The 112762-nt window shown below is 39.4% G+C and carries 128 protein-coding genes, 2 tRNA genes and 1 other RNA gene (1 of these 131 only partly in view); 62 read left to right on the top strand and 69 right to left on the bottom strand.

The genetic code is table 11. From position 1 onward, the window contains the following. The 7 genes from hscB to V6W77_RS06190 all read left to right on the top strand — a co-directional run. Window positions 1-400 carry the 3' portion of a Fe-S protein assembly co-chaperone HscB gene (gene hscB, locus V6W77_RS06220; protein WP_334229062.1) on the top strand. Its footprint begins 122 nt before the window's first position, so the window shows 400 of its 522 coding nt (coding positions 123-522); the start codon falls outside the window, past its left edge; its stop codon occupies window positions 398-400. Window positions 401-434: 34 nt separating this feature from the next. After that, window positions 435-1067: a DUF2625 family protein gene (locus tag V6W77_RS06215; RefSeq protein ID WP_334233924.1), complete on the top strand. Its 633-nt coding sequence runs from the start codon at window positions 435-437 to the stop codon at window positions 1065-1067. A 57-nt stretch (window positions 1068-1124) separates the two neighbouring features. After that, entirely contained in the window at window positions 1125-2978 is a 1854-nt protein-coding gene (hscA, locus tag V6W77_RS06210; RefSeq protein WP_334254115.1) for a Fe-S protein assembly chaperone HscA, read from the top strand. Window positions 2979-2987: 9 nt separating this feature from the next. After that, window positions 2988-3353 carry an Imm51 family immunity protein gene (locus tag V6W77_RS06205; protein ID WP_025236214.1) on the top strand — a complete coding sequence of 122 codons (366 nt, stop codon included), beginning with the start codon at window positions 2988-2990 and terminating at the stop codon, window positions 3351-3353. A 16-nt stretch (window positions 3354-3369) separates the two neighbouring features. Continuing rightward, entirely contained in the window at window positions 3370-3711 is a 342-nt protein-coding gene (gene fdx / locus V6W77_RS06200; protein ID WP_025217569.1) for an ISC system 2Fe-2S type ferredoxin, read from the top strand. Continuing rightward, window positions 3711-3905 (top strand): Fe-S cluster assembly protein IscX, encoded by a 195-nt coding sequence (gene iscX, locus V6W77_RS06195; protein ID WP_006248391.1) that lies wholly within the window; start codon window positions 3711-3713, stop codon window positions 3903-3905. Before fdx ends, iscX begins: the two co-directional genes overlap by 1 nt. A 78-nt stretch (window positions 3906-3983) precedes the next feature. Further along, window positions 3984-4814, top strand: a complete 831-nt coding sequence (locus V6W77_RS06190; RefSeq protein WP_334254114.1) for a glycosyltransferase family 2 protein — start codon at window positions 3984-3986, stop codon at window positions 4812-4814. Between the two features lie 104 nt (window positions 4815-4918). Here V6W77_RS06190 and V6W77_RS06185 read toward each other — a convergent pair whose 3' ends face one another. From V6W77_RS06185 to proB, 4 genes are read right to left on the bottom strand one after another with little or no spacing between them, the layout of a single operon-like run. Further along, window positions 4919-6154, bottom strand: a complete 1236-nt coding sequence (locus tag V6W77_RS06185) for a multifunctional CCA addition/repair protein (RefSeq protein ID WP_334254113.1) — start codon at window positions 6152-6154, stop codon at window positions 4919-4921. Window positions 6155-6182: 28 nt separating this feature from the next. Then, window positions 6183-6818, bottom strand: coding sequence for an endonuclease III (gene nth / locus V6W77_RS06180; RefSeq protein ID WP_334254112.1), 636 nt, complete (start codon window positions 6816-6818; stop codon window positions 6183-6185). Window positions 6819-6820: 2 nt separating this feature from the next. Beyond that, entirely contained in the window at window positions 6821-7585 is a 765-nt protein-coding gene (locus tag V6W77_RS06175; protein WP_334254111.1) for a TSUP family transporter, read from the bottom strand. Next, on the bottom strand, window positions 7585-8676 hold the full coding sequence (proB, locus tag V6W77_RS06170; protein ID WP_334254110.1) for a glutamate 5-kinase: 1092 nt from the start codon (window positions 8674-8676) through the stop codon (window positions 7585-7587). The genes V6W77_RS06175 and proB overlap by 1 nt, the downstream gene beginning before the upstream one ends. A 112-nt stretch (window positions 8677-8788) precedes the next feature. Between proB and folA the strand changes: the two genes are divergently transcribed. Both folA and V6W77_RS06160 read left to right on the top strand, forming a co-directional pair. Beyond that, a complete protein-coding gene (gene folA / locus V6W77_RS06165) occupies window positions 8789-9277 on the top strand; it encodes a type 3 dihydrofolate reductase (RefSeq protein ID WP_334254109.1) in 489 nt (162 codons plus the stop codon). Window positions 9278-9402: 125 nt separating this feature from the next. After that, a complete protein-coding gene (locus V6W77_RS06160; RefSeq protein ID WP_025236204.1) occupies window positions 9403-9633 on the top strand; it encodes a YgjV family protein in 231 nt (76 codons plus the stop codon). A 53-nt stretch (window positions 9634-9686) separates the two neighbouring features. Here V6W77_RS06160 and radA read toward each other — a convergent pair whose 3' ends face one another. Beyond that, window positions 9687-11066, bottom strand: coding sequence for a DNA repair protein RadA (gene radA / locus V6W77_RS06155; protein ID WP_188156478.1), 1380 nt, complete (start codon window positions 11064-11066; stop codon window positions 9687-9689). Window positions 11067-11247: 181 nt separating this feature from the next. On the opposite strand from radA, the gene ppdD reads away from it, so the two are divergent. From ppdD to yacG, 6 genes are read left to right on the top strand one after another with little or no spacing between them, the layout of a single operon-like run. Continuing rightward, window positions 11248-11727 (top strand): prepilin peptidase-dependent pilin, encoded by a 480-nt coding sequence (gene ppdD / locus V6W77_RS06150; RefSeq protein ID WP_334254108.1) that lies wholly within the window; start codon window positions 11248-11250, stop codon window positions 11725-11727. Between the two features lie 22 nt (window positions 11728-11749). Next, a complete protein-coding gene (locus V6W77_RS06145) occupies window positions 11750-13141 on the top strand; it encodes a GspE/PulE family protein (protein WP_334254107.1) in 1392 nt (463 codons plus the stop codon). Then, window positions 13134-14330: a type II secretion system F family protein gene (locus V6W77_RS06140; protein WP_334254106.1), complete on the top strand. Its 1197-nt coding sequence runs from the start codon at window positions 13134-13136 to the stop codon at window positions 14328-14330. The genes V6W77_RS06145 and V6W77_RS06140 overlap by 8 nt, the downstream gene beginning before the upstream one ends. A gap of 3 nt (window positions 14331-14333) precedes the next feature. Further along, the gene (locus V6W77_RS06135) at window positions 14334-14990 is read left to right on the top strand and encodes a prepilin peptidase (RefSeq protein ID WP_334254105.1); all 657 of its coding nucleotides are present in this window, start codon (window positions 14334-14336) and stop codon (window positions 14988-14990) included. 31 nt (window positions 14991-15021) lie between these two features. Further along, a complete protein-coding gene (gene coaE / locus V6W77_RS06130) occupies window positions 15022-15657 on the top strand; it encodes a dephospho-CoA kinase (protein ID WP_334254104.1) in 636 nt (211 codons plus the stop codon). Further along, window positions 15639-15824 (top strand): DNA gyrase inhibitor YacG, encoded by a 186-nt coding sequence (gene yacG, locus V6W77_RS06125; protein ID WP_334254103.1) that lies wholly within the window; start codon window positions 15639-15641, stop codon window positions 15822-15824. The genes coaE and yacG overlap by 19 nt, the downstream gene beginning before the upstream one ends. Here the strand turns inward: yacG and holA are convergent, their stop codons facing one another. From holA to leuS, 3 genes are all read right to left on the bottom strand, one after another. Further along, window positions 15825-16847 carry a DNA polymerase III subunit delta gene (gene holA / locus V6W77_RS06120; RefSeq protein WP_334254102.1) on the bottom strand — a complete coding sequence of 341 codons (1023 nt, stop codon included), beginning with the start codon at window positions 16845-16847 and terminating at the stop codon, window positions 15825-15827. It lies immediately after the preceding gene. 42 nt (window positions 16848-16889) lie between these two features. After that, a complete protein-coding gene (locus V6W77_RS06115) occupies window positions 16890-17378 on the bottom strand; it encodes an LPS-assembly lipoprotein LptE (protein WP_025236195.1) in 489 nt (162 codons plus the stop codon). A 263-nt stretch (window positions 17379-17641) separates the two neighbouring features. Beyond that, entirely contained in the window at window positions 17642-20227 is a 2586-nt protein-coding gene (leuS, locus tag V6W77_RS06110) for a leucine--tRNA ligase (RefSeq protein ID WP_334254101.1), read from the bottom strand. Window positions 20228-20413: 186 nt separating this feature from the next. Here leuS and V6W77_RS06105 point away from each other — a divergent pair, with 186 nt between their 5' ends. Continuing rightward, a complete protein-coding gene (locus tag V6W77_RS06105) occupies window positions 20414-20617 on the top strand; it encodes a hypothetical protein (RefSeq protein ID WP_112110828.1) in 204 nt (67 codons plus the stop codon). Between the two features lie 55 nt (window positions 20618-20672). Continuing rightward, complete coding sequence (locus V6W77_RS06100; protein ID WP_334254100.1) at window positions 20673-21356, top strand: hypothetical protein; 684 nt, start codon at window positions 20673-20675, stop codon at window positions 21354-21356. Window positions 21357-21391: 35 nt separating this feature from the next. On the opposite strand, the gene serS is transcribed toward V6W77_RS06100, so the two are convergent. The 3 genes from serS to V6W77_RS06085 form a co-directional block, all read right to left on the bottom strand. After that, on the bottom strand, window positions 21392-22699 hold the full coding sequence (gene serS, locus V6W77_RS06095) for a serine--tRNA ligase (RefSeq protein ID WP_334254099.1): 1308 nt from the start codon (window positions 22697-22699) through the stop codon (window positions 21392-21394). 68 nt (window positions 22700-22767) lie between these two features. After that, window positions 22768-23247 (bottom strand): SsrA-binding protein SmpB, encoded by a 480-nt coding sequence (gene smpB, locus V6W77_RS06090; RefSeq protein ID WP_025236190.1) that lies wholly within the window; start codon window positions 23245-23247, stop codon window positions 22768-22770. 131 nt (window positions 23248-23378) lie between these two features. Continuing rightward, window positions 23379-24788 (bottom strand): YcjX family GTP-binding protein, encoded by a 1410-nt coding sequence (locus V6W77_RS06085; RefSeq protein WP_334236267.1) that lies wholly within the window; start codon window positions 24786-24788, stop codon window positions 23379-23381. A gap of 60 nt (window positions 24789-24848) precedes the next feature. Here V6W77_RS06085 and V6W77_RS06080 point away from each other — a divergent pair, with 60 nt between their 5' ends. Continuing rightward, complete coding sequence (locus tag V6W77_RS06080) at window positions 24849-25697, top strand: CYTH domain-containing protein (protein ID WP_334254098.1); 849 nt, start codon at window positions 24849-24851, stop codon at window positions 25695-25697. 32 nt (window positions 25698-25729) lie between these two features. On the opposite strand, the gene V6W77_RS06075 is transcribed toward V6W77_RS06080, so the two are convergent. From V6W77_RS06075 to V6W77_RS06060, 4 genes are read right to left on the bottom strand one after another with little or no spacing between them, the layout of a single operon-like run. Further along, window positions 25730-26200 carry a hypothetical protein gene (locus tag V6W77_RS06075; protein WP_283385694.1) on the bottom strand — a complete coding sequence of 157 codons (471 nt, stop codon included), beginning with the start codon at window positions 26198-26200 and terminating at the stop codon, window positions 25730-25732. Next, window positions 26193-26357 (bottom strand): YoaH family protein, encoded by a 165-nt coding sequence (locus V6W77_RS06070; RefSeq protein WP_081732107.1) that lies wholly within the window; start codon window positions 26355-26357, stop codon window positions 26193-26195. The genes V6W77_RS06075 and V6W77_RS06070 overlap by 8 nt, the downstream gene beginning before the upstream one ends. Before the next feature lie 17 nt (window positions 26358-26374). Then, on the bottom strand, window positions 26375-27103 hold the full coding sequence (truC, locus tag V6W77_RS06065) for a tRNA pseudouridine(65) synthase TruC (protein WP_334229080.1): 729 nt from the start codon (window positions 27101-27103) through the stop codon (window positions 26375-26377). 26 nt (window positions 27104-27129) lie between these two features. After that, the gene (locus V6W77_RS06060; protein WP_025236185.1) at window positions 27130-27441 is read right to left on the bottom strand and encodes a YqcC family protein; all 312 of its coding nucleotides are present in this window, start codon (window positions 27439-27441) and stop codon (window positions 27130-27132) included. Window positions 27442-27528: 87 nt separating this feature from the next. On the opposite strand from V6W77_RS06060, the gene trpCF reads away from it, so the two are divergent. Further along, on the top strand, window positions 27529-28953 hold the full coding sequence (trpCF, locus tag V6W77_RS06055) for a bifunctional indole-3-glycerol-phosphate synthase TrpC/phosphoribosylanthranilate isomerase TrpF (protein ID WP_334254097.1): 1425 nt from the start codon (window positions 27529-27531) through the stop codon (window positions 28951-28953). Window positions 28954-29169: 216 nt separating this feature from the next. Continuing rightward, window positions 29170-31170: a bifunctional tRNA (5-methylaminomethyl-2-thiouridine)(34)-methyltransferase MnmC2/FAD-dependent 5-carboxymethylaminomethyl-2-thiouridine(34) oxidoreductase MnmC1 gene (gene mnmC / locus V6W77_RS06050; RefSeq protein WP_334254096.1), complete on the top strand. Its 2001-nt coding sequence runs from the start codon at window positions 29170-29172 to the stop codon at window positions 31168-31170. A gap of 42 nt (window positions 31171-31212) precedes the next feature. Here mnmC and lpxA read toward each other — a convergent pair whose 3' ends face one another. The 8 genes from lpxA to uppS form a co-directional block, all read right to left on the bottom strand. Further along, entirely contained in the window at window positions 31213-32007 is a 795-nt protein-coding gene (lpxA, locus tag V6W77_RS06045; RefSeq protein ID WP_025236182.1) for an acyl-ACP--UDP-N-acetylglucosamine O-acyltransferase, read from the bottom strand. A gap of 31 nt (window positions 32008-32038) precedes the next feature. Then, window positions 32039-32506 (bottom strand): 3-hydroxyacyl-ACP dehydratase FabZ, encoded by a 468-nt coding sequence (gene fabZ, locus V6W77_RS06040; protein ID WP_025236181.1) that lies wholly within the window; start codon window positions 32504-32506, stop codon window positions 32039-32041. 16 nt (window positions 32507-32522) lie between these two features. Then, window positions 32523-33548 (bottom strand): UDP-3-O-(3-hydroxymyristoyl)glucosamine N-acyltransferase, encoded by a 1026-nt coding sequence (gene lpxD, locus V6W77_RS06035; protein ID WP_334254095.1) that lies wholly within the window; start codon window positions 33546-33548, stop codon window positions 32523-32525. Continuing rightward, the gene (locus tag V6W77_RS06030) at window positions 33548-34342 is read right to left on the bottom strand and encodes an OmpH/Skp family outer membrane protein (protein ID WP_283385700.1); all 795 of its coding nucleotides are present in this window, start codon (window positions 34340-34342) and stop codon (window positions 33548-33550) included. Before V6W77_RS06030 ends, lpxD begins: the two co-directional genes overlap by 1 nt. A gap of 80 nt (window positions 34343-34422) precedes the next feature. Then, window positions 34423-36804, bottom strand: a complete 2382-nt coding sequence (bamA, locus tag V6W77_RS06025; RefSeq protein WP_334254094.1) for an outer membrane protein assembly factor BamA — start codon at window positions 36802-36804, stop codon at window positions 34423-34425. Window positions 36805-36866: 62 nt separating this feature from the next. After that, complete coding sequence (gene rseP, locus V6W77_RS06020) at window positions 36867-38183, bottom strand: RIP metalloprotease RseP (protein ID WP_334254093.1); 1317 nt, start codon at window positions 38181-38183, stop codon at window positions 36867-36869. A 3-nt stretch (window positions 38184-38186) separates the two neighbouring features. Beyond that, window positions 38187-39056 carry a phosphatidate cytidylyltransferase gene (locus V6W77_RS06015; protein ID WP_334254092.1) on the bottom strand — a complete coding sequence of 290 codons (870 nt, stop codon included), beginning with the start codon at window positions 39054-39056 and terminating at the stop codon, window positions 38187-38189. A gap of 21 nt (window positions 39057-39077) precedes the next feature. After that, complete coding sequence (gene uppS, locus V6W77_RS06010) at window positions 39078-39791, bottom strand: polyprenyl diphosphate synthase (RefSeq protein WP_334254162.1); 714 nt, start codon at window positions 39789-39791, stop codon at window positions 39078-39080. 197 nt (window positions 39792-39988) lie between these two features. Between uppS and pstS the strand changes: the two genes are divergently transcribed. The 6 genes from pstS to phoR all read left to right on the top strand — a co-directional run bounded on the left by pstS (window position 39989) and on the right by phoR (window position 45661). Beyond that, complete coding sequence (gene pstS / locus V6W77_RS06005) at window positions 39989-41011, top strand: phosphate ABC transporter substrate-binding protein PstS (RefSeq protein WP_334254091.1); 1023 nt, start codon at window positions 39989-39991, stop codon at window positions 41009-41011. Window positions 41012-41076: 65 nt separating this feature from the next. Next, on the top strand, window positions 41077-42021 hold the full coding sequence (gene pstC / locus V6W77_RS06000) for a phosphate ABC transporter permease subunit PstC (protein WP_428981778.1): 945 nt from the start codon (window positions 41077-41079) through the stop codon (window positions 42019-42021). Next, window positions 42021-42872: a phosphate ABC transporter permease PstA gene (gene pstA, locus V6W77_RS05995; protein WP_334254090.1), complete on the top strand. Its 852-nt coding sequence runs from the start codon at window positions 42021-42023 to the stop codon at window positions 42870-42872. The genes pstC and pstA overlap by 1 nt, the downstream gene beginning before the upstream one ends. A gap of 14 nt (window positions 42873-42886) precedes the next feature. Continuing rightward, entirely contained in the window at window positions 42887-43648 is a 762-nt protein-coding gene (gene pstB / locus V6W77_RS05990; protein WP_334234901.1) for a phosphate ABC transporter ATP-binding protein PstB, read from the top strand. 64 nt (window positions 43649-43712) lie between these two features. Continuing rightward, on the top strand, window positions 43713-44405 hold the full coding sequence (phoB, locus tag V6W77_RS05985; RefSeq protein ID WP_025236170.1) for a phosphate regulon transcriptional regulator PhoB: 693 nt from the start codon (window positions 43713-43715) through the stop codon (window positions 44403-44405). Further along, window positions 44405-45661 (top strand): phosphate regulon sensor histidine kinase PhoR, encoded by a 1257-nt coding sequence (gene phoR / locus V6W77_RS05980; RefSeq protein WP_334254089.1) that lies wholly within the window; start codon window positions 44405-44407, stop codon window positions 45659-45661. The genes phoB and phoR overlap by 1 nt, the downstream gene beginning before the upstream one ends. Before the next feature lie 14 nt (window positions 45662-45675). Here the strand turns inward: phoR and gloB are convergent, their stop codons facing one another. After that, on the bottom strand, window positions 45676-46383 hold the full coding sequence (gloB, locus tag V6W77_RS05975; protein ID WP_334254088.1) for a hydroxyacylglutathione hydrolase: 708 nt from the start codon (window positions 46381-46383) through the stop codon (window positions 45676-45678). Between the two features lie 39 nt (window positions 46384-46422). After that, window positions 46423-46520: signal recognition particle sRNA small type (ffs, locus tag V6W77_RS05970), an RNA gene on the bottom strand. A 322-nt stretch (window positions 46521-46842) separates the two neighbouring features. Between ffs and V6W77_RS05965 the strand changes: the two genes are divergently transcribed. Together V6W77_RS05965 and V6W77_RS05960 are read left to right on the top strand one after the other, a co-directional pair. Further along, the gene (locus tag V6W77_RS05965; protein ID WP_334254087.1) at window positions 46843-47247 is read left to right on the top strand and encodes a hypothetical protein; all 405 of its coding nucleotides are present in this window, start codon (window positions 46843-46845) and stop codon (window positions 47245-47247) included. A 13-nt stretch (window positions 47248-47260) separates the two neighbouring features. Continuing rightward, complete coding sequence (locus tag V6W77_RS05960; RefSeq protein WP_334254086.1) at window positions 47261-47797, top strand: hypothetical protein; 537 nt, start codon at window positions 47261-47263, stop codon at window positions 47795-47797. Between the two features lie 33 nt (window positions 47798-47830). Here the strand turns inward: V6W77_RS05960 and ispF are convergent, their stop codons facing one another. The 3 genes from ispF to ftsB are packed head-to-tail and all read right to left on the bottom strand — an operon-like array spanning window position 47831 to window position 49295. Then, complete coding sequence (gene ispF, locus V6W77_RS05955) at window positions 47831-48307, bottom strand: 2-C-methyl-D-erythritol 2,4-cyclodiphosphate synthase (protein WP_334254085.1); 477 nt, start codon at window positions 48305-48307, stop codon at window positions 47831-47833. 17 nt (window positions 48308-48324) lie between these two features. Next, window positions 48325-49008 (bottom strand): 2-C-methyl-D-erythritol 4-phosphate cytidylyltransferase, encoded by a 684-nt coding sequence (ispD, locus tag V6W77_RS05950; RefSeq protein WP_334254084.1) that lies wholly within the window; start codon window positions 49006-49008, stop codon window positions 48325-48327. A gap of 8 nt (window positions 49009-49016) precedes the next feature. Then, window positions 49017-49295, bottom strand: coding sequence for a cell division protein FtsB (ftsB, locus tag V6W77_RS05945; protein WP_283385711.1), 279 nt, complete (start codon window positions 49293-49295; stop codon window positions 49017-49019). Between the two features lie 270 nt (window positions 49296-49565). On the opposite strand from ftsB, the gene pckA reads away from it, so the two are divergent. Beyond that, a complete protein-coding gene (pckA, locus tag V6W77_RS05940) occupies window positions 49566-51173 on the top strand; it encodes a phosphoenolpyruvate carboxykinase (ATP) (protein ID WP_425168883.1) in 1608 nt (535 codons plus the stop codon). Between the two features lie 79 nt (window positions 51174-51252). After that, window positions 51253-52260, top strand: coding sequence for a biotin synthase BioB (gene bioB / locus V6W77_RS05935; RefSeq protein WP_334254083.1), 1008 nt, complete (start codon window positions 51253-51255; stop codon window positions 52258-52260). Between the two features lie 89 nt (window positions 52261-52349). On the opposite strand, the gene paeA is transcribed toward bioB, so the two are convergent. Then, window positions 52350-53642, bottom strand: a complete 1293-nt coding sequence (gene paeA, locus V6W77_RS05930; RefSeq protein ID WP_025236160.1) for a polyamine export protein PaeA — start codon at window positions 53640-53642, stop codon at window positions 52350-52352. Window positions 53643-53744: 102 nt separating this feature from the next. Further along, a complete protein-coding gene (locus V6W77_RS05925) occupies window positions 53745-54263 on the bottom strand; it encodes a single-stranded DNA-binding protein (protein ID WP_025236157.1) in 519 nt (172 codons plus the stop codon). Between the two features lie 162 nt (window positions 54264-54425). On the opposite strand from V6W77_RS05925, the gene uvrA reads away from it, so the two are divergent. After that, window positions 54426-57254: an excinuclease ABC subunit UvrA gene (uvrA, locus tag V6W77_RS05920; RefSeq protein WP_334254082.1), complete on the top strand. Its 2829-nt coding sequence runs from the start codon at window positions 54426-54428 to the stop codon at window positions 57252-57254. A gap of 198 nt (window positions 57255-57452) precedes the next feature. Continuing rightward, a complete protein-coding gene (locus V6W77_RS05915; RefSeq protein ID WP_334254081.1) occupies window positions 57453-58457 on the top strand; it encodes a virulence RhuM family protein in 1005 nt (334 codons plus the stop codon). A gap of 77 nt (window positions 58458-58534) precedes the next feature. Here V6W77_RS05915 and dauA read toward each other — a convergent pair whose 3' ends face one another. After that, on the bottom strand, window positions 58535-60277 hold the full coding sequence (gene dauA / locus V6W77_RS05910; protein WP_334254080.1) for a C4-dicarboxylic acid transporter DauA: 1743 nt from the start codon (window positions 60275-60277) through the stop codon (window positions 58535-58537). Between the two features lie 236 nt (window positions 60278-60513). Between dauA and V6W77_RS05905 the strand changes: the two genes are divergently transcribed. The 15 genes from V6W77_RS05905 (at window position 60514) to V6W77_RS05835 (ending at window position 77714) form a co-directional block, all read left to right on the top strand. After that, complete coding sequence (locus V6W77_RS05905) at window positions 60514-61446, top strand: ABC transporter permease (protein WP_334254079.1); 933 nt, start codon at window positions 60514-60516, stop codon at window positions 61444-61446. Window position 61447: 1 nt separating this feature from the next. After that, window positions 61448-62245, top strand: a complete 798-nt coding sequence (locus V6W77_RS05900; protein WP_334229103.1) for an ABC transporter ATP-binding protein — start codon at window positions 61448-61450, stop codon at window positions 62243-62245. Between the two features lie 70 nt (window positions 62246-62315). Continuing rightward, a complete protein-coding gene (yoaA, locus tag V6W77_RS05895; RefSeq protein ID WP_334247891.1) occupies window positions 62316-64238 on the top strand; it encodes a DNA repair helicase YoaA in 1923 nt (640 codons plus the stop codon). A gap of 77 nt (window positions 64239-64315) precedes the next feature. Then, window positions 64316-64681 (top strand): CidA/LrgA family protein, encoded by a 366-nt coding sequence (locus V6W77_RS05890; protein ID WP_025236150.1) that lies wholly within the window; start codon window positions 64316-64318, stop codon window positions 64679-64681. Continuing rightward, complete coding sequence (locus V6W77_RS05885) at window positions 64682-65368, top strand: LrgB family protein (protein WP_025236149.1); 687 nt, start codon at window positions 64682-64684, stop codon at window positions 65366-65368. A gap of 93 nt (window positions 65369-65461) precedes the next feature. Then, a complete protein-coding gene (msbA, locus tag V6W77_RS05880; protein ID WP_334247890.1) occupies window positions 65462-67225 on the top strand; it encodes a lipid A ABC transporter ATP-binding protein/permease MsbA in 1764 nt (587 codons plus the stop codon). Between the two features lie 93 nt (window positions 67226-67318). Beyond that, window positions 67319-67951: a lipoprotein insertase outer membrane protein LolB gene (gene lolB, locus V6W77_RS05875; RefSeq protein ID WP_334234882.1), complete on the top strand. Its 633-nt coding sequence runs from the start codon at window positions 67319-67321 to the stop codon at window positions 67949-67951. Continuing rightward, window positions 67939-68802, top strand: a complete 864-nt coding sequence (gene ispE, locus V6W77_RS05870) for a 4-(cytidine 5'-diphospho)-2-C-methyl-D-erythritol kinase (RefSeq protein ID WP_334254078.1) — start codon at window positions 67939-67941, stop codon at window positions 68800-68802. The genes lolB and ispE overlap by 13 nt, the downstream gene beginning before the upstream one ends. A gap of 15 nt (window positions 68803-68817) precedes the next feature. Beyond that, complete coding sequence (locus tag V6W77_RS05865) at window positions 68818-69768, top strand: ribose-phosphate pyrophosphokinase (protein ID WP_025236145.1); 951 nt, start codon at window positions 68818-68820, stop codon at window positions 69766-69768. 75 nt (window positions 69769-69843) lie between these two features. Beyond that, window positions 69844-70854: a quinone-dependent dihydroorotate dehydrogenase gene (gene pyrD / locus V6W77_RS05860; protein ID WP_334236291.1), complete on the top strand. Its 1011-nt coding sequence runs from the start codon at window positions 69844-69846 to the stop codon at window positions 70852-70854. Between the two features lie 330 nt (window positions 70855-71184). Further along, the gene (gene aceE, locus V6W77_RS05855) at window positions 71185-73842 is read left to right on the top strand and encodes a pyruvate dehydrogenase (acetyl-transferring), homodimeric type (RefSeq protein WP_334254077.1); all 2658 of its coding nucleotides are present in this window, start codon (window positions 71185-71187) and stop codon (window positions 73840-73842) included. 108 nt (window positions 73843-73950) lie between these two features. Further along, entirely contained in the window at window positions 73951-75855 is a 1905-nt protein-coding gene (gene aceF, locus V6W77_RS05850) for a pyruvate dehydrogenase complex dihydrolipoyllysine-residue acetyltransferase (protein ID WP_334254076.1), read from the top strand. Between the two features lie 70 nt (window positions 75856-75925). Beyond that, a complete protein-coding gene (gene lpdA / locus V6W77_RS05845) occupies window positions 75926-77350 on the top strand; it encodes a dihydrolipoyl dehydrogenase (protein WP_025236141.1) in 1425 nt (474 codons plus the stop codon). A 199-nt stretch (window positions 77351-77549) separates the two neighbouring features. Beyond that, window positions 77550-77625, top strand: a tRNA-Gly gene (locus tag V6W77_RS05840). A gap of 15 nt (window positions 77626-77640) precedes the next feature. Continuing rightward, window positions 77641-77714 (top strand) — tRNA-Cys (locus V6W77_RS05835). Between the two features lie 148 nt (window positions 77715-77862). On the opposite strand, the gene V6W77_RS05830 is transcribed toward V6W77_RS05835, so the two are convergent. From V6W77_RS05830 to V6W77_RS05660, 36 genes are all read right to left on the bottom strand, one after another. Next, a complete protein-coding gene (locus tag V6W77_RS05830; protein ID WP_283385729.1) occupies window positions 77863-78615 on the bottom strand; it encodes a hypothetical protein in 753 nt (250 codons plus the stop codon). 2 nt (window positions 78616-78617) lie between these two features. Then, a complete protein-coding gene (locus tag V6W77_RS05825) occupies window positions 78618-80657 on the bottom strand; it encodes a hypothetical protein (RefSeq protein WP_334254075.1) in 2040 nt (679 codons plus the stop codon). Between the two features lie 48 nt (window positions 80658-80705). After that, window positions 80706-82745: a phage tail protein gene (locus tag V6W77_RS05820; RefSeq protein ID WP_334229116.1), complete on the bottom strand. Its 2040-nt coding sequence runs from the start codon at window positions 82743-82745 to the stop codon at window positions 80706-80708. A 1-nt stretch (window position 82746) separates the two neighbouring features. Continuing rightward, window positions 82747-83154: a DUF6950 family protein gene (locus V6W77_RS05815; protein WP_334229117.1), complete on the bottom strand. Its 408-nt coding sequence runs from the start codon at window positions 83152-83154 to the stop codon at window positions 82747-82749. Next, window positions 83154-83708, bottom strand: a complete 555-nt coding sequence (locus V6W77_RS05810; RefSeq protein WP_334229118.1) for a hypothetical protein — start codon at window positions 83706-83708, stop codon at window positions 83154-83156. The genes V6W77_RS05815 and V6W77_RS05810 overlap by 1 nt, the downstream gene beginning before the upstream one ends. Then, window positions 83708-84448: a hypothetical protein gene (locus tag V6W77_RS05805; RefSeq protein ID WP_334229119.1), complete on the bottom strand. Its 741-nt coding sequence runs from the start codon at window positions 84446-84448 to the stop codon at window positions 83708-83710. The genes V6W77_RS05810 and V6W77_RS05805 overlap by 1 nt, the downstream gene beginning before the upstream one ends. After that, window positions 84448-87906, bottom strand: a complete 3459-nt coding sequence (locus V6W77_RS05800) for a phage tail tape measure protein (RefSeq protein ID WP_334254074.1) — start codon at window positions 87904-87906, stop codon at window positions 84448-84450. The genes V6W77_RS05805 and V6W77_RS05800 overlap by 1 nt, the downstream gene beginning before the upstream one ends. A 62-nt stretch (window positions 87907-87968) precedes the next feature. Continuing rightward, complete coding sequence (locus V6W77_RS05795; protein WP_334254073.1) at window positions 87969-88277, bottom strand: hypothetical protein; 309 nt, start codon at window positions 88275-88277, stop codon at window positions 87969-87971. A 36-nt stretch (window positions 88278-88313) separates the two neighbouring features. Further along, window positions 88314-88526, bottom strand: coding sequence for a type II toxin-antitoxin system RelB/DinJ family antitoxin (locus V6W77_RS05790; RefSeq protein WP_428981777.1), 213 nt, complete (start codon window positions 88524-88526; stop codon window positions 88314-88316). A 71-nt stretch (window positions 88527-88597) separates the two neighbouring features. Further along, complete coding sequence (locus V6W77_RS05785) at window positions 88598-88825, bottom strand: phage tail assembly protein T (protein WP_334254072.1); 228 nt, start codon at window positions 88823-88825, stop codon at window positions 88598-88600. Window positions 88826-88869: 44 nt separating this feature from the next. Continuing rightward, window positions 88870-89271, bottom strand: a complete 402-nt coding sequence (locus V6W77_RS05780; RefSeq protein ID WP_334254071.1) for a hypothetical protein — start codon at window positions 89269-89271, stop codon at window positions 88870-88872. A gap of 82 nt (window positions 89272-89353) precedes the next feature. Further along, window positions 89354-89995, bottom strand: a complete 642-nt coding sequence (locus tag V6W77_RS05775; RefSeq protein WP_334254070.1) for a phage tail protein — start codon at window positions 89993-89995, stop codon at window positions 89354-89356. 3 nt (window positions 89996-89998) lie between these two features. Further along, window positions 89999-90343, bottom strand: a complete 345-nt coding sequence (locus V6W77_RS05770) for a DUF3168 domain-containing protein (RefSeq protein ID WP_334254069.1) — start codon at window positions 90341-90343, stop codon at window positions 89999-90001. Next, window positions 90340-90819, bottom strand: a complete 480-nt coding sequence (locus tag V6W77_RS05765) for an HK97-gp10 family putative phage morphogenesis protein (protein ID WP_334254068.1) — start codon at window positions 90817-90819, stop codon at window positions 90340-90342. Before V6W77_RS05765 ends, V6W77_RS05770 begins: the two co-directional genes overlap by 4 nt. Further along, window positions 90800-91135, bottom strand: coding sequence for a phage head closure protein (locus V6W77_RS05760; protein ID WP_334254067.1), 336 nt, complete (start codon window positions 91133-91135; stop codon window positions 90800-90802). Before V6W77_RS05760 ends, V6W77_RS05765 begins: the two co-directional genes overlap by 20 nt. 41 nt (window positions 91136-91176) lie before the next feature. After that, window positions 91177-91497: a head-tail connector protein gene (locus V6W77_RS05755; RefSeq protein WP_334254066.1), complete on the bottom strand. Its 321-nt coding sequence runs from the start codon at window positions 91495-91497 to the stop codon at window positions 91177-91179. A 43-nt stretch (window positions 91498-91540) separates the two neighbouring features. Continuing rightward, window positions 91541-92749 carry a phage major capsid protein gene (locus V6W77_RS05750; protein WP_334254065.1) on the bottom strand — a complete coding sequence of 403 codons (1209 nt, stop codon included), beginning with the start codon at window positions 92747-92749 and terminating at the stop codon, window positions 91541-91543. Window positions 92750-92815: 66 nt separating this feature from the next. After that, on the bottom strand, window positions 92816-93415 hold the full coding sequence (locus tag V6W77_RS05745) for an HK97 family phage prohead protease (RefSeq protein ID WP_334254064.1): 600 nt from the start codon (window positions 93413-93415) through the stop codon (window positions 92816-92818). Further along, the gene (locus V6W77_RS05740) at window positions 93408-94625 is read right to left on the bottom strand and encodes a phage portal protein (RefSeq protein WP_334254063.1); all 1218 of its coding nucleotides are present in this window, start codon (window positions 94623-94625) and stop codon (window positions 93408-93410) included. Before V6W77_RS05740 ends, V6W77_RS05745 begins: the two co-directional genes overlap by 8 nt. After that, window positions 94625-94774, bottom strand: coding sequence for a hypothetical protein (locus V6W77_RS05735; protein ID WP_334254062.1), 150 nt, complete (start codon window positions 94772-94774; stop codon window positions 94625-94627). The genes V6W77_RS05740 and V6W77_RS05735 overlap by 1 nt, the downstream gene beginning before the upstream one ends. Beyond that, the gene (locus V6W77_RS05730; protein ID WP_334254061.1) at window positions 94771-96474 is read right to left on the bottom strand and encodes a terminase large subunit; all 1704 of its coding nucleotides are present in this window, start codon (window positions 96472-96474) and stop codon (window positions 94771-94773) included. Before V6W77_RS05730 ends, V6W77_RS05735 begins: the two co-directional genes overlap by 4 nt. Continuing rightward, on the bottom strand, window positions 96471-96956 hold the full coding sequence (locus V6W77_RS05725) for a phage terminase small subunit P27 family (protein WP_006252750.1): 486 nt from the start codon (window positions 96954-96956) through the stop codon (window positions 96471-96473). The genes V6W77_RS05730 and V6W77_RS05725 overlap by 4 nt, the downstream gene beginning before the upstream one ends. Before the next feature lie 108 nt (window positions 96957-97064). Continuing rightward, entirely contained in the window at window positions 97065-97415 is a 351-nt protein-coding gene (locus V6W77_RS05720; protein WP_334254060.1) for an HNH endonuclease, read from the bottom strand. Window positions 97416-97421: 6 nt separating this feature from the next. Beyond that, window positions 97422-97817 (bottom strand): hypothetical protein, encoded by a 396-nt coding sequence (locus V6W77_RS05715; RefSeq protein ID WP_334254059.1) that lies wholly within the window; start codon window positions 97815-97817, stop codon window positions 97422-97424. A 135-nt stretch (window positions 97818-97952) separates the two neighbouring features. After that, on the bottom strand, window positions 97953-98186 hold the full coding sequence (lysC, locus tag V6W77_RS11025) for an Rz1-like lysis system protein LysC (protein ID WP_428981776.1): 234 nt from the start codon (window positions 98184-98186) through the stop codon (window positions 97953-97955). After that, a complete protein-coding gene (locus V6W77_RS05710) occupies window positions 98131-98481 on the bottom strand; it encodes a DUF2570 domain-containing protein (RefSeq protein WP_334254058.1) in 351 nt (116 codons plus the stop codon). The genes lysC and V6W77_RS05710 overlap by 56 nt, the downstream gene beginning before the upstream one ends. After that, window positions 98482-99078 carry a glycoside hydrolase family 19 protein gene (locus tag V6W77_RS05705; RefSeq protein WP_334254057.1) on the bottom strand — a complete coding sequence of 199 codons (597 nt, stop codon included), beginning with the start codon at window positions 99076-99078 and terminating at the stop codon, window positions 98482-98484. Between the two features lie 9 nt (window positions 99079-99087). Then, a complete protein-coding gene (locus V6W77_RS05700) occupies window positions 99088-99447 on the bottom strand; it encodes a phage holin, lambda family (RefSeq protein WP_334254056.1) in 360 nt (119 codons plus the stop codon). Window positions 99448-99687: 240 nt separating this feature from the next. After that, the gene (locus V6W77_RS05695) at window positions 99688-100161 is read right to left on the bottom strand and encodes an antiterminator Q family protein (protein ID WP_334254055.1); all 474 of its coding nucleotides are present in this window, start codon (window positions 100159-100161) and stop codon (window positions 99688-99690) included. Beyond that, a complete protein-coding gene (locus V6W77_RS05690; protein WP_334254054.1) occupies window positions 100151-100519 on the bottom strand; it encodes a RusA family crossover junction endodeoxyribonuclease in 369 nt (122 codons plus the stop codon). Before V6W77_RS05690 ends, V6W77_RS05695 begins: the two co-directional genes overlap by 11 nt. A 70-nt stretch (window positions 100520-100589) precedes the next feature. Further along, window positions 100590-101621, bottom strand: a complete 1032-nt coding sequence (locus tag V6W77_RS05685) for a DUF968 domain-containing protein (protein WP_334254053.1) — start codon at window positions 101619-101621, stop codon at window positions 100590-100592. Next, complete coding sequence (locus V6W77_RS05680; RefSeq protein ID WP_015484691.1) at window positions 101618-101743, bottom strand: hypothetical protein; 126 nt, start codon at window positions 101741-101743, stop codon at window positions 101618-101620. The genes V6W77_RS05685 and V6W77_RS05680 overlap by 4 nt, the downstream gene beginning before the upstream one ends. Window position 101744: 1 nt before the next feature. Beyond that, complete coding sequence (locus V6W77_RS05675) at window positions 101745-102308, bottom strand: DNA N-6-adenine-methyltransferase (RefSeq protein ID WP_334254052.1); 564 nt, start codon at window positions 102306-102308, stop codon at window positions 101745-101747. A 10-nt stretch (window positions 102309-102318) separates the two neighbouring features. After that, window positions 102319-103365: a conserved phage C-terminal domain-containing protein gene (locus V6W77_RS05670; RefSeq protein WP_334254051.1), complete on the bottom strand. Its 1047-nt coding sequence runs from the start codon at window positions 103363-103365 to the stop codon at window positions 102319-102321. Further along, window positions 103362-104201 (bottom strand): Rha family transcriptional regulator, encoded by an 840-nt coding sequence (locus V6W77_RS05665; protein ID WP_334254050.1) that lies wholly within the window; start codon window positions 104199-104201, stop codon window positions 103362-103364. Before V6W77_RS05665 ends, V6W77_RS05670 begins: the two co-directional genes overlap by 4 nt. Before the next feature lie 57 nt (window positions 104202-104258). Further along, a complete protein-coding gene (locus V6W77_RS05660) occupies window positions 104259-104468 on the bottom strand; it encodes a helix-turn-helix transcriptional regulator (RefSeq protein WP_334254049.1) in 210 nt (69 codons plus the stop codon). Between the two features lie 126 nt (window positions 104469-104594). On the opposite strand from V6W77_RS05660, the gene V6W77_RS05655 reads away from it, so the two are divergent. The 5 genes from V6W77_RS05655 to V6W77_RS05635 all read left to right on the top strand — a co-directional run bounded on the left by V6W77_RS05655 (window position 104595) and on the right by V6W77_RS05635 (window position 107794). Further along, window positions 104595-105254, top strand: coding sequence for a LexA family transcriptional regulator (locus V6W77_RS05655; RefSeq protein ID WP_334254048.1), 660 nt, complete (start codon window positions 104595-104597; stop codon window positions 105252-105254). Between the two features lie 44 nt (window positions 105255-105298). Continuing rightward, on the top strand, window positions 105299-106195 hold the full coding sequence (locus V6W77_RS05650) for a hypothetical protein (protein ID WP_334254047.1): 897 nt from the start codon (window positions 105299-105301) through the stop codon (window positions 106193-106195). A gap of 85 nt (window positions 106196-106280) precedes the next feature. Next, window positions 106281-106505 (top strand): type II toxin-antitoxin system HicA family toxin, encoded by a 225-nt coding sequence (locus V6W77_RS05645; protein WP_318004554.1) that lies wholly within the window; start codon window positions 106281-106283, stop codon window positions 106503-106505. Window positions 106506-106543: 38 nt separating this feature from the next. Further along, on the top strand, window positions 106544-106963 hold the full coding sequence (locus V6W77_RS05640) for a type II toxin-antitoxin system HicB family antitoxin (protein ID WP_334254046.1): 420 nt from the start codon (window positions 106544-106546) through the stop codon (window positions 106961-106963). Window positions 106964-107563: 600 nt separating this feature from the next. Beyond that, entirely contained in the window at window positions 107564-107794 is a 231-nt protein-coding gene (locus tag V6W77_RS05635) for a hypothetical protein (RefSeq protein ID WP_334254045.1), read from the top strand. Here the strand turns inward: V6W77_RS05635 and V6W77_RS05630 are convergent. Further along, complete coding sequence (locus V6W77_RS05630) at window positions 107763-107984, bottom strand: hypothetical protein (protein WP_334254044.1); 222 nt, start codon at window positions 107982-107984, stop codon at window positions 107763-107765. The two genes, V6W77_RS05635 and V6W77_RS05630, sit on opposite strands and share 32 nt — an antisense overlap. Before the next feature lie 150 nt (window positions 107985-108134). Between V6W77_RS05630 and V6W77_RS05625 the strand changes: the two genes are divergently transcribed. The 10 genes from V6W77_RS05625 (at window position 108135) to V6W77_RS05580 (ending at window position 112454) form a co-directional block, all read left to right on the top strand. Further along, window positions 108135-108320 (top strand): hypothetical protein, encoded by a 186-nt coding sequence (locus V6W77_RS05625; RefSeq protein ID WP_334254043.1) that lies wholly within the window; start codon window positions 108135-108137, stop codon window positions 108318-108320. Next, a complete protein-coding gene (locus V6W77_RS05620) occupies window positions 108304-108501 on the top strand; it encodes a hypothetical protein (RefSeq protein WP_283385771.1) in 198 nt (65 codons plus the stop codon). Before V6W77_RS05625 ends, V6W77_RS05620 begins: the two co-directional genes overlap by 17 nt. A gap of 2 nt (window positions 108502-108503) precedes the next feature. Next, window positions 108504-108962, top strand: a complete 459-nt coding sequence (ssb, locus tag V6W77_RS05615; protein ID WP_283385772.1) for a single-stranded DNA-binding protein — start codon at window positions 108504-108506, stop codon at window positions 108960-108962. Between the two features lie 55 nt (window positions 108963-109017). After that, window positions 109018-109341 carry a hypothetical protein gene (locus V6W77_RS05610; RefSeq protein WP_334254042.1) on the top strand — a complete coding sequence of 108 codons (324 nt, stop codon included), beginning with the start codon at window positions 109018-109020 and terminating at the stop codon, window positions 109339-109341. A gap of 59 nt (window positions 109342-109400) precedes the next feature. Beyond that, the gene (gene rdgC, locus V6W77_RS05605; RefSeq protein WP_334254041.1) at window positions 109401-110294 is read left to right on the top strand and encodes a recombination-associated protein RdgC; all 894 of its coding nucleotides are present in this window, start codon (window positions 109401-109403) and stop codon (window positions 110292-110294) included. An 89-nt stretch (window positions 110295-110383) separates the two neighbouring features. Continuing rightward, the gene (locus V6W77_RS05600) at window positions 110384-110959 is read left to right on the top strand and encodes a hypothetical protein (RefSeq protein WP_334254040.1); all 576 of its coding nucleotides are present in this window, start codon (window positions 110384-110386) and stop codon (window positions 110957-110959) included. 19 nt (window positions 110960-110978) lie between these two features. Next, a complete protein-coding gene (locus V6W77_RS05595) occupies window positions 110979-111416 on the top strand; it encodes a DUF6378 domain-containing protein (protein WP_334254039.1) in 438 nt (145 codons plus the stop codon). Next, on the top strand, window positions 111409-111702 hold the full coding sequence (locus V6W77_RS05590) for a hypothetical protein (RefSeq protein ID WP_334229162.1): 294 nt from the start codon (window positions 111409-111411) through the stop codon (window positions 111700-111702). The genes V6W77_RS05595 and V6W77_RS05590 overlap by 8 nt, the downstream gene beginning before the upstream one ends. Window positions 111703-111704: 2 nt before the next feature. Then, complete coding sequence (locus tag V6W77_RS05585; RefSeq protein ID WP_334229163.1) at window positions 111705-111926, top strand: hypothetical protein; 222 nt, start codon at window positions 111705-111707, stop codon at window positions 111924-111926. A 30-nt stretch (window positions 111927-111956) separates the two neighbouring features. Then, entirely contained in the window at window positions 111957-112454 is a 498-nt protein-coding gene (locus V6W77_RS05580) for a MazG-like family protein (protein ID WP_334229164.1), read from the top strand. A 3-nt stretch (window positions 112455-112457) separates the two neighbouring features. On the opposite strand, the gene V6W77_RS05575 is transcribed toward V6W77_RS05580, so the two are convergent. Further along, window positions 112458-112646 (bottom strand): hypothetical protein, encoded by a 189-nt coding sequence (locus tag V6W77_RS05575; RefSeq protein WP_334229165.1) that lies wholly within the window; start codon window positions 112644-112646, stop codon window positions 112458-112460. Between the last annotated feature and the right edge of the window lie 116 nt (window positions 112647-112762).

Genomic DNA, 112762 nt, shown 5'->3' with positions numbered 1-112762 from the left:
TAGTGCAGAACAACTTGAAGCAGTACAAAAATCGGCAGATGTGAATGATGCACTAAATGTTCTTAAAGATCCGATTTTACGAGCAGAATCTATTATTGAAATCCATACAGGTGAAGCTAAAAATCTCGAAGAAAAAAGTATGCGAGATGTGGATTTCTTAATGCAACAGCTTGAATGGCACGAAAAACTCGAAACCATTGAACATCGTAAAGATGAAACTGAACTAACCGCTTTTTTAAAACAGATTAAAATAGAACAAAAAACAGTACTTCAACAGCTTGAAACGGCATTAAATGCAGAACAATGGCAAAAAGCCAATGCCCTAACCGATAAATTACGCTATTTCAAAAAATTAATTATTCAAATTGAGAAAGTAGAAGAAAAGTTGTTTGAAATGTAAATATAAGCGGTCTAATTTTATTAGGATTTTGCAAATGAAAAGTTTAGAAGAATTATTAGATAAACAATCCGCTTGGCTAATTTTAAGAGACTGGTTTGCCCAAGCTAAAAACCATTACCAGATTTTGGTCAGTTATCCTGAAGATGCCGGCTCAGCACTAGTCGGAATGCAGCTTTCCACTCGTTCCCCACTTGGAGCAATGCTTTATGAAACAGGTGGTGTTTTAATTGATCACGGTTGGTTACGCATTTTAGGCTCGGGCAATGAAAAATTACCGCGAGGTTTATTTGATTGGAACTTCGGTAAAACTTTTAAACAATCTGGCGAGCAACCAAGCCATTTGCTGATTGCGGATGATGCGATTGGTGGTTATTTTGCCATTAATGCAGGTGGAATTGGGGATGATATCGGCAAAGTGTATTACCATCACCCGAAAACGCATAAATGGGAAAATTTAAATTTCGGCTATTCTGAATTTTTAGGCTGGGCGTTAGCGGGCGATTTAAATGCTTTTTACAAGGCATTTCGCTGGGAAAATTGGCAAGCCGATGTGGAAAAATTGCAAGGTCATCAAATTTTAGATTTAAACAGCAAAATTGCGGTGCCGATTGAACGCCACTACCAAAGCATCTTTGCCCCTGAAAATATGGGTTATTCGGTGGCTTAGTTTTAACTCTCTCCCACAAGGGGAAAGAGTAATAGAATTTAGAGAGATAAAAATATAATGGCATTATTACAAATTTCTGAACCGGGTCAAACCGCTGCACCACATCAACATAGATTAGCAGTAGGAATTGATTTAGGCACAACAAATTCATTAGTTGCGACAGTTCGTAGTGGACAAGTGCAAGTGCTGTTAGATGAACAAGAAAGAGCATTAGTGCCATCGGTCGTGCATTACAGCGAAACTGAAAAAACAGTCGGTGTTGAGGCTTTTGCAAAAGCAGCACTTGATCCACAAAATACGGTTATTTCCGCTAAGCGTTTAATTGGGCGTTCGCTTGCTGATGTTGAGCAACGTTATACTAATTTACCTTATCAATTTAATGCGAGCGAAAATGGCTTGCCGCTCATTCAAACTGCACAAGGGAATAAAAGCCCGATTGAAGTTTCAGCAGATATTTTAAGCCACTTAGCACAATTCGCAGAAAAACGTTTAGGCGGAGAATTATCGGGCGTAGTCATTACTGTTCCTGCTTATTTTGATGATGCTCAACGCCAAAGCACTAAAGATGCGGCTCGCCTTGCAGGTTTGAATGTATTACGTTTATTAAATGAACCAACGGCGGCGGCAATTGCTTATGGATTAGATAGCGGGCAAGAAGGCGTGATTGCCGTTTATGATTTAGGTGGCGGTACTTTCGATTTATCTATTTTACGTTTACGCAAAGGCGTATTTGAAGTACTGGCAACTGCAGGTGATACCGCACTCGGTGGTGATGATTTCGACCATTTATTAGCTGATTGGATTTCCGAACAAGCTAATTATAAACCCCAAACTGCAAGCGAACAGCGTGAATTATTAACCTTAGCGACTCAAGCAAAAGTTGCTCTTTCACAAGCGGTCGAATTTGAGGTGAAATTTGCAAATTGGACAGGCACAGTCAGCCGTTTGCAATTTAATGAGCTAATTCAACCGCTTGTAAAACGCTCATTAATGACTTGTCGCCGAGCATTGAAAGATGCTGGTGTAGAAGCTGATGAAGTATTGCAAGTAGTGATGGTTGGCGGTTCAACCCGAGTGCCTTTTGTGCGTGAAAGCGTGGGCGAATTTTTTGGTAAACCACCTTTAACTTCTATCGACCCGGACAAAGTAGTGGCAATCGGTGCAGCAGTGCAAGCGGATATTTTAGTTGGCAATAAACCAGATGCTGATATGCTATTGCTAGATGTTGTACCGTTATCGCTTGGCATTGAAACAATGGGCGGCTTGGTGGAGAAAATTATTCCACGCAACACCACTATTCCTGTCGCAAGAGCCCAAGAGTTTACTACAGCGAAAGATGGTCAAACTGCAATGACTATCCACGTGCTACAAGGGGAGCGTGAGTTGGTAGAAGATTGCCGTTCATTAGGTAAGATTTCATTACGTGGAATTCCGCCAATGGCAGCCGGTGTGGCACAAGTTCGCGTAACTTATCAAGTGGATGCAGACGGTTTATTGAATGTAACGGCAATGGAAAAATCGACGAAGGTTCAAGCATCTATTCAAATTAAACCATCTTACGGCTTAACTGATGAAGAAGTTACTCAGATGATTAAATCTTCTATGACAAATGCGAAAGAAGATATGGAAGCCCGTCAGCTTGTTGAACAAAGGGTAGAAGCAGCCCGTGTGATTGATAGTGTCGTAGTGGCATTGAAAGAAGACGGTTCAGAAGTATTAAGCATCGAAGAATTTAAAGCGATTGAAGCAGAATTAGCTCGTTTAATTGAGTTAAAATCAGGTACAGATCGCCTAGCAATTCAACAAGGAATTAAAGATTTAGATTTAGCCACGCAAGAATTTGCTGCACGTCGTATGAATCTATCTATTCAAAAAGCGTTGGCAGGGAAAAAAATGGACGATCTTGCATAAGGAGCTTTTATGTCTAATTATGTAAAAACCGAACTCTCAGAGCAGTTTAGAATCGTTGCGGTGGAATTTGATTTAGAAGATAACCGTATTTTTGAATTGGGCGAGCGGATTAATGCTGAATATGAAGTCGCTTATATGAACGGCTATAATTGGGCGGCATTTTTAAGAGCTTATCTTAGTATTTATCGACCAAGCCTATTAGAGTTATTAGAGGAAGATCCGGAAGCCGAATGTTATTATGTAACTTATCCGCTTTCGGAGAAAAGCAAAGAAAAAGCGAGAGAATTGAAAAATATTATCGTCTATTTGGTTGAAAATGAAGACGAAATTTTAAACTTCATTGGTGAGCATATAGATAATATTGAATGGGATTAATTAAAGGAAAATTAAGATGCCAAAAATTGTATTTCTTCCACACGAAGAGTTCTGCCCAGAAGGTATGGTTGTTGAAGCTAAAGCTGGGGATAATTTATTAGAAGTTGCACACGATGCCGGTGTTGAAATTCATCACGCTTGCGACTGTTCTTGTGCTTGTACCACTTGCCACGTTGTGATTCGTGAGGGTTTTGACTCGTTAAACGACACGACAGACCAAGAAGAAGATATGTTAGACAAAGCTTGGGGATTGGAAATGGATAGCCGCTTAAGTTGTCAATGCATTGTGGGCGAAGAAGACTTAGTTGTTGAAATTCCAAAATATAACTTAAATCACGCAAATGAGGCAGCACACTAATGAAATGGACAGATACCCGAATGATCGCAGAAAATCTGTATGATATGAATCCGGATTTAGATCCAACTACGGTACGTTTTACCGATATGCACAAATGGATCTGCGAAATGGAAGATTTTGATGATGATCCGGAAGCATCAAACGAACATATTCTTGAAGCAATTTTAACGATTTGGTTAGAAGAGTACGAGTAAATAATTCATTCCCTCTTTATATTTTAAAGAGGGATTTTATTTTTAAATTGTCTTTGACGATAAATAGAAGGTTAAATAATGAATACATCACAGCACAGCACACAGCATTTAACTTTTGCTGTGATTACTAGCACAATTGGACGTTCTGAATTAGAAGAAGCTATAGTAAGTGTGAGAAATCAAACTTATCCTGTAAAACATTATATATTTATTGATGGCAAAGATTATTGGCAAGCATCTGAAAAAATTATCGCAAAATATCCTGATGTAATCCCGATCTATTTACCTATTAATACGGGTAAAGGTGGTTGGTATAATAGCCGAATAAATGCTATTGCTCCTTTTATTGTTGAAGAAGATATAATCTGTTTTCTTGATGATGATAATTTTTATGAATCTAATCATATTGAAACTTTAGCAGATGCTTTTCAAAGCTCTTCATCAGACTGGGTTTATAGCTTCAGAAATATGGTAAGAATGGATGGTTCTTTTCTCTGTAAAGATACTGTAGATAGCATCGGTTTTTATGGATGTGAACATCCTGAGTTTGCTCATTTTGAATTTGAAGAATTAAGTTTTCCGATTAAATTAGCATTTGAGCCTTTTGTCGATATCAATTGTTATGCTTTTCGCCGTAAAGTAGCTCAAAACTTAGCTACGACTTGGAATATTCAAGGATTTGGTAATGATAGAGTGGTATTTAATACTTTAAAAAAAGAACTAAATTTGAAATCAGTTGGTACCGAGAATTTTACAGTGAATTATAGAATGAATCCTAAAACATTCGGTCTTGGGAAAATTTGGGAAGTCTTTTCTAGTGTCTATTTTACAGAAGATAAGATAGAAGAAGCCTTTTATATTGCACTAAAATCAATAATAGGAAGTGGGGATAAATTAATTCGCCCCTAACTCTGGAAAGAAGCAGCAATATTGATGCCTAAAAAGAATCAAAGTTTTCCTATGCAATGTAAATCATATCTGGCTAATATCTATTAGGACCTAAGAAAATAAGATCATTTTTTATATTTTACTTTTTTCACAGCATAAATCCTACGCTTATTTAACTCTTCTCGAATAGCTTGTTTTTCAAAGCCCTCTTGAATAACTTGTTGAACATCTACTTCCATTGCCGCGTGATAATAACTTTTTGCCAGTTCGGCTTGGGGATAATCTCGGTTTTCAAAGCCTAATCGCCCTTTTGCGTCAGCCTCACAAGCGAGCAGAAAATCAAAAAATCGTTTTGGTTTTCGCCAAACATCTAAAGCATTAAAGAGTTTAATAACGGTTTCAGGGCGGAGTTCTGCCATTTTGTGGCAATGGGTATGGTATTCGGTTACTAAAAGAGCAAAATCTTTAACCTCTGTTGGAATTTTGAGTCGATTGGCTAAATTTCGAGTGGGTTGAATGCCTTTTACCTCGTGTCCGTAATGATGCGGGAGAATATCGGAAGAGGTTAGCCCTTTTCCTAAGTCGTGGCATAGGGCAGAGAAGAGTAAAGCGGTCGGATTTTCCGCATTTTTTGCAAGTTGCTTAGCCTGTTCTAATGCCATTAACGTATGTATGCCAGAATCGATTTCTGGATGATGTTGAGGAGGTTGCGATACGCCAAAAAGTTTATCGACTTCTGGGAAAAGCACTTTTAACGCCCCAACTTGGCGTAGAACGTTGAAATAAACTTGGGGACTTGCTTCTGTAAAGGCTTTCTCTGTCTCAAGCCATATCCGCTCAGCGGTAAGATTTTCTAGCTCACCGCTACTGGAGAGTTCTCTCATTAGAGCTAAGGTTTCATCAGCGATGGTAAAGCCAAAAGTGTGAAAACGAGCAGCAAAGCGGGCAACACGTAATACACGCAGAGGATCTTCACTAAAAGCAGGGGAGATATGGCGTAAAATTCTGTTCTTTAAGTCTTGAACGCCACAATAAGGGTCGAATATATTGCCTGTTTCATCTTGTGCAATGGCATTAATGGTTAAATCTCGGCGGATTAAGTCTTGTTCAAGAGTTACAGTGGGTGAGAAATCACAGATGAAACCACTGTAGCCTTTGCCTTGCTTGCGTTCTTGGCGGGCTAAAGCATACTCTTCTTTAGTTTCAGGGTGGAGGAAAACAGGAAAATCAGCGCCCACTTGTTGAAAGCCTTGTGCTAATAATTGCTCTGAAGTTGCTCCCACCACTAAAAAATCTCGGTCTTTCACAGGTAAGCCGAGAAGCTGATCTCGCACCGCACCGCCAACTAAATAGATATCCATTTGCAAAATTCTCTTAAAATATGACCGCTTACATATCGGTTTTTTCTTTAAATTCGCATAAATCTTCAATAATACAGGAACCGCAGCGAGGTTTACGGGCAATGCAGGTGTAGCGACCGTGCAGAATCAGCCAGTGATGCACATCCACCTTAAATTCATCCGGCACGACTTTCAGCAATTTTTCTTCCACCTGCACCACATTTTTGCCGGGGGCGAAGTTAGTGCGGTTAGACACACGGAAAATATGGGTGTCCACCGCAATAGTCGGATGCCCGAATGCCGTGTTCATTACCACATTGGCGGTTTTTCTGCCCACACCGGCAAGAGCCTCTAACGCTTTTTGATCTTCGGGGACTTCTCCGTTGTGTTTTTCAATGAGATCTCGACAGGTTTTGATGATATTTTCCGCTTTGCTGTTAAATAATCCGATCGTTTTAATATACTCTTTTAAACCATCTACACCTAAATCTAAAATTGCTTGTGGCGTATTGGCAACAGGAAATAATTTATCGGTTGCTTTGTTTACTCCTTTATCCGTTGCTTGTGCAGAAAGGATAACCGCAATCAATAATTCAAATGGATTGCTGTAGTTCAGCTCCGTTGTCGGGTGCGGATTTTCGTTTCGTAAGCGAGTTAAAATTTCAACACGTTTTGCTTTATTCATTGTTAATTAAAAATTCCTTGTTCATAGAGCATTTTGGCAACCATAATAAATGACATTGTTACCAACATTGGGCGAATTAATTTTTTGCCTTTTGTCATTACCATTTTAGCACCGAGTGTACCGCCAATAAATTGCCCGACCATCATTATTAAACCGACTTTCCAGATAACAGCACCACCAATTGTAAAGAAAATAAGTGAAGCAAAATTAGAAGTAAAGTTAATCACTTTTGCGTGAGCAACTGCTTTAGGAAGATTAAAGCCTAGCAACAAAATAAAAGCCAATGTAATAAAAGATCCTGTTGCAGGACCAAACATACCATCATAGAAACCAAGTGCAACGGAAGCAGTAAACGCAAATGTAGTAAAGCTAATTCGTTGTTTGCGATCTTCATCGCCTACACTTGGGCTGACTAAAAAATAGATGCCAATAATCAAAATTAAAAATGGGAGTAACGTTTTCAGAAATTCGACATCAATACTTTGAACAAAAATAGTACCCGCTGCCGAGCCAATAAATGTACATAAAATCAGTAGCCAAATTTGCTTTAAATTAACGGCTTTTTTGCGGATAAAATAAAATGAGGCAGAAAATGATCCTCCACAGGCTTGTAATTTATTTGTACCTAAAGCCATTGCCGGCGGTAGCCCTGCAGCCATCAATGTCGGAATAGTGAGTAAACCACCGCCGCCGGCAATTGCATCAATAAAGCCGGCAAGTATAGCAACACCAAATAAAATAGCTAAAATATCAATTCCAAGTTCCATTAATACACCACCATTTCATCACTGTGGACGGCAACCGAGCCAAATTCATAGCCCAGTAGCGATTCGATCTCTTTCGATTTTTTGCCTTTAATGCGGAGTAGTGCCTCACTGCTATAGCGAGCGATGCCGAGAGCAATTGCTTTCCCGTCTTGGTTGAAGATTTTGATCACCTCACCTCGAGTAAATTCGCCTTTGATTTCAGAAACGCCCACAGGCAGCAGTGATTTATGTGCGAGCAATGCTTGTTCTGCTCCCAGATCCACCACAATTTCCCCTACTTGTGGGGCGGCAAATAGCCAACGTTTTCTGCCTTCCAAGCGGTCAGATTGTACTAAAAATTTGCTACCGATGTTTTCACCATTGGCTAAATCCACCAATACATTTGGGCGAGAGCCGGAGGCGATAATGGTTTCCACCCCCGAACGAGTGGCAATATCGGCTGCGGTAATCTTGGTACTCATTCCACCCGTGCCTAAGCCGGTTGAACTGCCGCCTGCAATTTGGCGGATTTCAGGCGTGATTTTTTCAACTACCGAGAGCAATTTTGCATCAGGGTTTGAACGAGGATCGGCACTGAATAAACCTTCTTGGTCGGTTAATAAATAGAGCTGATCCGCTTGTGCTAGAATCGCAACAAGGGCAGAAAGGTTGTCGTTGTCGCCCACTTTAAATTCTTCGGTAGCGACCGCATCGTTTTCATTGATGACAGGGATAATTTTTTGAGCGAGTAGAGCATCAAGTGTATCACGAGCATTTAAAAAACGCTCACGATCGTCTAAATCTGCTCGAGTCAGTAGCATTTGCCCGATGTGAATATTATAAATATCAAATAAATTTTCCCACACACGAATAAGCTGGCTTTGCCCAACAGCGGCTAACATTTGCTTTGAGGCTAAGGTTTTCGGTAATTCAGGGTGGCCCAAATAATCACGACCGGCAGCCGCAGCCCCTGAGGTTACAACAATCACACGGTGATGTTTGTGTAATTCGGCAATCTGTTTGACCAATTCCAACATATAAGGTCGGCTTAAACTTTTGGTGCCGTGGGTGAGGGTGCTGGTTCCAAATTTAATTACAATGGTTTTTGACATAATGCTTTCACTTTATTAAAAAATAATGCTGTCAAAATTATCATTTTTAGGGTGTAAAATCACGTTTAATTTGATATAAAATCAAACCAAAATGCATAAAAAGGAACAGAAAATGAAAATTAGCGTTATAGTCGCTCGAACTCAGAATAAAGTGATTGGCAAAGATAACCAAATGCCGTGGCATTTACCTGTAGATTTGGCGTGGTTTCGTCAAAATACAGTAGGAAAACCAGTGATTATGGGGCGAAAAACCTATGAATCCATCGGCAGACTACTACCAAAACGCCCGAACATTATTCTTTCTCGTTCAGGTTTCACTGTGGAGGGAGCTTATTCCGCCGAATCGCTAGAACAAGCGGTCGAATTAGCCAAAAGTTTTGCAAATAGCGATGAAATTATGATTATCGGTGGCGGAGAGTTATTTAAACAAGCCTTACCAACGGCAGATACGCTTTATTTAACCGAAATTCAGGCAGAAATTGAGGGCGATACCTTCTTCGAATTTGATGAAGAAAATTGGCAATTTGTGGAAGAAAAATGGTCAGAAATTGATGAAAATAACCCTTATCGTTGTCGTTTTATGCTGCTTAAACGTCGTTAATGGTGAATAAATAAGCAATCAAAAAGAAAAATATGAACGCAAACCTTTGCTATTTTTAGCCTTAGATACAAATAATCGCAGACATTTTAGAATATAGGTGTTTATTTTAATTTTAGGAGACTTCAATGAACTATGTTGAAATTTTAGGCTATGTCGCAATGGTATTAGTTGCTAGTTCGTTTTTATTAAAAGATGTAATTAAACTTCGTTTAGTCAATTCATTAGGTTGTGCCTGTTTTGTGGTTTATGGTTTGCTGATTGGCTCAATTCCGGTAACAGGTTTGAATGCTTTGGTGGTTTGCATTAATTTGTATTATATTTTTAAAGGTAATAAATCCGAAGTCGCACAGGCGTAAAATTTTAGTGAAAAAAGACCGCTTATAGCTCAGCTTTAAGCGGTATTGTTATTTTATAGATTGCCAAGAATATCTAACGCATCGCTGAGTTTTTTCACGGTAAATACCTCCATATCTTTAATCGCTTTTTTGGGAGCGTTTCCGTGTGGAATAATCGCTCGCCTAAAGCCGTGTTTAGCGGCTTCGCTGATACGTTCTTGTCCGCTGGTAACAGGGCGGATTTCACCAGCTAATCCTACTTCACCAAACACCACTAAATCTTGCGGCAAAGGGCGATTTCGGAAACTTGAAATTAACGCTAAGATCAAGGCGAGATCGGCACTAGTTTCTGTTACTTTCACGCCACCAACCACGTTCACAAAAACATCTTGATCCGACATTTGTAATCCGCCGTGTCGATGTAAAACGGCAAGTAATAGCGATAAACGGTTATGATCTAAACCAACTGCTACACGGCGAGGGTTAGCCAGCATCGAGTGATCCACCAACGCTTGAATTTCCACCAGCAATGGACGTGTCCCTTCCCAAAGCACCATTACCGAGCTACCCGGTGTTTGCTCTTCGCTACGGCTCAAGAAAATGGCAGAAGGGTTTTTAACTTCTTTCAAGCCCAGCTCTGTCATTGCAAATACGCCTAATTCATTGACCGCACCAAAGCGGTTTTTTTGGCTACGTAAGGTTCTAAAACGAGAGTCAGATTCACCTTCCAGTAATAATGAGGCATCAATCGCGTGTTCTAATACTTTTGGACCGGCAAGAGTACCATCTTTGGTAACGTGTCCAACCATAATAATTGCCACTTGGCGGGTTTTGGCATAACGAGTTAAAAACGAGGCACATTCTCGAACCTGTGAAACACTGCCGGGAGAAGATTGAATATCTGACAAGTGCATTACTTGTATAGAGTCGATCACCATAATTTTCGGCTTTTCTTGGTCGGCAATATTGCAAATATGCTCTACAGAAGTTTCAGAGAGCATTTTTAGATTTTGCGTAGGTAAACCCAAACGATTAGCACGCATTGCAACTTGTTGTAATGATTCTTCCCCTGTTACATAGAGAGTTGGGATATGTTGAGCCAATCCGCACATTACTTGTAACAATAATGTACTTTTCCCAGCACCGGGGTGTCCGCCAATCAGAATAGCTGAACCCGGCACAACACCACCACCTAGCACTCGATCCAGCTCATTAAAGCCACTACTAAAACGAGGTACTTCTTGTAGGCTAATATCGGAAAGTGCCTGTACTTTGCCTGAGGTTTCGCCTGCATAGCCACTGAAGCGGTCAGATTTTGCAGCTTCTTTGCTCGAAATTAATCGTACTTCGCTAATCGTATTCCAAGCCTTACATTCTTTGCATTGCCCCATCCAACGGGAATATTCTGCACCGCAATCATTACAAACATAGGCGGTTTTTGGTGCTTTTGCCATTTTTTATCCTCAATCCTCAAATTTATGGAATTCTAGCAAAAAACTGTATAGATAAACAGATGGAAATTTTATTTTTTCGATCTGCATCGAAAAATTGAAATTTGTTTATCGCAAAAATGGTAAAAAATTTGCACACTTTCATCGCCAAGCTATTTTGGCGTTTTATTCATAAGGAATTTATATGCAAAAAATTGTACATTTTAGACCGCTTTACACTCGTCAATTACACAAGGCGTTTACCTTAATTGAGTTGATGATCGTGATTGCGATCATTGCCATTCTTGCAACTATTGCCATTCCGTCCTACAACTCTTATACGCAAAAAGCAGCGTTATCGGAGCTGTTGCGGGCTTCGGCTTCCTATAAATCAGATGTTGAGCTGTGTATTTATAACAGTAATGGGCTGGATAATTGCTCCGGTGGTACAAATGGTATTCAAGCCAATAAAACGAGTGGTAATGAAACCAAATATCTTAATTCGATTACCGTAACTAAAGGCATCATTACCGTAACAGGCAAAGGCTCGCTTGAAGGTTATAGTTATACGTTAACACCAAAATTTGCAAACAATACGATTAGTTGGTCATCGAGTTGTAGCGGTAAAGATACCAGCCTTTTCCCAGCTGGTTTCTGTAATGCTACGGCTACACCAAATGGTTAGTTAAGAAATTGAGGAAATCAAAATGGAGTATACTGTTACCGATTTAGCCAACCAAGAAATGATTGAAATTTCGAGCGAGCAGTGGCAGAAAAATTGCAATGAAAAACAGATTTTATTGCGATATTTGGCTGTGCCACTGCAAGAAACACAATCTCAATTATGGTTGGCAGTAGACGATATGCAAAATATCAGTGCCTGTGAAATTTTTGCATTTATCTACCATAAACAGATTGAGCCTGTTTTGATTTCCTCCGATGAATTGAAGTTTCTGCTCAATGCCCTTTCACCTGAACAGAGTAGCTTTCAGAGTGAAATTTATGAGGATAATGTAGCGTATTCATTAGCACATTCGGAGCAAATAGACAGAAATGATCCGATTATCCAAATTTTAGATAATCTGTTTAAATTCTGTTTAAAAAATAATGCTTCAGATATTCATCTTGAACCACAAAAAGATAAGTTACTCATTAGACTAAGAATTGATGGCGTGCTACATATTTATAAAACACTCCCACAAAGTTTATCGAGTAGACTGATTTCTCGCATTAAATTATTGGCTAAATTAGATATTAGTGAAACCCGTTTACCACAAGATGGGCAATTTCACTTCAAAACAATTTTAGCGGAAACCTTAGATTTCCGAGTTTCAACTCTACCTACCCATTTGGGTGAAAAAGTCGTCCTTCGGCTTCAAAAGAATAAACCGACTAATTTGGATTTTCTGGAGTTAGGTTTTAACCAACACCAAAAAGAAAAATTACTCAATGCACTCAACCAACCTCAAGGATTAATTTTAGTAACAGGTCCAACAGGTAGCGGAAAAAGTATCACTTTATATAGTGCATTAAGCCATCTTAATACTAGCGAAAAGCATATATTAACGGCAGAAGATCCGATTGAAATTGAGATAGAAGGTATTATTCAAACCCAAGTAAACAGGGGCATTAATCTTGATTTCAGCCAACTCTTGAGAACCTTTCTCCGTCAAGACCCCGACATCATTATGCTTGGGGAAATTCGTGATGAAGAGAGTGCGGAAATTGCCCTAAGAGCAGCTCAAACAGGGCATTTAGTGCTTTCAACATTACATACCAATGATGCTCCTTCTGCAATTGAGCGATTGTTGCAACTCGGGATAAAAGAATTCGAGCTGAAAAATGCGTTGTTGCTCGTGGTGGCTCAACGTTTATTAAGACGAACTTGCACAAAATGTGGCGGCATCGGTTGCGAAAATTGCTATCAAGGCTACAAAGGAAGAATTGGGGTATATCAACTATTCAGCCGATCTGCAAAAAATTTTGAAAAAACGACCGCTTGTTTGGATTTTGAAACCTTAGCTGAAAGTGCGAAAGAAAAATTAGCGGAAGGAAAAACCAATCAGGCAGAAATTTTGAGGGTGTTAGGAAATGGCTAAAATTTATGAATTTCATTGGAAAGCGGTGGATCGTTTCCAACAAAAGCGTAAAGGCAGGCTATTATCTTCAAGCCGAGAAGAGCTTGAAAGCACATTACTTGCAAAAGGTTATGAGCAAATTCGAGTTAGCCGAAACTTTGTTTTTTCGCAAAACCCGAAAAAAGAGGAAATCAGCCAATTTTTATCCCAACTGGCATTGTTAGTGAATTCTGCCGTACCGTTAAAGCAAGCTCTCTTTTTGATTTCACAAAATTGCCGAAATATTAGGTTATATCAATGGCTAAGTGAACTAATTCAGTTAATTGAAAGCGGCTATTCTTTTTCTCAATCACTGGAAAAACTAGGGAAATTTATCGCTAACCAAGAAATTCAACTGATTAAAATGGGCGAGCAGAGCGGAAAACTCGGTTTGATTTTAACTAACTTAGCACAGAGCAGAGTTAAATCAGATAAACTGGCTAAAAAAGTCAAGAAAATCCTGTTTTACCCTGCAATTGTACTGTTTATCTCGCTATCTCTTTCTATCGGGCTTTTAGTATTTATCGTGCCACAATTTGCCGAGCTTTATGGTACGAAAGCACAAGCTTTACCACTGATTACCGACATTTTATTTTCTCTTTCTCGATGTTTGATTGAGCAGAAAAACCTTTTATTCACTTTGTTATTACTAGCGGTCATTTTTTTCTTATTTTTTGCAAAAAGAGGGAATTGGGGGACAAAATTGAAACTTAGGTTATTGTCTAAACTCCCTATTTTTAGGCAAATTATAGAACAAGCACGAATAGTCTTTTTTAGCCAAAATATTGCATTAATGTTGAATGCTCATATTCCGTTAGATGTCGCATTAAAATCATTTTTATCCGAAAAAAGCGATGACCCTATATTACAAAAAGAGGTTGAGTTTATGCTTAATCTTTTGCAGCAGGGCTATAAATTTTCGCAAGGCATTAACCCAAATGTATTTGGCTTAGATATGCCACAAATGATCGAAATAGGCGAGCGGAGCGGCAATGTTGCTAAAATGTGTGAGCATATTAGCGAGATATACCAACAAAAACTGGATTATCAAATTGATATTCTCTCCCAGCTATTAGAACCAATGCTGATGTTACTAATGGGCGTGATTGTCGGTACGATTATTATAGGGCTATACTTACCGATTTTTGATATGGGAAGTTTAGTGGAGTAATTTATGTGGCTTTTACTTTCCATTTTATCCGCATTTTGGTTTAAAGCAGAAATCCCAAGATTTGCGACACGAATAAACCAGCAAATTTATCAAGAAATGATTTCAATCAATCAGCTTAAGTTAAGCGAGCAGGAATTTATTGCACAATCTGCGTTAAAACCTCAACAAACAAGATGGACAAACCTCTTTTTTCTGCTTTTTCCACTTATTATGTATTGTTCGGAAAATCCGACTATTGGCGTAATTTTTATTCTACTTTGTTTTCTCTCCCTTTTAGATATTTGCTATTACCTGACAGATACTCGCTATATCGGGCTTATTTTTCTACTTGTTTTATGGGAAGGATTAAATAATTTCCATAATGAGACTTTACTATTTACCTTTTTACTTTGCCTATTCATAGCTCTTTTCTCCTCTCTTATTTTTAAAAAAGAAACATTTGGCTCTGGTGATATGTTGTTATTGCTAGCTTTATCTCCCTTATTTGATGTAGAAAAAATGTTATTGCTGATATTAATTGCCTGTTTGCTAGGTATTTTTTACTATTTTGCTTATTGGTGGATAAAAAAGCAAAACTTAGAAAAGTTGGCATTTATTCCGTTTATGAGTTTGGCGATGAGCATTGTTGTAACGCTTGAAAGCAGGGGGATTAATTACTAGAATTGAGAAACTTTAATTTTGAGGAATTTTTATGACTTACGTTGTCGGCTTAACAGGCGGAATCGGTAGTGGGAAAACAACAGTTTCGGATTTATTTGCCGAGCTTGGTGTAGAAATTATTGATGCAGATATTGTTGCTCGCCAAGTGGTAGAAAAAGGAACGCCTCTGTTGGCTCAAATAGTAGAGCATTTCGGGGAAGATATTCTTAACGCTGAAAAAGAGCTGGATCGAGCTAAGCTACGTCAAATTGTATTTAACAATGAAACCGAAAAAAACTGGCTGAATAATTTACTTCACCCAGCTATTCGGGCAGAAATGGTAAAAAAATTGCAAGAATCGACCGCTTGTTATGTGATTTGGGTTGTTCCTCTGTTAATTGAAAATAAATTAACCGAGTTTTGCGATAGGGTATTAGTGATTGATGTTAGCCCGGAAATTCAGTTAGAACGAGCCACAAGGCGAGATAAAAGCAAAACTGAAACCATTAAAAATATAATGGAGGCTCAAGTAAGCCGTGAGGAAAGATTAAGTTACGCTGATGATGTGATTGAAAATAACCTCCCGCTTGAGCTAGGATTACCTTTAATTAAAGAACAGGTTCAAGCGTTATATCATAAATACTTGGTATTAGCAAAAAAGGAGAAAGAATGCCAGAAACTATCGTAAATTGTCCAACTTGTGAAAAAGAAGTGGTTTGGAATAAGGAAAATAAATACCGCCCGTTTTGTAGTGAGCGTTGTCAGATCATTGATTTAGGCGATTGGGCGGCGGAAAAGCACGCCATAGCGAGTGAAGAGGCGGAGCTTTTCAGTGAAGATTTGGAGAAATATTAGTTATGCAAATTGAGCAGAGAAACGCTCTAGCTCTAGCCAAATATCATCGCTAAATTCTTGTTTGACTTTACGCTCTAATTCAGCAAGTTGTTGGATTAAGGCGTAAAGTTTTTTATAGGTTAAACGTTGTACCACTTGGCTGTAGAATGGTCTGCGATTTTGCCAGATCTTCAAGCGGTCAAATTCTAGTCGTAAATTACCATTAAAGAGAGCTTGCTCACTTAATACTGGTGTTGGAGAGCGTGTAATTTCAAGCAAAATCAGTAGCTCTTTTTGCACAATGCGTAATAAAACAACCGCTTGTACTTCTTCATTTTGCAGGTGATGTAAAATGCGTTGAGCTCTTCCGATTTTCCCTTCAAAAAGGGCATCAATCCATTGGAATGGAGTAAATTGAGCGGAATGTTCCACTACTTCTTTGACTTTATTAAGGGTAATTTTGCCATCATTGCATTGAAGCTGTAGTAGTTGTAATGCTTGTTTTAATGCAAGTAAGTTGCCCTCGTAGCTATAGCAGAGTAGCTGATTTGCTTCAGCTTCAATCTGTAAATTCATCTCTTTGGCTCGATTACTTAACCATTGTGGTAGCTTGCTGATTTCTGGCGTTTGGCAATTAATTTGCATTAATTGAGCTTCAATTTGACTAAACCAAGCCTGCTTTTCCATCGTTTTGGAAAATTTTGGCAAATGTAAAATAAAGAGTAGATCAGAATGAACTAAGGCACAAAGCTCAGCAAGTTTTTTTAATTGTGTAGCCGTTGGCGATTCAGGAAAATTGAGAATAAGAATTTGGCGTGTAAAAAATAGCCCCATCTCTTGAGTTGCTTCAAAAAGAGTTTCCCAGTTTGTGTCATTCTTAATTTCAATCTCTTTCTTTTCATCAAAGCCGTTTGAACGAGCAAATTGAATAATCAAATCTTTGGATTCATTAACTAACAGTAAATCGTTCCCTGTTAATAAATAAAAGGGCTGTAATCCTTTGTTTAAAGAGAGTTGGAGTGTTTCCGGGAAAATTTTTTGCATACAGATAAACAATGGGCGAAGAAAATTTCGCCCCTATAATGATTATTTTGAAAGTTCTTTTTTCAATGTTGCCATTTTAATAATAAGCTGACGAGAAGCCTGCTCATACATATCTTTCATAATCATCTCTTGTTCCGCAGATTTAGCAAGGGCTGCACGAGAGTCATCAAAGAAAGTGCGGTGAACAGATACTTCTAACGGATATTGCCCTTTATTTGGAATGTCGGCAATAGCATCTACGTTTAGTGTTAAGATTTTTTCTGCTTCACGAGCTTGTTTGAATACAGAAACCACTTTGCTATCTGTTGAGGTAGAGACTAAACGAAGTTTTGATACATTTGCCGAGCTTGGTACTAATTTTACATCACTTAATTGTAGCTCATTACGCAAAATGCGAGACATATCACTATGTTGGTCTGCACTTTCAAAAGTGAGTGTTCTGAGTGATTCAGGCAATACTTCATTGTTTTTGAAATGCCAACCGCAGGCTGTCAGAGCAAAAACAGCAACGAGAGAGAGTTTTTTAATCATAACTAGATTTCCTTGTTTGTTTCCCTCTCCCTTTGTGGGAGAGGGATAGATTTTTCTTCGTTCAGAAGAAAAAGTAGGGAGAGGGGATATTTGGCAGAAATGTCAGTAAAAATGACCGCTTGTGATTTGCCCCTCTCTCTGAAAAATACACCTAAACGGTGCATTTTTCGGTCTCAATATTCGCTACGTTCACTCCTTTGGAGCCGTTAGCAAAGCCAACGTTCAAACGCAAGCGTTTGTCCCACAAGGGGAAAGAGAATGGTTTAGCCTTTCACCACAAAACTCAACATTTTAAATGGAATGTAGATTTCTTTGATGATTTCCTGACCATCCAAGAATTTAGCAACGTTCGGATCAGCTTTTGCGATTGCTTTGACTTCATCTTCGGTTGCTGTCGCAGAAACGGTGATCTTGCCACGCACTTTACCGTTTACTTGCACCACAACGAGTTTTTCATCTTCTACCATCGCAGATTCATCTGCTTGTACCCAAGGGGCGAAGTCGATAGTTTGCTCGTTGCCGAGAGCTTGCCATAATTCAAAACAAATATGTGGCGTGATTGGGTAGAGCATACGCACAACTGCACTTAAGGCTTCAGCCATTACCGCTTTGTCTTGTTCAGACTCAAGAGGTGCTTTGGTGAGTTTGTTCATTAATTCCATCACAGCCGCAATTGCCGTGTTGAACGTTTGGCGGCGACCGATATCATCGCTCACTTTTGCAATCGTTTTGTGTACATCACGGCGGAGCTCTTTTTGAGCTTTGTCGAGAGCTTTAACATCTAACGCCGCTGTTGCCGGATTTTGAGCGTAAGCGTACACCAAATTCCACACACGACCTAAGAAACGCTTAGCCCCTTCCACGCCGGATTCTTGCCATTCAAGGGTCATTTCCGCAGGGGAGGCGAACATCATAAATAAGCGAACCGTATCCGCACCGTATTTTTCCACCATTTCTTGTGGGTCGATACCGTTATTTTTCGATTTCGACATTTTGGTCATACCGCTGTGAACCAGTTCACGACCTTCAGGATCGGTTGCTTTAATAATGCGACCTTTTTCATCACGCTCAAGCGTTACTTGCGTTGGGCTAACCCAAATACGCTCGTTAGTTGGGCTGGTGTAGTAGAAGGCATCGGCAAGCACCATACCTTGACATAAAAGTTTCGTTGCCGGTTCGTCTGAATTTAAAATACCCGCATCACGCAACAATTTATGGAAGAAACGGAAGTAGAGCAAGTGCATTGTAGCGTGCTCGATACCGCCGATATATTGATCTACAGGCAACCAGTAGTTTGCCTCGTCAGAATCTAACATCCCCTCAGAATATTGTGGGCAAGTGTAGCGAGCGTAGTACCAGGAGGATTCCATAAAGGTGTCGAAGGTATCGGTTTCACGCAAGGCAGGCTTGCCGTTGTAAGTGGTTTTTGCCCACTCTGGGTCAGCTTTGATTGGGCTTTTTACACCGTCCATCACCACATCTTCAGGCAGAATAACCGGTAAATCTTGTAGTGGAACAGTTACTACTTCACCCTCTTCGGTTGTCATCATCGGAATTGGAGCACCCCAATAACGTTGGCGAGAAACGCCCCAGTCTCGCAGACGGAAATTCACTTGGCGTTTGCCTACGCCCATAGATTCTAATTTATCCGCAATTGCATTAAACGCAGCATCAAACTCTAAACCGTCAAATTCTGCAGAATTTACGAGTTTACCGTGTTCGGTATAAGCGGCTTTGCTGAAATCCCATTCTGAGTCGTCAATCGGTTGAATTACTTGATTAATTTGCAAATCGTATTTTTGAGCAAATTCAAAATCACGCTCATCGTGAGCCGGCACAGCCATTACCGCACCTGTTCCGTAGTGCATTAACACAAAGTTAGCGACCCAAACCGGCACTTCTTTGCCTGTTAATGGGTGAATAGCGAACAAGCCTGTCGCCATTCCTTTTTTCTCCATTGTGGCAAGTTCAGCTTCTGCGACTTTGGTGTTTTTTGCCTCACGGATAAATTCGGCTAATTCAGGGTTATTCTCCGCTGCCAGTTCTGCTAATGGGTGAGCCGCTGCTACTGCCACATAGCTCACGCCAAAGAAAGTATCCGGGCGAGTGGTGTAAACAGGCAATGTCGCATTTGAACCAGCGATTTTGAAGGTGATTTCCACCCCTTCAGAGCGACCAATCCAGTTACGTTGCATTGTTTTTACTTGGTCTGGCCATTGCGGAAGATTGTCTAACTGGGTTAATAACTCTTCAGCATAATCGGTAATTTTGATAAACCATTGTGGGATTTCACGCTGTTCAACAGGGGTATCGCAACGCCAGCAGCAGCCTTCGTGAACCTGCTCGTTAGCAAGCACGGTCTCATCGTTCGGACACCAGTTCACGGTTGAGGTTTTTTTATAGACTAAACCTTTTTTATACAACTCAGTAAAGAACCATTGCTCCCATTTATAATATTCAGGGCGACAGGTGGTTACTTCACGATCCCAATCGTAAGAGAATCCCAGCATTTTAAGCTGACCTTTCATATATTCGATATTTTCGTACGTCCATTTTGCCGGAGCGGTGTTGTTTTTCACCGCAGCCCCTTCCGCTGGTAAGCCGAATGCGTCCCAACCCATTGGTTGTAATACGTTTTTACCGATCATACGTTGATAGCGAGAAACCACATCGCCAATAGTGTAGTTACGCACGTGTCCCATATGCAATTTACCTGATGGATAAGGCAACATTGAAAGGCAATAATATTTCTCTTTGGTAACGTCTTTGACTGCTTTAAAAACTTTATTTTCTGCCCAATAGCTTTGAACTTTTGGTTCAATCTCACTTGGATTGTACTGCTGTTGCATAAAATTTAACCTTAAAATTTAAACGAAAAAATTGGTGAAATCATACCGCAAAAACGCCTTTTTTTGAATGGCAAGCGGTGGGATTTAGTGAAAAATTTGCAAGTATGTTGTGGAATAAAAGCTAGACAGCGGAATTTAGAACAGGCAAAATACAGAATATATAACCAGTAGTGCAAGGAGTGAGTGATGTCTATTGTGATTGTTAATACTGATTTTGTTGTTCACAAAGAAGATGAGGAGTGGACAACAGAAGAAATTAAGATGATAGAAGAACATTTATTGGAAGAGAAATCGGCTCCATACCAAGTAAAAAAAGACGTACCAAAACACGTGTATACCAATATCGCTGAACGTTTATCTCGAGGGGATGTAAAGGGTTGGGCTTATTAGCTTGACTATCGTGGTCTATGAAAATATTGAGTAGATATAATAAGTAGGTAGAGGTATGTTAGCACCAGATTTGTTTAATTTTCAAACAATAATTATTAGTATAATAACTTTTATTCTTGGTCTACTCTTAGGTTGGAGTACGGAGTTTATGAAACGATCAGGAACTATAAGTGCTGATTTAGCTCATAAGGACGATTTAGCTGTTATTACGGAAAGTATTGAGGGAGTAAAGATAGCTTTAGCTGAGGATTTAGAAGTTGTAAAATCAGAATTATCTAAATCAAATATAGCTTACCAAATTAGATACTCAAAAATGTATGAGAAGAGTGTATTTGAATTAGATAAACTTATTAAAAGTATTAGCTTTTTACCTATATGGTATTTAGATGAGTATTCGGCTCTTTCTAAAGTAATAGATAGTCAAAAATCTAAGGCAATAATAAAATTATTTGAAGATATTGAACAAAAAATAGGAGATTTGCAGAGAGCAACTAAAGAATCCTATATGTGGTTGCCTAGAGATTTAGTTGGATTTATTTTGAAAGAGCTAATTGAATTAGATATAGAACATTACAAAATACGTAAAAGAGCAAAGTTAGGTATTAAAGATGACGATTTTGTAAGTGATGAAATATACCCATATTTATCAGAGTTTCGGCTTGTTATATCAGAAAAAGAAAGTGCTATTTTACATGAGGTAAGAAAATTTGAAGTTTATGCAATAGATCGAATTTTATAAAATAACCCAGAACTAACGTTCTGGGTTATTTTATGTTAAGCCGTAATCACTTCCACTCCGCCCATATAAGGTCTTAACACCTCTGGTACAGTAATTGAACCATCTGCATTTTGGTAGTTTTCAAGTACCGCTACAAGTGTACGCCCTACCGCTAAACCCGAACCGTTTAACGTGTGAACTAAGCGAGTTTTCTTGTCGCCTTTCGCTTTGCAACGAGCTGACATACGGCGGGCTTGGAAATCCCACATATTTGAGCAAGATGAGATTTCACGGTAAGTGTTTTGAGCTGGCAACCACACTTCTAAATCGTAAGTTTTCGCTGCTCCGAAGCCCATATCTCCGGTGCAGAGTAGCACTTTACGGTACGGTAAGCCTAAAAGTTGTAATACTTTTTCTGCGTGGCCCGTTAACTCTTCTAAGGCTTCCATTGATTTTTCAGGGGCAACGATTTGCACCATTTCCACTTTTTCAAATTGGTGCATACGAATTAAACCACGAGTATCACGTCCGTAAGACCCCGCTTCTGCACGGAAACAAGGGGTGTGAGCGGTATATCGTAATGGCAAAGTATCTTCATCAATAATTTCATCACGAACAAGGTTCGTTACTGGCACTTCCGCTGTTGGAATTAAACCAAATGGGCGTTGTACCTCGTTTGGATCTTGTCCCATCAAAGGTTGGGTGTGGAATAAATCTTCGCCGAATTTCGGTAGCTGACCTGTGCCGTAAAGGGTGTCGTGGTTCACTAAAAACGGCACGTTGGTTTCCACATAGCCGTGCTGTTCGGTGTGAAGATCTAACATAAATTGTGATAACGCACGGTGTAAGCGAGCTAATTTGCCTTTCATCACCACAAAACGGCTTGCGGTTAATTTCACACCTGCCGCAAAGTCTAAGCCGCCTAAGTTTTCACCTAAAGCAACGTGATCTTTCACTCCAAAATCAAATTGACGAGGTTCGCCCCAACGAGAAACTTCTAAGTTTTCACTGTCGTCTTTACCTAATGGTACTTCTTCTGCCGGTAAGTTTGGTACAGATAAAAGTAAATCACGAATTTCGTTTTGTACTTTATCTAATTCCACTTTAGCGTTATCTAGCTCATTGCCCATTGAATCCACTTCCGCTAATAATGCAGAAATATCTTCGCCACGCGCTTTTGCTGCTCCGATATTTTTCGAGCGAGTGTTGCGTTCTGCTTGCAAAGTTTCGGTTTTTACTTGTAAGGTTTTACGCTGTTCTTCAAGGGTTTTTACACGTTCTACATCTAAAATGAAATTACGTTTAATTTTAAGTGCTTGTGCGATTTCATCAAGATTTGTACGAAGTAGATTTTGGTCGATCATATTAATTTCCTATTTTGTTTGTAGGGATGCACTGCGTGCGTCCGTTTATTTTTTGAATTTTGTATTGGTTAGCCACGATTTGCATTTTTCATAATGCGTTGTTTCGCTACCTGCCACTCACGGTCTTTAATATCTTCCCGTTTATCGTGCAGTTTTTTACCTTTCGCCAAGCCGATTTTCACTTTTACCCACGCACTTTTCCAGTACATTGCGGTGGCTACGATGGTAAAACCTTCACGGTTCACTTTACCGAAAAGGGAATCTAGTTCTCGTTTATTTAGGAGTAATTTACGAGTACGAGTTGGGTCTGAAACAATATGTGTCGATGCCATATTCAATGGGGTAATCATTGCCCCAAATAAAAATGCCTCGCCGTTACGGAAAATCACATAACTGTCGCCGATATTCACTTTCCCTGCACGTATCGCCTTCACTTCCCAGCCTTGTAATTCAAGCCCGGCTTCGATTTCCTCTTCAATAAAGTATTCGTGTCTGGCACGTTTATTTAATGCAATCGTATTTGATGCAACTTTTGGTTTTTTTGCCATAATTTTAAAAGTGTTATAAAAATTCTTTAAATTCTACCTTAAACGAGCTAAACAGTGAACAACGAAAATCTTTGCAAGCGGTTAAATTTTTGGAAAAATTTGCAAGAAATTGATAAAAAAGCACCGCTTGATTACTCAAACCTATCCGCTAATAAAAATTGCAACACGGAATCCATTCGTAAATGTGGGATAGGTTGGTCATAGTCAATTTGTTTCGGTTCAAATTGGTCGAACTCAAAACGGTTAAATTGCCAATAATTCTTATCCGGCAAGCGGTTCGGCACGGTGCCGGGGTAGAGTGTAACTTGTTTTTTATCGCTTGAGCGAATCCCCCGAATGGCTCTGATGGTTTTATCGTTTTGAGTTACTTTTACCGCATCGGTTGCTTGAATGGCAGAAATGGCTAAATAGCCTGTTTCGATGCCGTCAAATTCGGCGTGTCTGCCACCTTCTTGTACAAGTTGCCGCATTAGGCTTTCTAAGTTTGGCACTTGATCACCGGTGATATGGTCTGCCTTTGTCGCAATAAACAATAATTTGTCGATGTTCGAGGAAAATAAGCGGCTAAACAGTGAACGATTACCGTAATGGAAATGTTTGAAAAGCTGTTGTAGCCCTAATTTCATTTCCATAAATTCATTGTAGCCATAGTTTAATGGGGTGAGGCAATCAGCCAAGATCACTTGGCGGTCAAATTGGGAGAAATAATCCTCATAAAACGGCTTTACAATCTTTTTCTGGTAATGTTCATAACGTTTTTTCAATGTGTGGAAAAAGCTATTTTTATCGCTTTGCTCCAACTTTTCCCAATCTGATTCACTTAAATCTAATAGCGGGAAGAATTGAAAAACCGGTGCACCTTTAGTATTTTCGGTCGGCAATACAAATCTACCCGGCTGAATATATTGCATTCCCTGTGCTTTACACGCGAGTAAATAATCGGTGTATTGCTGGCTCAAATCTGCCAGTAAGTTTTCATCGGCTTTTGCAAAAAGATCGATTTTTTTGACCGCTTGTAACCACGCCTCCCCCAGCGTTGCACGTTCATCTTTATGCACAGCTTGCTGGGTTTGCGACCACTCTTTATAAGAAAGAGAGAGCAGCGGTAGATCTAACAACCATTCACCCGGGTAATCAAAAATATCTAAATACAGCGTACCGGTTTCTTTGATATGACGAAGTAATGAATGTTGACGTTGGTAGCGAATCGCAAGGCGAATTTCACTAATTCCCGTCGTGGAATTTGACCAACGAGGCGGATTAGCTTCAAAGCATTGGCGGTTTTTGTCATATTCAAAACGAGGAATGGTTAAATCACCCTGTTCGACTCGCTTAACGGACAGAATTTGCCCGTTACGAGCCGGAGCAAATAAATTCAAATGCGTATTACCTGCTTTGTTGATATGTAAAAGCTGATCCACAAGGCTGGTAATAAAGGCAGTTTTCCCGCTACGGCTTAAGCCTGTAACCGCAAGGCGTAAATGATTATCTAGCCCACGTTGGACAAAGTTATTGAGTTTATGCTGAATTTTAGAAAACATTTTGCAAAATTTCTTGATAAAATGACCGCTTGATTATACAACGTTGTAGAGTAGTGTGAAATGGAAAACAAAAATCAGGCAGAAATTGAGCTGAAAATAATGCTCGAACCGCATAACATTTCGTTAATTGAAAATTGGTTAAATAGTGTAAAAGCATTTGAATTGCTTGAGCAGAAATCCCAAACGCTAGGTAATAGCTATTATGATACTCCAGAGCAGTTTTTTGCTTCACAGAAGATGGGACTACGAGTTCGCTCGCAAAACCATCAATTTGAGATTACGCTTAAAACCAAAGGCGAAATTGTAGGTGGATTACATATTCGCCCTGAATATAATTTATCTCTTCCAACTAACCAGCCTGATTTTCTTACGTTAGTTGAAAAATTTAATTTGCCGTTTGAGAATGCAGAGCAAATTGCTAATAGTCTGCAAACTATTTTTAGCACGGATTTCACTCGTCAAATTTGGTTATTTAAGGTTGGAACGTCTGAAATTGAAGTAGCATTAGATCAAGGCTTAATTAAAAATCAATATGGCGAAGAGGCAATTTCTGAGTTGGAATTTGAAATAAAACAAGGAAATTTAAGTGATTTATTTAACTTAGTGGATACAATGCCAAAAGCAGACGGAATGTGGCTAAGCGGTTTAAGTAAAGCTCAGCGTGGCTATTTGGTTGGACAAGCGGTCAAATTTGAACAAGAAATTGCAAATGCAATGCAACAAGAAAATAGCTATAAATTGGAGCAACAGCTGGCAGATTTTATTCGTATTGCGGAAGAGAAAGCAAGCGTGCTTGAGCGGTTTAATCAATGCACAAATCAGCAATTAGAAACTTGGGAGGAAGCGAAAGCATTTGTGAAAGGTCAGGACTATTTAATGGCGAATTTAGCAATCTTGAAAAGCATATAGTAAAAAACCACAGATTACTCTGTGGTTTTTGTTTATTTTACAATTTCAAATTCTAAGCCTTTGAAAACCTGGTCGTTAATTTGAACGTCCATTTTGTATTTTCCGATGGGATCGGTTTTGTCAAAGTCCCAACAACGACTCACATATTTTTCGGTTACATTATTTAAATTGGTAATAATAGTATTACTCGTGCCATCTGGAGAGGCTTGAACCTGAGAACCTTCAGAAATAGCTTTTGATTTTGCCGGAGCATAAATTGCTTCTGCAATCATCACTTTACCTTCTACAGGCACATTAATGCTGTTCCAACATAGTCTATTTTGTTTTTTAGCAATATTGAGTTTGTTGCCTTGAATTGGTTTGGCAACTTTACCACTTACATCAAAAATCTGTATTGCGACAGCAGGTTTCCCGTCTAATGGTTTAGTAACAGGCTTTTCTGCTGCTGCAAAACTATAGTGAGATACCATAGCTAAGGTAAGTACTGTGAATAATTTATTCATTGTTCATTTTCTCCGATTTTTGGTGCTTTTCTCTTAATTGATTAGCAATAATTTGAATGGCTTCTCCGGCACTTATACCTTCTGCCATCAGTTTTTGAATTTCTTCCACGGCGGCTTGTTGCTGTTCGTGTGTGAGTGATAGAAGTGAATTATCCATATCTTCCTCGTCTTTGTCTAATAGTATTGCGTAAAGTTCCAGTCAAAAAATGTAAAGAGCTGTCGCCATTGTTCATCAAGCGGTGCAATTATCTCGATTTTTTGCAAATTTTTGGGGTGCTGAAATTGTAATTTATGGGCGTGCAACATTAAACGGCTCACGCCTGATTGTTCGCTTAAGGCTCGATTTTGGTGTAGATCGCCATATTTACTATCCCCCATAATCGGGTGGAAAAGATGTTTCAAATGGCGACGAAGCTGGTGTTTCCGCCCGGTTTGTGGAAAAAGTTCCACCAAACTATAACGTGCGGTTTGGTGTTTACCAACCGCATAAGGCATTTCCACCGTTGCCAACCCTTTGTAATCGGTAATTGCCTGTTGAGCCTCTTTTTCTTGCGAAAATTTATCGGCGATTTTATCTAAAATCACTTTCAGCGGATAATCAATCCGAGCCTCACCTTGCAAATAACCTCGCACAACCGCTAAATAGCTTTTTTGGATTTGATGTTGTTCAAATTGTTCACTCATTAAACGTGCCGTTTCGCTGTTTAGAGCAAAAAGCAGCACGCCGGAAGTTGGGCGGTCTAAACGATGAATCGGGAAAACGTGTTGCCCGATTTGATCCCGCAAGGTTTGCATCGCAAACACTGTTTCGTGCTTATCTAGCCAAGAGCGATGCACTAACATTCCGGCAGGTTTGTCAATGGCAATAAGTTCATCGTCTTGGTATAAAATGTCTAAGGTCATATTATTTTGAGGGCGATTAATAGAAATTAATCTTTCAACAACGTTTCTAATTTCAATACAGGCTCACAAATTGCCTGCAAATATGCTTCATTTTTTAACGCTTCTTCCAAATAAGGTGTAATGGCAAAATTGCGAGGTAAATCGGCGGTAGCTTCTAAAATAGCTCGCATTCTTGGAATAAAAATCCATTGTAGCCATTGAGTTGGTGTGAGCGTTTCAACACAAAACGGTTGCTCATTGGCAAGTGCCTCAGGGCTTGGCGGAGTAGCTTCCCACAGTTGATTAACACGCAGGGCAATTTCTAAATCTGATAAATGTTGTTTAACTTGATCTTTCATTTCAGTTTCGCTTGTGAAATTCGTCTTTTTCAGGTAAAAATAAGCACAGATTCTACCACTCAAACTTATTTCTCTCTAGGAATTTATATGCAAAATACCGATTCAACTAATCAGCCGACTATTTTACAAAAAATCGTACAAGATAAAACGATTTGGGTGGAGCAAAAGCAACAAGATTTCCCATTAAGCGAATTTCAGCACAAAATCGTGAAAAGTGAGCGTGATTTTTATGCTCAATTGGCAAAAGGTTCTCACCAAGAGCCTGCGTATATTTTAGAGTGTAAAAAAGCTTCGCCATCAAAAGGATTAATTCGAGCAGAGTTTGATTTAGACAGTATTTCGGCAGTTTATAAAAACTATGCCAGTGTGATTTCTGTTTTGACTGATGAGCAATATTTTCAAGGCGATTTTCGCTATATCGACCAAGTTAAACGTCAGACTACACAGCCGATTTTGTGTAAAGATTTTATGATTTCGCCTTATCAAGTTTATCTTGCCCGTTTTTATAACGCTGATGCGATTTTGCTGATGTTATCGGTAGTTGATGATAAAACTTATCGTGAACTCTCAAATTTAGCTCACGAGCTAGGAATGGGGGTGCTGACTGAAACCAGCACCGAAGCAGAATTTGAGCGTGCATTAGCGTTAGGGGCGAAAGTGATTGGCGTGAATAACCGAGATCTGCACACGCTCACGATTGATATGAACCGTATTGTACGTTTGGTGGAAAAATATCAAGACCACATTCCTGTTGATGTTTGTTTAGTCTCTGAGTCAGGTATTAATGATCACAATCAGGTTAAACGAATTAAGCCTTATGTTAACGCTTTTTTGATCGGCAGTAGTCTGATGGGGAATGCGGATCTAAATAATGCGGTGCGTGCAGTGGTTTTCGGCGAAAATAAAGTGTGCGGTTTAACTCGAGTGCAAGATGTAAAAGCAGTGTATGAGCTAGGGGCATTGTATGGCGGTTTAATTTTTGCCGAAGGCTCGCCACGCCAGCTTTCGCTTCGCCAAGCACAGGAATTAGTGGTAAATGCACCACTTCGTTATGTGGGCGTATTCCAAGATCAAGCGGTCGAATTTGTGGAGAAAATTGCAAAACAGTTAGAGTTATTTGCGGTGCAATTACACGGCTCTGAAGATGATGGATATATTGCAGAGTTGGCTGAAAAACTTGGCGATCAAACCCAAATTTGGAAAGCATTATCAGTGGATATTGAAGCGGAAAATGTAGAGTTTGAGAATAATCCACAAGTTGCTCGTTATGTGTTAGACAGCAAAGTGGCGAACCAGCAAGGCGGTACAGGCAAAACTTTTAACTGGGCGTTAATTCCAGAAACGTTGAAGCAGAAATCATTATTAGCCGGCGGTATTAATGCGGAAAATATTGAAACTGCCTTAGCTCAAGGCTGTTTAGGAGTGGATTTAAACTCAGGTGTTGAAAGTGCCAAAGGCGTAAAAGATTTGGAAAAATTGACCGCTTGTTTTACGAAAATTATTCACGCATAGCGACACAGCCCATTAAATTGTGTTAGAATAAAAACGATATTTTAACAATAACTAACAATGAGGATTTATATATGGGTACTTTGGGTTATTCAATGCTAACAGTGGCTTTCGCACTTAGTATGATCGTCTTTTTAGCCTACAATATTTTCTAATATTTATTTATTATTAAGGCACGGAAAATCTCTTGGTTTTCCGTGTTTTGTTTTGAGGGATATGATGTCTAAGCTTACTTTTGCCTCACTTTCGTTTAATGCTGCAAATACGCCTGTTTCAGAGCAATTTGATGATATTTATTTTTCCACCCAAGATGGTTTAGCGGAAAGTTATTATGTTTTCCAAGAAGGTAATCAACTTTGGGAAAAATGGCAATCTCACACAAAAGATGCCTTTGTGATTGCGGAAACAGGCTTTGGTACAGGTTTAAATTTTTTAGCAGTTGCTGATAAATTCCAGCAATTTCAAGCGGAATTTCCACAAAGTAAACTCAAACGGCTTTATTTTATTTCATTTGAGAAATTCCCTCTCACTTCAAGCCAGCTCAGCGAAATTCATCAACATTACCCACAATTTGCAAACTTATCTGAAAATTTGACCGCTTGTTGGCTGCCACGTCAGAACGGCTGTCAGCGTTATCACTTTAAACATATTTATTTGGATTTATGGTTTGGTGATATTGCAGAGAATTTACCTCAGTTAGGTGATCTTTATAATAGTACAGTCGATGCGTGGTTTTTAGATGGTTTCTCGCCCGATAAAAACCCTGAGATGTGGAATGACCATTTATACCAGCAAATGTTTCGTTTAACTACGAATGGCGGCAGTTTTGCAACTTTCACGGCTTCAAGTAATGTGAGAAGAGGCTTGCAAGCAGCAGGTTTTGATGTAAAAAAACGTAAAGGTTTCGGCAAAAAACGAGAAATGCTGTGGGGAGAAAAACCGCTTGAAAGCTTAATTCAACCGCCTAGTTATCCTTATTTTTATGCCAAAAATGAAAATGTGGAAGATATTGCGATTATTGGCGGTGGTGTGGCAAGTTTATTCGTTGCGTTATCACTGTTAGAAAAAGGCAAACAAGTTACGCTTTATTGCAAAGACGAAAATGTAGCGATGAATGCCTCCGGTAATTTGCAGGGGGCAATTTACCCACAGTTGAGTGATGATGATGAACGAAATGTGCGGTTTTATATTCACAGTTTTGACTATGCGTTGCAAAGATTAGCACAGCTTAAAGCGGAAGTAGAATTTGAGCATAATCTAAACGGTGTAGCACTTTATGCCTATAATGATAAAACAGCGAAAAAACTTGCCAAAATGGCGGAACAAACTGATGACGAAACGCTATTTAAATTGTGTTCTGCTGATGAATTAAGCGAGAAATTAGGCTTAAATGTACCAAAGGGTGGGGCTTTTATTCCACAGGGTGGTTGGCTTTCGCCAGTACAGTTTGTGAGAAATGGCTTTGTGTGGCTTGAAGCTAAAGGGCTGAAAATAGTGCTTAATCACAAAGTTGAGAATTTGCTATTCGTAGATGGAAATTGGCAGTGGCAAACCAACGACGAAACTTTTCAGCACCAAGCGGTTGTACTGGCAAATGGTTATACATTGAATGAATTTAGCCAAGCTAATGGCATTCCGCTTTATCCTGTACGGGGGCAAGTGAGCCAAATTCCTACTACAATGCAACTGCAAAAACTAAAATGTGTGGTTTGCTATGATGGCTATTTAACGCCAATGGCGAAATCGGGGACGCATTGTATTGGGGCAAGCCATATTCGAGATAATGCAGAAACCCGTTTTAGCGAAACAGAACATTTAGAGAATATTGCAAAACTTCAGCAAAATTTAACCGCTTGTGAGTGGACAAATGGCATTGATTATTCGCAAAATCTGGCAAAAGTTGGTATTAGAGCGGCATTTCGAGATCGTATTCCAATGGTGGGGGCAGTTCATCATTTTACTCGCCAGAAAGAGCAGTATGCCAATTTATACAATCAGCTAAGACGCAAACAAGCGGTCGAAAATGCGGAAATTTTTGCAAATTTATATATGGTGAATGGGTTAGCTTCTCGCGGTTTGACTACCGCTCCATTATTGGGGGAACTATTAGCAAGTTTGATTGCTAATGAGCCAGTGCCGATAAGCGAAGATATTTGGCATAATTTAAGTCCAAATCGAACTTGGTTACGGAAGTTGCTAAAAGGCTCTCCGGTTGAATAAAAATAAACCCCGAAATGTAATTTTCGGGGTTTATTTTATTATTTAGCGAATAATACCACGCGTTGAGCGTTTGAAGAATTCTTTGAAAATAGCAACAGCCGGTTCGTTTGCTGCCAGTTGTTCAATTTCTGCCAAACTCTCTTCTAATGTTTTTCCACTAGTATAGATTAGTTTATATACTTTGCGGATTGCGTGTAACGTTGCTTTATCAAAACCACGACGTTTTAAGCCTTCAAGGTTAATACCAAACGGACGAGCGTGGTTACCTTGTGCCATTACATAAGGAGGAACATCTTGGCTCACCATTGAGCCGCCGCCTAGCATAACGTGTGAGCCAATGACCACAAACTGATGAATTGCAGACATTCCACCTACAATCACGAAATCATCTAACGTAACGTGTCCTGCAAGTGTACCATTGTTAGCAATAATGCAGCGGTTACCAATAGAGCAGTCGTGAGCAATATGGGTGTTGATCATAAATAAATTATCATCGCCGATTTTAGTTACACCACCGCCTTGTACTGTACCACGATGAATGGTTACGCTTTCACGAATACGGTTACGATTACCAATGATGACTTTAGTCGGCTCGCCTTGGTATTTTAAATCTTGGTTGATTTCCCCAATACTGGCAAATTGGAAAATATGGTTGTCCTCGCCAATTTCAGTTAAACCATTAATTACAACGTGTGAATGGATTTTTGTTCTTGCACCGATTTTTACATCTTTACCAATCACCGTAAATGGTCCGATTTCAACACGAGCACCAATTTGTGCACCCTCTTCAATAATAGCAAGTGGGCTGATTTGAGCGGTTGAATCAATTAGACGCATAGTTAGCTCCTTTAATTTTAGCTAGATTAAATTATTTACGGCGTGCACACATTAAGTCCGCTTCACACACTAATTTTCCATCAACGTATGCTTTACCTGTGAATTTAGTGATACCTCGCACTTCTTTTAAAAATTCCACTTCAAGTTGAAGCTGATCGCCGGGTACTACAGGACGTTTAAAGCGAGCATTATCAATCGCAGCAAAGTAATAAAGTTCATCTTCATTTAACTTACCATAAGTTGCAACTGCTAATACGCCTGTTGCTTGAGCCATAGCTTCAAGAATTAATACACCGGGAAAAATCGGAGCATTTGGGAAATGACCTGTAAAACACGGTTCATTAAAAGTTACATTTTTAATCGCTTTTAGCCATTTGCCTGCTTCATAGTCTGTTACACGATCAACTAAAAGAAAAGGGTATCTATGCGGTAACATACCCATAATTTCGGTAACTTCAATAATTTTAGACTCACGATTTTCAGTTGTAGTTTCTGACACTTTAGACCTCTAATAATTAATCATTAAAACGTTTTTCGAGTGATTTTAAACGTTTATTCATTTCATCAATATTCATCACTAATGCAGCAGTTTTACGCCACTCTTTATTCGTCTGTAGCGGAATACCTGATGAATAAATGCCTTTTTCTGTAATTGGTCGCATCACCATTCCCATACCAGTAATGATAGCACCATCACAGATTTCCATATGACCGTTAATAACGCTCGCTCCTCCAATTTGGCAGAAACGACCGACTTTTAGACTGCCAGCCATAATTACACCGCCAGCAACGGCAGTACCAAAACCAATGTGAACATTATGGGCGATTTGGCAGAGGTTATCAATAATCACATTATCTTCGATTACAGTCGGATCTAACGCACCTCTGTCAATACAAGTGCAAGAGCCGATTTCCACACGATTACCGATAATCACACCACCGGTTTGTGGGATTTTAATCCATTGACCTTTATCATTAGCATAACCGAAGCCATCGCTACCAATCACGGCTGAAGATTGGATCAAACAATCAGAACCGATTTGTACATTATGGTAAACTGACACATTTGCCCAGAGTTGGGTTCTTGCACCAATTTTACTATTTTTACCGACGAAGCAGCCTGCTCCGATTATCGCATCATCGCCTAGCTCTACACCGCTTTCAATCACGGCATTTGCCCCAATAGACACATTATTACCTAATTTGGCTTCAGGCGAAATGACAGCATTTGGGTGAATGCCTGTTGCCGCTTTTGGGGTAGAGTCCATATATTGTGCCAGTAATGCGTAAGCTACATAAGGATTCGCTACGATAATTAAATTTTGATCTTCACGGCAAAATTCAACATCTGTAGGGCTAACAATGATTGCACCTGCGTTACAAGCGGTTAAATTTTCCCGATATTTTGCATTTGAGATAAAGGTAATTTGAGAGCTGTTTGCTTTATCTAAAGCGGCTATGCTTTGAATAGCCAAATCGGCGTTACCCCTAAGAGTACCGCCGATATGCTCCGCTAAATCAATTAAACGGAAATTTGCCATTATTTTTTCGCTTCTTCTGGTTTAGTTTCTTCAGCTTTCGCTTCCGGTGCTTTCTCTACAGCCGGTTGAGCTTCTGCCGGTTTTTCTATTTTGATATCAGGGTGTTTTTTTACAATCGCATCAAGCACTGCTTCAGTAATGTCTTTGCTTTCATCTTCTGCATAAAGTGCAACTTGAGGTTGGAGTATTAAAGTATAACCTTTTGATTTTGCAATTTCTTTAATAGTTGCATTAACTTCATCTACTGCTTGTTTTTGAACTTCTTGAGGGTTGATACCGCCATTTTCTTTATTCGCTTGCTCAATTTTTTTCTGGAAGTCGTCAGCACGTTTTTGGAATGCTTCTGCTTTTTTAGCAAAATCCGCTTCACGTTTTTGAATGGCTTCTACTTTCTTTTGGAAAGCATCTGCTTCTTTTTGAATTGCATTTTGACGAGCTTGGATATCTTTTGAACGTAAGCGAGGAGCTTCTTTCTCTAAAGCAGCTACTTTTTTCTTAATAGAAGCTTCAACAGTTTTTTGCTCATCTTGTAATTTTTGAGCATCGGTATTGATTTTGTTACGTTCAGCCGTTAATGCTTTATTTTCTTCAGCTAATTTTTTGTCTTCATCTGCAAATTTTTCTTGGCTTTCCTTCACGAATTTATCGAATTTTGCCGTTGCATCTAATAAAACAGGGTGGTTTTGTAAAACGTAAGTTGGATCAACAAAACCAATGGTATCCGCTGCAGTAGCCATATTTGTTGCAGTTGCTAAAGCAATAGTTAAACCTGTCATTTTAAATAATTTTTTCATTGTTTTTCCTTTTTAAAGAAACGGTTGAATGAAGCGGTCAATTTGCAAAATTTATGTCATTTTTGACCGCTTGTAGTGAATTAGAATGAGCTGCCGATATTAAATTGGAATTGCTCGATTTCATCATTATCGTACTTACGAATTGGTTTCGCATAAGAGAATGACAATGGACCAATTGGCGACATCCATTGGAATGCAACACCTGCCGAAGCACGGAAACGTTTGAAATCACCGTGATTAGGTAATGTTGGGTATTCTGATTGTTTCCATTTAGTATTCCAAGCTGTTGCTGCATCAACAAAGATAGAAGTTCTTACATTGTGTTGATATTTTTCGCTCACAAATGGTGTTGGTGTAATTAGCTCCAAACTTGTAGCCACTAAAGCATTACCACCGATAATATCATTATTTACATTATCAAATTTGCCTGATTTAGCATTGTAGTAAATAGCTTGTGGACCGATTGCACCGTAAGAGAAACCTCTTAATGTACCAATACCGCCAGCGGTGTAAAGTTGGTAGAATGGTACTTCTTTTCCACCCAAACCGTTAGTATAAGCTACGCTCGCTTTAGTTGAGATAACCCATTTATGTTCACGATTTAATGGGAAATAGTTTCTAAAGTCTGCACTTACACGATAATATTTATTATCAGAACCTGGAATAGTGATTTTACCACCGATATTCGCTGTAGTTCCTTCTGTCGGGAAATAACCTCTATTTAAGCTGTTATAGTTCCAGCCTAATGAAAAATCGAAATCATCTGCTTTAATTTTGTCATAGTAGCTTGAGTTAGGATCAAACTTAAAGTTCATTGATTTCACATATTTTTCACGGGTATATTCACGAGACGCATTTTTGATTTTATCGTGCGTATAGCCCAAACCTAAATAGTATGAGTTATTTTCATTTACCGGGAAGCCAAGCGTACCGTTAATACCATAAGTTTGGCGTTTATATGAAGCGACGTTATCATTTTTCGAGTTATCGTAATCTTCATAGAATACATTACCGCCTAAACTTACCCCATCTTTAGTGAAGTACGGCTCGGTATAGCCTAAGTTGATACTTGTACCATAATCGTTACGATTACCGTTTAAGCTGATAGTTGAACCCATACCTAAGAAGTTATCTTGTTTGATACCTGCTTGGTAGCTGATACCACTTTCTGTACCGTAACCGATACCAAAGTTAATACTACCTGTATTACGCTCTTTAATTTTATACACTACATCAACTTGGTCTGAAGTGTTTTCTACATTTTGCATAGACATCTCAACACTTTCATAGAACCCGGTTCTTTCTAAGCGAGCTTTACCTAATGATGCTTTATTAGTTGATAACCAAGCACCCTCTTGCTGACGCATTTCACGGCGGAGAGTTGAGTCTGCGGTAACATCATTGCCTTCGAATCGAATTTTACGCACATAAATTCGACGACCGGCATCAACGACAAAGCTGATTTTAACGCTATTATCTGCATCATTAAATTGAGGATGAATATCTACTTTAGCAGAGCCGTAGCCGGCATCACCTAAGATGTTTTTAATTTCTTCTTCAATTTGAGTGAGATCTGATTTACGGAAGGTTTGACCAGCTTTAAAATCTTTTAATAATGGATTTAATTTATTGTCCATATTGGCAGTATTGCCGATAATACGCATTTCACTGATATTGTATTGTGAACCTTCGTTTAATTTGTATGTGAGGTTCACTTCAGTTTTATCATCATTGAATTGCACATCGGTATCTTCAATTGCAAATTTGGCATAACCACGATTTAAATAGAAGTCTCTCAATGTTTCTAAATCTTTTTGGTAAGCCGTTTGTTCAAATTTGCTACTTTCAAAAATATTCCACCAAGATACATCGGGCTGAATATCTAAATTTTCTAATAATTTTTTATCAGAGAATGCGTTATTACCTTCAAATTTAATGGTTTTCGCCTTTGTTACATCGCCTTCATCAATCACTAATTTAACATTTACACCACCTTCGGTATTATTTGTTACAACGGTATCGATTTTAGCTAAATAACGACCTGTAGAGCGGTAATGTTCAACAAGACTTTCTTTAAAGGCTTCTAATTTTTCAGCATTAAAAATTTCACCTTGAGCAATTAAGTTGGTTTTTAAATTTTGTTCCAACGCGTCTTTGGGGATAGCCTTATTGCCTTCAAGTTCTACTTTACCGATAATCGGTTTTTCCGCTAGTTTAATAACAAGGGTATTGCCTTCTCGTGTTGCACGCACATCTGCAAAACGTTGCTGACTGAATAAGTGGCGAACTACATTGGAAACATCTGTATCTGTTGCAGTTTGACCTACTCTAACAGGAATAGATGAAATAATAGCTGCACCTGTTGTTGGCTGAACGCCTTCAACACGAATATCTTTAACGACGAAAGGTGCAGCAACGACACCATTTGCAATTAAAAGAGAAGAAAGTAATAATTTTTTCATTGAAATTATCCTATGATTGTATTGCATTAATTTGCAAAATTATTAGAAAAATAAACCGCTTGTTAAAAATGAATAACGTCATTGATAAAGGCAAACACCATTAACCCTAGTACAAATGCAATGCCGATTTGTTGAAATAGCATCTGTATTTTTTCAGATAATGCTTTGCCTCGAACAGCTTCAACAGCTAATAAAACCAGTTGTCCGCCATCTAACGGTAAAATTGGAAACAGATTCATTACGCCTAAATTGACACTGATTAATGCCATAAAACTTAAATAATAAATCAAGCCAATTTCAGCCGTTGCCCCAGCTCCTTTTGCCATTGAGATAGGACCGCCTAAATTTTTAATTGATAAATCACCGGTAATTAGATTACCAATAAATTGTAGTATGGTTTGAATTAAAGACCATACTTTTTCAATACTTTTATAAAATGCGGTAAGAATATCATATTTTAATTCGGTGCGATATTTATCTGCAAGCCTTTCGTATGTTGGCACAATGCCGATAATGTAGCGGTCATCTCGCTTTTCGGGCTGAAGACTTAGTGTCTTAATTTGCCCTTTTTGTTCAATTTGAAGTTCAATTAAATTGCCCGTTTGAACATTTTCCACAAGAGTAGCCCAGTCAAAAGGTTGTTGATTAATCTTGAGAATTCTATCCCCCGAAGCCAATCCCATTTTTTCAGCAGGCGAGTTTTCAACAACTTCTTTGATTTCAGGCATTACTTTCGTACTTTTAGGACGAATTCCTAATACCGTTAATGGATTTTCTTTGGCACTATCAATATTCCAGCCGGAAAGATCTAACTCATAGCGTTGAGTAGCTTGAGTATCAATTAGTTGTCCTTCTAGTTGTACATTTTTATTGCCAACTGCACCCACTAATGCAAGCGAAGCACTTTCCCAATCGTGAATATTTTTTTGATTACCTATTTTTGTAATTTCTAATTCAGCAGGTAATTGAGCTTGTGCTGCAATCGTATTAGGTAACACCTCGCCGATTACAGGCTTAATGGTTGGAATACCTGAAACAAATACTACCCAATAAGCGAGTATTGCAAAAATAAAGTTTGCGGCAGGACCTGCAAAAATAATAAAAGCACGCTGTAAAACAGACTTCGTCGCTAATGATTGCTCTGGTCTGGCATCAACGCCTTGCTCGCCATTCCACATTTGTACATAGCCACCGAGAGGAATTAATGAGAAAGTAAATTCTGTGCCGTGCTTATCAGTTTTTCTAAATAACACTTTACCAAAACCGATAGAAAAACGGGTTACTTTCACGCCACATTTACGTGCAGCCCAGAAATGCCCGTATTCGTGTACGAATACCAGTACGCAGATTAGAACAAAAAAGGCAATAGTTGAAGTCATAGCTTATAGTACAAAAAAGAAGAACGTTGTGAAAAACGGAATTGCCGCTGTTAAGCTATCAATACGATCTAAAATACCGCCGTGTCCCGGAATAAGATTACTGCTGTCTTTAATACCGGCTTGGCGTTTGAACATACTTTCAACTAAATCGCCTAGTACAGAAATTGCTACCGTTGCAATAGAAACTACAATAAATGGTGCGGTGGCTAATTCTCTGCCGAATACATTCACAGGTGTAAGTTGTAAGAATGCAAAAGCAATCACGCCTGACGTTAATAAACCACCCAAAACACCTTCCCACGATTTACCCGGAGAAACTTTCGGTGCAAGTTTTCTTTTACCAAATGCTCTACCAAAGAAATAAGCACCGGAGTCTGCCCCCCACACTAATAAGCAAACATAGAGGAATAAATAAGTACCTTGATACGGATCGATATGGTAATTATGGAAGCGTAATGCTAATACACCTATTAAAAAAGGAATTAAGGTAGCAAAACCAAATAAGAATTTAGCTACAACCGACTTTTCCCATAGTTTGGCAGAATTTGGATAAGTAACTACTAATACAAGAGCAATTAGCCACCAAATGCAACCAATAAAGAGAATAGGCGTGGTTTCATCAGTAATAAAACGTGTTGCTCGGATATAATCGGTATTAGCAACTACTGCAAAAAGCAATAAACAGATAGTAACCATAGCCACAATCGCACGAGGTACAGGGCGTTTAAAACCTGCAAATTGAGCCCATTCCCACATTGCCGCAACAATAATTGCAGATAATGCGATAGTTAATGGCAATGGAGAAAGCCAGAAAATAGCTGCCAATACGGCAATAATCATAATAATTGCTGAAAGTACACGTTCTTTAAGCATTGTGTTTCCTTGTAAATTGTATTAACAACCACCAAATCGGCGTTCACGCTGTTGATAAGCTAAAATTGCTTCACTAAAAGAGTCTTCGTTGAAATCAGGCCATAAAACAGGGCTGAAGAAGAGTTCCGCATAGGCAATTTGCCATAATAAAAAATTGCTGATTCTCTGCTCGCCACTTGTTCTAATGAGTAAATCTACCTGTGGTTGAGCTTCTGTTACTAAATGTTGCTGAAATAACTCAGGGGTAATTTGTGCAATATCAAGTCGGTTCTCTTTTACTTGTAACGCTAATTTTTGTGTAGCTTGCACAATATCCCAATAGCCACCGTAATTTGCTGCAATATTTAAAATTAGCCCGGTATTGTTTTCTGTTAATTTTTCTGATTCTGCAATACGTTTTTGCAAACTTTCACTAAAGGCAGATTTATCACCAATAATATTCAAACGGATATTATTTTTATGCAATTTTTTGACTTCAGAATCTAAGGCTTTCATAAAAAGTGTCATTAAAGCGGACACTTCAGTTTCCGGTCTGCTCCAATTCTCACTACTAAAAGCATAAAGTGTTAGCACCTTAATCTGATATTTGGCTGCAAAACTTACCGCAGAACGAACCGCTTTCACACCGTTTTGATGCCCGAAAATGCGTAATTTTCCTTTCTGCTTAGCCCAGCGACCATTGCCGTCCATAATAATGGCAACGTGTTTGGGCATATTTTGAGGATCAAAGTTCACAGGTTCACTCACTAAAATAATAAATAAGATAAAAATGGTAGTAACTATATCATAGGATAGGCAAGAGTGGAATTGACAAGCGATATTTGCACGGTTTTTTCTAAAAAAATGAAAAAAATCAAGCATTGTCATCAAACTGTCATAATTCTTTTCTACACTTACTCACGCAACAGCAATCTAACGTAAGGAGAATTACTATGCTAATGCGTAAGACTAAAAAAATAATGTTATTAGGTACTCTTTTTGCATCAGTAGCGGCGGTTTCTCACGCTCACACTATTACAGGAGCAGGGGCATCTTTCCCTTATCCGATTTATGCGAAATGGGCGGCTTTATATGAAAAAGAGACAGGCAATAAAGTAAATTATCAATCCATCGGTTCAGGTGGCGGTCAGCAACAAATTATTGCAAAAACCGTTGATTTTGGTGCATCTGATGACCCAATGAAAGCAGAATTATTACAACAACATCAATTATTACAATTCCCGGCAATTATCGGCGGTACAGTGCTGGTTGTGAATTTACCAGGCATTAAAGAGGGTGAATTAAAACTTTCCGGCGACTTACTGGCTCAAATCTATCTCGGCAAAGTTGCTAAATGGAATGATGCCGCTATCCAAAAATTAAATCCAAATTTAAATCTCCCTGATAAAGATATTCTTGTTATCCATCGTTCAGACGGCTCTGGTACAACCTTTGGTTTTACTAACTATCTCTCTAAAGTTTCAAGTGAATGGAAATCAACTGTTGGCGAAGGAAAAGCCGTGAAATGGCCGAAAGGGCACGGTGGTAAAGGAAATGAAGGCATTGCAGCCTATGTTCGCCAAATGAAATATTCTATCGGTTATGTGGAATATGCGTATGCAAAACAAAACCAACTGGCGTGGACAGCGTTACAAAACCAATCAGGTGAATTTGTTCAGCCGAACAAGGAAAGTTTTATGGCGGCAGCAAGTAATGCGAAATGGAATGAAGCAGAAGGTATGGGCGTAATTTTGACCGATGAAGCGGGTGAAAAATCTTGGCCTATTACGGCGGCAAGTTTCATCTTAATTCACAAGAAAGAGGGTAAGCCTGAAGCAACGCAAAATGTCGTGAAGTTCTTTGATTGGGCGTTTGCTAAAGGGCAAGATGCCGCTACTGAGTTAGATTATGTTCCAATTCCTGAAGGTGTTGTAAAAAGCATTCAAAATAAATGGAATACTGAATTGCAAAAATAATGAAAAAAGCGACCGCTTGTTAGGAGTGGTCGCCTATTTTACCGCTTTCATATAGAAAAATAATTATGTCTAAGATGAACCCATTGTTAAATCAAAATCGATTTGAAATATTTTTTAGAAATATGACCGCTTGTTTTGCGTGGTTAGTATTTCTGTTGCTTGCTGCAATTATGATTTCGTTATTCGTAGAAAGCTGGCAAAGTATCAAAAAATTTGGCGTAAGCTTTTTATGGGATAGTGAATGGGATCCTGTGCAGAATCAGTACGGAGCATTAATGCCGATTGTGGGGACATTAATTACTTCCTGTTTAGCCTTAATCATTGCAGTACCGATTTCATTTGGCATTGCGGTGTTTATCAATGAACTTTCACCACAATGGCTAAAACGCCCGATTGGAATAGCGGTTGAAATGTTAGCCGCTATTCCTTCCATCATTTATGGTATGTGGGGCTTATTTGTGTTCGTGCCTTTATTCCAAGAACATATTCAACCAACGATGATCGAATGGTTTGGTGATCTGCCTTTACTTGAATATTTATTTTCAGGTGCACCCTTTGGGATTGGTTTATTTACCGCTGGTTTAGTGCTTGCCATTATGATTATTCCATTCATTGCTTCAATGATGCGTGATGTATTTGCCATTGTGCCACCAATGTTAAAAGAAAGTGCCTACGGATTAGGTTCAACCCGTTGGGAAGTGCTATGGAACGTGGTGCTACCTTATACCAAAACAGGGCTTATCGGCAGCATTATGTTAGGTTTTGGGCGTGCATTAGGCGAAACAATGGCAGTTACTTTCGTTATCGGTAATGCTTTCCAAATACCAAATTCATTATTTTCTCCTTCGGTTTCTATTGCGTCAGCCATTGCGAATGAATTTAACGAAGCATCTGGCTTACAAAAATCAGCATTAATTGAGTTAGGTTTAGTCCTTTTCTTAATTACAACGATTGTACTGTCTATTTCTCGCTTAATGATTTTAAGAATGCAGCGTAAGGAAGGAAAATAATGAAAAATTTACAGAACGCTCGTTTTTACAGACGTAAATGTTGTAACAGCATAATGCTAAGTTTAGCCTATGTGGCGGTTGCTTTTGGCTTGTTTTGGCTTTGTTGGATTTTATATTCGCTTATTAGTCGAGGAATTCCGGGGCTTTCATTAGAGCTTTTCACTCAAATTATGCCAGCCCCAAATGAGCAGGGTGGTTTAAGCAATGCGATTTTAGGCTCATTGCTTATTGTGGGAACTGGTACGCTTATCGGCACGCCAATTGGCATTTTAGCCGGCACTTATTTAGCGGAATATGGAAACTATAGCCGTTTTGCCAAAGTAACTCGTTTCTTAAATGATATTTTACTTTCTGCTCCATCAATTATTATTGGCTTATTTGTGTACACACTTTATGTCTCAAAAGTAGGTCATTTTTCTGGTTGGGCAGGCTCTTTAGCCTTAGCGTTATTGGTTATTCCAATTGTAGTGAGAACCACAGACAGTATGCTTAACCTGATTCCAAACAACTTGCGTGAAGCAGCAATTGCATTAGGTTGCCCACAATGGCGAATGATAGTGATGATCTGCTATCGTGCCGCAAAATCAGGGATCTTAACAGGTGTATTACTAGCCGTTGCCCGTATTGCAGGTGAAACCGCTCCATTACTGTTTACCGCATTGTCGAACCAATTTATGTCTTGGGATATGAATGCACCAATGGCGAACTTACCTGTTGTTATTTATCAATATGCGGCAAGTCCGTTTACAGATTGGAATAATCTTGCGTGGGCAGGTGCAATTTTAATTACGCTATTTGTGTTATGTATCAATGTATTAACCCGTGTTTTCTTACAACCAAAACAGAAATAATAAGGTGTTTAGAAATGAACATAGAACCAAAAATTTCAGTACAAAATCTTAATTTTTATTATGGCGATTTCCACGCTTTAAAGAATATCAACTTAAATATTGCAAAAAATAAAGTAACCGCATTTATCGGACCTTCCGGTTGTGGTAAATCTACCTTATTGAGAACCTTTAACCGTATGTTTGAGCTTTATCCAAACCAAAGAGCGGAAGGGGAGATCAATTTAGACGGCGAAAATCTATTAACCACCGATACGGATATTTCTATTATTCGTGCAAAAGTGGGTATGGTATTCCAAAAGCCGACACCATTTCCGATGTCAATTTATGACAATATTGCCTTTGGCATTCGTCTATTTGAGAAACTATCGAAGCAAGAGATGAATGAGCGAGTAGAATGGGCTCTAACCAAAGCTGCATTATGGAATGAAGTGAAAAATAAGTTACATCAAAGTGGTGATAGTTTGTCAGGCGGACAACAGCAGCGTTTATGTATTGCCAGAGCCATTGCCATCAAACCAGATGTCTTATTGTTAGATGAGCCTTGTTCGGCATTAGACCCAATTTCTACAATGAAAATTGAAGCCTTGATTACTGAACTCAAGCAAGATTATACTGTGGCAATGGTAACGCACAATATGCAACAAGCTGCACGTTGTTCTGATTACACCGCATTTATGTATCTTGGCGAGCTAGTGGAGTTTGGTGAAACAGCACAAATTTTTAGCCAACCCAAAATTCCGCGTACGGCAGATTATATTCAGGGCAAAATGGGTTAGCTAATTCAGTTAAATGCAGTGTTAATATCAATTTCACTGCATTTCTTCTATTGGAGTATGGATAATGAGCAGAAGCATTTTAGTGGTAGAAGATGAACGTGGCATTCGTGAGATGATTAGTCTTTTTCTAATGCAACATCAATATAATGTCATTGAAGCAGAAGATTACCAAAGTGCAGTGAAAAAACTTGCCGAAAAACCACAATTGGTTTTATTAGATTGGATGTTACCGGGACGTTCTGGGGTTCAACTTATTGAATATATGAAAAAGAACGAAGAAACCGCTCAAATTCCTGTAATTATGCTTACTGCTCGTAGTGCAGAAGAAGATTGTATTACCTGCTTAAATGCTGGGGCAGATGATTATGTTATCAAACCCTTTTCTCCCAAGGTGTTACTAGCTAGAATTGAAGCCGTTTGGCGAAGAATTTACGAACAAACCACACAAATTATTCAGATTGGCGATTTAACGTTGGACGAAAATGCTCAACGAGTTTCTTATCTATCTGAACAAGTCCACTTAAGCCATACTGAATTCAAATTACTCCATTTTTTTATGACACACCCGGAAAAAGTGTACTCTCGTGAGCAATTATTAAATCGAATTTGGGGTGATGATTTAGAAGTAGAAGACAGAACGGTGGATAGCTATATCCGCCGCTTACGCCGTAGCCTTGAGCCTTACCAATGCGATAGCTATGTGCAAACGGTAAGAGGAAGTGGCTATCGTTTTTCACAGCATATTCAAGGTGAGTGATGAAAAAATTACTTAACTTTTTAGCGGAATTGATTTTATCTGCTTTGATTGCGTTTATATTTAGTTTATTTGGCTTAGATTTCAGCACTTGGCTGATTGTCATTTTTGTTGGCTTATTGGTATGGCACCACATCACAGAACATCGTTTACTTCAGACCCTAAATCCAAAAAGTAAGAAAGAACTAGAACTGATTAATTTAGAAAACTTTTCCCAAACGATAGCTTATTATCGGAATAAAAATAAAAAAGAGAAGTTTGAGAATTTACGCTTGCTGTCTAAATTAAATAAAAATATTCAATATTTACCTGATGCAATTATGATCGCACAAGCAGATGGCGAGCTAGTTTGGTGTAATAACGCAGCTCAAAAAATGTTTGATTTCTACTGGCATAAAAAAACGCAAAAAAATATTCTCAACGTGATTTTTTACAAACAATTTAAGCACTATTTTGCTCAGCCTAAGAAAAGCAGACCGCTTGTATTGCTGACTTATAACGAACGTTATATTGAAATCCACATTCATCAATATGATCCGGAAACCTTGCTGATTATTGGACGTGATATTACAGAAATGATAAAACTACTACGTTCCAGACAAACATTTTTAAGTAATATTAACCACGAATTAAGAACACCGCTAACGGTACTGCAAGGTTATTTGGAAATATTAGCGGATCAACCTGTACAAAGTTTGCTACAAGAAAAAGCGATAAAGGCAATGCAAGAGCAGAGCTTGAGAATGACGAATTTATTACAGCAGTTGAATATGTTGGCGAAAATTGAAACCTCATCAAATAAAGACCATCAACTGTTTGATATGTCTGCAATGATTCTTTCACTCAAAAAAGATGCGGAAATTTTAAATACTTACTCGCACAAAATTACTTTTGATATTCAGCCAGATGTAGAAATACTCGGTAACGAACATCAGCTACACAGCGTAGTGTCTAACTTAATTTACAACTCAATTAAGCATTCGGGGCAGGAATGCCATATTGAGATCAGCTGGAAACCGTGCGAACAAGGTATGAAATTTGAAGTAAAAGATGATGGAATTGGTATTCCTGAAATTCACTTGCCACATTTAACCGAACGTTTTTATCGAGTTGATGAATCCCGAAGTAAGAAAACAGGGGGCAGCGGTTTAGGGCTGGCAATAGTAAAGCACGCATTAGAGCAACACGCCTCAACACTCAACATTACCAGCAAAGAAGGCGAGGGGAGCAGTTTTTCTTTTGTACTGAAATCAGCATAATGCTCCCATAATAGTTAGAAATTATCTTTTTTCTTCCGAAGTGCAATAAATTCGGCTAAATCGACCGCTTGCATAAACGGATTTACCTGCATTTCAAGCCCAATGGTGGTAGGCAAAGTCGGCTTATTTTGCAAACGTAAAATATCAACCTGTTCTTGATATTCTGCGAGAGTGCAACTTGCAGGTAACACGGCTTCAGCAAATTTTAGATTGCTCTTCGTGTATTCGTGGGCTGGATAGGCTTGAACCGAGTTAGGCAGATTTTTAAAGCGTTGTAACGCATCAAATTGGGCTTGATAATCACCGGTGAAAACACGTCCGCAACCGCCGGAAAATAACGCATCGCCGCAAAACAGATAATCATAACCAAACAAATAACTAATATGCCCTGCGGTATGTCCTGCACTTTCAATAATTCTTACATCGTAATCAAACAGTCTAATATATTGTTCCGGCGAAACAATCACATTTGCAAACTCAGCAACTTCTTGCGGACCATAAATAGGAGTATTTGAATATTTTTCTACAATACCAGCCACACCATCAGTATGGTCGCTATGGTTATGGGTAAGTAAGATAGCGGTTAAATTTAGCGAATTTTTTGCAATAAAGTCTAATACAGGCTGATGTTCTGACGGATCAACAATAATCACATCTTGTTCTTTACGAATTGCCCAAATATAGTTATCGCTTAATGCCGGAATGGGAATGATCTGGAGCATAGGATTCTCCTGATGATATAGGTTAGATAAAAGGGTGGGGCGTTACCAGCGACCCTCGGCACACAGAAATTTCAACCCAGACTGCTTTCTTCCGAACCTGATCAAGTAAGCTGAACACCATTGCGAGGAACCAATAACGCCCCATCGGATTACGCTCATTGCGTAAGGCTTGTTATTATAGATAAATTTAAAAATAAGACAAGGTGGAATTTTACAAGCGGTTATTTTCTAGCAATTTTTTGCAAAAGTTACCGTAAAAACCACCGCTTGTTACCCTAAACTAACCACCACATATATTCATTGCGAACATTCAGCATATATAGCCCAATCACGCAGATTAACCCCACTGTTTTTTGCATTTTTTATCCTCCACTAGATTTGTTTAAATAATCATCTCATGTTGACGAAAAAAAAAACAATGTAGAATGTGAATTTTATTTCAACTTAAATGAGGTCTTTATGAATAAAAAATATTTCTATGCTGCCTATATATTACTCGCTCTAATTGCTTTGATTGGGGGAGGTATAGGTATCAATATTTGCCAAGAGCATAAAATTCAGTATTGGATTGCGTATGGGTTATTACTCTTTAGCTTTGTTTTAAATATAGAGTTATATAAAAAATATCCGAGAACCAAACCTTTTTGGGCTGCATTTAAGACATCTTTTTGGATTTCTTTGCCCATTATGATTGCGGTTATTGCCTATTTTATTACTCAAGAACCTAACTTATTGAGTGTATTAACCAGTAACGAAGAGGGGCAAAAATTCACTCACCCTGGGTTCTGTAGGGTATTCTCTGAACTCTTCTTGAGCATCTCGATGCTACTATTCGGCAATGCCTTTTCCATATCGGATAAATAATGGGGATAACAAAATGAAAACACTATTCACTATTTTACTGACAACATTTACTTTTTCTGTTCAAGCCAAAATTGGCGACACTTTCATTGACCCTGAATTTGGGAAGATTACCGTGAAAGGACCTGCATTTCCTGACGATGGCAAAACCAAATATGAAATCGTCAATGGTGAACGAAAAGCGATTTTAACACCTCAATGGAAATTTGTTAGAAAGGCATCAGGTGCAGACACTAACGTTGAATTAGCATTAAATAAATTCTTAAAACAAGAGACTAAATCTGAAAGCGATATTATTGAGATGACGAAACTCTTTATTGAGGGTTTACAAGAATTAAAACCAATGCGTAAAACCATTTATTTGGACGGATATAATCCTTATATGCTTTTCCAATATGATGCTAAAATTAAAAACATTCAGCGAGCAATAAAATATCAATTTTGGGATTACTTAATTAAGATTAAAGGTTCTCCTGAATTCGAAAATTTAAAGAAAGAGGTGAAATTTTCCTCTCAAATTTTAGATAACTTAAAACTTTACGAACAAGAATAAAGAAAGCGGGTTTAACCCGCTTTCTTTTATGTTTTAGCTTTTCACTAATAATGCCACCGCTTCACAGGCAATGCCTTCGCTTCTGCCGGTAAAACCTAATTTTTCAGTGGTGGTGGCTTTCACGTTTACTTGGGAAATATCGCATTTCAAATCATCAGCAATGGTTTGACGCATTTTATCGATATGCGGACGCATTTTCGGGGCTTGGGCGATAATGGTTACATCAACATTACCTACTTTATATCCTTGTGCTTGCACTTGGCGATAGGCTTCAATTAATAAACCTCGACTATCAGCATTTTTATATTGCATATCGGTATCCGGGAAAAGTTTGCCAATATCGCCTAATGCAACTGCACCGAGTAACGCATCGGTTAGAGCGTGAAGGGCAACATCGCCATCACTATGAGCAATAAAACCTGTGTGGTAAGGTACTTCAACGCCAGCAATAATGAGCGGTCGGTTTTCGCCAAAGGCGTGAACGTCAAAACCGTGTCCAATACGAATCATATATTATTTCTCCAAATTTATAAGCTAGAGTGATGAGTGAGGTAAAACTCTGCTAAGGCTAAATCTTCCGGGCGGGTAATTTTGATATTATCGCTTCTGCCGGCAACAAGCTGTGGTTGATAACTGCTTAGCTCCATAGCAGAGGCTTCATCGGTTACAATTTGCTTTTTACTAAAGGCTGTTTCTAACGCAGTTTTTAGCTTCTTAGCAGGAAAAAATTGTGGCGTTAACGCGTGCCATAAAGTTGAACGATCTTCTGTATACAAAATTTTCGTGCCGTTGGCTCGCTTCATTGTATCAATAGAAGGGGTGGCTAAAATGCCTCCTTGCTCATCTTCAATTTGCAAAAGTTTATCTAAATCCGACCGCTTGAGGCAGGGGCGAGCAGCATCGTGAACTAACGCCCAAGCATTTTCATCCTCAATGGCGTTTAACGCATTGAATACGGAATCTGCTCGTGTTTCACCACCAAACACAATTTGGATTTGGGGCGATTTGAGTAATGCAATTTCGGTATAGAAAGGATCATCTTTTGCCACTGCTACAATCACTTTGGCAATTTTAGGGTGATCAAGAAAAAGGGAAACCGTATGTTCTAAAATGGTTTTCCCTTTTAATGTTAAATATTGTTTTGGTTTGTCTGCCTGCATTCGGCTGCCTACGCCTGAAGCAGGAATAACCGCAAAAATTTTTCTTTTCATAAATGTTTTTATTTATTTTTTGGCACAATACGGTAGAACATTTCAGTCTCTTTTACCATTTCACGTTCAAGTCTGGCACGCTCTTCAAGTGCATCTACCCCATTTTTTAAGTCATAGATTTCTGCTTCAATCAGTTTATTGCGAGCGGTTAATCTCTCATTCTCTTCTTTTAAAGCAGAAACTTCCTCTTGAAGCTCTTGGTAATCTGTCCACCCATTTTTGCCAAACCAAAAACTATATTGGAAAAAGCAGAGTAGGAAGGCAAAAAAAATAATCAATAAACGCATTTATTTTCTCTTTGTTTTAAATGATAAGTACAAGCGGTCAGATTTTACCTTGAATTTGCAAAAAATCCTAAATTTCTTACCGCTTGTAGCAAAATTTCTGGTTTGACAAGCCTGAATCCATTTTAAAATTTGATGTAAAACAAAAAAATATAGAAATTTTGTTAAATTTAGGAGAAAAATTTCAAAAATTTGAAGTATGTAACATTTTTTTTATTTCATTTGAGTATAATAGGCACAGTTGAATTTTATAACTATTATGAGGTAATTACTATGTTAAATCGTATTGAACAAGAACTTGCAGACTTAGGTATTACAAATGTTAAAGAAATCGTTCGTAACCCTAGCTATGAGCAACTGTTTGAAGAAGAAATGAAATCAGATCTTCAAGGTTATGAAAAAGGTGTTTTAACAAACTTAGGTGCAGTAGCTGTTGATACAGGTATTTTTACCGGTCGTTCGCCAAAAGACAAATACATCGTTTTAGATGAAAAAACAAAAGATACTGTTTGGTGGACATCTGATGCGGCTAAAAATGATAATAAGCCGATGAACCAATCAACGTGGCAAAGCCTAAAAGGTTTAGTAACTGATGAGCTTTCAAACAAACGCTTGTTCATTATTGATGCATTCTGTGGTGCAAGCCCGGAACATCGTATCAATGTGCGTATTATTACGCAAGTGGCTTGGCAAGCACACTTCGTGAAAAATATGTTTATTCGCCCAACAGAAGAAGAGTTGAAAGATTTCAAACCTGATTTCGTGGTAATGAATGGTTCTCAAGTAACTAACCCGAATTGGAAAGAGCAAGGTTTAAATTCTGAAAACTTTGTGGCATTTAATATCACAGAAGGTGTACAAATCATTGGTGGTACTTGGTACGGCGGTGAGATGAAAAAAGGTTTATTCTCAATGATGAACTACTTCTTACCACTTAAAGGTGTTGCATCAATGCACTGTTCTGCAAACGTGGGTGAAGAAGGTGATGTTGCCGTATTCTTTGGTTTATCAGGAACAGGTAAAACCACATTATCAACCGATCCAAAACGTAAATTAATCGGTGATGACGAACACGGTTGGGACGAAAACGGCGTATTTAACTACGAAGGTGGTTGCTATGCGAAAACTATCAACCTTTCTATCGAAAATGAGCCGGATATTTACCGAGCAATCCGTCGTGATGCGTTATTAGAAAACGTGGTTGTGCGTGAAGATGGTACTATTGATTTTGATGATAAATCAAAAACTGAAAATACACGTGTAAGCTATCCGATTTATCACATTGATAATATTGCAGTGCCATCAAAAGCAGGGCACGCGAAAAAAGTGATTTTCTTAACCGCTGATGCGTTCGGTGTGTTGCCTCCGGTATCTAAACTTACACCAGAGCAAACAAAATACTACTTCTTATCAGGCTTTACTGCGAAATTAGCCGGTACAGAGCGTGGTATTACCGAGCCAACCCCAACATTCTCAGCCTGTTTCGGTGCAGCGTTCTTATCTCTACACCCAACACAATATGCTGAAGTGTTAGTAAAACGTATGGAAGCAGCCGGTGCAGAAGCATACTTAGTGAACACCGGTTGGAACGGCACAGGTAAACGTATCTCAATTAAAGATACTCGCGGTATCATTGATGCGATTTTAGACGGCTCAATCGATAAAGCTGAAATGGGTAGCTTACCAATCTTTGATTTAGCTATTCCAACAGCATTACCGGGTGTTGATACCAATATTTTAGACCCTCGCAATACTTACGAAGATAAAGCACAATGGCAAGCTAAAGCAGAAGACTTAGCCGGCAGATTTGTGAAAAACTTCGAAAAATATGCAACTAATGATGAAGGTAAAGCATTAATTGCAGCAGGTCCAAAATTGTAAGCTGTGATTTAAAATAATTAAATATTTCAAGGACTAAACCTTTTGCGAGGTTTAGTCCTTTTGTATAAAAGGAGAATAAATGACAACATTCCAGCTAAGACTCAAAGCAAAAGATGAACTTACACCACATCCAACCGCTCAATATTGGCGAAAATGCCAAGTGGAAGAACTTTTTGATATGCCGTTTATGGATTTAGTATTTAAAGCAGCCCAAATTCATCGGGAAAATTTTGATTCAAATGCTATTCAGCTTTCGACTTTACTTTCCATTAAAACAGGTGGTTGCCCGGAAGATTGCGAATATTGTCCACAATCTGCTCGCTATGATACGGGGCTGGAAAAGCAGACAATGCTGGATATTGACACCATTATTGAAAAAGCCAAAATTGCTAAAGAAAGAGGAGCAAGCCGTTTTTGTATGGGGGCTGCTTGGCGAGGACCAAAGCCAAAAGATATTAAAGTGGTATCTGAAATTGTTGGGGCAGTGAAAGCATTAGGGCTAGAAATCTGTGGTACATTTGGAATGCTTGAAGAAGGAATGGCGGAAGAATTAAAAGAAGCAGGATTGGATTATTACAATCATAATTTAGATACCGATCCTGAACGCTACAATCAAATTATCCACACACGAAATCACGAGGACAGAATGGACACTCTCGGCAAAGTGCGTAATGCTGGGCTGAAAGTCTGCTGTGGGGGGATTGTAGGAATGAACGAAACCCGCCCTGAACGTGCCGGCTTAATTGCCAGTCTTGCTAATCTTGACCCTCAGCCTGAAAGCGTGCCAATCAACCAACTTATTAAAGTAGAAGGCACACCTTTAGCTAATGCAGAAGAATTAGATTGGACGGAATTTGTTCGCACAATTGCTGTAGCAAGAATCACAATGCCACATAGTTTTGTTCGACTTTCTGCAGGAAGAACCGCAATGCCGGAAGCAATGCAAGCCCTTTGCTTTATGGCTGGAGCGAACTCTATTTTTTATGGCGATAAATTGCTCACCACAGAAAATCCGGAAGAAGATTACGACCGCAAATTAATGGATAAATTGAATTTGTATCCATTACAGTATGAAGAAAGGAAGTGAGGAATTACAAGCGGTTGAATTTGACTAAAAATTTGCAAATTGCTTAAACTTAAGTATAGGGCGAGTTCTTGCACCCGCCCATTAATTCGCTATATCACATCATTTTGGATCGAAACCATCACTTGGTCGATTTTGAAGTTATCGGTATCAATAATTTCAAATTTATATTTATCCCATAACACAAAATCAGTTTTCTTTGGAATTTTGCGTAAAATATACATCATAAAGCCCGCAATAGTTTCGTAGTTCTCTGCATTCGGAAACTCGGCAATATCTAAAGCACGCATTACATCTTCTAGTGGTGTTGCTCCATCAATTAACCAAGAATGTTCATTACGCTGAACAATTTGCTCCTCTTCGTTAGAAACTAGCTCACCCATTACAATGCTCATCACATCATTTAGCGTAACAATACCCACTACTAACGCATATTCATTCACAATAACGGCGAAATCTTCACCGGTTGATTTAAAGAGTTCTAAAACTTCGTATAAAGAAAGCGTGTCCGGAATAAACAGTGATTTACGTAATACAGTTGAATCAGTTAGTTTTACCTGCTTCTCTTGTAGATAAAGCGTTAAAATATTATGGGTTTCAACATAGCCTAAAATTTTATCGATGGATTTATCACAAATTAATAGCTTAGAGTGAGAATTTGCTTTTACAGTTTCAAGCACTTGATCTCTATTGAAAGTTTGTTCCAAGAAAACAATATTTTCACGTGTTGTCATTGTGGAGGTAACAGTACGTTGTTGCATTTCAAAGATATTTTCAATCAAGTATTGCTCTTGTTCTTTTACAATACCGGCTTGAGCTCCGGCATCAACTATTGCGAAAATATCCTCAGAGGTCATATTATCTTCTCGAATAGTTGGTACTCTAAACAGTTTGAAAATCGCATTTGCAATAGTGTCAAACAACCAAACTAAAGGCTTAAATATAATGATTGAAACGGTCATTATCCCTATTGTTCGCAAGGCGATTTTTTCCGGATTTGCCATTGCTAGTCGTTTAGGAATAAGATCGGCAAATAAAATAAAAGCCACCGTTACAAAAATAAAAGCTAACCAAGAGCTTGCACTTTCAACCCATTCTGCTTGGCTATATTGAGAAAGGAGAGAATAGACAAAAGGATTAACAATGCTCTCGCCAATTACCCCGCCTAAAATCGCCACCATATTTAAGCCGATTTGCACAACTGTAATAAAACGCCCAGGCTGTTCCTGTAATTTCAACACTTGGCTTGCTTTTGTGTTTCCTTCATTTGCCAGTTGCTGAAGTTTAAGTTTTCTTGCACCAGCCAGCGAAATCTCGGCAGAAGAGATGATTGCACTTATGATAATAAGTGCAATCAAAATTAAAATTGCTTCAAATAAATTCATAATAGATGTTTAGATAAAAATAAAAAATCTGCACCTTAATCAGTTGGTTTTATTCAACTTTTGGTGTGCAGATCACATTTTGCTTATAAACTGATTGATGAATTAGAACGGAATATCATCATCAAAGTTATTCATTGCAGGCTCAGCTTGTGGAGCGGGTTTAGATTGCTGTGGTGCAGAGCTTGAAGTTTGGTTATAGCCATAATTGCTATTACCCTGATTATAGCTATTCCCCGCAGGTGCTGAATTACCCCAACCGCCTTGCTGAGCACCCATATCGTTACCTTGACGATTGCCTAGCATTTGTAATACATCACCTTGAATTTCGGTTGTATAGCGATCTTGCCCGTTTTGGTCTTGCCATTTACGAGTACGTAGGCGACCTTCCACATAAACTTGTGAACCTTTACGTAAATATTGACCACAAACTTCTGCTTGACGACGATAGAACACAATACGATGCCATTCTGTTACTTCACGACGTTCACCAGTGTTTTTATCTGTCCAGCTTTCTGATGTTGCAACACTAATATTTGCAACTGCTTCGCCGTTTGGCATTGTACGCATTTCCGGGTCGTTACCTAAGTTACCTACGATAATTACTTTGTTGATACCAGCCATAAAATCCTCTTTCTCTGCTTTTATACAAAATTGTGGAGTATTCTACCCGAAAATTAGCTTATTGAACACAGAAAAACTGATATTTTGTACAGTTTTATTAAAATATGCGATAATGCTCGAAAATTTAGAAAATAGTGCTGGACATAATTGGATATAGGAAATATGCAACATATTGATATTCGTGGAGCAAGAACCCACAACTTAAAAAACATCAATTTAATCTTACCGAGAGATAAATTTATTGTCATCACAGGGCTTTCCGGCTCAGGTAAATCTTCTTTAGCCTTTGATACTCTTTATGCAGAGGGGCAACGTCGTTATGTAGAATCGCTTTCTGCCTATGCTCGCCAATTCCTTTCTTTAATGGAAAAGCCCGATGTGGATCATATCGAAGGGCTTTCACCAGCAATTTCGATTGAGCAGAAATCAACTTCTCATAACCCACGTTCTACGGTAGGAACGGTAACGGAAATTCACGACTATTTGCGTTTATTATTTGCCCGAGTAGGTGAACCTCGCTGCCCTGATCACGATGTGCCATTAGCCGCTCAAACCATTTCACAAATGGTGGATAGAGTAATGGAAGAGCCTGAAGGAAAACGTTTGATGTTGCTTGCCCCGGTGGTGAAAGATCGCAAAGGCGAACACGTAAAATTATTGGAAAATTTGACCGCTAGTGGTTACTTAAGGGCAAGAATTGACGGTGAAATTTGTGATTTATCTGATCCTCCGGCGTTAGAGCTTCAGAAAAAGCATACTATTGAAGTAGTAGTGGATCGTTTTAAAGTACGAGCCGATCTGGCAACCCGTTTAGCAGAATCTTTTGAAACGGCATTAGATTTATCAGGCTCAACCGCCATTATTGCCGATATGGACGACCCAAATGCGGAAGAAATTGTCTTTTCATCAAGCTTTTCTTGTCCACATTGTGGCTATTCATTGCAAGAGTTAGAACCTCGCTTATTTTCATTTAATAACCCGGCTGGAGCTTGTCCAAGTTGTGATGGTTTAGGTGTTGAGCAATTTTTTGATGAAAAGAAAGTAGTGCAAAATTATGATGTTTCATTAGCTGCCGGGGCAATTAAAGGTTGGGATCGCCGTAGTTTTTACTATTTCGGATTACTTAAAGCGGTTGCAGAACATTACGGGTTTGATTTAGAAACGCCATTCGGACAGTTATCGAAAAAACACCAAAATCTTATTTTAAACGGCACAAAAGAAGAGATTGAGTTTGTTTATGTCAATGACAGAGGCGATAAAGTCAAGCGTAAACACGCGTTTGAAGGCGTGTTAAATAATATGGCTCGCCGTTATAAAGAAACAGAATCTAACTCTGTGCGAGATGAATTAGCGAAATATATCAACACCCGCCCTTGTGTGGAGTGTGAAGGATCTCGTTTGCGTCGTGAAGCTCGTTATGTTTTCCTGGATAAAACTAACTTACCGATGGTTTCAGAAAAAAGCATTGGCGAAGCGTTAGCTTTCTTTAAGGAGATCAAACTCTCCGGGCAAAAAGAGAAAATTGCGGAAAAAATCTTAAAAGAAATTCGTGAGCGTTTACAGTTTTTGGTGAACGTGGGCTTAAATTATCTCTCACTTTCTCGCTCGGCTGAAACCCTTTCAGGGGGGGAGGCTCAGCGTATCCGCCTTGCCAGTCAAATCGGTGCAGGATTAGTGGGCGTGATGTATGTATTAGATGAGCCTTCTATCGGCTTACACCAACGAGATAACGAACGCTTACTTAATACGCTTATCCATTTGCGTAACTTAGGCAACACCGTGATTGTGGTTGAGCACGATGAAGATGCAATTCGTGCGGCAGATCATATTGTTGATATCGGACCGGGTGCAGGGGTGCACGGAGGACAAGTTATTGCACAAGGCACAGCTGAAGAAATTATGCAAATTGACGAATCCATTACTGGGCAATTCCTTTCAGGTAAGCAGAAAATTGAAATTCCATCAAAAAGAGTACCCTATGACGGTTCAAAACTACTCACTTTATCAGGGGCAAGTGGTAATAATTTGAAGAAAGTGAAGTTAGAAATTCCAGTGGGTCTATTTACTTGTATCACGGGGGTATCTGGGTCGGGTAAATCGACGTTGATTAACGACACCTTATTCCCTCTGGCACAAAATGCGTTAAACCGTGCAGAAAATAGTGATGTTGCCCCTTATGAATCTATTGATGGTTTAGCTCATTTTGATAAAGTAATCGATATCGATCAAAGCCCGATCGGACGAACCCCTCGCTCAAATCCAGCCACTTACACTGGGCTATTTACCCCAATTCGTGAGTTATTTGCAGGTACGCAAGAGGCACGGGCAAGAGGTTATAATGTCGGGCGTTTTAGTTTCAATGTGCGTGGTGGTCGCTGTGAAGCCTGTCAAGGTGATGGTGTGATTAAGGTGGAAATGCACTTCTTGCCTGATGTGTATGTGCCGTGCGATCACTGTAAAGGTAAACGCTATAACCGTGAAACACTGGAAATCCGCTATAAAGGAAAAACCATTCACCAAGTACTGGATATGACAGTGGAAGAGGCAAGAGAGTTTTTTGCTCCCGTACCGATGATTGCCCGTAAGCTACAAACTTTGATGGACGTGGGGCTATCCTATATTCGACTCGGGCAATCCTCCACCACACTTTCAGGCGGTGAGGCTCAACGGGTGAAATTAGCCACCGAGCTTTCCAAACGAGACACTGGCAAAACGCTCTACATTTTAGACGAACCGACTACAGGCTTACATTTTGCCGATATTAAACAACTACTTGGCGTGTTACATCGCTTGCGTGATCAGGGTAATACCATTGTGGTGATCGAACACAATTTAGATGTGATTAAAACCGCAGATTGGATTGTTGATCTCGGTCCTGAAGGCGGCAGTGGTGGCGGTGAGATTATTGCTACAGGTACACCGGAACAAGTCGCTAAAGACAAATGCTCTCACACCGCAAGATTTCTAAAAGAGATCTTAGCGAAAGGCTAATTCAAATAAAGATTACAAGCGGTCATATTTCTCCAATATTTTGCAAATGCAAAAAATTTTCAAAATATTGGAGAAATATGACCGCTTGTTATTGATATCATCTATAAATTTTGTGAACTGCGTCGAAAATTTTAACGTTTCTGTTAGACAAGAACATACTAAACAGTAGAATTCACGTAAGTTTTATGAGGAAAAATAATGACTAAACTTATCCGTAATAGTACCGCTGAGTTTTTGATTTTTACCAATCAAACTGGCGAGCAAAATATAGAAGTTCGATATGAAGATAATGAGATCTGGCTCACTCAAAAGCGTATAGCTGAATTATTCGAGGTCTCAGTACCAACTATTAATGAACATTTAAAGCATATTTTTGAGAGTGAGGAACTCAATGAACTTTCAGTTATTCGGAAATTCCGAATAACTGCCTCAGATGGTAAAAATTACAATACTAAGCATTACAATCTTGATGCAGTAATCTCTGTTGGTTATCGGGTTAATTCTATTCGTGCGATACAATTCCGCCAATGGGCAACTCAAATTTTGCGAGAGTTTTCGCAAAAAGGATATGTGTTAGATCGAGAGAGAATGGAAAATGGGACTTTTTTAGGAGAGGATTATTTTGAACGATTATTAGAAGAAATTCGGGAAATTCGTCTTTCTGAACGCCGTTTTTATCAGAAAATTACTGATATTTATGCAACATCGGTAGATTACAATAAAAATGCTCCCACAACAAAATCCTTTTTTGCAACGGTGCAAAACAAGTTGCACTATGCCATTCATCAGCATACAGCTGCCGAATTAATTATGGAACGAGCGGATAGTCTCAAACCTAATATGGGATTAACTACTTGGGCGAAATCGCCTGAAGGTAAAATTTTAAAAAGCGATGTTTCTATAGCCAAAAATTATTTGAATAATGATGAGTTAAAAGATTTAGGTTCGATTGTGAACGCATTTTTGGATTTGGCAGAGCGTAGAGCAAGGCGTCAAATTCCAATGACAATGGAAGATTGGGCAAAACGATTAGATATATTTTTAAACGCAGATGATTTACCTCTATTAGATGGTAAAGGAAAAATTAGTTTTGATGAGGCAAAGCTATATGCTGAAACAGAGTTTGAGAAATATCGCGTAATCCAAGATAAAACCTTTGAGAGCGATTTTGATAAACTTATCAAAGAAAAATTAAGTAAGTAGAAATCAAGCGGTCATATTTTGAAAATTTTTTGCATTTGCAAAATGTTGGAAAAATATGACCGCTTGTGTTTTACTATTTAACTTTGTGTTAATTCTGTTCTAACCTTCTCAAAAGCCGTTTCTAAATCACTGCTAAAATGAATCTGTTGAATTTCATTTACCGTTTTTTGTGATCGAACTAGCATTCTCATCGGTTGAAATTGTACATTACAGAGATGTAAATTTTGATGTGGCAACATATGTTGAACAAAACGGGTTAAAGCGTGAATGCCTCCAGTGTCAAGCACAGTTACCGCATCGCATTGTAAAATAATATGTTTGATTTCACGATCAGTGTGTACTGTTTTATCGTGTAAATCAGCGAAGAGATTATCTGCTGCGGCAAAAAAGAGTGGACCACTAATGCGGTAAACTAGCACATCTTCTAAATCACTTGGGTGAGCTATCTCAAAAGATTTTGTCATTTCCGCAATAGTACGAATAAAGAGCAGACTTGCCAGTAATACGCCTACAGTGATCGCAATTACCATATCAAACAGTACGGTTAAGGTAATACAAGTGAGTAGTACCGCAATTTCATTTTTACCTGAACGGCGACTTAATTGAATGATTTGTGGTAGATCCGCCATATTCCAAGCCACAACAAGCAATAATGCTGCCATTGAGGAAAGGGGTAAATAAGAGAGGGCTTTAGCGAAAAAGAGCAAGGCAAAAAGCACGAGTAAGGCGTGAATTACGCTAGAGATAGGTGATACGGCACCAGAACGCACATTGGCTGCTGAGCGGGCAATTGCCGCAGTTGCTGTAATTCCTCCTAAAAATGGCGAGGCAATGTTACCTAACCCTTGTGCTAATAACTCATTGTTGGAATGGTGTTTGGTATCTGTCATATTATCGCAAACAACTGCACATAATAGCGACTCTATCGCTCCAAGCATAGCCATAGAAAAAGCAGCTGGAAGTAGAGCTTGAATAGTAGTTAAGTTCCAATTAATAAGATTACCTTCAGAGTTAGGAATATTCCAAGGTAGGATAAATTCCGGTAAAACGCTTGGAATACCATAGCCCATCGTACCGTCTGGTAGCGTATATTGGAATGCAGAGCCAATGGTAGCAACGTTTTGCCCAAAATGGATGAGGAGTAGCGATAATAATGTACCGATGAATACAGCCGGCAGGTGCCCTGGAATGGGTAAACGTAATTTATGCCAACGAGTTAAAACTAACAGAGTAACTATGCCAACTAAAGTATCAGCCCAATTGATAGTTGGAAGAGCTGAGAAAATGGTTTCAATTTTACCGAGATAATGCTCTGGCATTTTCTCAATCGTTAAGCCTAAGAAATCTTTAATTTGCAGTGTGGCGATCACAATACCGATCCCACAGGTAAAACCAAGCGTTACGGGCAATGGAATGTATTCAATTAAACGACCTAGTCGTAGTAACGCCATTAATACTAAGATGACACCTGAAAGCATTGTAGCCATCAATAATCCGCTCAATCCAAATTGTTGCGTTACGGGGTATAAAATCACGACAAAAGCAGCTGTTGGACCTGAAATATTAAAGCGAGAGCCACCTGTTAAAGCGATCACAATACCCGCTACAATTGCCGTATATAAACCGTGCTGGGGTGGTACGCCACTAGCAATGGCTAATGCCATAGAAAGCGGAATGGCAATAACACCAACAGTTAAGCCGGAGATAATATCTCGCACGAGATGTTTTTGAGTATAACCTGCTTTGAAAGCATCTTTTAACGCACTAAAAGGTTTGACCGCGAGAAAGGTATTTTTTGCTAAAAACCATTTATTTAACATAGTTCACCTAATACAACAAAATTTTCTGTATATTTTACACCTCTCTCATAAATGAATTTTGAGATAACTCAATAAAAGAGAGAATTCTGAGCGATAACAAGCGGTTCATTTTGATTGAAAATTTGCAAAAGCAAATAATTAGCTGATTTTCTCTTAAAAATAGCGTAGAATGCCTCCAAAATCTGTACTACTATAGTAGTGCATTTCTCGAGCAATTAATCATAATAACATTACAGATGGACGCTATTATTCATTTTTTAAGTTCCTTTTTAACTAATATCACTTGGATTGGTGCGTTAGAACTTGGTTTAATTTATGCCCTTGTCGCACTAGGTGTATTAATTTCCTACAAAATTCTTGATTTTCCTGATTTAACCGCAGACGGAAGTTTCCCTTTAGGTGGGGCGGTGTGTGTGATTAGCATTTTAAATCAAGTAGATCCTTGGCTGGCAACACTGTATGGCACTTTAGCAGGGGCAATTGCCGGTATTATTACGGCAAGTCTGCATATCGGTTTTAAAATTGAGAAATTGCTTGCCAGTATCTTGATGATGATCGCCCTTTATTCGATTAATTTACGCATTATGGGAATGCCGAACATTGCAATTCTTGGCGAAACGACAATTTATGATGTAATGCCAATCGAAAGTGATCTGCAATTAGCTTTAGTTCGCCTTGTAATGGCATTGCTGGTAGTTGTGATTGTGAAATGTTTGTTTGACCTTTTCTTCGCTACCCAAATCGGTTTAGCGGTGCGAGCCACCGGTACAAACAATCGTATGGCAAAAGCACAGGGCATTGCGGTAAACAAAATGACGATTTTAGGAATGGCGATTTCTAATGCATTAATAGCGTTGGGCGGTGCGTTATATGTGCAAAGCAATGGTGGGGTGGATATTTCTATCGGCGTGGGAACAATTGTGATCGGCTTGGCTGCCGTGATTATCGGTGAGGCTATTTTTTCGGTAAAACGGATTATTTGGCTCACTTTTGCCGTGATTATTGGTTCGGTACTTTACCGTTTCTTTATCGCTCTTGCGTTAAATAATGATACTTTAAACGGCATTGGTTTTGGTCCGCAAGATCTTAACTTAATTACGGCATTATTAGTTGTGATTGTGTTGGCTGTACCAAGAATTAAGCAAAAATTGGCAGGGAAGAGAGGTTAAGATGATCGAATTAAATAACTTATTCATTACCTTCAATAAAGGTACGGCTATTGAAAACCCAGTATTAAGAGGCTTATCGCTTAAAGTAGAACAAGGCGAATTTGTGTCTGTGATTGGCAGTAACGGTGCAGGCAAATCGACAATGCTTAATGCGATTAGTGGTGATTGTTTCGTTGATAGTGGCGAGATTATTATTCAAGGCAATAAAGTCAATAACACCACAACGTGGCAGAGAGCAAATCAAGTTGCTCGAGTATTCCAAGACCCAATGGCTGGCACTTGTGAAAGTTTAACCATTGAAGAAAATATGGCGTTGGCGTATCAGCGTGGTAGCAAGCGAGGCTTGGGCTTTGCGATTAAACGCCAAATGAGAGAGCTATTCAGAGACAAACTTTCGCTGCTTGGTTTAGGTTTGGAAAATCGTCTCACCGACCAAATGGGAAGATTATCGGGTGGACAACGCCAAGCGGTTAGCCTTTTAATGGCATCGCTTCAGCCTTCTAATATTTTATTACTCGATGAACACACCGCAGCTCTTGACCCTAAAACCACTGATTTTGTGATGGAACTAACGAATAAAATTGTTCGAGAGCAAAAATTAACTACGCTAATGGTAACGCACTCAATGCGACAAGCGTTAGATTACGGTGATAGAACTGTAATGCTTCATCAAGGGCAAGTGGCTTTTGATGTTTCGGGCGAACAACGTAAGCAAATGGACGTGCCGGATTTACTACGACTATTCCAACAAAATCGCCACGAACAACTTAGCGATGATGGATTACTGTTAGGAAATTAAATAAATTACTATTCTACAAGCGGTTGTTTTTGTAAAATATTTTGCAAATTCAACCGCTTACTTATTTTCAATGACAAAATACGACGATAAAATTCTCCACGCCTTTAGTGATGATGGCTTACTTAGCCAAAATATCAACGGCTTTCGCCCTCGCAAAGCACAGCTTGAAATGGCACAAGCGGTCGGAAAAGCGGTAAAATTTGCAACACCTGTGGTAGTGGAAGCGGGAACAGGAACGGGTAAAACCTTTGCTTATTTAGTGCCTGCACTGCTTTCAGGTAAGAAAACCATTGTTTCTACAGGCTCAAAAAATCTACAAGATCAACTATTTAACCGAGATCTTCCCACCATTCAAAAAGCCCTTAAATATAAAGGTAAAGTTGCTTTACTTAAAGGCAGGGCAAACTATCTCTGTTTAGAACGCTTAGAGCAAGTTACCGCAATGGGGGTATTAGGCGATAAGTCGGTGTTGGCGGATTTGAAAAAAGTCAGCAAATGGCAAAATTCCTCCAAAACAGGGGATTTGAGCGAATGTATTACCATTGCCGAAGATAGCCCGATTTTACCTCAGTTAGTGAGTACAACGGAGAGTTGTTTAGGCTCGGATTGCCCGCATTTTAAAGATTGCTATGTGGTGCAGGCTCGCCGTAAAGCGATGGATGCGGATGTGGTTGTGGTCAATCATCACCTATTTTGTGCGGATATGGCAGTAAAAGAAACCGGGTTTGGGGAGCTGATCCCTGAGGCAGAATTGGTGATCTTCGACGAAGCCCACCAACTGCCGGACATCGCCAGTCAATACTTTGGGCAATCTCTCTCTTCTCGCCAATTATTTGATATTTGTAAAGACACTAACATAGTGTACCGTACGGAATTAAAAGATGTGGCACAGTTGGGGAAAGCCTCCGATCATCTGATGAAAGTTGTGCAAGATTTCCGTTTATTAATGGGCGGAGAAGGTCAGATTAGAGGCAATTTGCGAGATCTGTTTCGGGATAAAAAAGTGGTTGATGGATTGGTAAAAGTTGCCGAAAACATCGATTTTTTAAGTGAGGTTGTTAAGAAATCACTGGGGCGTTCAGAAACTTTAGACAAAATTTTTGAGCGATTGGCGGAAGTGAAAGTTCGTCTTAAAAAATTGATGGACACAACAGTAACAGGCTATTGCTATTGGTATGAAGCAAATGGGCGTTCTTTTGGTTTGCATATCACGCCACTGACGGTGGCGGATAAGTTTGGCGAGCAATTGAAAAATCAGCAAATTGGTTGGGTGTTTACCTCCGCAACCCTTGAAGTAGGTGGTACGTTTGACCATTTCTGCCAACGATTAGGCATTGAAAATGCGGAACAGTTGGTATTACAAAGTCCTTTTGATTACCAAAATCAGTCGTTACTTTGTGTACCTCGTTATTTACCTGATACTAATAAAGCTCATACCCTAACTGCATTAGGGCAGCTATTAAAACCGGTGATTGAAGCGAACAAAGGGCGTTGCTTTTTGCTTTGTACTTCCTATTATATGATGCGAGGTTTGGCGGATTTTTTAAGAGAACATAGTTCGCTTAATGTGCTGCTACAAGGGGAAACCGGCAAAAGTCGTTTGTTGGAACAATTTGTGAAAGAAGAAAACTCAGTGCTGGTGGCAACCCAAAGTTTCTGGGAGGGGATTGATGTGCGAGGTGATGATCTTTCTCTTGTGATTATTGATAAATTGCCGTTTACTTCGCCTGATGAACCTTTACTCAAAGCCCGAATGGAAGACTGCAAATTACAAGGGGGCGATCCTTTCAATGATATTCAAATTCCGGAAGCAGTGATTACACTTAAACAAGGTGTTGGGCGTTTAATTCGAGATGTAACAGACAGAGGGGTGGTAATCATCTGCGATTCTCGTCTGGTAATGCGTAATTATGGGCAAACGTTTTTGAAAAGTTTACCGCCCTCAAAAAGAACAAGAGATTTGGAGTCGGTTATTCAATTTCTAAAAGTATAATATAATATGCAAGCGGTCGAATTCTTACAAAGTTTTGCAAATTATGGATAAAAAAGTACCGCTTGTTTGGAGGTTATATGTTATCAAAAGTGTTTAAGATTTTAGCATCGTTAGCATTGCTATTTGTAATGCTATATTTAGGCAAGCTCATTGCCTTTCTTTTCCCCATAGGCATTCCGGACAGTATTTTAGGTATGCTAATTTTATTTGGTTGTTTGGTAATAGGGATTGTTAAGGTAGAATGGGTTATGCCAAGTGCTAGACCGCTAACTCGCTATATGACTTTATTTTTCTTGCCGATTTGTGCTGAATTAATTGAACATTTGGATCTGTTTAGTGAGAATTTTAACACTTTTGTCTTATCTACCGCGTTAAGTTCTTTAGTTTCTATTGTGATTATCGGATTATTTGCTCAATGGCTATTTCATCGAGGTAGAAACTAAATGATTTATCTCTATTCTATTTTGACATTGGTGATTTTTATCGTTGGGATAAAAATCAGTCAAAAACTTGCTATCAATCTGCTTAATCCATTCTTGATTGCTCTGACATTAATTATTGGCGTTATTGTCATTTTTAATATTCCTTATCACGACTATTACAAAGGCAATGCACCTTTGAATAATTTACTGGGTGTTTCAGTAGTTGCACTTGCTTGCCCGTTTTATGAACAGTTACCTCAGATCCGTAAAAAATGGCGGCAAATTATGGTTGTTTTACTGTTTAGTACGCTTGTTACGATGCTGACCGGTGTTGGGTTTGCCCTACTGTTTGGTGCGAGTCAAGATATTTTGGCTGCGGTGTTACCTAAATCAGTTTCAATGCCAATGGCGATCATCATCACTAATGAAATTGATGGTAATGTGGGTATTGCGGCGGTTGGGGTGATGATCGCAGGCTTAGTGGGTTCTATTTTAGGTTTTATGTTGTTACGTTTTATCAAAGTACGAAATATTATGGCAATAGGATTAAGTATGGGGGCAGCCTCGCACGCATTAGGCACAGGTCGGTGCTTAGAACATAGTATGAAAGCAGGGAGTTATAGCTCTATCGCATTAGTTGCTTGTGGGGTACTATCTTCTATTTTAGCCCCTCTAGTATTTAAAATGGCGGTAATGTTTTTCTACTAAGATAGATTATATATTAGGCAGAATAGCGTTTAATTTGGTTAGTATCTGAAATCAAGGTACAATAGCCCGATTTTTCAATAAAAAGAAAGAATTATGCAAGAACAAGTTAATTTAGAAAAAGATCTTTCCACGTTTAAAACCTTTAAACGTTTATGGCCGACAATTAGCCCTTTTAGAGCAGGCTTGATCGCGGGTGCTATTGCTTTAGTGCTAAATGCCTTAGTAGACTCGGGGTTAATTTATTTGCTTAAACCACTTTTAGATGAAGGTTTTGGCCAGGCAAATCACGGTTTTCTTAAATTAATGGCAATCCTTGTTGTGGTATTTATTTTAGTTCGGGGAATTACCAATTATATTGCCAGTTACTGTTTAGCGTGGGTTTCGGGTAAAGTGGTAATGAACTTACGCCGTCAAATTTTCCAACATTTAATGTATATGCCCGTTAGTTATTTTGATAATAACCCGACCGGGCGTTTGCTTTCACGTGTAACGTACGATACCGAAATGGTGGCAAGTTCAGCTTCTCATTCGTTAGTTACCATTGTGCGTGAAGGGGCGTATTTGATCTCTCTATTTGTAGTGATGATCTATACCAGTTGGCAACTCTCAATTGTGCTATTTATTATGGCTCCGATTATTGGTGTGCTGATTGGATTCGTTTCAAAATATTTTCGTAAATTAAGCCGTAACATTCAAAACTCAATGGGCGAGCTGACAATCACCACCGAACAAATGTTAAAAGGGCATAAAGAGGTACTTTCCTTTGGCGGACATAAAGTAGAAAAAGATCGTTTTGAGCGTGTAAGTAATGATATGCGTCGTAAGGGAATGAAAGTTGTTTCTGCTGATGGAATTTCTGATGGTGTGGTGCAGCTTATAGCTTCTTTTGCATTATCTGCCGTACTTTATGTAGCAACTTTCCCTGAAGTGATGAGCGAAAATCTTACCGCAGGTTCATTTACGGTTGTGTTTTCGTCTATGATGGCAATGCTACGCCCATTAAAATCATTAACTAATGTAAACTCGCAATTCCAACGTGGTATGGCTGCTTGCCAAACATTATTTGAGTTTTTAGATTTAAAAACCGAGAAAGATAACGGTTCTGTTCGAGTAGAAAAAGCAGAAGGTAATGTTGAATTTAAAGATGTCAGTTTTACTTATGTGGGTAAAGATGAAAAAGCATTAAACAACATTTCGTTTGAGATTCCTAAAGGCAAAACTGTGGCATTGGTGGGGCGTTCTGGTTCGGGTAAATCAACCATCGCCAATTTGCTCACTCGTTTTTATGATATTGATGATGGTGAAATTTTGTTAGACGGCATTAATATTCAAGATTACACCTTAAAGAACTTACGTGAACAATGCTCTGTAGTTTCACAGCAAGTTCACTTATTTAACGATACAATTGCCAATAACATTGCTTATGCGGCAACCGATAAATATAGCCGAGAAGAAATCATTGCTGCGGCAAAAGCCGCTCACGCAATGGAATTTATTGAAAAACTTGATAATGGTTTAGATACCATAATTGGTGAAAACGGAGCAAGCCTATCGGGTGGGCAACGCCAACGTTTAGCGATCGCCCGTGCCTTACTCAGAAATTCGCCTGTACTTGTACTTGATGAGGCTACGTCTGCTCTTGATACTGAATCCGAAAGAGCCATTCAGTCGGCACTAGAAGTATTGCAAAAAGATCGTACCGTGCTTGTCATTGCTCATCGCTTATCAACCATTGAAAAAGCCGATGAAATTTTGGTGGTCGATCACGGAAATATCATTGAGCGAGGAAATCATACAGAACTTCTTGCTCAAGGTGGGGCTTATAAACAACTCCATAGCCTACAATTTGGGGCATAACAAGCGGTTGATTTTGACCAAAGATTTGCAAAATCATTCCAATAGTATTTGTGGAGCGAAACATTTTTCGTCCTATAGTATATAGAGAATATTATGAAAAAACTGACAACACTTTTATCCCTTACTACCTTGCTGGTTTTAACAGGCTGTAACTCAGTATTAAATGCACCTACCGAAGTACAAAAACCAACGGTAGAAATTCCGCACAACGATCCCCAATGGCAGCAACATTTAGTTCAATTAGCCAAAATTCAGAGTTATAAGGCAGCAGGGCAATTTGGTTATATTTCACCGGAAGAGCGTTTTTCTTCTCATTTCAATTGGCAATACAATACGCCAACTCAATTTGGCTTAGAACTTTCTTCTAACCTTTCGACGAAATCCCTCAAATTAGAGCGTAATAAACGAGGCTTAACCGTTTCAGATAGCGAAGGTAATAGCCGTTCAGATCGTGATATTGATGCCCTAATGCAAGAGATTATCGGTGTGTCGTTCCCAATCGACCAATTTGCCTATTGGGTAAAAGGTCAGCCTGAAAAAGAAGGGAATTATATTGTGAATGAAAAACGTCAGCTTTCACAATTTAGTTATCCGCTGAATGGCACGATTTGGAAAGCAAGTTATGTGGAATATCACGAAGATCGTGTACCGAATTTGCCAAAATTAATTGTGCTTGAAAACGGTACGCAGACGTTAAAAATCCGCATTGAAAGATGGACTTATTAATGGAAAAAGTGATTTTACCCAGTCCGGCTAAATTGAACCTGTTTTTGTATATTACCAATAAACGGGCAGATGGCTATCACGAGTTGCAAACGCTATTTCAATTTTTAGACTTTGGCGATGAAATTGAGATTGAAATCACCAATAACCCTGAAATTGAGCTAATAAATCAAGTTGAAGGTGTGGCGGTTGGAGATAACTTAATTTACCGAGCTGCAAAACTTTTGCAAAAAACGACCGCTTGCAACAAAGGGGCGAAAATTGGCATTACTAAAAATTTGCCGATGGGTGGCGGTGTGGGTGGTGGTTCATCAAATGCTGCTACAGTGTTGGTAGGCTTAAATCATTTATGGCAAACAGAGCTTTCACTTGAGCAGTTGGCGGAATTAGGGCTAAGTTTAGGGGCTGATGTACCGATCTTTGTCAGAGGTATTGCTGCTTTTGCCGAAGGGGTTGGAGAAGTTTTAACGCCTTGTGAGCCGGAAGAAAAATGGTATGTGGTATTAAAGCCTGAAGTTTCCATTTCAACGGCAGTGGTTTTTAACGCTCCAAACTTACCTAGAAATACGCCAAAACGCACTTTATCAGAATTATTATCTTCAAAATGGGCAAACGATTGCGAAAAAGTTGTGCGAGAAAGGTATTCTGCGGTTGAAGATCTTATGCAAGAATTGTTACAATATGCACCGTTTAGGCTGACAGGCACTGGTGCTTGTATTTTCGCCGAATTTGATACAAAAGCAGAAGCCGAGCAGGTTTTTGCACATAAGCCGGAAGAGACAGTTGGCTTTGTGGCGAGAGGACAAAATATTTCGCCATTACATCAAAAATTACTCCAAACTAACCACCAATAACCAAAGGATCACTCAATGACAGATATTAAACTGTTTGCGGGCAACGCAACGCCGGAACTCGCTAATCGTATTGCAAAACATCTTTATACCTCGTTAGGTAATGCAACTGTTGGTCGTTTTAGCGATGGTGAAATTCAAGTGCAAATCAATGAAAATGTGCGTGGAGGCGATATTTTCATTGTACAATCAACTTGTGCACCAACCAATGATAATCTTATGGAATTGATTGTGATGGTGGACGCTCTACGTCGTGCTTCTGCCGGTCGTATTACAGCAGTTATCCCATACTTTGGCTATGCTCGCCAAGATAGACGTGTGCGTTCAGCTCGTGTACCTATTACAGCAAAAGTGGTAGCAGACTTCTTATCAAGCGTGGGTGTTGATAGAGTATTAACTTGTGATTTACACGCAGAGCAAATTCAAGGATTCTTCGATGTGCCGGTGGATAACGTATTTGGCTCACCGGTGTTAATCGAAGATATTTTGAAGAAAACCGATTTAGTGAACCCGATTGTGGTTTCTCCGGATATCGGTGGAGTAGTGCGTGCAAGAGCGGTAGCTAAATTGCTTAATGATACGGATATGGCAATTATTGATAAACGTCGCCCGAAAGCGAATGTATCTCAAGTAATGCACATTATTGGTGATGTGGCTGAGCGTGATTGTATCTTAGTTGATGATATGATCGATACTGGTGGCACATTAGCTAAAGCAGCTGAAGCATTAAAAGAGCGTGGAGCTCGTCGTGTATTTGCTTATGCAACGCACGCGGTATTCTCGGGTTCTGCGGCTCAAAACTTAGCAAACCCGGCATTAGATGAAATTGTGGTAACAGATACAATTCCGTTAAGCAATGAAATCAAAGCTCTTAACAAAGTACGAGTTTTAACTTTATCAGGAATGCTTGCCGAAGCAATCCGCCGTATCAGCAATGAAGAGTCTATCTCTGCAATGTTTGATGCTTAATGATTTTATTACCCGAATGCCCAATCCTATGATTGGGTTTTTTTATAACTGTTTATAATTAGGGAAAATATCTGTATGTATTCTCTTATTCGTCAATTTTTATTTTTGCTTGATGCTGAAAATGCACATCAATTTTCTATTCAAGCATTAGGATTAGTAGGAAAGCTACCTTTTTCGCCCTTCGCCATACCCTCTAACCCAACAACAGTAATGGGACTACATTTTAAAAATCCGATTGGTTTAGCGGCAGGAGCAGATAAAAATGGTGAAGCCATTGATGGCTTTGGTAAATTAGGGTTTGGCTTTATTGAGGTGGGGACTGTTACGCCTGTTGCACAAGACGGAAACCCTAAACCAAGGCAGTTTCGAGTGTTGGAAGCTGAAGGCATTATTAACCGTAACGGCTTTAATAACAAAGGGGTAGATGCTTTAATTGAAAATGTGAAAAAAGCAAAATATGACGGCATTCTAGGAATTAATATCGGTAAAAATGCGATCACGCCGATTGAGCGTAGCTTAGATGATTATTTGATTTGCTTACGCAAAGTGTATGAATATGCGGATTATGTAACGGTTAATATCTCATCGCCAAACACTAAAAATTTGCGTAGTTTGCAATATGGCGAAGCCTTAGATGATTTACTGTATAACCTTAAGCAAGAACAAGTATTACTTTCGCAAAAAATTGGTAAATATCGACCGCTTGTATTAAAAATTGCTCCTGATTTAACCGATGAAGAAATTGCGTCTGTTGCAGATAGTCTAGTTCGACATCAAATTGATGGCGTAATTGCAGGTAATACCACGCTTTCTCGTGAAAGTGTGGTTGGTCTAACGCACTCTGAGCAGCAAGGTGGATTAAGTGGTAAGCCACTGCATCAATTAAGTACTAAATTGATTGCAAGATTATCTACAGAATTAAACGGGCGTGTACCTATCATTGGAAGCGGAGGCATTCATTCACTAGAAAGTGGGCAGGAGAAAATTGATGCCGGTGCGAGTTTACTTCAAGTTTACTCTGCGATGATTTATCAAGGTCCATCACTTATTCAAGAGGTTGCTAAGGTTCGCTTAAAGCAAAAATAGAATGTGATGTTACTTTATTTTCATAAATGGAGAAGAAAGCCTTCCCCTTGAAAATTAGACAAAACCAGCGATTTTTGCTATCTTGCACTACAAATTTATCTACAAAATTTAAACAAATTTTATAATTTTCTGTAAAAAACGTTTAAAATCAAATAGATAATTAGTTTACTTGTGGTTTTTAGTCTTAAGTTTCAGCTAAGAAGAAATTCAAAATAGCGATTTAAGATGAATTTTTTCGATCAAAATTGGTCTAAAAACCATCAAACAAGCAAAATTTGTTAAAATTTTGTTATTTATACTTCAATCATTAATTTAATAAGGAAGAATACTATGTCAGAGAACTTGAGAAATGACGTAGATCCAATCGAAACTCAAGATTGGTTAGCATCACTCGATTCATTAATTCGTGAAGAAGGTCTAGAGCGTGCTCAATTTATTGTTGAACAAGTTATTAGCCAAGCTCGTGCTGGCGGTGTTTCATTGCCAACAGGTACAACGACAGATTATGTAAACACGATTCCTGTTTCTGAGCAACCAGCTTATCCGGGTGATCATAAAATCGAGCGTCGTATTCGTTCTGCGGTACGTTGGAACGCGATTGCAACAGTACTTCGTAGCCAGAAAAAAGATCTTGACTTAGGTGGACATATCTCAACATTCCAATCAGCGGCTACAATGTATGAAGTTTGTTTCAACCACTTTTTCAAAGCCCCGACTGAGAAAAATGGCGGTGATTTAATCTTCTTCCAAGGACACGCTGCTCCTGGTATGTATGGTCGTGCGTTCTTAGAAGGTCGCATTACTGAAGAACAAATGGATAACTTCCGTCAAGAAGCTTTTGTTGATGGCTTATCTTCTTACCCTCACCCTAAATTAATGCCTGAATTCTGGCAATTCTCAACTGTATCAATGGGTTTAGGTCCTGTTAATGCTATCTACCAAGCACGTTTCTTAAAATATTTAGAACATCGTGGCTTAAAAGATACCGCAGATCAAAAAGTATATGCGTTCTTAGGTGATGGCGAAATGGATGAAATCGAATCTAAAGGTGCATTATCTTTCGCAGGTCGTGAAAAATTAAATAACCTTATCTTCACTATTAGCTGTAACTTACAACGTTTAGATGGCCCGGTAAACGGTAATGGTAAAATCGTTCAAGAATTAGAGGGCGTATTTACCGGTGCCGGCTGGGAAGTGATTAAAGTACTATGGGGTAGTGAGTGGGATAAATTATTCGCAAAAGATACTTCAGGTAAACTAAGCCAATTAATGATGGAAGTGTTAGATGGTGATTATTTAACATTTAAATCAAAAAGCGGTGCTTATATACGTGAGCATTTCTTCGGTCGTTACCCGGAAACCGCAGCATTAGTTGCAGATATGACAGATGATGAAATCTGGGCATTACGTCGTGGTGCACACGATTCTGAAAAACTTTACGCAGCGTATGCGAAAGCACAAAAATCAGACAAGCCAGTTGTGATCTTAGCTCAACAAGTAAAAGGCTACCGTATTCCTGAAGCAGAAAGTAAAAATACTGCTCACCAATCTAAGAAAATGTCATTAGAGAGCTTAAAAGGCTTCCGTGATTACTTTGAATTGCCATTAACTGATGAGCAAGTTGAAAACTTAGACTACATCAAATTTGCTGAGGGTTCAGAAGAATACAACTACTTACACGGTAAACGTAAAGATTTAAACGGTTATGTACCGGTGCGTAAACCGAAATTCACTGTTGAATTCAAAGTGCCTGAATTATCGGAATTCCAAGCATTATTAGATGAGCAACCGCGTGGTATTTCAACTACGATGGCATTCTCTCGTGTGTTAAATACCCTATTAAAAGATAAAAATATCGGTCAGCAAATCGTACCAATTATTGCGGACGAAGCTCGTACTTTCGGTATGGAAGGTTTATTCCGTCAAATCGGTATTTACAATCCATTTGGTCAAAACTATGTGCCATCAGACCGTGATTTAGTAGCTTACTACCGTGAAGCAAAAGATGGTCAAGTATTACAAGAAGGTATCAATGAGTTAGGTGCAACGGCATCTTGGGTTGCTGCTGCAACATCATACTCTGTAAGCAATTTACCGATGATTCCATTCTTTATCTACTACTCAATGTTCGGCTTCCAACGTGTAGGCGATATGATGTGGTTAGCAGGCGACCAATTAGCTCGTGGTTTTATGATCGGTGGTACATCAGGTCGTACAACCTTAAACGGCGAAGGTTTACAGCACGAAGATGGTCATAGCCATATCCAAGCAGGCGTAATTCCGAACTGTGTAACTTATGACCCGGCATTTGCATTTGAAGTGGCGGTAATCGTTCAAGATGGTATCCGCCGTATGTATGGTGAAGCTCAAGAAGATGTTTTCTACTACATCACAACATTAAACGAAATTACAGACCAACCGGCAATGCCAGCAGGTGCAGAAGAAGGTATCCGTAAAGGTTTATATAAATTTGAAACGGTTGAAGGCAAAGGTAAAGGTCGTGTTCAATTATTAAGCTCAGGTGCAATTATGCGTCATGTTCGCTTAGCGGCTCAAATTCTTGCAAATGACTATGGTGTAACCGCAGATGTATTCTCAGCTCCATCATTCAATGAGTTAGGTCGTGATGGTGCGGATGCTGCACGTTGGAACTTATTACATCCAACAGAGGAACAACGTGTTCCTTATGTAGCACAAGTGTTAGCAGATGTGCCAACAGTTGCAGCAACTGACTATATGAAACTATACGCTGAACAAATTCGTGCGTATGTACCAAGCAAACACTATCACGTGTTAGGTACAGATGGTTTTGGTCGTTCAGACAGCCGTGCAAACTTACGTGAACACTTTGAAGTTGATGAGCGTTATGTAGTAGTTGCAGCACTTGCTCAATTAGCGAAAGAAGGCACAGTGGAAACTAAAGTTGTTGCTGATGCTATTGCTAAATTTGGCTTAAATGTGGATCGTATTAACCCATTATATGCGTAATACAAGCGGTAAAATTTAACGAAAATTTTGCAAAATGGGGTGGGGAAACCCACCCTAAATTTGTAAGGATAAAATCAGTTTATCTGTTTACAAAAGAAGGATTTTAAAATGTCAAAACAAATTAATGTACCAGATATCGGTTCAGATGAAGTAAGTGTTACTGAAGTGATGGTAAAAGTTGGCGATACTATCTCGGTAGACCAATCAATCATTAACGTAGAAGGCGATAAAGCATCTATGGAAGTACCGGCACCGGAAGCAGGTGTGGTAAAAGAAGTATTAGTAAAAGTAGGTGATAAAGTTTCAACCGGTTCCCCAATGTTAGTATTGGAATCAGCTGATGCTTCACCAGCGGTTGAAGCTCCAAAAGCAGAAGTGGCTCCTGTTGCATCGGTAGCAACCTCAGCAGTTGTTGAAGTTAATGTACCGGACATTGGCTCAGATGAAGTAAACGTAACCGAAATTATGGTTAAAGTAGGTGATAGCGTTGAAATTGATCAATCAATCATTAACGTTGAAGGCGATAAAGCGTCAATGGAAGTTCCTGCTCCGGTTGCCGGCGTGGTAAAAGAAATTTTAATCAATGTAGGCGATAAAGTTTCAACAGGCAAATTAATTATGAAGTTTGAAACAGCATCATCTGCACCAGCACAAGCAGCTCCGGTTGCAGAAGCTGCTGCACCTGCTCAAACATCAGCATCTGCAATTAAAGATGTGAATGTACCGGATATCGGTGGCGATGAAGTAAACGTAACTGAAATTATGGTTAAAGTAGGAGATTCTGTATCAGAAGAGCAATCTTTAATTACTGTTGAAGGCGATAAAGCATCAATGGAAGTACCGGCTCCATTTGCAGGTGTAGTAAAAGAAATTTTAGTGAAATCAGGTGATAAAGTTTCAACCGGTTCATTAATTATGAAATTTGAAGTAGCAGGTGCAGCACCTGCACCAGCAGCTACTCAAGTGGTTTCAGATCCTGCTCCACAAGTAGCCGCTCCAGCGAAAGCTGATGCAGTTGCCACAGGTCAAAACCAATCTGGTTTAAATCAAGAACAAGTGGTTTCAGCAGCAGGTTATGCACACGCAACACCTGTAATTCGCCGTTTAGCTCGTGAGTTTGGTGTAAACTTAGATAAAGTAAAAGGTACAGGTCGTAAAGGTCGTATCGTTAAAGAAGATATTCAAGCATACGTTAAAACGGCAGTTCAAGTATTTGAAAAACAAGGTGGAACAGCTGCTGCGGCAACAGGTGCAGCAAACGGTGCCGGTTTAGGCTTATTACCGTGGCCGAAAGTTGATTTCAGTAAGTTTGGTGAAGTTGAAGAAGTTGAATTAAGCCGTATCAATAAGATCTCTGGTGCAAACTTACATCGTAACTGGGTAATGATTCCACACGTTACGCACTTCGATCGTACAGACATCACAGAATTAGAAAACTTCCGTAAAGAACAAAATAAAGAAGCTGAAAAACGCAAGTTAGATGTGAAAATCACGCCTGTGGTATTCATTATGAAAGCGGTAGCAAGTGCATTAGAAGCGTTCCCACGTTTCAACAGCTCAATTTCTGAAGATGCACAACGTTTAACATTGAAAAAATACATCAACATCGGTGTTGCAGTAGATACACCAAACGGCTTAGTTGTTCCGGTATTTAAAAATGTAAACAAAAAAGGCATTATCGAACTTTCTCGTGAATTAATGGAAGTATCGAAAAAAGCACGCGAAGGTAAATTAACTGCGTCAGATATGCAAGGCGGTTGTTTTACTATTTCAAGTTTAGGTGGTATCGGTACTACACACTTCACCCCGATCGTGAATGCACCGGAAGTGGCAATTTTAGGCGTGTCTAAATCTGAAATGCAACCGATTTGGAACGGCAAAGAATTTGAGCCACGCTTAATGCTTCCATTGTCATTATCATTTGACCACCGTGTAATTGATGGTGCTGATGGTGCAAGATTCTTAAGCTATATCAATGGCGTATTAGCAGATATTCGTCGTTTAGTAATGTAATTTTAACAAGCGGTTGTTTTTGTAAAAAATTTTGCGAAATCGACCGCTTGTATAACAAATTGAGGCAAATATGAGCAAAGAAATTAAAACACAAGTCGTGGTACTTGGTGCAGGTCCGGCGGGTTATTCAGCAGCATTCCGCTGTGCAGACTTAGGTTTAGAAACGGTAATCGTTGAACGTTATTCAACTTTAGGTGGTGTATGTTTAAACGTAGGCTGTATTCCGTCTAAAGCATTACTACACGTTGCAAAAGTAATCGAAGAAGCCAAACACGCCGTGCATAATGGTGTAACATTTGGCGAGCCGACTATTGATTTAGACCAAGTTCGTGCAGGTAAAGAAGCTGTTGTATCAAAATTAACGGGTGGACTAGCCGGTATGGCGAAAGCTCGTAAAGTACAAGTGGTTGAAGGAGAAGCGACATTTACAGGTCCGAACACATTAGTAGCTCGTGATCGTGATGGTAATCCAACAACTGTTACCTTTGATAATGCGATTATCGCAGCAGGTTCACGCCCAATTCAATTACCATTTATTCCACACGAAGATCCGCGTGTTTGGGATTCAACAGATGCCCTAAAATTAAAAGAAGTTCCTAAAAAACTTTTAATTATGGGTGGTGGTATCATCGGTTTAGAGATGGGTACGGTTTACAATGCTTTAGGTTCAGAAGTGGAAGTGGTTGAAATGTTCGACCAAGTGATTCCAGCAGCGGACAAAGACATTGTGGCAATCTATACCAAACAGATCGAGAAAAAATTCAAGCTAATGCTTGAAACTAAAGTAACTGCGGTTGAAGCAAAAGATGACGGTATCTATGTTTCAATGGAAGGTAAAGCGTGTAACGACACTAAACGTTACGATGCTGTACTAGTTGCTATCGGTCGTGTGCCAAACGGCAAATTAATTGATGCAGGCAAAGCAGGCGTACACGTTGATGAGCGAGGCTTTATTCCGGTTGATAAACAACTTCGTACCAATGTGCCGCATATCTTTGCGATCGGCGACATTGTGGGACAACCAATGTTAGCTCATAAAGGTGTTCACGAAGGACACGTTGCAGCAGAAGTAATTGCCGGACAAAAACACTACTTCGATCCGAAAGTGATTCCATCAATCGCTTACACTGAGCCGGAAGTTGCTTGGGTAGGTAAAACTGAAAAAGAGTGTAAACAAGAAGGTTTAAACTACGAAGTTGCTAAATTCCCTTGGGCTGCTTCAGGTCGTGCGATTGCTTCTGAATGTTCAGAAGGTATGACAAAGTTAATTTTCGATAAAGACACTCACCGCTTATTAGGTGGTGCGATTGTAGGTAGTAATGGTGGCGAATTATTAGGCGAAATCGGCTTGGCAATTGAAATGGGCTGTGATGCGGAAGATATCGCATTAACCATTCACGCTCACCCAACCTTGCACGAATCTGTAGGCTTAGCGGCAGAAGTGTTTGAAGGTTCTATCACAGACTTACCAAACGCAAAAGCTAAAAAACGCTAATTTATAACCACTAGCAAGCGGTTGATTTTTGTAAATTTTTTGCAAAAATCAACCGCTTGATTATTTTTAAGTCTCTAATCAAGTCGAGTGAAGTTTTTTTCAGCATTCAGCTGTAGAAGTTTCATTTTGTCATTGACATAAAATCATAAATCCGTAAAATGCACCTCATTCCACAACGCAGTGTTGTGAAGCCTCAAATGCGGGAATAGCTCAGTTGGTAGAGCACGACCTTGCCAAGGTCGGGGTCGCGAGTTCGAGCCTCGTTTCCCGCTCCAATTTTCAAATCTTACGGCGTGTTAGCAAAGCGGTTATGCACTGGATTGCAAATCCATGTAGCTCGGTTCGACTCCGGGACACGCCTCCATCAATTCTAAGCAACTATATACATAAAATAGTATTTTCTAAGTAAAATCAATAACTTACCTATTTTAAGCTACGCAAATATTAGCAAACACCAACATACATACACAAAAAAATGGTAGTTGCTATGGTAGTTACTGAGTCTTGAACTGCTATAATTCTAATGCGTTAAGATATCTGCTTGATAGCTGATCTTGCTGAGCTAATTCTCTTTGCGATAATAACCCTTGCCAAATTAGTAACTCAAATACCTCAACCTCTGTATTACCAGAAAACCTTGGAGAATTAAAAATATGCCAATTGCTATCATTTCTTAAGCTCCAATCATCTGTTAGTGCTTGTAGTTTTTGCCATCCAAGGTTATTAACATTCATTCGCATTTCTTTCAGCTCTGCATCTATCTGAGCAATGATATGTAAATCATCAGTTGCAGTTAGATCTAAATCTGATGCAAATCGATAGTTAATAAACCGTTGGATGCGTCCGCCAGGTGTACCTATATTAACGTACAATCTGACAGCATAGTGGTATTTATTTGGCTGTGATGCTGGGACGTTAGTAATCATTAGACCAATACCACCATTATCAGTTAAGCTGCCGCATACCCAGCCAATTTTAGATGTGCCATTTGCATCATACATTTTCGCAACTGCTTTAATGGTTAAGCTATGGACACCATTGGTTGTAAAATCTGTCTCGATATGTTTACCCGGCATACCTTTGATGCCTTTTTGAGTAAAGATTGCTTTGTTTGATGTGATCTTAGTATTATTAACTTGATCAGCTAAATTAATCATATTTTTAGGGTTGTTTGAGCGCAATCCAAATATTAAATCTGTATAGCGTACAATACCGCCAAATGCCGGCATACCTTTAAAATCTGCTGAATTATTTACCACGTACATAATTAAATAAATCCTCTTGATTGGTGAATATTAAACATAATAGCTGGGTTGTGTAACTTGTGTGTATTACCCAATGGATCAATAACTTGATCTGTATCGCCATGTGAATCTCTTAAGTTACCGAAAGCGTTGGGCTTAGTATCTTCTCGCCCTAAACAATAAGACAGTTGGGCATTTGTTTGTTTGCCGTTAAAATTAACTCTAACCGTTTTGTAATCCACTAACTCAACACTACGGATAGCATTTGTTTGTAGCTCGCCATTTACCCAAATATCGAAACCTTGGTTAGGTTGTTGTGGGCAAAAATAGGTATCAAGCACAAGCTCACCACAAGGCACATGAAATTCAATGTCGCAATGTGTATCTGTCCAATGGTAACGAATTGGTTCAAGTGGACGCCATTTCCCCATTTTTGAGTGTAAGGTATATTCCATCGCTCGAGCAAAGTAAGCACCCATCACCCACGAACCAACGTGTGAGGTATGTACTTTGTCACGGTTATTTTTAGGGATAGCATAGACCGGTACAGCTAAAATAACCCGATCATTAGATTTAGACATAAACCATTGAGCTGTTGCTATAGGGTTAACATTGAGAGACTTACCATTAATCTCGTATGAGCGATGTGCTTCGGTTTGATATGTGATTACATACGGTAAAAAATCCTGATTTTTGTTGTTTAAAATGACATTGTCTATTTTGTCTATTAATGATTGCACCCGATTCTGATATTCAAAAATGTCTGCCGTGATAGACTCATCAAAACTATTAAGCTCTCGCAAGATGGCATGATGGTTTGCCTCACCTTGGATGTAGCAAATGGCTGCTACCGCGGATGTTTTATTTTTTGCGATTGCTGTATCCACAACATCCATAATATGTTTTTCTAATACCTCAAATTGAGTGCCATTAATGAGAGCTTCAACATTTAGTCCACCTCTCCCGCTTGATGTACCAAGCATAACAAAATCACTTGCATTTGATTTTTGACTACGTTCCAAGCATCGGCGAGTAAATTCGTTGCAGATACTAGATGTGGGCGATTCATTTTGGCTTGGATTGTAGGTCCTAATATCTTTCTTGTTGCTAATTTGCCCAATAGATGCCTCCACTAAAGGAGCAAAATCCGAGGAATAAAAGCTATGCTGAGGTTCCGCTCTTGTGCCACCGGCTAGCATTAAATTCTGATAAGGTTGTAATTTGCTAATCTCCATGCCTTGCAATGGCTCGTCTTTATTGCTTGTACTGCCATCTGATAACGATTGACCATAAACTACAATATGGTTAATGTCTTTTTTCCGCCATCCATAAGGTAAGTTTTGCCGTTGTTTTTCGGATTGCTGGTGCAGTTGATTAGCATATCCAACAAGATTGGCAATATATACGCTACCATCTCTATTGATTTTAAATGGGCATCGTCCCGCTGCATCTGTAATTGCAAAGCCATTATCAGAAAAATCGATTAAATGGTTAGGTGCATATAAATACTCACCGGCTAAACCAAAGATAATCGAGTGCAACTTAGCATTAACAACAGCATAGTCAACTCTCACTCCTCGATCGTCATGTACGTCAGATAGCACATTTTTGAGTAAATTAAGCACAGTAAAAAGGATAGATAAATCACTGTAACCTTGTTTGATAAATCCAAGATCGGATTTTTGATAAATACCATTTTTCGCGGGGTCATCATCATTAATGACAATAGCGTAATTATTAACATTAAGATTGCTATCGACCATATCTTGATAAGTTGCGAAATTTTTCGAACCTAAAATACTAGATTTAACTAATTCCCATCCATTATCAGATCGAATATATCTTTCCCCTGTTTCTGCCACTTCGGCGATCGTACCAATTGGCTTAGATTGGTCCGCCATTAAATCTCTTAGATTTGTGTATCCAACAGAGTTGGACATAATGACGCTATCTAAATGTTTGAACATGTTGTTAATTTTACTAAACGCAACTCTTGCTGTATCACCACTACCATCATTTGGTTGTTGTCCAATGTTTACTAAATCTTGCTCTGCAATCGCCATAAAAACTCCAAAAATTCCAATAAAAAAGCACTCTCGAGAGTGCTTTGCTTAGATTATTACTGAACCAGCAAAAACTTTTGCTGATTCGTTCCCTGATATATCTACTGATGAAATCCAGTAGTATGATGTTCTTTCAACTGTATCAATATACTTTGAATATTCTCCTTTTGTTGTATTAACAGACACGAGTATATTCGCATCATCAACGTTATTTTTTTCACTGCGATAAATGATATTGTGTAGATGGTCTATATTCTGTGGAGCTTTCCACCTTAATGTGACAGATTTGTTTTCTTTAGATACACTCAGATAACTTGGTGGGTCTGGAGGTATAGCTATCGCCTTAATAGAGATAGTATCGCTGATTACCCAATCTGACTTTTTTAACATAGAATTAAATGCTCGCACTTTAACTCTATATAAAAAACCTAAATCTACCTCATCTAATTCGTGATGGAATGCAGTATCAAATGTTCTAAATTCACGAACTGACATATATTCAGTCGTATTTTTATCTCTCTTTTCAACGACCACACTGTATGACACACCATCATCATCAACTTTATCCCAGCTTGCTGATAATTGAGATTTGTAGAGATTGGGTTCACCACTAATGATAAGATTCTTTATAACATCGGGTTTCCCATCGTCTGAAACCGGCTTTTTGGTTTCATCAATTATTTTTTCATCTACTTGATAATCCCAATAATAAAATTCAGGTCGTTCCGAACTGAGAGTTAAATCGATTCCACCGCCTTCCGCAAAGGAGAATTCCGTTACGCGAAAAGTAGTCCCAACTTGAAAAATCTCGGGGATATTGAGTTCTACCACATCCCATAAGCGAATAGGCAAAACAGCCCAGTTACAGTTCAAATTAACAGTAATAGTATTATTACCTTTCACGAGCTGAATTTTAGCTAACCGTTGAGCGATAGCCCCATTGGTCGTATAAGGCAATTTAATATCTTGTTTTATCTCTTCGCCTTGATAACGTTTAATATAGCTGTCGTCCCGTTGGGGTGGGAAATCTGTTTCGTTCCAGTTATGAGTAGGCTCAATGTAAGAACCGGATACAATATTGAACAATTCGTTACGACTAGGCTTCATCCTCACAGTTGGAGCTTCACGCAACATTTCTGTCGTGATCGTGAAAGTTGGGTAGCTGTAAGCTCCGGCATAAAAACGATACTTACCTTGCGAAAAGACTAAGTTACCGTGGCAAGACGACTGCATATCTTCAATGATTTTTGCTGGAGCAGCAGACATATCAATTACACCATCTAAAGTGTAGCGTTTAACAAATCCGGCTCTCCCATTTGTGTCGTATCGGCTATCTTTACTCGGCACTTTTTCATCGCAGATATTCGCAGCTGTGATGAACGAATCGAAATCAATCAAATCATTTGGCACTGCTTTACCTTCTTTGGCTCGTAACCAGTCTAAAATACATAAAGCTGGATTATTTGAGTGAACCATCTGCTTAATACGTGGATCATATACTGGCTTACCTTTAATCAAAAATGAAAGGTTTGGTACACCATTTTGAAACGCATTTGAATCATATTTTAAACGCACATAAACATAAGATACGCCATTTAATGTATGCGATTCAGACCATTCTCCGGGTTTATTTTTAACTAAAAGACCCATTGCTGCTTGTTGTTGATACCCTCTGCGATAATACATCCAAATTAGTTTCTCAAATTTTGGATCATCACTTTTATCATCGTTAATCCAAAAAATAGGGTCGATTTCATGGACTCGTCCATGTGCAACAACAATCACCATATCAAGATATTTTTTAGATTTGTCAGAAACCGAGGCATACACAAGGGCCCCGCCGGCCCGCACTGTGCCATAAATAATGCGTCGATTAGCTGCAGCCTCTTTAATTGTCCGCTTTAAATCTTGCTGTGGTATGCTAGGAGCTTTAGCTTTGGTTAGCTTACTACCTATTGTGGTAATAGCAAAAGCGGTTGCCATACCAAGGGCTGCAGCCCCGATAGCTCCAATTGTTGCAATAACTGCAGCCGATGTTGAAATAGCTGCTGCGGCAACTGAAGCTATTATAGGAACTACCATTGGCATATCAAACCTCCCAACATTTTAGCCACTGATCACGTTCAACAACAACTGGACCATTTTCACCCATCGCCATTGCAACGTTACCCACACAAATAGCTAAAGCTTTATAATCAAATGTAACATCATCACTTTTAATCATTAGCAGATCGCCTCGTTTGGCGAGGTAAGCTGATTTAGCTTGTTTATGTGTCAAATACTCTGCAACACCTTCAATTCCCCCAAGTTCTGCTAGCACAGATAAAGCCTCTCGTAGTGAGTGGTAATGTGGTATTTCGGGTATGCCTCCTTGGCTGATTTCAACGACACAATTACGAGCGAATTGACAGCAATCCAATTTACCCAATAAAAAAGGCTGGTTTTGATGTTTTGCAATCACATTAACCAGCCTTTGTTCCCAATCAAACTTCCGCATTATCCACGCCCCCAAATAATTTCCATGTCGGCCACAGCAGACACAAATTCAAAGCCTTTATCATTGGGGTAAAGTGCGACTTGATCTTCATTCGTGAAACGCCTCACTTTCGCACGTTGCCAATCAATAAATAGGCTTTCTACCGTTACTTCAATCTCAGTTGTTTTCCCAACTTTAAGCATTTGTGTGTCCATTCTGCCAACAAAAATGATGATTGGCTTACCAATTAATCGATGATTTTCATCTAAAAATCCCATCCATATTTTGGCGATACGTCCTTGGATATCTTGTTTGAGTAGGTAGTCAGTCCGAACGCTAGGAATTCCGCTTAATGTGATTGTCACACCATAACTTTTTTGTTCTGCCCCTTCTGTTACCATACTGATAGCACCGAGATCACCTGTACCTGTAAAGCTATGACCATCAATAACAATATCAAATGGTAAAAAAGATAGGCGTACAATACCGTCAGGGTAGTCAAGCTCAACTGCCGAAAAAGGTCTTAGTCTATCTTTTCTGCTTTCAGCTTGCGTAATATTGTCTAAATCTCGCATTATTCAATCCTTATCGGTCTAGCCTGCACAGCCTCGATAGACACTTCACCTTTTTTATGTAACAACTCAGAAATACGGCCTTGCTCGTCATCGCTTAACATAAAAACTGCACTTGGTCGTGCAGTATGAATAGGGGCATTTTCAATCGGTGTATCTCGTAATGGGGGCTCAATCGAAATGCGAGCAAAGCTATCACGACTAACAAAGCAATCATCAACTACAATACCTAAATAACGATAACCATTGGTAAGATCAAACGATATATATTGCCCGGCTTTTAAGACCAATTCTCCAAAAGATTTATCAGATGCAACTTTAAGTATTGTTGGGTTTAACACAGATAACGTTCTTAATGGCGATACTCGATATTTATGTTCTTCATCGGCAGTAACATCTAATGATGTTGAGAACCAATCATCTTTATCAGCAGTTGCAGCTAAATCAAAGATACTAGGTGTTTCTGGTTCTCCAAAATCAGGAATGAACTTAGGGCAAAACTCAGCAGGAAAATAAAATCTTCCTGCCGAGCCACGCAATTTGGCGATAAAAGCTCGGAAGATCCGCTTTTTCTCCTCATTGTTTAAATAAAAATCCGCTCTAAACGTCCATACAGCCCCCGGCATTTCTTGAGTCTGTACAGTATTTGAAAACGGATTCGTAAAGGTCGTTGTATGAGCCTTTAAGAAAAAACTCGCTGATTTTGGGCGAATATTTTCAGGAAATTTAATGATTTTTGTCATTAGGCGACTCCAAAATCTTTGCCGAATTGCCCACCTCGTCTAATTTGGTTGCGGATCTCGGCAATCGTTTCACGTTTATTCTGTTTAAGTAAATCAGAAATTCTTTGTTCTACACCGTGATCTGCTCCCCGTGCATCAATCGTGTAATGCTGAGTAACGTTGATACTTGATGACGGAGAAGATTTATTTGATCCTGCGGGTAGAAGAGAAATACTTGGTACTCTAGGAACAGCAACACCACCACCGCTAGAAAATCCACGCTTGCCGTAGTTAAGATGATTAAGGAAATCTAAACCTAGTCGAGCAGTGGCCTCTTTAGTGATAACGTATTCCCCGCGATGCACTAATCCTGCTGGAACGTATTTACCGCCATCACCTGTGTAACCACCTCGACTAAATCCACCTAACATCACTTTCGGCATACCAACTGACCCAATTAAACCACCTTGAGCTGCAGAAGATACCGGGATACCAAGAAAATTACCGAACGACGTGCCTCTAAGAGAGTTTTCAAGAGCCTTGAATAATGTCATCTTGATAATCATATTCGAAATATCACGAATGATTGATTCAGCCATAGATTTAAAATCCGCTTTACCGGTCATTACAAAATCAGTCATTGCATCTGCCATTCCGTTAAACGCATTTTCTGTAATATTGGCGACATTGGCAGCGACATTGCTGACATCGGTTTCAATATTATTCCAGCCTTCCTTTATTCCCATCATTGCAGAAGTACGAGTTTCTTCCTGTTTTTTCTGGTGTAGTTCGTATTCTTCCTTAATTTTGGCAATTTTTTCATCTAGCAGAGCAATGTTCTCTTTAGTCATATTGATTTTTAGACGTTCAGTCTCTAAATCTAGTTGATTACTGAATTGTAGCAATTCTTTTTCAGTACGAGTTTTACCAAGTAAATCAAGCTCAAATTGCATTGATTTGAGTTTTTTATTGTGATCTACTTGGAATTGCTCAATGGCTAAAAGTTGTTGTTCAGAATCAATTTTAGCGGCTAACTCTTTGAGTTTAGCTACGCCCTCAGTCCCATAGTTTTTGTACTTTTCAGCATTAAGAGCAATATCTTCAGTAAGTTTACGCACTTCCTGATATTGAGAAATGCCACCATATTTTACGAGATCTTCTTTATCTGTTTTCAAGCCAGATAGTCGGTTTGTCATCTCCGCCATTTGGTTTTGATAACTTTCAGCAGAGCGTTCAGCATCTCGTTGCTGTTTCTTGGCTGCCTTTTCAGCCTCTTTTTCGGCTTTGGTTTTCTTTGGCTTTCCACCACCTTTAGAGGCATTTTGCAACGTGAATTGCTTCTCATACGCTGCTTTTAATCGCTCATATCCAGCATCGCCCTCTTTCATACCTGATCTAATCAGAGCATCTTTTACTTGCAATGCAATTTTATCTTTACCTTTAGCCGAACCAATCGCATTGTTACGTTCAATTTGCTCAATTGTTTCAAGATGTTTCGGGTCGATAACCGCAGCACCACCGATATCTAATTTCATATTAGACAGATTAGCGACTAGAATAGCAGCCTTCATTGCCTCACCAGCGACACCGCCAAGTGCAGTAGCGATATTATTAGCGGCAACGACCATTTCGGGAGATTTGACGGTAAAGTTACCGATAGAGAGATTTAAGCCGTCAACTTTGATTTGGCTTTCGTCAATGTGAGGGTATAATTTGACAAACTCCTCTCGTAGGTTGGCGATTGGAATATGGGCTTTTAAGGCTTCTTGAGCCTCTAAGCTAGAGTTCAAGGTTCTTTGAGTTTTTTCAGCATCTGCGGTCACTAATTTCAGCTCTTCTTGTTTTTTAGCAAGCTCTTCCGCACTCATCGTAACACGCACAGTGCCAGCAAACGCATCCTCATAAACAGTAGCACCTTGCTCGATTTCTCGTGTAAGTTCAGCTTGGCGTTGTTTCAGATTAGCTAATGCTGTTTCCTGTTCTTTTATTGAACGAGACAATTTAACCATTTCCGCATCAGTTTGAGCCTTGGTCATTTTATCAATATTGGCTCGAACCGAATCTAAGCTATCGGCATAACGGAGAGCTTCTTCACGGGCTTGATTGGCTTTTTGAGACCAGTCAAATAACGCTATTGCTCCAGCGGAAATAACCCCCATTGCAATACCCCAAGGACCGCCAAGAGCTGTCATCAAGCCTGCTCCCATTCGTTTTGCTACATTTGCTTGATTTTGAGCAGTTTCAAGGGCTTTAATTGCTACGGTTTGTTGTTGGATTAGCGTTGTTTCTCTTTGGGTTTGAATTTGTAGTTCTGTAGCAATAAAGGTTCTTTGCTGTTCAGTTCTTGCTAAGCTCATTTGAGCTTGGAGATTAGCAATGTAGGCTTGTGTAGCTTTCAGCTCTTGAGCCACTTCTTGCATTCTTGCTTTTGTTTTAAACAAGATATTTTGAGCTTGTTTTTGGCTTTCTAATACTTCTTGCCGTTTCGCATTTATTAGTGTCCAAGTCTGTTCTGCCGCTTTACCGAGTTGCATTCCTCCTAATGCGGCTCCCAGGCCAAGAGCATAAGGGGCAGCGGCATTTAAATTCTGAGCTAATGTGTTGATCGACTCCGCAAATTGACGGGAAACTCCCCACGCATTATCGGTTTCTCCCACCCATTTTGTGAATGCGGTAGAAAGGTTAGTCATTGCCCCGTCAAGGGTTACGCCCATTTTACCGGCTAATTCATCAACATAGCTGCTCGAATTTTTTAAGCCTTTGACCATCTCAACAGTACTGATTTTTCCATCATCTACTGCTGCTTTAAATTCTGCCATTGTCATTCCCAAGCCTTTTGCCATTGCTTGAACAATGGTTGGAGTCTGAGTAATGAGCGAGTTAAATTCTTGGGCTTTCATTTTGCCCATTAAAAGCGATTGACCAAATTGGGTTAGGGCATTGCTTGCTGCAGAACTGCTTGCACCGCTTGCAGCAACGGCTTGAGAAACCGTTTTAGTTAATTCCGCCACATCTTTTTGAGCTAAACCTAGCGATTGAGCATTTGTTGCAAAGGTTTGATAGACACCAGCCACGGCTTCGGTGCTTTGGCTGGTTTTCATCGAAATGTCGAACACATCTGTTAAACGTAAAGCTGCCTCTGCGGAACTGTCGCTGACCAACTTCATTTTATTGTGAATGTCAGTGTAGGCTTTAGCAGCTTGGATAATTTGACCTGTTGGAACACTGAGACGTGATAAGCCTAGCCAAAAACGTTCAGCAGAGACTGATTGATTTAAATTTTTTGCCGCATTTTCGATATTTTTGAGATATTCAGCAGACCGATCGGCAAACTGCTTTGCGTGACTTTTGGCTCTATCCATATTTTGGATAAAGTTTTTAGCAAATTTTTGAGCTTCGTAGTCGGATTTGAGTAACGCCGATTGGAATTTTACATTTTCCAACTCTAAGGTAACGGTTAATTTTCCTAATCCGCTCATTATTTTTCTCCAATAAAAAAGCCGTTAGGTTTAACCCTAACGGCCGATATACTAGTCAATGTTTAAGAAGATTTATCTTGTTCTTCTCGCCACTTCTGAAATTTAATTTGATCCAATCTTGCTTGCTCTTCAAACCATCTATCTGCTTGTTTATCCACTTCACTTTTTCTTTCATACTTTGTCCAAAAATGAAGTGCTAATAACATTACGCCAATGGAAAACCAAAAGATTGCAGCCCAAGGAACATCAGGTGTATTTGCAGGTGTAATGAAATAGACCCCTGCGATAGCTAGGGTAATAATAATCAATGCACTAATTAGCGAAAAAGCAAAATTGACCATTTCGGATAATGCTAAAAAAATTTTTATCATATACAACCTCCTTCTGTTTCCTCTTAACTATATCAACTATGGTTTAGCTCCTAAGTTATTTTCCTCACTAGTTTCAGCTTGATAATTAAGGCTTAATGGAATGGTCTTTGTTGTTGCAATCTCAATCAAAAGCATATTTAGAACTTGTGATGGAGTTAGTCCATAACTTCTAATAACCTCAAATGCCTTTTGTTTAATTTGGCTATTCATTCTAAAACTAAATGCATCGTCAATATTTATCTGTTCCATTCAAATTCTCTTGTACTTCATCGTTATACAATTTGATTTTAAATTGTATTGCTGAGAAATACAAGAGGTATTTACCTTTTTGCCAAATACTCCGCCACGCCATCATCTTCCGTTTCTTGCTCATCATTACGGTTGAAAAACGGCATAAATTCCGCCAATTCCGGTGCTTTACCTTTCGGATCACGGTTTACCATTGCAGTTAAGTGAGCAAGTTGTGCGGTGCGGTAGTCTTCACGCCATAAGCCGAACGGCTGTTCTTGGTAGAAAAGTTGATATTCGGCAAAGTGGTGTTCGGGCATTTGTTCGATTTCTTCAAGCGTTTTCCCCAGTGCGAGCGAAAGCGTTAGCTGGAACTTTCTTCGCTCGCTGAGGTTTTTGGGGGCGAAACAGCTTGGTTAAATTCGATGATGACTGTGCTGTCTAATTCCGCAATGGCATTCAGATCGTTAATGTCGAGAGGATTAAACAATAATGCACCATTTTCATCGCATAAACGGTAAGCAACAGATTGTGCTAAGCGGTATTTTTCGCCAAAACGATTTAGAGCTTCTTCAAAGGTTTCATCATCTTCTGCCGGTAACGCATAATTTTCTTTTTCTGCTTGTTGGATTAACCAGCTACGAGTTTCAAAAATCTGCTTGTTCATATCGCCAACGGTGGCTTCACGCAGGTAGTAGGTATCACCATTGATTTCGATAGGTTGTAATTTAGGTTTGTTGGCTAGGAGTTTTTCACGGAGGGTCATTGTACGTTCCTTTTGTAAAATTTGGGATAAAAAAGACCGCTTGCAGCATTACAAGCGGTCGAATTGGAGTAATATTTTGCAATTACACAATGAGATAATCACGTCCGGCAGGTTTAAGTGATACTGAGCCTTCATATTTGCCTTTTACTTCGCCGCTAAAGCCGTTACCCGATTCAATAAAGGCTTGTCCGTAGGTTGTGCCGTTATCAAGAGGTAATTCCAACTTATATGGGAAGGTGGCTTTGTCGTAGAATAATTTACGCAGGCGTTTTTGCATTTCGGTGCTTGGTGCGTGGAAGAAACTTAGTTTGATTGAGCCGAACTCAATTTCACCCGGTTCGGTTTCCGTGCCTTCCGAGCAAACCGTTGTGACATCTTCGGTACTCAGAGTATCATCAGATTTTTCAATGTTTTTGATCGCACAGAATTGAGCTGAGAATTGCACTCGTGCGGCTTTTGCTTGTGTGTAGCTACTTGGTAAGTCTTTACCTTCCCAATTCACTTCTTCACAGAGTTTTACTTGATCGCCTGTTACCGATAAAACAGGGTAAACGCCGTCAAGTTGCCCGCAGCCTGTTAATTCAATTGCATCGCCTTTTTGATAGCCCGATGTGGCAATTGTAAGTGTGGCAGTGTTGAGGTTAATTGCGGTAATCGCTTTTTGCCCTTCCTTGCCTACACCAATGCGAAATTTTGTACCTTTAAATGGGGTGGTTTTAGCCATAGTTTAGTCCTCATAAGCTATTTGATAAGTAAACATTCGCCGATGGAGTTTGGTTTCAGCTTCGTAATCGCTGAAATCGGATACTCGTTCGGCAAAATTAAAAGCATTTTCGACGGCCTCAATAACTTGTTTACGCAGTCGGAAAATATCATCAGGGTTGCGACTGTAAATATCGATTTGCACTGTGTAATCGTCCATTTCGCTATCAATTAGGGCGGAATTAGGCGAGATGTTAGGAAATTGATACACAATCACAGGGTATTCCGTGTTGGTTTCAGGAATAACTTCATAAAAACAACGCCCTGAAACAAGCGATTCCAGGGCAGAGTAGAGTTCATTTTGAATCAAGAAGTTACCTCCTTGTGGATTTCGGTGCGGAGCGTATCGGCAATGGCTTTAGCTGCTTGCTGTTTGCTTTGTTCAAAAGCGGGCCGCATAAAAGGTTTTGCCGCCATTTTACTTGTGCCGAACTCAACAAACCGCCAATAGTACGGATCGTTAGGGTTGTAAGCTCCGCCTCTGCCGCTTTCCCCTTTAAAACGGCTAATCTGTTTGTCTGTTAATTTCTTAACCCAGACAATCGTTTCAGCTTTGCCATTTTTGATTTTGGTTCGGGTAGTGATGGCTTTTTTCAATGTACCTTTTTTACGATGTGGTACGTTTTCTTGCAATACAGGAGCTTTGGCTCGTGCGGTATCTCGTACAATCGCCCCACCTTGTCGCATTGCTTTTACCGCAATGCGGTTTGAGGTTTTTTTACCTAACGATTGCATTTTTTGACCAAGCTCTTTTAAGCCCTCAATCTTAACGTTGAGCGTTGCCATTGGTTAGCTCCTTACAATGCAGCAAGAGACTTCGATTGAGTTCCCGCCAATTTTGGATTGCCACAATCTCGAAGTGGCGTTCGCCAAATTTAACTCGCATTGTGTGATCAATATTTGGCAGATAGCGTAACCAAATCTGCGTTGTTGCCTCTGCGTGAATTTGATTTGCTAAGAGTAGCTCTCGCCCCGAAATCGGTTTTACTTCCGCCCAAACGGTGTGTAGATCGTGCCATTCGGCAACGACTGCACCATATCCGCTTGGGCGGTGGTGTTGCGTTTGGATAATAATACGATGACGAAGTTTGCCGATGTTCATACCTTTCCTTATGTAAATTTTTCGGAAAATTTGACCGCTTGTTAGAGTGTGATGAATTTATAGGATTGAATAATGATTTCAACCGTTGGCGGAATAGCAAAATTAGGGGAGTTATTAGCCTCATTCCAACCACTCCGATTTTCATATAAATAAGCGGTGAGCATTAACACCGCCAGTTTTAAATCTTCCGTCAGCAATAACGCATTTGGAGGGGGATTTTCAGGGAGTTCATCAACAAGCTTGCGGTTAGTTAGATTTTCAATCGTTTTTCGAGCGGAAAGCAGATAGCCATTGAGCAGATCATCTTCTAGGTCGTGTTCTATACGGCATTGTTGTTTGACTTCTTCAAGTGTTATGCTCATTACATTGTCCTTGAGAATGTCGGGCATAAAGCCCGACTATAAATTATTTACCTACTAATGCTTTAATGGCTGAGGTATCTTCTAAAGCACAATCGAAACGATGGAAGGCTAAGAAGCCGACTTGGTCGTATTCTGCGTAACGCTCCACTAAGCGTTTTAATGTCATATAAGATACACGGCGGACAATAAAGCGGTTAAAGTCGCCAAAGAACATAAATTTCTTGTCTTTGGCAATATCTTCAATGCCTTGATCGATAACATATTGATAACCCAAGATAGAGGCTGGAGCAACGCCTGTAATGCTTGGTAACCATAGTGGGCGATTGTTAGCATCAACCATTTCTTTTAATGTGCGGAACGTTTTGTCATTAAACGCAAGGCGAGTGTTACCTGCACCACGATAAGCAGGGTCGATAGAGTGAATTAAAGCATTGATATCTTTCCAATCTACTGCATTTGCTGCGGCGGTGGTGGTTTTACCTGTAACGCTAACATCTAAACCTTTTGGTTGTGCAACAGGAGAGCCTGTGCCATTGCCACGTACAAGGTAGTGAGCTTCAGCACGTCCGATACGTTCGGCAATACGAGAGGCAAGGTAGGCTTCAATATCAATGGCACTATCTTGTAATAATTCGCCAGAAACACGGATAATTTTAGATGTGAGCTTACGAGAACCTAAATTTGCAATACCAAAGTTAGTGTCTTGCTCTGTTGCTGCTTGGTTTTCGCCAATGAGTTCACCCATTTCACTTATTGCATCAGCCGTTAGCCATTCAATATTGCGACCGTCAGAGGTGGTAATAATACGGCTGACGTTCGCAATGCCGCCATAGGCTTTCATCTGTTCCACAATACGAGCTTGGAACTCTTTTGGTACGGTGTAACCACCTTGTTCGTTTACGCCTACAGATTGAGCACGAAGTTCAGCCATTACTTGCTTTTCTTCTTGGGTTAATTCGCCCAAACCACGGCGTAAGAATGAATCAAATACTTGTGAGCGTTTGGCTTCCGCATCTAATACCGGATCTTTCGCTTGCTCTTCACGTTTTTCTTCCACAAAGAGTGCATCAGTTGAACGTAACGATTCTTCACGCTCAATTTGTGCCTCTACGCCGCCAAGCTCGTGTTTCATTGAGTCCCACTTGGTGCGTTGTTCATCCGTCCACGTTTTTTCGCCGATTTCGTCATTTAATTGACGCATTTGAACCGCAATATTGCGACGTTTTTCTTGTAGCTCGTGTAATTTAGCCATTTTTATTTCCTCTTAAATGAAAAAAGCCACAATAATGCGGCTCGTATTACTAAAATCTATATTGAGTTATGCACTGATTAGGCTTAAAAACCGTTCTCGTGCGGCTTTTTGTGAAACTGCTTTAGCAATTGCTCCTGAGTTTCTTGCTTCTTTCCACGCTTCAAGAGAGCGTGCAGTACTGCTTGCTTCTTGATAAGCTGGATAAGTAACAGGGCTGACATCATATAAGCGTGAAATTTTATGGATTTCACGGATAACGATACCATCGTCATTTTCATACCAATCATCGCCATTACGAGCAATTTTGAACGCAAAGGAGGATTGGGTAATATCGCCCCGTTTTAGCGGTGCGATAACTAAATCACGAATGGTTGGCGTATCAGGGGCGATGATGTCGTATTTTAAGCCTGTTTCATCAACAGAAAGGCTTAATGTACCGGCTTTACTGCGACCTAGAATAAAATTCGGATCGTGGTTAAATAATCCTCGTACATCATCTTCAAGCACATCATCAAATGCACCCGGCATAATGATTTCACGAAAGCCCCAGAGTAATTCTGATTTTGAGTTGAATACTGAACCATAGCCAATAATGTGCGTTGGCTCGTTTTCTCGGTTTTCAGCTCGTACTTCGCCAGCATAGGAGCGTTTTTCAATATCACTCATTGCTGTTCTCCTTTTGTTGGTTGTGTTGAGATTGTTGAGCGGCATTCACGCTGACGAGCATTTCGTCCAAGCCCTCAACAGGGTTCATATCTTCAAGTTGTCGTGCTTCGTTACGAGACATCCAACCATCGGTAATCGCATTGTGGTAGAAAGTTGCTCGTTCAGCTGCAGTACCACGCATAATGCCCGCAAGGTTAAATTTGACGAAATAGCCTGCTTTACGTTCTGCCGCAGTAAAGATTTTGCGGTTGAGCTCTTGCTCCCAATTTACCACCCACGGCATTACGCTATAGCGGATAAATTGAATGGTTTGTTCCGAAATATTTGAAAAAGTCGCTTTTTCTAAGTCATTAATCATATGAGCTGGTACATTGAAAATACCTGCGACTTCGGAGCGGTTGAGCTTCATCATTGAGAGCAATTCGGTATCAACTGGTGAAACCGTTAAGGCTCTATAGTCCAGTTCCGCAGGGAGTAAAATGGTTTTATTGTCTTCAGAACGGAGCTTTTGTTGTGCCTCTTGCCACATTTTTTTGAAGTTTTCCCACGAGCTGCTGTTGAGCTGGGTTTTTACCGATAAAATACCTGCAGGACGAGCATTTCCGCCAAAGAAACCGCTGGCAAATTTGCGAGCATCTAGCCCTAATCCAATGGTTTCAGCGTGGGTTTGAATAACCGATTTGCCTGTCTTGATTGACGGACCAAGCGATTTAATGTGGATCATATCGTCAGGCGAAATGCTCAACGTTTTATCATCGTCGTAATACGCATAAATGTAACGACCGCCATTTTTCAGCAATTGCACTTTCCACGGTTCTAATGATTCAAGCGATTGCACCGTACCGTTATGATTACGCACAATGTGAATATAGGCGTTACCGTAAAGCAACACCGCACTTTGGGCGTATTCACGCATTTTGTAGGACGTTTGCCAAAAATTCGGGCTGTCGTGTAGCAAATAATAAGCTGGGTGGTCTTTTGCAGTTTCCACCTTATCGCCATCTTTGCGTTTAACGTGTAGCGGTAATTGAGCCAGTGAGCTTGATAGCACATACACACAGGCGTAAACCGCCGCCAATTTCATTGCTAAATCAGGGCTAACGACCTTAGTTGGTTGCGTACCAAACAGTTCTTCGTAAGCTGATTCGCTACTCAACGGTACTGCTGGATTTTCCAACGAGCGAGTATTAAATAAATTATCGAAAATCATTATTTACCTCTCGAAGCAAAAATCACTAACAGCAAGAGCAAGGCTCCGCCACAGATCAGCGAAACATCTAGCCCATATTTGAGATAAATACCGCTACACAAAATCCCAAAGCCTGTTAAACCTAACAAATCTAAAATGACATTTCTCATAGCTCTAATACCTCATCAGGGAAAAAGTTATCGTCCACGTTCAACATAATGCGACCGATTGCCATCATTAAAGCGACGGCTCCGTCGATTTTGTTTTCGGGAATTTCTTTGATAGGGCGTACCACATCATCATTACCCGGTACGGTTTTACCCACTACGTTACCCATACACCACGTCATAATTGGGTTGCCATCGTGGTGGAAACGTCCGCTTTCGATGGCTGCTTCTAGCTCTTTCATTGGATCGGATAGGTTTGTGTAGTTTTGGGTAATGGTTATCGGGTTTAATCCTTCGTCCGCTAAGTTATGGCTGATCGCTATTGCTCCGTGAGGGTCAATCGCCACACAAGATACTCTGTGTTGATGATTGGTTTCTTTGATCACTTCTTCGATTTTTCGATAATCTACTTCTGCACCGTCTGTTGCGGTTAAATGTCCGCTGTTTACCCATTTTTGATATTTATCGACGACACGTTTTAAGGCGGTGTCGGTGTTGTAAATAGTATCTTCTGGCACAAAGAATTCAGGGGCAATGCAGTAATAATGGCGTTTGCCATCAATCATTCGGCTGAACACTTTTACTAGCGAGTTCATATCGAGTTTGCGGGCCATATCTAGCCCTAAATAAACTTCATCATCTTGGAAATCATTGAGGCTGAGGCTTTCATCTTTACAGTTTTCCCAACTTACCATATTGAAAAAGCTCTCTTTAGCCGATACCCATACATTCAGGTGTTTGGTTTTGAAAGTATTGGTTAGCCGTGCGTTGTTGATAGCCTTGTTTTGTTGGCTGATTAAGTAATCGCCATAAACCGATATGTCAAAGTTTGGATTCGCTTTGCGGAGTACGCTTTCGTCTGTCCAGTCGTCGTCTTCATCAATGGTGTAGATAATGCCAAACAATTCATCATTTGGGATTGCTCCGTTGAGTTTTTCAATCACTTCACGCCGTTTGTCATAACAAGGTCCTTCAATGTTATAACCTGCGGTAGTGATGATAAACATCAGCGGCTGTTTTCTAGCCCCCATACCTGTGAGCATTGTGGTGTAAAGCTCGTCATTTTTGTGTTCGTGATATTCATCGACAATCGCACAACTCGGACTTGCACCATCACCCGGTGAGCCAATGAGCGGTTCAAAGCGTGAACCGTCTGAAGGACGGTTGAGATTTGAGGCGTTTACTTCAATACCGAATGTTGAGCAGAGTAGATCGGTTTTCTTACACATCAATCGGGCAGGACGAAAAACTTCCCACGCTTGCTTTTCGGTGGTTGCACCTGAATAGACTTCAGCTCCAAATTCGTTGTCCATACAAAACATATATAAGCCGACACCAGCGGAAATTGCCGATTTGCCGTTTTTGCGTGGTACTTCAACATAAATTTCACGATAGCGGCGAAGGTTGTTTGATTTGCGTAGCCAGCCAAAAGCATTCGCTACAATAAACAATTGCCACGGTTCAAGCGTGATGTTTTGGCGTTTTAACGCCCATTCGCCTTTAGTATGCGGTAGGTATTGAATGAACTTACAGGCTTTTTCCGCTTTATCTTCCGCAAAATAATAGGGAAATTCGACCGCTTGTTGTTGCTCAAGATCATCAAGAAATTGTTGGCAGGTTTTTACGATGAATCGACAGGCAGGAATTTTGCCTATAACAACATCTTTGGCGTATTTTGTCGCTTTTTTGATATTGTCCGTCATTGTAATAACTCCGCAAATGGGTTGATGTTTTGTTCGTCTGCTTTGCCGGTTAGACGTTGGCGGCTGCTGGGGTCAAGTCCAAGCAGAGATCCAAATGTTGTCATCTGTTTTAGAGCCTCATTCAGTACAGTAAAGGCAGGGTTTTTGGAGAGTCCACCATTGCTGTTTTCAACAAATGTGCCGTATTTATCAATGTCTTTACAGGCTGAATTTCGGTTCTGGTAAGCGATGCAATAGTTGGCTACAACCTCAAGATCTGTTTGAAACAACACGCCTTGAGGCAATAATTCTTTCAAAAGGAAAGCCCACATTCGCTGACCATCTTCATTAAGTTGGGGCGGTGGTGGGCTGTGTTCATTAAATGGGCTAAACTCAGGTTCATTCTGATTTAGCTTTCGTTTTCCGGGGTTGCCTCGACGTTCTTTCACTTTGGTCGGGGTGGGTTTTCGCCCTCGCCCCGGCGTAGTGGCTTTTCCTGTCATTTGGCGTGTACCCTAAATTCTTAATTTTGCGGTTGTAAAAATTGAGTTCAGGGGGCGGTTTTCAAGGCAAAAGGCTGTAGGGATTTTCCTCCCCCCTCCCTGTATCATCTACACTAACCGTTCACGAGCAGTTTTGGCTTTGTGGCACGAATAACACAAACTTTGTAGGTTATTCAATTCATCTGTACCACCGTGTGCTTTGGCAACGATATGATCCACCGTTGAGGCTGATACATACAAACCTCGCTGCAAACAGGCTTGGCACAAATACTTATCACGCTCTAGTACGATTGCTCTTAGCTTTCGCCACTGTGAGCCGTAGCCACGTTGCGATGATGTTTTACCTTGCTGATGTCTCTGCCAACCGCAATCCTTGTGTGTATCACAATACCCACTCGGATCAGTTGTTGTATGCTTGCAGCCTTGCTTGCGACAGGCTTTGGGGATTCTAGCTGGCATAATAAGTTATCGATAACGTTTAGCTTTTACTTTACTTAGCGTAGTGCCTGTATCAGTAAGCACTTCCGCATAATCTGTTTCATAAACGAAAATAGACTGAAGCTCGCCAATCACGTTATCATCGGGAATTAATACCACGGCAACAGGCTCACCACTTACGCTATCTGAGCGTACAGTAGTTGCGATCTGTTCAGGGCTTAGCTCTTCTTTGCCCTCTTCATCCGCATAAACAGCAGGGAAGTGAAGAACGGTTTCAAATGGCTTGCCTTTATCTTCATCAAGTAAACCTTTCTCGGCTTGCTCGATTGCTATTTGATAGCCTTCAGAACCTGCGTATGCGATGGTGGCTTGTTTAACTTGTGATAGCACAACTACCGCACCTAATTTCAATTTAACAATCATAAATAATCCTTATGTAATAAATAAAACACATTGCTTAGTTATGATCTTGATATAATCAAAAGCATAACTAAGTAATGTAAGACAAAAGGGAGCTATTACGCTCCCATACACATATCAGCGGCTTAATCCGCCAAGTTATTTAAAACCTTGTTTGGTTTGTGCTTGCCACTCTCTGATACGGTCAATCTGACTAGCACATAAGTCACGCTCTCCGATAACTGTTATCAGATACTCAACCGTATCGCCGTATGTATTGCCGCTAAATTCTGTCCGCTCGCACGGCACAAGGTAAGCCGCTGGCGGATATAAATATTCAGTGTTTGTGATTGTTCTGCCTGTGCAACCGCTTAATGCTATCAGCAACGCCATTAGGCAAATCAGCTTTAGCACAACTGTCTTGGGCCAGTATTGATTTAATCTCACTTTGCGTAATCTCCACTTTGTTTCGCAACTCATTTGCAATTTTTTGACTTTTTTCGACCGCTTGTCGTTCTTGTTCTAAGCTATCCGTTAGTCGTTGATTGGCTTTTTGTTGCTGTTCGATAGTTTGGGCTTGTGCGTGGTTCTCGGCTCTTAAGTTATCAATTTGTTTTGATTGCTGCCAAATCCAGCCACACAAGCCCAAAATCATTACCAACGGGATTAGATAAATATGTTTACTCATTTATGCCGCCATTAACTTTTGGTAATAAGCAGTGCGTTGAGTCAGCCCGTGTGTGCCGCCATTAATTAATTTTGTTACTCGCACAATATCACTGCCGTAACTTGCTAGGTTTCTGCTTTTCCAATACCAAACGGCAACTTGTACACAAAGAACAAGATTAGCTGTAATTTGGTCTGGGCTAGTTACTAAGCTAGGCAAACCCTCCCACTTGGCAAACTCAATATAATTCGCCTTACCGGTAATCTGAATTAAACCACGCCCACGATATTTCCAACCGTCGCCGCTTTGTTCATTGCCGTTCCCCATACGATTTGCATACACACGATTGGCAATAGCTTGTTTATTTCTCGCATACAATACCACATTATGCTGAGCAAAATATTTCGGGAACGTGCTCAGTAAAGCCGTAGCAGAGTAATTTAAATTCTCTTCAAAGGTCTTATAACCGGCACACTCTACACCACACTGAGCCAAAAACATTGCTTGTTGCTCTTTTGTTTTACAACCTGCTTTTTCAATGTGCTTGCTTATTTCGGCATAGATTCCGTCGATAGCATTGGGGAACACCTGCTTAAATTTTCTTTCACTAATTAACATATTTCACCCTTATTCATCATTTTTCTTACTTAAAGAAATATCATTCACATCAATTTTTTTGCGAATTAAGGCAAATAAAAACTCACGGATTTTCTCTGCTCCAACAAAGCCAATCATGCCGCCTGCAAATGTAGATAAACTTTCACCAAAACCAAAATGGGTTAATAACGACATACACGAAAGGGTTAATGCTCCACAAATCGCACCATCAAGAAATCGCTGACGATAAGTACTTCGTTGCTGTAAAAACCAAGCCCTAAGCATAGACATAAAAAAAGCCATTACAAATCCTGCAATGGCATCATAGTTTTGTTGAATGTAAGCTCCGATAATCAGCCATACATTCGGATCTTTATCCGGCATCTTCATAACTCCACCCCTCTATTTCGGGGCAACAAAAAGCCCCAAGCATTTCTACTCAGGGCTGTTAAACTAATTCGGTCGGCATACTGCCACGCAAACGCTGCAATAACTATACTCGACGTCGTTTCTAGTTATTCTCCTCCGAACTGAATATTACTTCAGGCTGCGTCTTTAACTAACATTGGTAAACATCACTTATACTTAGTCCACCATTAGCACAAAATATACACTTGTTACGCACTAAAATCAAGGCTTAAATTGATGTTTTTTTAAATAATACGAAGATTTGCTTGATAAAATTTTACTTTCAAGAATATCTGCAATAATTTTTTCGGATTTTTTGCATTTTTCTTGAATAATTTCTTGCCATCGCCTTTCTTTTCTACCCTCGCTATCTCTTAATTGGTAGTAAATAGCAATCTGCCTTTCTGAACGACCGAACCAATATTTTTGCTTGAGTATGTCGGCTAACATTACGTCTCTTTTAGTAACGACAGTAAAAATCTCATTTAGCAATCGCCCTAACTCATCACAGCAAGCCTCTCTAGCGGCAAGTTGCTTTTCCCCCTCCGCTGATTTCATCAGTCGATAAATCATATTTACCCGACTTTCTAAATCTAACCCACTAAATTCCCACGCTCCCCATAACCTTAGTAATTCCTCTATCCATCTTTGTTTTTTAGGTTCTAACCATTTATTTTTAATTATTCTAGGCACCATGCTCTAACTCCTTGATAATAATTTTTCCTGTTTCACCCCAAACCTTACTGACTCTACCGTCCCAAATTCGGCAGTCATCATCAAATAAGGCATCAAGCAATGCTTTTTCTAGGTTGTCTTTATCAGGTTTCTGCTGATGTGGTTTGCCGTCCATTTCTGCTTTTTTCTTCTTACTCCAACTTTTAGGCATTGGGAGAACAAAAGTAATGTGATAGCCACTTTCGGGCAAAGACACCTTGTTAAGCCTTACTTCATCTTTGAATTCACGATAACGCAATACTTCAGGACGTTGTTTCCATTTATCGCTTCGTGTCATTCTAGGTTTACCCATTGGGGTAATTCTGTATTCTCTTATCAATTTTCTACCTCTCTATCAAACTCAAGATCTTCTAGCCCCAAAAATTCCATCTAAACCGTCCCAACCTTCATTAACCATCAATGACTAATGCTCCCAAACCTAAGGCTCTATCTAAAACCTTAACCAACAAATCAGATTGAGATCCATAGTCCGCCTCAAATTTAGCCACGTTGTGATGTAATTCATCGTGATGAATACGGCATAGAGGCAGAGTGAATAAATCGTGCTGTTTACTCCCCATCTCTCCGCCATAGCCGATAAGATGATGTGGGTCGTCCGCTTGTTGTCCGCAGCATACGCAAGGTTGAGCTTTCACATACTGTAACCACTTCCGCCACTCGAACCGCGGTAATTTCGGTTTTGCCATAAATGCCGCCAACGGCTCCGGCTCGACTTTCAGTTTTAACGTTTCAGTCCACTTTTTGAGGTTGGCTCTCGCACTCGGTACATCATCAAAGCCGATGTTACTTTCTCGGCTTACACCGCTATTATTCAAAGCTGGATAACCTAAAAAATGCTGTAAGGCATTATCCTCTAATTCATTTAGCAGACCTTTGATACTCGCAAACAACACTAAATCAGCAAATTCAATGGCGGTAACTTTCGTTTTGCGTAAAGTTAAGCGGATTTGTTGAGCGATAAATCTTTCCCAGTTTTCGTCCGCCAATTCTTCTAGTTTTTCTGTTGGGATTTCGCCGTCCATTCTCATTTTGTCGTGATGCCAACAGAGATTTACCGCACCATTTTTATTCTCTACCAGCACTTTTTCCGTGTGGCAGTATTTGCCATCTCGGCATTGGCAGGTCTGAATAGATTTCACAAATCGCATATACGGAAACTCGTTGCTATATCTATCACGCTTATTTAATGCCGCTCTCACGTTTTCTGATTTCGCAAACGCCGCCAACTCCTCACAAGCGGTCGAATTTTCCGAAAAATTTGCAACCTTACCTGATTTAACCGTCGCTAAATCGGTCGGTGCCGGTTGCAATAATGTCCGCTCACCGAAAGCAGCAGGAGAAACATCTTTAGGCACACGGTAAAACACAATACCGACTTCAGTTTGAAAATAGGGAGTGAGTAGTAAACCTTCCGCCATCATTGCCCCCATTTCTCGGTATCATCATAGGCTTTAACGAGCAGCATAAATACACCAACACATAGTAAAAAAATGAATACGCCAATCACCGCACTAATACCAATAAATAATTCCCAATAATTCATTTTATCTTCCCCATTCCTTGATTTTATCTAGTGGCATCTGACGAGTTACAATGCCCTCAATAAATGGGTCAAGCACAACAATCATCGAGCCTTTATTATTGCCTTTAACCTCTGCATTAGTGAGTGGGTTAATAAAGCTAATGCGACCGCCAATAATATCAATCACCTCACTGGCATTTTCTTGGATAACCTGATACCAACGGGTAGATTTGTCTGCCGGCAACAGCATTACCACAATATGACCAGCTTTTTTCAGCTCCGCAGCACGTTGAACAAAAGGGAGTGGATTGCTATATGGCGGATTAACGAAGATACGGAGTAATTCGCCCCAATCAGCCACCCGATCTAATAACACATCCAGCAAGTTGTCTGCCAAGAAATCATCGGCAATTTGGCAACTTAATTTATCATCATCTAAACCGTCTGCCGCTCTACCAATCCAATAGGTGTACAACGCATTTTGTCCGTTAGAGCAACCGTCAATATGAAACCAAGCATAACGATGATTTAGCCAATTACGCACATAATTAGGTGTTTGGTAAGTGTTTTTATCAAAATCTGTCATTGTCTAATCCTTACGAAAATGTTGGTACTCTCAAACGGTCGATACGCTCAACCGCATTTTTAATTTCTTGGCTGATAACCATCGGCAAATCACGCTCAAGTGGTCGCTTGTTTTTGGTGCTGATGGTAGCGTGGTACATCACCAAATTACGTCTGTCGGTAAAGTCCAATGCCTTAAACGGATTGCCACTTAGTGATTTATGAAACAAGGCTTTTACTTCCTCTACCGTTGGCATAATCAAGCGTTTTTCTAGCTCTGTCGGTGCAACCCACTTGCGATTCACGAAAACAGGTTTGCCGTTGTTCGCCCAAGCTTTTGATTTAGGCAGATAATCCGCAAAATTTGAGGCTCGGAAAATTGTTTTTGGGCAAATATTGTCACGAAATCCATCAACTCTTCCCCATTTGGCGACAAGGTAATCCACCACTTGGCAACAGTCCGCCACCGAACTTTCACGAATGCGAGCAGTAATATTTTTTGCCCACGGCTTGAGCGGATACCCTACAGGCTTACGCTCGCCAAGCTGTACCGCCAACGTTGCCAAAGCCGAATTGAGATAATTCAACACAACTTCAGCTGGGGCAGGTTCCCCCGTTGGGGGATTAAGGGGGGTAGTATGATCATTATTATTTTTATAATTAGTATTATTATCTGTCGGATTTTTTTCCGAGATTTCTCGGAAATTTTTCCGAGTTGGTTCGGATTGATTTCCGACACTCGGATTTTTTTCCGACTCTCGGATCGGCTCAAACTTATTCCATTCACAGCCTTTTTCCGTCAGACGGACATAATCTTTACCGTCCATTTTGAAGTGGTCGATAATGCCTTTCTCTTTCAGCACCTTATATTGGCGGTAAACGGTATCTTCTTTGCTAAATACTGCTGGCAATTCTTCGCACACTTTGCTAAACGACATCCAGTAATAGGTTATGCCGTCAATCACTACCGCTTTCGCCCAACTAGAGGCTTGATTGATTAAATCGACCAATGCACCTTGTGTGATGTTGATTTCCCACTCCACTAAGCGGACGTTGTTTATTGTTGATGTAAATCTCATACCGCCACCTTACTGTGATAATATTTACCGTTCCAATCAGCTTTCATTGGTAATTTACCTTGTAAATAAGCCTCAAAAATCTTAACCGCACCTTTCTCAAGCAAAATTGGCTTGTAGGTAGTCATCTCAATACGCTCTACAGGATCAACCTCAATTCTCTTAAATGATTCCGTTAGATACTTATCCCGAACTTGGCTACACACTCGCCAACAATGCTTTTCTTTGTATAACCAGCCACGAGTTCGCAAATAATCGTTGATCTTGTTGCTGTTTACGCCATTTAAGCTTTTCACAAATTGGGCGGGTGTTAAACCAGGTTCAAAGTACGATTTCAGTGCATTGTTCTCTTCGGTTTTTTGCTTATTCTCTAACTGCAATAACTGATTTTGTTCTGCTTGGTCTGCCGCCAAACGCAATGCTTCCGCATACGTTTGTGGAATATGAGGTGTTTTAGAAGATTGCTGCACTTGCGTTTCCAGCTCTTGCCAACGGTCTATGATTTTCTTTCTAAGCAAAATATTGTAACCAGAGATAATTGTCAGCGTTGCTGATTTATCTAGGTAATAGATTGGGTAACTTTGATTATTTTGAGGATTAACCTCATATCGACATATAACTCCGCCAATAGGGGTATGTCCAAAAAGTTCTACACCCTCTTTTTCGCTCCAATCAAGAGATTTAACATTAATTCCTCGCTCCATTTGGATAATAGCACCAACATAAGCCCTAATATCTCTTAAAACGTGGCGATGTTCTTTTTCGCATAATTCTGCAATCTCACGACTACTCATCGTAATGCTTGCTTTTTGTGCCGGAATGTTTAATAATTGAGTCATCGAAATTACCTTTCGTGTTGAATTATGTATGAAAGCCACCGTTCCAGCGGTGGTTTTTTATTGCTTGTTTTCAGGGAATACATCATCAATACTTGTGTTTGCTCCTAATACATTAAGAGCCGTAACAATTTTTCTTGCCATTTGTAATGATGGGGTTCTTCTACCCGATTCATAATGCCCTAATGCTCCCTGAGTAATGCCAATTTCTGAAGCAAAGCTAGATTGGCTAATTCCTATCTGTTGTCTAAATTTTGCAATTTTATTCATATGCTAATTCTCTAATAAAATCATAAAATACATTATGTATTTATTTGATAAAAAAGCAAATACTTTTTGTATTTTGATAATCTAATACAAAGCGTAATAATTAAGTAATCACTTTCGGAGACTTATATGAAAAAGCATTGGAATGAATTAATACGTCAAGAGATGTCAGCTAAAAATCTAAAGCAAGATGATCTAGCAGAGGCATTAGATAGAACTCAAGGCTCAATAGGGCATTGGTTAACAGGTAGAAGAACACCAAATTTTGATGATGTCGCCAAAATGCTTAACGTAGTCGGAATTGACAGAGTCGTCTTAAATTCAGATGGACTTATAAGTACATTAGATGAAGAAGAGTTAGAAATTGTAGGTAAACCTAAAAATGGAATTATTCCTGTAGTTGGTGAAGCTATGATGGGAAGAGATGAAACCTTAAGATTAGAAGAGTTACGCACCGGATATATCAATCTATATAGTTCAGATTCAGAAGCTTACGCTGTACGAGGTAAAGGTTCATCAATGGAGCCACGTATAAAAAGTGGTGAATACATTGTTCTTGAGCCAAATACTCCTGCTCTTAATGGAGATGATGTTCTTGTTTGTACTGTAAATGACGAATATATGATAAAAACGCTTGATTGGCATCGTAATGGAGAATATCGTTTCTCAAGTATCAATAATGATCACCCTCCATTTAATCTACAAGATAATGAAGTCAGGTATGTTCATACTGTTGGAGCGATTGTGAAAGCCTCTCGTTTTATATCGTTTGAAGATTTTGAACAATAATAGTTGAATTTTATTGGGTAAAGGACGAGTTATAGGAATAAAATATGGAAAAAGAGTTGTATTCATTTACTATTGAAGAGCAAATTAAATATAATACTACAGGTGGTATTCGTATTAAGGATTTAATCAAATCACTTGAATCACTTGAAGAACTCACTAAGCAATCTCGAAATGCTCTTTCTGATATTTTAGGTGTTAAAATTCACAGCATTGATCTAAAAGTGTCAGAAATCAAAGAAGGTAGTATGATTGAAACGGTTCACGCCGAAGTAAAGTACTACAATGAAAATAAAGAAGATGTGGATAACACCTTTAAACAATTTGTCAAAAATAATAAGATGAAAACAGGTATCTTTGGAGCCGTTATCGCAGGTACAGTTGCTTTTGGTATTTGGCATTATGTATCGGGCGGGAATCCTAATGCAGTAAATGTTAATGTATCCGGTAGCTATAACAATGTTATTGTAAATAGTGCTGGAGCTGTCGGCGTGCCTGTAGAAACCTTCCAAAAAGCAATAGAAAACAGTCCTACAAATAAAAATACTCTCGCTCGTAATGCGATTGAATTTATCAGCCCAGCCAAACAAGATGATCAAAATGCTCATATCAGTTTTGCTGGTAATAACGTTGTATTACCGTCAGAACTAGTCTCAGAGACACCAACTGAATATGTGCCTCAATCTGATGAAAAAGAACTGCCGCTTGATAACATTACTCTACATATCAGAGCTTCAGATCGTGATAGCTATACAAAAGGTTGGTATGGCTATGTTGATGGTTTATTTACAAAGCGTGTCAAAATTGATATTCCTCAAACAATAGATCTAACTGTTTTAGCTAAGCAGGAAAGCATTAAGGCTGATATAACTCTCTATTCTATTCAGAAAGGTGAGAAAACAGAATTTAAACGAATTGAAATTCGTTCTGTACATACAAAGTAAAGTATCAGCATTCTAAACCGCCCTCGTGGCGGTTTTCTTTTCCCTTATCAACAAATACAACAAAAATGTTGTAACTACAACAAAAATGTTGTATTATTTCCTTGCTGTTTTGATAAGGAGGTATCTTATGAAATACAGCGAGTTCCTGAGGTACTTACTTGCTCAAGGTTGCGAAATTGAAAACCATAGGCGAGGCAGTCATCGAAAGGTAACACTAAACGGAAAACAATCTGTTTTTCCTTATCACGGGAGCAAAGAGATTGGTACAGGTTTAGTGAATAAGATTAAGAAAGACTTAGATCTTAAATAACAAAGTCCCTCGAAAGAGGGGCTTTTCTAGGAGTTTATATGTTACGCTACCCAGTTGAAATTACCCCTGACGATAACGGCACATATCTTGTTACTTGCCCTGATATTCCTGAAATGGCAAGCGTAGGTGAAGACTTAGAAGAAGCCCTATTAGAAGCACAAGATGGCTTAGCCACAGCCCTTGAATTCTATTTTGATGATAGACGAGAAATACCAATGCCAAGCCCAATTAAAGAGGGACAACATTCGGTTAATCTTACCGTGCTGCAATCAATGAAAGTATTTCTCTTAAATGAAATGATTAAACAAGGTGTACGCAAAGCAGAAATGGCAAGACGATTAGATGTACACTTACCACAGATAGATCGCCTATTAGATTTTAATCATTCCACAAAAGTAGAATTTGTTGAAAAAGCCTATGGCAAGCTAAATCAACACTTTACTATTCTCCCTCACTAATCAACTAACCGCCCTCGTGGCGGTTTTCTTTTACCCCAAATTAGTAACCTACTCAATAATAACGAATACCTCATCTTTATTCTGTTTATTAATTAGCCATTTAAACAACTTTTATAAAAATAAATTCCTTTTATAATCAATCATTTAAATACAAAATGTATTTTTATTTTAATAGGTTAATACATTTGGTATTTACAATAGAAATACATAGTGTATTATGTTCGCATCAAAACGAGCTAAGGCTCAATGCTCTTTAACAATTCGGTGCTTGTGCGGACGATATTAACAACCTCGAGCAGTTGTAAAGTAATGCTTTATAACTCGGCAAGGTTGGTTAGACCCTGACATACAAATTTGAACGACTTGCCAAAAAGAGGTGGCAAGGTTTAGGCAACACACTCGCAAGGTGTGGAGAGCTGAAAAGGCAACACTGGTATCAGTCCTAAGCAATCACGCTTATCTCAAGTTTGAGTAAGTACGGATACAAGCAGCACCCGACGGAATGGCGAAAGCCGGGCGGGCGACGGCGTGGGCAGACACGCACTATTCCAAAGCGTATTTAAGAAAGTATGTTCTGGAATATTTAACTAGAGGTAAATTATGAAAAATAAAAATTTTGAAATTGCGAAAGTTGTTATTTTAAATGAACAACTAGGAAGCCCTAAAGATTTGGAATTAAAAGTCGTAGAAAACAGCCTGTCTGGTAGCGATAAAAATCGGATCAAACAGGCTATTTTAGAAAGTGTGGCAAGAAATACTGATTACCCACCTGAAGAATTAGCGAAATTAGCTTGTAAAGCTATCTGTCTGATTGATTCTTATAAGCATTAAATACCATAGGTAAATTTACTGTTTCATCCAATGCTTCAAATCTCTTTGAGAGAACCTCAATAAAATCAGCAATAGCGTCTGCTGAGAATCGGTTTAATTCATTAACTGATGAATTATTTGATGAACTAGGTGTACGAACAATATCCCTTGCGAAAAGTAAAGCAAGAGTATCTGCACTTGATTTTTTCATAATGTTCTCCTTGATTAAATTGTGGTCGCAGAAAACATTTTACTCCTCGAGGTGGTCGCACACAAGAGGGCTTGAGCCTTACAAGTATAAAGAAAGGCACTTATGCCCACCGTAAAACGTGGGCTTTTTTTAACTCCAAAGGACAATCCTATGAACAAAATGAAACAACTTGCTCCGTTTGCCTTGCTAATTTTGATATTAGGCATTGTCGGGCGAATGGACTATGACGACTACATACAAATGGAACGTTACAAATGTGAACGTAATCAAGGCGTTTGGCAAGTGGAAAGCAACGGCAACCAATACTGCGGAGGGAAATATGGCACGAAAAATTGATGCTGGCGTGGAAATTGTGGAGGTCGGCAAACAATTTGTCGCCAAGTTTTACTATGACGGCAAATTACAACACGAAACCTACCCACAATACAGCCGCCAAAACGCCATTATGTTGATTAACCGCAAAATTGAGCGGTTCAACGTTGGCAGAGACAAACCAATCACACTTTACAAGGAATAACAATGGCAGGAATTAATAAAGTAATCATTCTTGGTCGATTAGGTAGCGACCCGGAATTGCGAACACTACCAAACGGCGACCCAACCGCCAAAATCAGCGTAGCAACTTCGACCGAATGGACGGATAAAGTATCGGGCGAGAAAAAGCAAGCGACGGAGTGGCATAGCATTATCGCCTTTCGGAATTTAGCCGACATTATCGGCAAATACCTGAAAAAAGGCTCTCAAGTATATGTTGAGGGCAAACTACGCACTCGCAAGTGGCAAGCTCAAGACGGCACAGACCGCTGGACAACCGAAATCATCGCCGACCAGTTACAAATGCTAGGTAGCCCGAACAGTGGTAACAGCAACAATAATTGGGCGACCGAACCGCCAGGCAATCCACCGCCAGCTAATCCCTATCACCAAGTAATGACGGAATCTGAATCACAAGATTTTAATGATGATATTCCGTTTTGAATTACATATAACTTGAATTTGTCAAAATAAACCCAAAAACATCTAGGTATAAATTATGAACAAAAATCAGAAAGCTGAATTTGATGCGTTTATTAAAAACGAAGTTCTCTGGTATGCCCAGTACCTATTATATGACGAGTCTTTAAACCTAATGTTGAAATTGGTACAAAAACCTAAAATGCAACGAAATGGAGCATATAAGCTTCTTTCTGTGTCTAATGTAATAACCGACTATGATTTAGAACGTAAATTAAAAGCTTGGGCGGATCTTTATAGATTTGAATTGTCCCCTGCTTTAATGAAAAAGGCTTTAGTATGTTTAAAAGAAAATGCGAATAGAATCTCAATTACTTTAAATAAACCAAGCTCTGTTTTATAGCCACTAATTAAGTGGCTTTTTTATTACCAAACTCCTACTAAATAACAAGGACTTTTAAAATGTACTGGTTTAAAAACTTAATGGCATACCGCCTTACATCGCAAATTGATTTTTCAAAACTTGAGACTGCTTTAGAGAATAGCCGATTCACACCTTGCGAAAGCACAGATTATTCCAAGTTTGGCTGGACAGCACCGCTGCACGGTAATGAATCGCTAAAATTTGAAATAAACGGTCATATTTTGATTGTGGCCTGCAAAGAAGAGAAAGTGTTACCGGCTTACGCAGTAAATCGCCAGTTAGCAGCTCGAGTTGCGGCACTTGAAGAAAAAGAGGGTCGTAAACTCAAAAAAACTGAAAAATTATCTATTAAAGATAGCGTTATGGCAGAAATGTTGCTGCGAGCGTTTAGTAAGTTTACACATACCGCTATTTGGATTGATACAACAAAAGGACTTATCTTTGTAGATTCATCTTCCGCCAAGAAATCGGAAGATGTATTAGCGTTGCTTAGAAAATCTCTTGGCTCATTGCCTGTTGTGCCTCTGTCTTACAACAGTAATCCTAGCGAAGTGATGACAAGTTGGCTTGTAAACGGCACGCCGCAATGGTTGATGTTATTAGAAGAGGGTAAATTAAAGCGGTTTGATGTAGATAGCCTAGCAATCTTTAAACGCCAAGATCTCGAAGGCGAAGAGGTAACTACTTGCTTAGAACATGGTGCAATGGCAGTAAGCCTTGCGGTTGAAAGAGAAAACCACTTGTCTTTCATTCTGAATGAAGATGGAACACTATCTCGACTAAAATTTGCGGATAATATTATCGAGCAAAATGACGATGTTTTAAAAGAAGATGTCGTCCAACGATTTGATGCGGATTTCTTGCTGATGACCCAAGAATTATCGCAGTTGATTGAGTTAATTGCAGCAGAGTTCGGCAATATTAAAAAGTAGCTTGTAAGTTAGCTTATAAGTTTACTTGTAAGTTTTTGATGAAAATTGACCGCTTGTTCTCAACAAGCGGTTATTAAAAGGATATAGCAATGTTCTCAGAAAAATTTCTAGATAGCGTGAAAAATCACGAAATTACCGTTATTCAAAACAATGATGATACTAAAATTTTTCAGGCGGCAATTCCTAACGAAGGTTGCCACTTAGCATTTACTGTCATTTACCAATCAAGCCGAGTCATTATCACTGGTGATATGGGAAGTTTTGTTCTTGGTGGTTTATTAAGCCCTTATGAATTTTTCCTGAAAAACCAATCTGCTTTTAGTTTGCATTATATGGCAAGCAAAGTTCTTGCGGAGGATATAAATTTCCGCACACATATTTTTGACGCAAATCAAGCTCAAGAAATGGTTGAGGGACGATTTAAAAGCTATATGGAAGATAGAGAATTTGATGACTCTCAAGAAGAAATGCTAGATGAATTGCGAGATAAAATCGAAAGTATAGATTTCAGCTCTCAAATTGAGGTTGAACGATTTTTATATGAGCTAAGTCCCGATGAATGGGACATCTTTGATGAACTTGATATTAATGATTGTAACGTGCTTAGTTACCAATTCGTGTGGTGTATCCAAGCAATTATTTGGATTACCAGAAAGGTAAGCTAACTTTAAAGGAAAACATCCTATGAAAACAACCCAAGATATTTTAGATGAACGTGAACAACAACACGGAAGTTATGACACTTTCACACAGATTTATGGCGGTTTCCGTGAAGTAAGCGATCCACACGCAACAAAACTCAACTGGAGACAACGAACATCTGTTGAAATGCTGCTATTCAAAGCCTCTCGCATTTTAAATAAGGGAGCAAATCATCAAGACAATTATCAAGACATTGCCGGTTATGCAATGTTAGGTGGCGGACTTTATAACCCGAATGTGTCAGCAGAAGTTAAAGCATTACCAAAACCATTAACCGATAGTATTTACCCCGAATCACACCTTAATAAAAGCTCTGTTTGGCGGCTGGATTTGGAGTTTGAGAGCAAAGAGGAGGCTGTTGAGGTGTTGGAAGCTTTAATTGGTAAAAGTACCGGTGTTAGTGAGGTAAATAATGAGTGAGTCATTTAGTTTAGAACAAGTACTGTGGGAAGAACCACGCCCAAGAGTGCAATTAGATTTACCTTGCCCTGTTATAAAACTTGAAGTTGGTAAACGCTACTATACTATCAATGTTTATGACGTTGATTGTTATGATGGAGATATGGACTTTACGAGCATTGAAGAATGGGTTTATGAAGATGCTGATGATTGCCAAACAAAAAGTAGAGCCGAGCAAGGGTTGATGTTCGCAAGCCGAACTGATGCTCAAGAATGGCTAAATGCAATGCGAAATAGTCGTAGGTAGCTATGTTTAGAAATGAACTCCAAGTAATGGATGGTAAACGTTATATCGTACTTGAATGCCAATTTCGCCGTGAATGGAAAGTTGCAAGTGAAACTAGAGGTACAGTAACGCAAGGTGAAGCTCTTGAAATTTGCCAATACTGGGTTAAGTATAAAGGTTTAAAACCCGAACAGTTAAAAATTGTAGAAGTCCCGGATGTTCTCCGGGCAGATAGAATCTGGTAAATCCTATTAGAATTTAACAAGGACCAAAAAATGGAAAGATTAATTCAAAAAATCGAACAATGGGCAGAAGATCGTAACTTAATTGAAGGCTCTAGCCCACAAAAGCAAATGCTCAAGCTGATGGAGGAATTTGGAGAGTTATGTGCAGGTGTCGCAACCAATGAATTTGAAACTATTTTAGATAGTGTTGGTGATTGCCTTGTGGTTTGTACAATTATGCGTAAACAGCTCAAAATGGAAAAACTGTTTAGCATTAGTCATTGCGATAATACCAATTTTAATTGTGGAGTTGCGGCTCAGATTGTTCAAGCCAATATTGATTTAGGCAATGTGGCAAGCGAATTATCTAGAGGTTGTGATTTATCCCGATTAGAAGATAGCTTAAGTGGCTTTGAAAATCAGCTTGAGCTTATCACTCAGTTCTACAAAACAGACGTACAAACAGCTCTCCTCTTTGCTTGGGTTCAAATCAAAGACCGCAAAGGCAAAATGATTGATGGCGTATTTGTGAAAGAGGAAGATTTATAGAACCTACGCAACAAAAACCGAAACAGTCTGCATAAAGGCATCCAACCACTCTTGTAGCGTTTCGGTTTCTTCTTCGCTGGCATTGGTTATATTTAGCCGGTCATCAACTTTCGACAAAATGCAGTCAATTCCACAGCCGTTGATGAATGGCGAGTTCTGATTCATTAACCATTGTTTGAAAAGTTCTTTCATAGTTTCCTCCGTTGTTTTTGGAGAGGTTACTATGAAAGCGTTTTGCTGTCAGATTGGATAGTTATTTTTTCGATGCAGATCGCAAAAATAGATATTGGTGTTTGACAATTAGCAAG

The organism is Mannheimia indoligenes (genome assembly GCF_036880405.1).
Lineage (GTDB): Bacteria > Pseudomonadota > Gammaproteobacteria > Enterobacterales > Pasteurellaceae > Mannheimia > Mannheimia indoligenes.
Note: the sequence above shows the minus strand (reverse complement) of the source record. Positions and strands in the feature narration are given on the sequence as shown.

Excerpts from the sequence above, each read along its gene's own strand:
- V6W77_RS06215 (WP_334233924.1), top strand. The coding sequence starts at position 435 with ATGAAAAGTTTAGAAGAATTATTAGATAAACAATCCGCTTGGCTAATT.
- hscA (WP_334254115.1), top strand. The coding sequence starts at position 1,125 with ATGGCATTATTACAAATTTCTGAACCGGGTCAAACCGCTGCACCACAT.
- V6W77_RS06205 (WP_025236214.1), top strand. The coding sequence starts at position 2,988 with ATGTCTAATTATGTAAAAACCGAACTCTCAGAGCAGTTTAGAATCGTT.
- fdx (WP_025217569.1), top strand. The coding sequence starts at position 3,370 with ATGCCAAAAATTGTATTTCTTCCACACGAAGAGTTCTGCCCAGAAGGT.
- iscX (WP_006248391.1), top strand. The coding sequence starts at position 3,711 with ATGAAATGGACAGATACCCGAATGATCGCAGAAAATCTGTATGATATG.
- V6W77_RS06190 (WP_334254114.1), top strand. The coding sequence starts at position 3,984 with ATGAATACATCACAGCACAGCACACAGCATTTAACTTTTGCTGTGATT.
- V6W77_RS06185 (WP_334254113.1), bottom strand. The coding sequence starts at position 6,154 with ATGGATATCTATTTAGTTGGCGGTGCGGTGCGAGATCAGCTTCTCGGC.
- nth (WP_334254112.1), bottom strand. The coding sequence starts at position 6,818 with ATGAATAAAGCAAAACGTGTTGAAATTTTAACTCGCTTACGAAACGAA.
- V6W77_RS06175 (WP_334254111.1), bottom strand. The coding sequence starts at position 7,585 with ATGGAACTTGGAATTGATATTTTAGCTATTTTATTTGGTGTTGCTATA.
- proB (WP_334254110.1), bottom strand. The coding sequence starts at position 8,676 with ATGTCAAAAACCATTGTAATTAAATTTGGAACCAGCACCCTCACCCAC.
- folA (WP_334254109.1), top strand. The coding sequence starts at position 8,789 with ATGAAAATTAGCGTTATAGTCGCTCGAACTCAGAATAAAGTGATTGGC.
- V6W77_RS06160 (WP_025236204.1), top strand. The coding sequence starts at position 9,403 with ATGAACTATGTTGAAATTTTAGGCTATGTCGCAATGGTATTAGTTGCT.
- radA (WP_188156478.1), bottom strand. The coding sequence starts at position 11,066 with ATGGCAAAAGCACCAAAAACCGCCTATGTTTGTAATGATTGCGGTGCA.
- ppdD (WP_334254108.1), top strand. The coding sequence starts at position 11,248 with ATGCAAAAAATTGTACATTTTAGACCGCTTTACACTCGTCAATTACAC.
- V6W77_RS06145 (WP_334254107.1), top strand. The coding sequence starts at position 11,750 with ATGGAGTATACTGTTACCGATTTAGCCAACCAAGAAATGATTGAAATT.
- V6W77_RS06140 (WP_334254106.1), top strand. The coding sequence starts at position 13,134 with ATGGCTAAAATTTATGAATTTCATTGGAAAGCGGTGGATCGTTTCCAA.
- V6W77_RS06135 (WP_334254105.1), top strand. The coding sequence starts at position 14,334 with ATGTGGCTTTTACTTTCCATTTTATCCGCATTTTGGTTTAAAGCAGAA.
- coaE (WP_334254104.1), top strand. The coding sequence starts at position 15,022 with ATGACTTACGTTGTCGGCTTAACAGGCGGAATCGGTAGTGGGAAAACA.
- yacG (WP_334254103.1), top strand. The coding sequence starts at position 15,639 with ATGCCAGAAACTATCGTAAATTGTCCAACTTGTGAAAAAGAAGTGGTT.
- holA (WP_334254102.1), bottom strand. The coding sequence starts at position 16,847 with ATGCAAAAAATTTTCCCGGAAACACTCCAACTCTCTTTAAACAAAGGA.
- V6W77_RS06115 (WP_025236195.1), bottom strand. The coding sequence starts at position 17,378 with ATGATTAAAAAACTCTCTCTCGTTGCTGTTTTTGCTCTGACAGCCTGC.
- leuS (WP_334254101.1), bottom strand. The coding sequence starts at position 20,227 with ATGCAACAGCAGTACAATCCAAGTGAGATTGAACCAAAAGTTCAAAGC.
- V6W77_RS06105 (WP_112110828.1), top strand. The coding sequence starts at position 20,414 with ATGTCTATTGTGATTGTTAATACTGATTTTGTTGTTCACAAAGAAGAT.
- V6W77_RS06100 (WP_334254100.1), top strand. The coding sequence starts at position 20,673 with ATGTTAGCACCAGATTTGTTTAATTTTCAAACAATAATTATTAGTATA.
- serS (WP_334254099.1), bottom strand. The coding sequence starts at position 22,699 with ATGATCGACCAAAATCTACTTCGTACAAATCTTGATGAAATCGCACAA.
- smpB (WP_025236190.1), bottom strand. The coding sequence starts at position 23,247 with ATGGCAAAAAAACCAAAAGTTGCATCAAATACGATTGCATTAAATAAA.
- V6W77_RS06085 (WP_334236267.1), bottom strand. The coding sequence starts at position 24,788 with ATGTTTTCTAAAATTCAGCATAAACTCAATAACTTTGTCCAACGTGGG.
- V6W77_RS06080 (WP_334254098.1), top strand. The coding sequence starts at position 24,849 with ATGGAAAACAAAAATCAGGCAGAAATTGAGCTGAAAATAATGCTCGAA.
- V6W77_RS06075 (WP_283385694.1), bottom strand. The coding sequence starts at position 26,200 with ATGAATAAATTATTCACAGTACTTACCTTAGCTATGGTATCTCACTAT.
- V6W77_RS06070 (WP_081732107.1), bottom strand. The coding sequence starts at position 26,357 with ATGGATAATTCACTTCTATCACTCACACACGAACAGCAACAAGCCGCC.
- truC (WP_334229080.1), bottom strand. The coding sequence starts at position 27,103 with ATGACCTTAGACATTTTATACCAAGACGATGAACTTATTGCCATTGAC.
- V6W77_RS06060 (WP_025236185.1), bottom strand. The coding sequence starts at position 27,441 with ATGAAAGATCAAGTTAAACAACATTTATCAGATTTAGAAATTGCCCTG.
- trpCF (WP_334254097.1), top strand. The coding sequence starts at position 27,529 with ATGCAAAATACCGATTCAACTAATCAGCCGACTATTTTACAAAAAATC.
- mnmC (WP_334254096.1), top strand. The coding sequence starts at position 29,170 with ATGTCTAAGCTTACTTTTGCCTCACTTTCGTTTAATGCTGCAAATACG.
- lpxA (WP_025236182.1), bottom strand. The coding sequence starts at position 32,007 with ATGCGTCTAATTGATTCAACCGCTCAAATCAGCCCACTTGCTATTATT.
- lpxD (WP_334254095.1), bottom strand. The coding sequence starts at position 33,548 with ATGGCAAATTTCCGTTTAATTGATTTAGCGGAGCATATCGGCGGTACT.
- V6W77_RS06030 (WP_283385700.1), bottom strand. The coding sequence starts at position 34,342 with ATGAAAAAATTATTTAAAATGACAGGTTTAACTATTGCTTTAGCAACT.
- bamA (WP_334254094.1), bottom strand. The coding sequence starts at position 36,804 with ATGAAAAAATTATTACTTTCTTCTCTTTTAATTGCAAATGGTGTCGTT.
- rseP (WP_334254093.1), bottom strand. The coding sequence starts at position 38,183 with ATGACTTCAACTATTGCCTTTTTTGTTCTAATCTGCGTACTGGTATTC.
- V6W77_RS06015 (WP_334254092.1), bottom strand. The coding sequence starts at position 39,056 with ATGCTTAAAGAACGTGTACTTTCAGCAATTATTATGATTATTGCCGTA.
- pstS (WP_334254091.1), top strand. The coding sequence starts at position 39,989 with ATGCTAATGCGTAAGACTAAAAAAATAATGTTATTAGGTACTCTTTTT.
- pstC (WP_428981778.1), top strand. The coding sequence starts at position 41,077 with ATGTCTAAGATGAACCCATTGTTAAATCAAAATCGATTTGAAATATTT.
- pstA (WP_334254090.1), top strand. The coding sequence starts at position 42,021 with ATGAAAAATTTACAGAACGCTCGTTTTTACAGACGTAAATGTTGTAAC.
- pstB (WP_334234901.1), top strand. The coding sequence starts at position 42,887 with ATGAACATAGAACCAAAAATTTCAGTACAAAATCTTAATTTTTATTAT.
- phoB (WP_025236170.1), top strand. The coding sequence starts at position 43,713 with ATGAGCAGAAGCATTTTAGTGGTAGAAGATGAACGTGGCATTCGTGAG.
- phoR (WP_334254089.1), top strand. The coding sequence starts at position 44,405 with ATGAAAAAATTACTTAACTTTTTAGCGGAATTGATTTTATCTGCTTTG.
- gloB (WP_334254088.1), bottom strand. The coding sequence starts at position 46,383 with ATGCTCCAGATCATTCCCATTCCGGCATTAAGCGATAACTATATTTGG.
- V6W77_RS05965 (WP_334254087.1), top strand. The coding sequence starts at position 46,843 with ATGAATAAAAAATATTTCTATGCTGCCTATATATTACTCGCTCTAATT.
- V6W77_RS05960 (WP_334254086.1), top strand. The coding sequence starts at position 47,261 with ATGAAAACACTATTCACTATTTTACTGACAACATTTACTTTTTCTGTT.
- ispF (WP_334254085.1), bottom strand. The coding sequence starts at position 48,307 with ATGATTCGTATTGGACACGGTTTTGACGTTCACGCCTTTGGCGAAAAC.
- ispD (WP_334254084.1), bottom strand. The coding sequence starts at position 49,008 with ATGAAAAGAAAAATTTTTGCGGTTATTCCTGCTTCAGGCGTAGGCAGC.
- ftsB (WP_283385711.1), bottom strand. The coding sequence starts at position 49,295 with ATGCGTTTATTGATTATTTTTTTTGCCTTCCTACTCTGCTTTTTCCAA.
- pckA (WP_425168883.1), top strand. The coding sequence starts at position 49,566 with ATGTTAAATCGTATTGAACAAGAACTTGCAGACTTAGGTATTACAAAT.
- bioB (WP_334254083.1), top strand. The coding sequence starts at position 51,253 with ATGACAACATTCCAGCTAAGACTCAAAGCAAAAGATGAACTTACACCA.
- paeA (WP_025236160.1), bottom strand. The coding sequence starts at position 53,642 with ATGAATTTATTTGAAGCAATTTTAATTTTGATTGCACTTATTATCATA.
- V6W77_RS05925 (WP_025236157.1), bottom strand. The coding sequence starts at position 54,263 with ATGGCTGGTATCAACAAAGTAATTATCGTAGGTAACTTAGGTAACGAC.
- uvrA (WP_334254082.1), top strand. The coding sequence starts at position 54,426 with ATGCAACATATTGATATTCGTGGAGCAAGAACCCACAACTTAAAAAAC.
- V6W77_RS05915 (WP_334254081.1), top strand. The coding sequence starts at position 57,453 with ATGACTAAACTTATCCGTAATAGTACCGCTGAGTTTTTGATTTTTACC.
- dauA (WP_334254080.1), bottom strand. The coding sequence starts at position 60,277 with ATGTTAAATAAATGGTTTTTAGCAAAAAATACCTTTCTCGCGGTCAAA.
- V6W77_RS05905 (WP_334254079.1), top strand. The coding sequence starts at position 60,514 with ATGGACGCTATTATTCATTTTTTAAGTTCCTTTTTAACTAATATCACT.
- V6W77_RS05900 (WP_334229103.1), top strand. The coding sequence starts at position 61,448 with ATGATCGAATTAAATAACTTATTCATTACCTTCAATAAAGGTACGGCT.
- yoaA (WP_334247891.1), top strand. The coding sequence starts at position 62,316 with ATGACAAAATACGACGATAAAATTCTCCACGCCTTTAGTGATGATGGC.
- V6W77_RS05890 (WP_025236150.1), top strand. The coding sequence starts at position 64,316 with ATGTTATCAAAAGTGTTTAAGATTTTAGCATCGTTAGCATTGCTATTT.
- V6W77_RS05885 (WP_025236149.1), top strand. The coding sequence starts at position 64,682 with ATGATTTATCTCTATTCTATTTTGACATTGGTGATTTTTATCGTTGGG.
- msbA (WP_334247890.1), top strand. The coding sequence starts at position 65,462 with ATGCAAGAACAAGTTAATTTAGAAAAAGATCTTTCCACGTTTAAAACC.
- lolB (WP_334234882.1), top strand. The coding sequence starts at position 67,319 with ATGAAAAAACTGACAACACTTTTATCCCTTACTACCTTGCTGGTTTTA.
- ispE (WP_334254078.1), top strand. The coding sequence starts at position 67,939 with ATGGACTTATTAATGGAAAAAGTGATTTTACCCAGTCCGGCTAAATTG.
- V6W77_RS05865 (WP_025236145.1), top strand. The coding sequence starts at position 68,818 with ATGACAGATATTAAACTGTTTGCGGGCAACGCAACGCCGGAACTCGCT.
- pyrD (WP_334236291.1), top strand. The coding sequence starts at position 69,844 with ATGTATTCTCTTATTCGTCAATTTTTATTTTTGCTTGATGCTGAAAAT.
- aceE (WP_334254077.1), top strand. The coding sequence starts at position 71,185 with ATGTCAGAGAACTTGAGAAATGACGTAGATCCAATCGAAACTCAAGAT.
- aceF (WP_334254076.1), top strand. The coding sequence starts at position 73,951 with ATGTCAAAACAAATTAATGTACCAGATATCGGTTCAGATGAAGTAAGT.
- lpdA (WP_025236141.1), top strand. The coding sequence starts at position 75,926 with ATGAGCAAAGAAATTAAAACACAAGTCGTGGTACTTGGTGCAGGTCCG.
- V6W77_RS05830 (WP_283385729.1), bottom strand. The coding sequence starts at position 78,615 with ATGTACGTGGTAAATAATTCAGCAGATTTTAAAGGTATGCCGGCATTT.
- V6W77_RS05825 (WP_334254075.1), bottom strand. The coding sequence starts at position 80,657 with ATGGCGATTGCAGAGCAAGATTTAGTAAACATTGGACAACAACCAAAT.
- V6W77_RS05820 (WP_334229116.1), bottom strand. The coding sequence starts at position 82,745 with ATGCCAATGGTAGTTCCTATAATAGCTTCAGTTGCCGCAGCAGCTATT.
- V6W77_RS05815 (WP_334229117.1), bottom strand. The coding sequence starts at position 83,154 with ATGCGGAAGTTTGATTGGGAACAAAGGCTGGTTAATGTGATTGCAAAA.
- V6W77_RS05810 (WP_334229118.1), bottom strand. The coding sequence starts at position 83,708 with ATGCGAGATTTAGACAATATTACGCAAGCTGAAAGCAGAAAAGATAGA.
- V6W77_RS05805 (WP_334229119.1), bottom strand. The coding sequence starts at position 84,448 with ATGACAAAAATCATTAAATTTCCTGAAAATATTCGCCCAAAATCAGCG.
- V6W77_RS05800 (WP_334254074.1), bottom strand. The coding sequence starts at position 87,906 with ATGAGCGGATTAGGAAAATTAACCGTTACCTTAGAGTTGGAAAATGTA.
- V6W77_RS05795 (WP_334254073.1), bottom strand. The coding sequence starts at position 88,277 with ATGATAAAAATTTTTTTAGCATTATCCGAAATGGTCAATTTTGCTTTT.
- V6W77_RS05790 (WP_428981777.1), bottom strand. The coding sequence starts at position 88,526 with ATGGAACAGATAAATATTGACGATGCATTTAGTTTTAGAATGAATAGC.
- V6W77_RS05785 (WP_334254072.1), bottom strand. The coding sequence starts at position 88,825 with ATGCCCGAACACCACTTTGCCGAATATCAACTTTTCTACCAAGAACAG.
- V6W77_RS05780 (WP_334254071.1), bottom strand. The coding sequence starts at position 89,271 with ATGACCCTCCGTGAAAAACTCCTAGCCAACAAACCTAAATTACAACCT.
- V6W77_RS05775 (WP_334254070.1), bottom strand. The coding sequence starts at position 89,995 with ATGGCTAAAACCACCCCATTTAAAGGTACAAAATTTCGCATTGGTGTA.
- V6W77_RS05765 (WP_334254068.1), bottom strand. The coding sequence starts at position 90,819 with ATGGCAACGCTCAACGTTAAGATTGAGGGCTTAAAAGAGCTTGGTCAA.
- V6W77_RS05760 (WP_334254067.1), bottom strand. The coding sequence starts at position 91,135 with ATGAACATCGGCAAACTTCGTCATCGTATTATTATCCAAACGCAACAC.
- V6W77_RS05755 (WP_334254066.1), bottom strand. The coding sequence starts at position 91,497 with ATGAGCATAACACTTGAAGAAGTCAAACAACAATGCCGTATAGAACAC.
- V6W77_RS05750 (WP_334254065.1), bottom strand. The coding sequence starts at position 92,749 with ATGGCTAAATTACACGAGCTACAAGAAAAACGTCGCAATATTGCGGTT.
- V6W77_RS05745 (WP_334254064.1), bottom strand. The coding sequence starts at position 93,415 with ATGAGTGATATTGAAAAACGCTCCTATGCTGGCGAAGTACGAGCTGAA.
- V6W77_RS05740 (WP_334254063.1), bottom strand. The coding sequence starts at position 94,625 with ATGATTTTCGATAATTTATTTAATACTCGCTCGTTGGAAAATCCAGCA.
- V6W77_RS05735 (WP_334254062.1), bottom strand. The coding sequence starts at position 94,774 with ATGAGAAATGTCATTTTAGATTTGTTAGGTTTAACAGGCTTTGGGATT.
- V6W77_RS05730 (WP_334254061.1), bottom strand. The coding sequence starts at position 96,474 with ATGACGGACAATATCAAAAAAGCGACAAAATACGCCAAAGATGTTGTT.
- V6W77_RS05725 (WP_006252750.1), bottom strand. The coding sequence starts at position 96,956 with ATGACAGGAAAAGCCACTACGCCGGGGCGAGGGCGAAAACCCACCCCG.
- V6W77_RS05720 (WP_334254060.1), bottom strand. The coding sequence starts at position 97,415 with ATGCCAGCTAGAATCCCCAAAGCCTGTCGCAAGCAAGGCTGCAAGCAT.
- V6W77_RS05715 (WP_334254059.1), bottom strand. The coding sequence starts at position 97,817 with ATGATTGTTAAATTGAAATTAGGTGCGGTAGTTGTGCTATCACAAGTT.
- lysC (WP_428981776.1), bottom strand. The coding sequence starts at position 98,186 with ATGGCGTTGCTGATAGCATTAAGCGGTTGCACAGGCAGAACAATCACA.
- V6W77_RS05710 (WP_334254058.1), bottom strand. The coding sequence starts at position 98,481 with ATGAGTAAACATATTTATCTAATCCCGTTGGTAATGATTTTGGGCTTG.
- V6W77_RS05705 (WP_334254057.1), bottom strand. The coding sequence starts at position 99,078 with ATGTTAATTAGTGAAAGAAAATTTAAGCAGGTGTTCCCCAATGCTATC.
- V6W77_RS05700 (WP_334254056.1), bottom strand. The coding sequence starts at position 99,447 with ATGAAGATGCCGGATAAAGATCCGAATGTATGGCTGATTATCGGAGCT.
- V6W77_RS05695 (WP_334254055.1), bottom strand. The coding sequence starts at position 100,161 with ATGGTGCCTAGAATAATTAAAAATAAATGGTTAGAACCTAAAAAACAA.
- V6W77_RS05685 (WP_334254053.1), bottom strand. The coding sequence starts at position 101,621 with ATGATGGCGGAAGGTTTACTACTCACTCCCTATTTTCAAACTGAAGTC.
- V6W77_RS05680 (WP_015484691.1), bottom strand. The coding sequence starts at position 101,743 with ATGAATTATTGGGAATTATTTATTGGTATTAGTGCGGTGATTGGCGTA.
- V6W77_RS05675 (WP_334254052.1), bottom strand. The coding sequence starts at position 102,308 with ATGACAGATTTTGATAAAAACACTTACCAAACACCTAATTATGTGCGT.
- V6W77_RS05670 (WP_334254051.1), bottom strand. The coding sequence starts at position 103,365 with ATGAGATTTACATCAACAATAAACAACGTCCGCTTAGTGGAGTGGGAA.
- V6W77_RS05665 (WP_334254050.1), bottom strand. The coding sequence starts at position 104,201 with ATGACTCAATTATTAAACATTCCGGCACAAAAAGCAAGCATTACGATG.
- V6W77_RS05660 (WP_334254049.1), bottom strand. The coding sequence starts at position 104,468 with ATGAATAAAATTGCAAAATTTAGACAACAGATAGGAATTAGCCAATCT.
- V6W77_RS05655 (WP_334254048.1), top strand. The coding sequence starts at position 104,595 with ATGAAAAAGCATTGGAATGAATTAATACGTCAAGAGATGTCAGCTAAA.
- V6W77_RS05650 (WP_334254047.1), top strand. The coding sequence starts at position 105,299 with ATGGAAAAAGAGTTGTATTCATTTACTATTGAAGAGCAAATTAAATAT.
- V6W77_RS05645 (WP_318004554.1), top strand. The coding sequence starts at position 106,281 with ATGTTGTATTATTTCCTTGCTGTTTTGATAAGGAGGTATCTTATGAAA.
- V6W77_RS05640 (WP_334254046.1), top strand. The coding sequence starts at position 106,544 with ATGTTACGCTACCCAGTTGAAATTACCCCTGACGATAACGGCACATAT.
- V6W77_RS05635 (WP_334254045.1), top strand. The coding sequence starts at position 107,564 with ATGAAAAATAAAAATTTTGAAATTGCGAAAGTTGTTATTTTAAATGAA.
- V6W77_RS05630 (WP_334254044.1), bottom strand. The coding sequence starts at position 107,984 with ATGAAAAAATCAAGTGCAGATACTCTTGCTTTACTTTTCGCAAGGGAT.
- V6W77_RS05625 (WP_334254043.1), top strand. The coding sequence starts at position 108,135 with ATGAACAAAATGAAACAACTTGCTCCGTTTGCCTTGCTAATTTTGATA.
- V6W77_RS05620 (WP_283385771.1), top strand. The coding sequence starts at position 108,304 with ATGGCACGAAAAATTGATGCTGGCGTGGAAATTGTGGAGGTCGGCAAA.
- ssb (WP_283385772.1), top strand. The coding sequence starts at position 108,504 with ATGGCAGGAATTAATAAAGTAATCATTCTTGGTCGATTAGGTAGCGAC.
- V6W77_RS05610 (WP_334254042.1), top strand. The coding sequence starts at position 109,018 with ATGAACAAAAATCAGAAAGCTGAATTTGATGCGTTTATTAAAAACGAA.
- rdgC (WP_334254041.1), top strand. The coding sequence starts at position 109,401 with ATGTACTGGTTTAAAAACTTAATGGCATACCGCCTTACATCGCAAATT.
- V6W77_RS05600 (WP_334254040.1), top strand. The coding sequence starts at position 110,384 with ATGTTCTCAGAAAAATTTCTAGATAGCGTGAAAAATCACGAAATTACC.
- V6W77_RS05595 (WP_334254039.1), top strand. The coding sequence starts at position 110,979 with ATGAAAACAACCCAAGATATTTTAGATGAACGTGAACAACAACACGGA.
- V6W77_RS05590 (WP_334229162.1), top strand. The coding sequence starts at position 111,409 with ATGAGTGAGTCATTTAGTTTAGAACAAGTACTGTGGGAAGAACCACGC.
- V6W77_RS05585 (WP_334229163.1), top strand. The coding sequence starts at position 111,705 with ATGTTTAGAAATGAACTCCAAGTAATGGATGGTAAACGTTATATCGTA.
- V6W77_RS05580 (WP_334229164.1), top strand. The coding sequence starts at position 111,957 with ATGGAAAGATTAATTCAAAAAATCGAACAATGGGCAGAAGATCGTAAC.
- V6W77_RS05575 (WP_334229165.1), bottom strand. The coding sequence starts at position 112,646 with ATGAAAGAACTTTTCAAACAATGGTTAATGAATCAGAACTCGCCATTC.